Raw genomic sequence first — 113193 nt, 5'->3', positions numbered from 1 at the left:
ACATCTGGGCCAGCTCGACCTGGCCGCGCAGATCGCGCAGTGGCCGCGCAACGCCGACGTCTACGCCTGCGGCCCGCTGCCGCTGCTGGACGAACTGCGGCAGCGTTGGCGCGACGACGGCCGTGCCCGCGCGCGCCTGCACTTCGAGACCTTCGGCAACAGCGGCAGCGCGCCGGCGCAACCGTTCGTGGTGCAGGTGCCGGCACTGGGCAAGACCGTGCAGGTCGCCGAGAACCAGTCGCTGCTGGATGCGCTGAGCGCGGCCGGCGTGGAGGTCATGGCCGATTGCCGCCGCGGCGAATGCGGCCTGTGCGTGGTCGAGGTGCTGGAGGCCGCCGCACCGCTGGACCATCGCGACGTGTTCCTCAGCGACGAACAGCGCCACAGCAACCGCAAGCTGTGCGCCTGCGTCTCGCGCGCGCTCGGCGGCAGCCTCAGCATCGACACCGGCTACCGCGCCGACGCGTTCTGACCCGCACGCACGGCGCTGTACGCACGCACCGCCGGTGCCGCCCACAGCAGCGGGCGGCACCGGCGGGCGTGCAACGTCAACCGTGCGGCATCACTTGGTCGCCGCGTCCCAGTGCTCCTGGATCTTGCCGTTCTGGATGCGGAACATGTCGAACCAGGTGGTGGTGTAGGTCTTGCTGGCGTCCTTGGGATCGGGCAGCGTGCGCACCGACACCAGGGTCACGTAGTCGCCTTCGGCCAGGATCGCCACCAACGGCAACTGCACCCGCGGCTGGATCGGCGTCGGCTTGACGAAGGAGGTCAGGAACGCCAGGAACGCGTCGCGGCCGTTGGCCACGTTCGGGTTGTGCTGGATGTAGTCCTTGGCCATGTACAGCGGCGCATATTCGGTGTGTCCGGCTTCGAACACGATGCGCCAGAAATCGTAAACCAGCCGCTTGTTGGCAGTAGTGCGCCAGTCCTCGCCGTGCAGCAGCTGCGCATGGTCGGGATTGGCGGTGACCGCGGTCTGCGCGAACGCGGACGCGGCGGGAAGCGCAAGCAGCAGCGCCAGCAGACAGGCCTGAAAACGGATCTTCATGGAAGACGCTCCGATGGGGGAACAGGGAAATGCGCAATGACGATGCGCCGCCGCGATACAAGGCAACGAGGGCACTTGCGCGGCTGCAGCGTAGCAACGCGCAGTGCCCGCGCGACGCAGGAAATCGCGAAAAACCGGCGGATTTACCGGCTTTCTTCCGGGTCTGGGAGAATCGCCACAGTTACCTCGACATCAGAAATGGCGCGGCAGCACGCACCTCAACGTGCGTGCACATGGCCTGGCGCAGCGACGCGCTGGCGAGCTGCCTCGTCGGCGATCGGCTCGCCCAATCGCGGTCATCGACAGCGACGATCGCTGGCGCTTTGATCGGGATTAGGGATTAGGGATTAGGGATTGGAGGAAAGCCGAAACGAAGACGATCAGCGCCCGCAAATGGACTGGGGCGCGGCTTTAGCGAATCCCCAATCCCGACTCCCCAATCCCCCTCCCTCAAACCGCCAACGGCAAACCCGCATAGTTCTCGGCGATGGTCGCGCGACCAGCGGCGCTGCCGAGCAGGTAGTCCAGCTCCGCATCGTGCAGGCGGCGGCTGAACGCGTCCTCGTCCGGGAAGCGGTGCAGCATCGTGGTCATCCACCACGAGAAACGCTCGGCCTTCCACACGCGCTGCAGCGCCAACTCCGAATAGCGTTGCAGCGGTGCGTCGCTGCGCTCCTGCTGCGCCAGCGCGAACAGGTGCGCGAGCAAACCGACGTCGCCGGCGGCCAGGTTCAGGCCCTTGGCGCCGGTCGGCGGCACGATGTGCGCGGCATCGCCGGCAAGGAACAGGCGGCCGTACTGCATGGGCTCGGCGACGTAGCTGCGCAGCGGCGCGATGCTTTTCTCCAGCGACGGGCCGGTGACCAGCGCCTGCGCCACGTCGTCGGGCAGGCGCCGGCGCAGTTCGTCCCAGAAGCGATCGTCCGACCAGTCCTCCACCCGCTCCTGCGCCGGCACCTGCACGTAGTAGCGGGTACGGGTGGGCGAGCGCATGCTGCACAGGGCGAAACCGCGCGCATGGCGCGCGTAGATCAGTTCGTCGGCCACCGGCGGGGTATCGGCCAGAACGCCCAGCCAGCCGAACGGATAGACCCGCTCGTACACGCGCAGCACCTCGGCCGGGATCGCGCGGCGGCTGACCCCGTGGAACCCGTCGCAGCCGACCACGTAGTCGCAGTCCAGCCGCCGCGCGGCGCCGTCCTGCACGAAACTCAGCCACGGCTGCGGCCCGTCGATGTCGTGCAAATGCACATCCTCGACCGAATAGAGCGTGGTCGCGCCGGCGGCCCGGCGCGCATCCATCAGGTCGCGGGTCACTTCGGTCTGGCCGTAGATGGTGACCGCGCGGCCGCCGCTGGCCGCACTCAGCGCGATGCGTTCGCGGCGCTGCTCCAGCGCCAGCTCGAAGCCATGGTGGACGATGCCCTCGCGCTGCATGCGCGCACCGGCGCCGGCGGCGCACAGCAGGTCGGCGGTGCCCTGCTCCAGCACGCCGGCGCGGATCCGCGACAGCACATGCTCCGGCGTCTGCCGCTCGACGATGACGGTGTCGATGCCGTGGCCGTGCAGCAACTGCCCGAGCAGCAGTCCGGCCGGGCCGGCGCCGACGATGGCGACCTGGGTACGCATGCGTCCTCCGAAGGATGGAACCGATGCACAGTGTTCCGGCTGCGGTGCGTCGAGGACATGGATCATTGCGACCGATTCCGGTACTTTTCGCCGATGCCCCGTACCGCTTCAGCTGCCGTCACGTCACCGGTCACGGTCCCGGCCTTCCGCCTGTACGGCGAGACCGGCGATCGCGAGACGCCAGACCTGTTGCATTGGGAATCCATCGCCGCGCGCAGCCGCCTGCACGACTGGCACATCCGCCCGCACCGCCACGACGACCTGCTGCAATTGCTGTACCTGCAGCGCGGCAGCGCCGGTCTGCACTTGGACGGAACGCAGCAGCGCCTGCGCGGGCCGTGCCTGTTGCTGCTGCCGCCGCTGTGCGTGCACGGCTTCCGCTTCCAGCGCAACGTGCGCGGCCATATCGTGACCGTGTCGGCGCCGCTGCGGCAGCGCCTGGCGGCGCAGTGGCCGAGCCTGGACGAAGCGCTGGCGCGGCCGGCCTGCCTGCCCGCGGGCGACCAACACCCGATGCTGGACGCCTGCTTCGCCGCCATCGCCAGCGAACACGCGCAACGCCGCCCCGGCCGCGAGCCGATGCTGCAGGCGCTGGCGACGCAGGTCTTGCTCTGGGCGGCGCGCGGCGCGCTGGCGCAGGTCCACGCCGATCCGCACGACGCCGACCGCGGCACGCGCCACCTGCGCGCCTACACCGCGCTGATCGACGCGCATTACCGCGAACACTGGCCGCTGGCCCGCTATGCGGACCGGCTCGGGCTGAGCCGCAGCCATCTCAACGCTCTGTGCCGGCGCCTGGCCGGCGCCTCGGCACTGGAACTGCTGCAGCGCCGGATCATGCTCGAAGCGCGGCGCAGCCTGGTCTACACCACGTTGACCGTGCAACAACTGGCCACGGTGCTGGGTTATGCGGATGCGGCGTATTTCAGCCGCTGCTTCCGCCGGCACGCCGGGTGTTCGCCGATCCAGTTCCGGCAGCGAAGCCAACAGAGCGGGAACCCGTCGTCGCAGGCGCGGTAGCGCACCTGCGGGAAAGGCTTCACTCTCTACCCATTGGCTCGTACTGCACCTTCCATCTCCCCGCGTCGCGGCTGAAGCCGCTCCCACATCCGCAGCACCAGCACTGTCGGGGCACTGACTGTGGGAGGGACTTCAGTCCCGACGCGCTGACCCCGCCCCGCATCTTCATACCTCACCGCGTCGCGGCTGAAGCCGCTCCCACATCCGCAGCACCAGCACTGTCGGGGCACTGCACTGTGGGAGGGACTTCAGTCCCGACGCGCCGACCCCGCTCCGCATCTTCATACCTCCCCGCGTCGCGGCTGAAGCCGCTCCCACATCCGCAGCACCAGCACTGTCGGGGCACTGCACTGTGGGAGGGACTTCAGTCCCGACGCGCCGGCCCCGCCCCGCATCTTCATACCTCCCGCGTCGCGGCTGAAGCCGCTCCTACATCTGCGCTGCAGCGTAAGACGCCGTCGCATGTCGTAGGAGCGGCTTCAGCCGCGACCAGGGATTCCAACCCACACGCGAACCGGCCAAGCGCGATTCCTTTGCTTGATTCCTGTGCTGGTCGGCCAGACGCATCGCCGGGCGCCACACCGACGCCCGGCGAACCCACACTCAGAACGGATACTGCGGCGCGCTGTCCTGGATCGTCACCCATTGCCAGTGCGTGTACTGGCCCCAGTCGGCCGGGCCGCCCATGCTGGTGCCGTTGCCGGAAGCGCCGGTGCCGCCGAACGGGTTGGTGACTTCGTCGGCCACGGTCTGGTCGTTGATGTGCAGCAGGCCGGTGTGCAGGCGTTCGCCTAGCGCCATCGCGCGGCCCACCGAGGCCGACAGGATGCCGGCCGACAGGCCGTACTCGGTCTGGTTGGCCAGCGCCACCGCCTCGTCGTCGCTGTCGAAGGCGATCACGTTGGCCACCGGGCCGAACACTTCCTCCTCGAACGCCGGCATGCCCGGCTGCACGTTCGACAGCACCGTGGCCGCGTAGAACAGGCCGTCGTGGGTACCGCCGGCCTCGACCACCGCGCCCGCCGCCACCGAGGCATCGACCACCTCCTTGACGTGCTGCAGCTGGCGCTGGTCGATGATCGGGCCGAGCGCGACGTGCGCGGTGGCCGGGTCGCCGACCGGCAGATGCCGCGCCTTCTCCGCAAGGCGCCGGGTCAGTTCGGCGGCGATGCGGCGCTGGACCAGCACGCGGCCGGTGGCCATGCAGATCTGGCCCTGGTGGAAGTACGCGCCGAAGGCGATCGCCGACACCGCCTTGTCCAGGTCGGCATCGTCGAGCACGATCAGCGAATTCTTGCCGCCCAGCTCCAGCGCGGTCTTCTTCAGGTGCTTGCCGGCCAGCTCGCCGATGCGGCGGCCGGCGGCGGTGGAACCGGTGAACGCGATCATCGGCACGCCCGGCGCCTCGACCAGCGCCTGGCCGGCGTCCGCGCCGCCCGGCAGCACGTGCAGCAGGCCCTTCGGCAGGCCGGCCTGCTGCAGCACTTCGGCGATGACGAAGCCGCCGGCGTACGGCGTGCGCGGATCGGGCTTGAGCACCACCGCATTGCCGACCGCCAGCGCCGGCGCCACCGAGCGCAGCGACAGCACCAGCGGGAAGTTGAACGGCGAGATCACCCCGACCACGCCCAGCGGCAGGCGCCGCGCCAGGCTCAGCCGGCCCGGTGCGGTCGGCAGCACCTGGCCCTGCGCCTGCAGCGGCATCGCCGCGGCCTGCTGCAGCAGCACGATCGCCTCGCGCACCTCGTGCTCGCCCTTGGGCAGGATGCCGCCGGTTTCGCGGGCGATCAGCGCCGCGGCGGCGGCCGCGTGCTGCTGCAGCACCTGCGCGGCGCGATGGAACACCGCCGCGCGCTCGCGCGGCGGCGTGGCCGCCCAGGCGCGCTGCGCCTCGCGCGCCTGCGCCACCGCCGCGCTCACATCGGCCGCATTGGCCTGGCCGACGCGATGCAGCGGCGTGCCGCTGCCCGGTTCGATTACCTCGAGAACGCCGCCCTGGGCGGCGATCCACTCGCCATTGAAGATGCGCTCGCTCCAGGTGGACGCGGCGGCCAGGGGTTCGGTGCTGTGCATGCTGTGTACTCGCGTGGAAAGGAAAGAAGAGAGGGGCGCGCTCAGAGGGACGCGGCGGCCAGGCCGCCGTCCACCGGCAGGTTGACGCCGTTGATCCAGCGCGCCGCATCGGAGGCCAGGAACACCACCGCCTCGGCGACTTCGTCGGCATAGGCCGGACGCTTCATCTTGCCGGCGTCGGCCTGGACCCGCTCGGGCCCGAGCATGGTGACGAAATCGCCCAGGATCGGCGTGAACACCGGCCCCGGCGCGACGCTGTTGACGCGTACCGAATGCTCGGCGAACCAGTCGCGCGAGCGCAGCAGCGTCCACACGATCAGCGCCTCCTTGAAGTACTGGTAACAGGTGTCCTGCGGCACCGGATGCGCCGCCAGCCAGTCGTGGCCGGCGGCGTAGCTGTCGGTGGCGGCCAGTTGCTTGTGCAGGTCCAGCCGTTGCGGCCACTCCGCGCCGAGGATCGAGGCGATGTTGATGATGCTGCCGCCGGGCACGATGCGCGGCAGCAGCGCCTGGCTGAGGTGGCGCAGGCCCAGGTAGTTGACCTTGGCCACCACGTCCACCGGCGCGGTGCCGGGCACGCCGGCGATGTTGGCCAGCGCATCGATGCGCTCGGGCAACTGCGCCACCAGCGCGTCGATCGAGGCCGGATCGCCCAAGTCGGCCTGGTGGAAGCCGTGCAGGGTCATGTTGACCGGCTGGCGATCGATGCCGATCACCGTGGCGCCGTGGAAGCGCGCCAGGCGCGCGACCTCGGCGCCGATGCCGGAGGCCACGCCGGTGACGAGGAGGGTCTTGTTGTGCAGGTTCATGGCAGCGCGTTTCCGTTGCGGGGTTGGGCGTCAGAAGACGTGGACGTATTGCAGGTTGACGTTGTCGCCGGAGGGCGCGTTCTTGACCTCCACCGGCATGTAGAAGTTGGCGTTGAAGATGTTCTTCTGGTCGATCCGCCACGACAGGCCCGGCCCCAGGTAGAACTGGGTCTGCTTGCTGTCGGCCACGCGCTGGCCGTTGGTGCGGTTGTCGCGCAGCTGCTTGAGGTAGTAGCCGTTGATGCCCAGGTGCAGGCCATTGACCACTTCCAGCGAGCTGGCGAAGTTGAGCCAGGCGGCGTCGCCGGCCTGGCCGTTGCGGAACACGAAGCCGTCGCCCTGCGGCACGTTGGAGGCCTTGTCGGCGCGGAAGTTGTAGATGTAGTTCAGGCGCCCGCTGATCTCCCAGCGCGGCGTGGGCAGGATGCTGAAGGCCCAGCTCGGCAGCACCGACCAGTAGCCCGCGCCCTGGTTGACGTCGCGGTTGCGGTCGAACTTGCCGATCGGCACCAGCGCATCCAGTTCGAAACGCTGCGAGAACACCGGGCGGCCGTCGCGGATCACCGGCGCCATCTGCAGGTACGGGCCGATGGTCAGGTCGCCCAGGCCGAGGCCGTTGTCGCGCAGCGCCACCGGGCTGTCGTACGCGAACGAGGTGTCCAGATCGACCAGCGCGGCCAGCGCGGTGATGCCGAGGGAGCCGCCGAACAACTTGTAGTCGCTGAGGTAGGCGACCTGGGTGACCCAGACCGAGGAACCGATGTGCGGATCGCGGAACACCGGCACGTCGTCGCCGTGCGCGTCCTTGATCGCATCGAAGTCGTAGCGGCGCAGGTACTGGATCGCGGTCCAGCCCGGATTGGGCTTGCTGAAGCCATCGAAGAAACTGGTCCCTCCGGTGTTGATGCCGGTCGGCAGGGTGGCGCTCTGCGGCACCGATTGCGCCGCGGCCGGCGCGACCCAGGCGATGGCCGACAGGGCGAGCAGGGACGCGCGAGCGCGGGCACGCGGCGACGACGGAACACGAAAACGGGCACGCTTCACGGGCAGGCACTCCAAGCAAAAGGGGAACGGCGGGGTGCGGGGGGACAGGAACGCGGACAGGCGCCGCCGTGCGCGGGGCGCGGCCACGCGGCGACGCGCGCGGTCAGCGGGCTGCTGGCGGCGGGTCGGGAATCAGCAAGGAAAAAGGACGGACGGCAGGGGCCAGCCGCGCCGTGGGCGACCGCTACAGACGCTCGAGCGCGTCCACCTGGTCCAACCGGTCCAGCGCCTGCAGCAGCGCGCGTGCCGAGGTCGCCCCCAGCGCGCCACCGAGCTGCTGCTCCATGCGCACCACCTCGGCTTCGGCCTGCGCCAGCAGCGCCGTGCCGGGCGCGGTCAGGTGCAGGTGCTGCATGCGCCGATCCTGGCGCCCGCGCACCTGCCGCAGCAGTTTGCGCTTGACCAGGCGCGCCACGACGATGGCCAGGTTCGGCGGCGACACGCTCAGCACTTCGCCCAACTGGCGCTGATTGATGCCCGGGTTGGCGTCCACCAGCACCAGCAGCGAATACTCCACCGGTTTCAGCTCGAAGGCGCGCACGCACTCCTGGAACAGGCGCCGCACCTGCAGTTCGGTGCGGGTGATGCGGTAGCCGATCAGGCTGGTCAGGCGTCGCTGGTCCACGCTGTCCACCGTGTGCGGATCGGCGGGCAACGCGGTGCTGGACATCTCGGGACTGGGTTTCGAACTCACTGCGCTTCCTGCAAGGGGCTTCCTGCGAACAGGCCACGGCGGATGCGCGCGCATCCATCGGCGCCGGCCGGCAGCGCCGTCGCCGTTGCATTGTAGGGGCATGGCCGCGCATGGTCACAACGCCGCGTCCACGCGCCGCAGCAGCGCCCGGTACGGCGCGGCCGCGCTCCACAGGCACAACGCGCCGAGCAGCGCCGCGCCCATGCACACCACGCCCAGCGACAAACCGACCTGGCGCTCGTCGCCGAGCACGTGATCGGTGCCCAGCGCCACCAGGTACGGGCCCAGGCCCAGCCCGATCAGGTTGACCAGCAGCAGGTAGATCGAGGTGACCTGGCCGCGCAGGCGGTTGGGGGTGACCGCCTGCAGGATCGCCGGCGCCAGCGCCACCGGCATGCCCAACAGGAACGTGGTCAGCGCGATCGCCGCCAGCGCCGGCCACGGCCCCGGCGCGACCGCGAACAGCCCACTGCTGACCACCAGCAGCAAGGCCCCGACCAGCGAGATCTTCAGCGCCGCGTCGCGGCTGCCGCGCGCGGCCAGGCGGTCGGCGAGGAAACCGCTGAACAGCATGCCGGCGATGCCGAAGGTGAGGATGATGATGCCGTAGGCCGGGCCGATCTCGCCCGGGGTCCACTGCCAGCGGCGGATGAAGGTGGCCGGCAGCCAGGCGGTGATGCCGAAGGTGATCATCGCGATCACGCCATTGGCCAGGAACAGCGCCACGTACACCCGCGCGTTGTCGCGCAGATGGCCCAGGTCAGGGCGCACGCTCGGCACCGCCGCGGCCTGCTCGCGCCGCGCCGGCTCGCGCACCGTGGCCATCAACGCGATCACCGCCAGCCCGGGCAGCGCGACCAGGATGAAGGCCGCTTGCCAGGGCCGGAAGCTGCCCAGCAACGGCAACACCACCGTGCTCTCCTTGCTGGTGGCCGCAATCACCAGGCCGCCGACGATGAACGCCGCCGCCGAGCCGATGTAGACGCCGGAGGTGTACACGCTCATCGCCCGCGCGCGCTTTTCCGGCGGGAAGTAGTCGGCCAGCATCGAGTACGCCGCCGGCGACAGCGAGGCCTCGCCGACGCCGACGAACACCCGCGCCAGGAAAAGGGTGAAGAAGCTGGTGACGTAGGCGCCGGCCGCGGTCGCCGCGATCCACACCACCACGCCCAGCACGATCAGGTTGCGGCGGTTGCGGCGGTCGGCGACGCGCCCCAGCATCACCCCGATCAGCGTGTAGAACACCGCGAAGGCGAAGCCGTGGACCAGGCTGAAGGCCGAGTCGGACAACTGCAGGTCGCGCTTGATCGGCTGCACCAGCAGTCCGAGGATCTGTCGGTCGACGAATGACAGCGTGTAGGCCAGCAACAGCACGATGGTGACGTACCACGCATACAGCGGGCGGTACGGCGCAGGCGATGGCAGCGGATCGCGCATGGGAAGGCTCCGGCTCAGAAACGCAAGGTCAGGAAGGGGGCGGTGTAGAAGTAGTCGCGGCCGCGGACGGGTCCCTCGCGCAGGAACGGCCCGGCCTGGGTGTAGTGGGCGTACACGTCCAGGCTGGCGAAGGCATTGAAGCGGTACTTCACCCACAGCACCGAGCGCGTGCCGATGTCGCGCGCGGCGTTGGCGTCGCCCGGTTGCAGCACCCGCCAGCCGGCCGCGTACACGCCGTCGTGCAGGCTCTGCCGCTGCAGCTTGAGCACGTACATGTCGATCCACAGCCGCTCGCTGGGACGCAGCACCAGCTCCGGGCCCACCGCACGCACGTTGCTGCTGATCATGCTGCCGTCGAACACCGAGGCGCGCGCGTACAGGCCGTTGAAGGTGTTCAGTTCGCCATCGCGCGGATCGCGGTCGCCGGAAGAGACCTCCATGCGCCAACCCAGGCGCGGCGTCCACGCCGTCGTGGCGAAGGTGTAGCCGCCGAACAGCGTGCCCTGCCAGGCGCGCACGCGCTGGCCGGCGAACCGGCCGCGCTGGCCGATCAGTTCCAGGTCGTAGTCCCAGCCCTGCACGGCGCCGCTCAGCCGTGTGGACAGGGTGTGCCGATGCTCCTCGCCGACCACGCCGCCATAGCGGCGCCCGTCCTGCACGGTATCCAGGTACAGCGTTTCCAGCAGCGCCGCCTTCGGCTGCCGCGTGGACAACGGCACTTCGGCGTGCGCGCCCCACAGGCGCTGGTCGCGGTTGCTGCGGTCGTCGAAGCTGCCGGTGCGGGTCAGCACCGGCCGCCCCCACAGCAGGCCGCCGCTCCAGCGCGGCTGCCGGGTCAGCAGGCGCACCGCGTCGAAGGGCATGCGCGAATTGGCCGGATCGCGCGGGTCGAGCAGGCGCTGCCAGGCGTAGGCGATCTGCTGGCGGCCGGCGCGCAGGCGCCAGGCCGGCGCCTTCTGCCCGTCGGACAGTTCGACGAAGCCCTGCGCCAGGTCCAGCGGATTGCGGTCGGTGGCCTGCACCGGCCGCGTCTGCAGACCGGCGACGCGGCTGTCGGCCAGTTCGCCGAACAGGCGCACGTACGCCGAGGGCCGATAGTCGGCCCACAGCCGCAGGCGCTGCTGCGCGTAGCCGTGCGGATCGGTGGCGAAGCGGCCGAAGCCGGCGTGCTCGCGGTAGTCGTACAGCGTGCGGCTCTCGCCGCCGAGGCTGAGCCAGCCGTCGTCGAGCGGGATGTACTTCCACTTCTCCCAGCCCTCACGCGGACGCTCGGCCAGCGCCGAATAGTCTTCCTGATCGGCCAGCAACTTGCCCTGCGGGCCGTTGGGTTCGGCATCGGCCTGGGCGCAGCCGACGCTGCACAACACGGCCAGGCACACGGTACGGGGCGCACGCCGGGCGCGCGCATGAGACACAGTCATCGATTCCCTCCCAAGTCTCGAAGCCAGTGGTGCGAAGAAGCGCGATCCGGCTATCCGGTACCGCGGCCGGGCGGCCTGGTCATGACGGCGGCGCCGCGACCGCGCCCGGCGCGGTCCCGGCGTAGAGCTGTTCGACCAGCGCCGCACGGGTACGTAGCACGTTGCGCTGGTTGATCGAGCCCTTGTCGGTGATTTCGCCGGCCTCCAGGCTCGGCGGCTGCTCCAGCCAGGCCACGCGCGCGACCTGGCTGGCGCTGCCGGTGGCGCTGCGGTTGAGCGTGTCGAGCAGGCGCTGCAGCCAGGCGCGCACCGGCGGCGCCTGCAGCACCTGCGCCGGCGCGGCCTGTGCCGGCAGCCCGGACAGCGCCTGCAGCGCGTCCAGCCGCGGGAACAGCAGCAGGCCGATGGCGTCGCGGTCGGCGCCGGTGACCACCACGTCCTGCACGTAGGCGGCGCCTTCCATCAGCACCCGCGTGCGCAACGGACCGACGCTGACGAACACGCCGGAGGACAGCTTGAAGTCCTCGGCCAGGCGCCCGTCGAACAGCAGGCCGCGCTCGGGATGCTGCGGATCGATCGGCTTGAGCGCGTCGCCGGAGCGGTAGAAGCCTTCCTCGTCGAAGGCCTCGGCGCTCTGCAGCGGCGCGTTCCAGTAGCCGGGCATCACGTGCGGGCCGCGGAAGCGCGCTTCCAGCTTGTCGCCGACCGGCACCAGCTTGACCTCGCAGCCCGGCGCCGGCACGCCGACGTCACCGGGCGTGTTGCTGGTGCCGTGGGTGAAGGTGCACGAGGGCGCGCACTCGGTCATGCCCAGGCCGGCAAGCATGCGGATGCGCTCGCCGCAATGCGCCTCGGCGATGCGCTCCAGGCGGTCCCAGACCTCCTGCGACAGCGCCGCGGCGGCGAAGAAGAACATGCGCATGCGCGACAGGAAGGTCTCGCGCAGCGCCGCATCCTGTTCCAGCGCCTGCGCCAGCTGCTCCCAGCCGCGCGGTACGCTCAGGTACACGGTGGGCGCGATCTCGCGCAGGTTGCGCAGGGTCTGCTCGAACAGCGCCGGGGTCGGCTTGCCGTCGTCGAGGTAGAAGCTGCCGCCGTTGTACAGGGCGATGCCGATGTTGTGGCTGCCGCCGAAGGTGTGGTTCCACGGCAACCAGTCGACCAGCACCGGCGTCTCGCCGAGCACCGGGAAGGTCTGCAGCAGCATCTGCTGGTTCGCGCACAGCATGCGCTGGGTGGTGATCACCGCCTTGGGCAACAGGGTGGAGCCGGAGGTGAACAGGAACTTGGCGATGCTGTCCGGGCCGCAGGCGGCGAAGGCGGCATCGGCGGCGTCCAGCGCGCGCGGCGCCAACAGGTCCTCGAAGCGCAGGCAGGCGCGGTCGCGCACGGTTCCGCGCACGCACACTGCCGGTACGTCGGCGGGGAACACGGCAGCGATCGCCGGGGCGAACGCGTCGCCGTCGCTGGAGAACAGCAGGCCCGGGCGCAGCACCTCGGCCACATGCCGCAGCTTGGCGAAATCGCGCGACAGCAACGCATAGCCCGGCGACACCGGGCAGTACGGGATGCCGGCGTACATCGCCGCGAACGCCAGCTGCAGGTGCTCCAGATCGTTGCCGGACAGGATCGCCAGCGGCCGTTGCGCCGACAGCCCCATGTCCAGCAGGTGCGCGGCGATGCGGCGGGTGCGCTCGAGCATCTGCGCATAGCTCAGGCGTCGCCACTGCCCATCTTCGTCGCGCTGCGCCACGAAGGTCGCATCGGGGGTGTGCAGCGCCCAGTGCTGCAGGCGCTGCAGCAGGTGCCGTGGCAGCGGCGCCAGCGGTTCGCGCGCGCGCAAGCGCAGCACGCCGTCGGCATCGCGGTGGACCTCGGTATCCGCGTGGCTCAGTCCGACAGGACGGTAGCGCGCGGCGGTGGCAACAGACTCAGCGGCATTCATCGGAACCATCCGGAGGAGAGAGACGGCACGGCCAGCGGCAGCGTCGCCTGCGGCCCCGCGGGGCCGCAGGCGACGCGACGGGTCAGCGCTTGTAGGTCTGCAGACCGGGCTTGATGGTTTTGTCGTCCAGGAACTGCTTCAGGCCCTGTTGCCGGCCCTTCTCGGGATCGCGGTGATTGGACTGGTCGACCTTGGCGTACAGGTAGTCCTCGTTCTGCTCCCAGGTCAGTTCGCGGCAGCGCTTGAAGCCGTGCTTGGCGAAGCGCAGCACCACCGGGTTCTTCTGCTGCAGTTCCTGCGCCAGCTTGGTCACCTCGGCGCGCAGCTGCGCGCGCGGCACGCTGGCGTTGACCAGGCCCATCTGCGCCGCCTCGGGGCCGGTGAAGGTGCGTCCGGTCATGATGTAGAGCAGGGCGTTGCGGTGGCCCATGGTGTCGGCGACGGCCTTGCTGACCAGGTTGCCCGGGGGAATGCCCCAGTTGATCTCCGACAAGCCGAACACCGCCTCATCGGCGGCGATGGCCAGGTCGCAGGCCACCAGCGGCGAGAACGCGCCGCCGAAGCACCAGCCGTTGACCGCGGCGATGGTCGGCTTGCTGTAGAAGCGCAGCAGGCGCCACTGCCACTGCGAACAATCGCGGCGCATGCGCTCCTGCACGATCTCTTCCTTGCCGTCGGTCTCGCGGAAGTATTCCTTCAGGTCCATGCCGGCCGACCAGGATTCGCCGGCGCCGGTCAGCACCAGCACTTCGGCGCTGCTGTCCAGCTCCAGGGTCTCCAGCACGTCGATCATCTCGCGGTTGAGCGTGGGGCTCATCGCGTTGCGCTTGTCCGGGCGGTTCAGGGTGACCCAGGCGATGCCTGCGTCGATCTCGACTTGGACGGTCTGCCAGCGGTCTTGGTAGCTGCTCATGGATAGGCCTGCATGGGGAGGGGGGAGGAGCGGATCACTTATGTCTGACAATAGTTATAGATCATCACCATTTCGGCGCAAGCTGCAGTGCAGCATGGCGCGGCGCGGTGGCAGGACCGTGTCGGCATGCCCGTGGGGCGGCGCCGCGGCAACCGCAAGACCACGATCCGCGGAGCATCGAGAAGGGTGCAGGCCATCCCATGACGCTAGATCCGCGGAGGTGTCTGCGCGTGGCTTCACGCGCGGCGAACGCAATCCTCACGGCCGGCGTTCAGTCCCGGGTTAGCATCCGGGGCACAGGGGATCGTCGACACCGGGGTGATGTCATGCACACCGTCTCCGCGCTTGACCAACCGACCCGCGCTCGCGCCAGCATCGATCTGGACGCCGAGATGGCGTACTGGCGGCAGGCCCATGCCGAGGGCCGCCTCGGCCACCAGGGTTTCGCCGACTACGCGCAGTTGCTGAAGATCGGCTACGACGTCTATCTGGCCTACCCGCGCGCCAACGAGGCGCAGCTGTATCGGGTACTGCAGGATGCCTACCACCAGTGCGTGCCGATGCTGTCGGTGCCATGGGACGAGGCGCGCTGGCTGGTGCGGCATGCCTGGCAGCACCTGGCGCATTCGAGCCGGCGTCACTGAGGACAGGTCTTGCGGCGCGCGGCGCCACTCCCTTAGGAGCGGCTTCAGCCGCGACCGAGCGTTCCCGGTGAAGTCCGTCGCGGCTGAAGCCGCTCCTGCAGCGAGGGCTTCCGTAGTGACGGGATGCGCGTGCAAGACGCCGTCTGTTGGCGCAGCGCGCGACAACCGGACAGCGCGGCGTCGCGCGTGCGCAGCACCTGCGCTGCACGCGCAACGGTTGCACGCCTCATGCGTGCTGCGCTCAACGCGGCGGCGGCGGCGGCGGCGAAGCGCTGCGCTCCTTCGCTGTCAGGCGGCCATGGAACGCGTTCGAGCCCTTGCCCGGCGCGGTCGCCGCCTGGCCCTCGCTGTGCTTGAGACGCTGCTTGCGCTGTTCGACCAGGCGGCTGGCCAGGGCCACGCGACGCCCGATCACCATGTCGGTCAGCCAGTCGATCAGGTAGCGCGTGTAGGCGGCCTGATGCGCCTTGTCGGTCAGCGCGTGATCGGCGCCGGCGATCGTGCGCGTGGTCAACGAGCGCGCGCGGGAGAACGCCGCCGCGTAGTTGCGCAGCACCTGCCCCGGCACGATCACGTCGCGCTCGGCCTCCACCAGCAGCACATCGCCGCCGAAGCGCGCGCAGGCGGCCAGGGCGCGGTTGTCGGCGGGCGCCACCGCGCGGTGCCGGTACGGCATCAGCTCCGGATCGCGGTTCAGCGCCACCTTCGGCCCGTCCCAGTGCGCGTCCATGTACAGCGCCGGCGAGCGCAGCGCCAGCCATTCCACCGGCCGCTCCAGCGTCAGCAATGCAGCAAGGTAGCCGCCGTAGCTCAGACCCACCACCGCGATCGCCTCCGGATCCACCTGCGGCGACGCCGCCAGGCGGTCGTAGGCGGCCTTGATGTCGTCCAGGTTCTGCGCGCGCGTCACCGTCTCGCGCATCGACGCCAAGCCCTCGTGGCCGCGCAGGTCGAAGGTCAGACACACGCAGCCCAGGCCGGCCGCCTCGCGCGCGCGCACCAGGTTGTGGTGCTGGTTGCCGCCCCAGCCATGCACGAACAGCACGCCGGGCAGGCGATCGGTCGGGGTCAGCAGGGTGCCGCTCAGCGCCGTGCCGTCGACCGGGATGTCGATGCTGGAGAGTTCTGCTTCCATCGTCATTGCGCGCTGCGCATGTAGCGGTATTTGGTCAGCAGGCCGATCTGCGGCGCCTCGCCGACATAATAGACCTGGGCCCCGGCCGGGGGCGGCGGCGGCGCGCCGTAGCGTTCGACGGTGGCCGCGATCACCCGCTGCAGCGTCGGCGCCTGCTGGAACGCGGCGACCGCGGCCAGTTCCGCCGGCGTGGCGCCGCCGACGCGCCAGGACTGCTCCAGCACACCGCAGACGGAGGTGGCGTCCTGCACGACTCCGTCGATCACATCGTAGTTGCGCCGCGACGCGAAGAAGTCCGGATAGGCCGCGGCCACCAGGCGGTCGTAGTCGCGCGCCTTCATGACCGCGGTGCGCTGCCGGGGCGGCAATGCCTGCTCCAGCAACGTCGCGAGGGTGCCGCGGATCACCTGCAGTTCCGAGCCGCCATACGCCTCGCGGCCGCGGCCGTCGCGGGTGACCGTCTGCGTGCCGCAATAGGCGATGGTCACGCCGGCGCAGTGCATCTCACCGATGCTGAAGGTGGTGGGCTGCTGCAGATGCCGCTCCAGCACCGCGCCGTGCCGCGTCAATTCCGCCGCGGGCAGCCGCGCCAGCGCCGCCTCCAGCGCCGATGCGTCGTCGAGCAGCACCTGCCCCATGCCGCCGACCCCGTGCGACAGCTTCAGCCGCACCGGCCCGCCCTGGCACAGGCGCGCATACGCACGCCGCGCATCGGCCGCGTTGAAGGCGGTGTAGCCGGGCAGCGTCACCGCCGCCAGCGCCGCGCCCAGCGCCGGTTGCCACCCGGCCGGCGCCTGCGCGTCGGCGTCCACCAGGGGATGGCTGATCGCCTTGGTGGCGACGAAGGCATGCGGCACCACGCCGCCGAGCAGGTCGGCGGCGCTGCGCACGCCCAGGTGCGCGGCATGCGCGGCGGTCAGGGTCTCGTCCGGCACGTAGAACCCGCCGACGCCGGCGGCAACGTGGTCGTCGTGCAGCGGCAGGCGCATCAGCCGCGCCACCTCGGCGACCACCCAGGCATGGGTGGCGGCCTCGTGGCCCTCGGGCGAAGACCCACGCAGGTGGAAGGCGCGCACGTTGCTGTGCGCGGCGGGAGCCGCCGCCTGCGCGCCCCCCTGCGGCATATCGGCAGGCCGGGGCGCCTCACCCATGTCCCACCCCACGCAGCAGCAGGACGATGGCCAGGGCCAGGCCCAGCAGCAGGGCCGCCACCGCCAACCAGCGGCCCAGGCGCAGTTGCCGCCACCATGCCGCCGCTTCGGACGCGCCGCTGGCGGTGGGACCGGGCGTCGGGTCGCGGCGGCGCGAGGCCGGCGGCGCGGCGGAGGGACGATCGTCGTGAGCCATGCGCCCAGGCTGTGGCGCATGCCGTGGTATGCGGGTGAACGCAGCGTGGTGCGCGCGTCAGCGCGTGTGCAGGACGCGCGTGCCGTGGCGATGCCGCCGCAAGGATCGCGCACGATGGGGGGATGCCGGCAGCGTTCGGCCGTTGCGACGATGCGGGCGTGGCGGCGCCCCCGCCGTGTCTCAGGCGACCGCGGCGTGCGCGGGCAGTTGCGCGTCGATCCGGTGCTTGCCGGCCAGGGCCTGCATGCCCTGCAGCGTCGCCCGGATCGCACTGGCGTAGCCGCTGCGCCACAACTCGGCACGCGACTGCCGCGACGGGGCCGCATTCAGCGCCAGCGCGAAGACCTGCACGCGCGGATCGGCCAGCGCGGCGCGCTGCAGGAACGGCTGCTCCGGCGCGATCACGTCCACCGGCGCCAGCCACGCGTCGGCGACCAGGTCGGCGACACCGGCGCGGTGCGAGAGCTGATGCATGGCGCTGAGCGTCTCGTGCAGCATTTCCAGGCACGCCCACTGCCACAGCGCGGCCTTGTGCTGGGGGTCGGCCTGGTCCAGGGCGGACAAGGCGCCATCGACATGGTCGAGACGAAGATCCTGCATGGCCGACTCCACGGACACAGCGCTACGGTCCGCCCATTCTGCGCGGCGAAAGTGAGCGTAACGTGAGCCGTGCGGCGCGGCCGGCGTGCCTGCGGTCACAGCGTGCGCAACGCGGCCGGGCCGGGCGGCGGGCCTTGCGTATACTGGCCCACCGCGCCGCTGTGCGCGTGCCCGCTCCCACGTTGTCGCTCATGACGCCACCCTGACACCCGCGCCTCGCATCGGTCCGCCTTCCACGGCAGGCCGCGGGTTACTGATTCGTCCGTCGAACACAGCGCTGCCCCACGCCAGGGGCGGTGTCAGGAGCGTTTACCTTGAAATTCACCTCTTCCCTGCACCAGTCCTGGTGCGGCAATCTCCGCGGCGACGTCCTCGCCGGCCTGGTCGTGGCACTGGCGCTGATTCCCGAGGCGATCGCGTTCTCGATCATCGCCGGGGTCGATCCCAAGATCGGCCTGTATGCCGCCTTCTGCATCTGCGTGACCATCGCCTTCGCCGGCGGGCGCCCCGGGATGATCTCCGCGGCCACCGGCGCGATGGCGCTGCTGATGATCGGCCTGGTCAAGCAGCACGGCCTGCCCTACCTGCTGGCGGCCACGCTGCTGACCGGCGTGCTGCAGATCCTGGCCGGGCTGTTCAAGCTCGGCGCGCTGATGCGCTTCGTCTCGCGCTCGGTGATCACCGGCTTCGTCAACGCGCTGGCGATCCTGATCTTGATGGCGCAACTGCCCGAACTGATCGGCGTGCCCGCGCCGGTGTATCCGCTGGTGGCGCTGGGCCTGCTGCTGATCTACGGCCTGCCGTGGCTGTCGCAGCGCAGCTTCCCCGGCATCGGCCTGTGGCTGCTGGTGCTGGGCGCGGCGTTGACCGCGGGCAGCATGGCGCCGTGGACGCTGCTGCCGGTGGCCGCGGGCGGCGCGGCGGCGCTGCTGCTCGGGCACCGCTGGACGCGCGGCCTGGCCGTGCCGTCGCCGCTGGTGGCGATCGTGCTGCTGACCGGGCTGGCCCTGTACTTCGGCATCCACGTGCCCACCGTCGGCGACAAGGGACAGCTGCCCGATCGCCTGCCCAGCCTGGTGCTGCCGGCGGTGCCGTGGACGCTGGAGACGCTGCGGATCGTGTTCCCGGTCGCCGCGACGATGGCGGTGGTCGGCCTGCTCGAGTCGATGATGACCGCGCAGATCGTCGACGACATGACCGACACGCCCAGCGACAAGAACCGCGAATGCGTGGGCCAGGGCGTGGCCAACCTGGTCAGCGGCCTGTTCGGCGGCATGGCCGGCTGCGCGATGATCGGGCAGTCGGTGATCAACGTGAAGTCCGGCGGCCGCGGCCGCCTGTCCGCGCTGGTCGCCGGCAGCGTGCTGTTGCTGCTGGTGGTGTTCGCCGGCGCCTGGGTGCGGCAGATCCCGATGGCCGCCTTGGTAGCGGTGATGATCATGGTCTCGGTCGGCACCTTCAGCTGGCGCTCGCTGGCGCAGCTGCGCACCCATCCGGCCAGTTCCAGCGTGGTGATGCTCGGCACCGTCGCGGTGACCGTGGCCACCCACGACCTGGCACGCGGCGTGCTCACTGGTGTGTTGCTGTCGGCGCTGTTCTTCGCACGCAAGGTCGGGCGCCTGCTCCACATCGACCGAAGCCAGGACGCGGACGGCGGCCACACCTACCGCATTCGCGGCCAGCTGTTCTTCGCCTCGGCCGCGAGCTTCGCCGGCGCCTTCGACTTCACCCAGGCCCCGGCACGGGTCACCCTGGACCTGAGCCACGCGCACGTCTGGGACATCAGCGCCATCGGCGCGCTGGACCAGGTGGTGCTGAAGTTCCGCCGCCACGGCGCACAGGTCCAGGTGGTGGGACTGAATCCGAGCAGCGCGGCAATGGTCGGGCGGCTGGGCACGCACCAGCGCGGCGACGTGGACAGCGTTCCCCTGCACTGACGACGGACCAGGACCGTCGTGTCGCCGCGGCGACACGCCCCATCGCGCGGCCAACACGCCACTCGGCCGAGCGCCGCGCGATGCCCTGTCGCACTCGCCTCCCGCGGCGACACGGCGACACGGCGACACGGCGACACGGCGACGACATTGCCCGATTAGCATCGGCCTGCCGACCGCCTGCGCAGGAGACCCGCGATGCTGCTGGACCACTGGCAACTGCCGCCGCACGCCTGGGTGCCCAACCACCCGTTCCTGCCGGTGCTGCATTACCGGCAGTGCGTCGGCGCCCTGGATGCCGACGGCTTCGAACGCCGCTTCGGCACGCATGGCTGGCCGCCGCAATGGCGCGACGGCATCTACGCCTACCACCACTACCATTCCACCGCGCACGAGGTGCTGGGCATCGCCCGCGGAACCGCCCGCGTGCTGCTCGGCGGCCCGGGCGGCCTCGAGGTCGCACTCGCGGCCGGCGACGCACTGCTGTTGCCGGCCGGTACCGGCCATTGCCGGCTGTCGGCCAGCGCCGACTTCCTGGTCGTCGGCGCCTATCCCGATGGGCAGGACTGGGACATCTGCCGGGACGCGCCCACGGCCGAAATGCTGCAACGGATCGCCAACGTGCCGTTCCCACGCAGCGATCCGCTGCTCGGGGCGGAGGGGCCGTTGCTGGAGCATTGGCTGAAAGAGAAGGCCGCGCGATAGGGCGACGAACTCCGGCATACTGCGGCGTCGCCGAGCGCGTCCCGGGGGTCGCCGTTGTGTCGCTTTCCGCAACGGCGCGGGGCGACGGCAGCGGTCCCACGAAACTTCCATCCCTACCCGATCCGCGAACATGAAAGTCCGCCGAAGGCAGCACTGCATCATCGAAATCGGGGACCTGCTGCTCCCCGACCTGTCGGCGCTGCTCAACGGATCGGTGACGCTCACGCGCAGCGTCGCCATCACGTTGCTGTGCCAGATCAGCGGCAGGCGGATTCCCCTGACGCCCGAGGCGCTGGCCCTCATGGCCGCGCTTCCGGGAGACGCCTGGACCGACGTAGGCGATCTCGAACAGCGCGCGGGCTGCAACGCTGCGCTCCTCGGCAAGATGATCGAGGACGGCATCGTCCTTTGCGATGCGCCGGACGGCGCCAGCGCCGCCTTGCTCGACGGCCAGGCCACGCTCGACGCCATCGGCTGGCATCCGCTGGCCAGCGTCTACCATCGCATGACCGCCTGGTCGGGCATCACCGGCGATGAAGGCAGCCGGGAGCACGGCAACGACGCAGAGCGCGCCCGGCTCGACAAGCACATCGCGGCGCATGGCGCGCTACCGCCGCATTTTCCCAAGCGGCACGACGCGCTGGCGCATCTGCAATTGCCCGCGTCGCCACTGCAGGGCGACCTGGCCGACGTCCTGCAGCGCAGGCGTACCACGCGCCATTTCGACCGCACCCGGCCCCTGCCCATGGCAGCGCTGGCGCGCGTGCTGTTCGGCACCTTCGGCGCGATGGGCGTGGAGGAAATCGCGCCCGGGCACGTCGCAGTCCGCCGAACCAGCCCTTCCGGCGGAGCGCTGCACCCGATCGAGGCCTATCCCTTGATCATGGACGTGGAAGGCGTGGCGCCAGGTTTCTACCATTATGAATCCGATACGCACCGGCTTGCGAAGATAATCGACCTGAGCGCGTCCCAAGCACGCACCATGGCCTCGGATCTGACCATCGGCCAGCATTACTTCGCAGATTCCAGCGCGCTCGTCTTCCATGTCGCGCGACTGGATCGCCACCATTGGAAATACCGGCGCCATCCGAAGGCGTACAAGGCCGTGTTACTGGACTCGGGACATCTGAGCCAGACATTCTATTTACTGGCGGCAGAAAGCGGGCTCGGCGCATTCTATACCGCCGCCATCAACGACACCGATGCCGGGCGCCTGCTGGCGCTGGATCCGCTTGCCACGATGGTGATCGGCGCCAACGGCGTCGGCAACCTGGATGCCACGAAAAGTACGCTACACTTGAATCCCAGGCCGTTGCACGCAACGAATCATTCGCCTGGGCAATAACCCACCCATGAGCGCATACCAATGACCACTCTCGATAATGCACGGTCCTTAATGCAACGCCTCGCCAGCGACGACGCCTTTCGCGCCGCAGTGGAACAAGATCCCGTCGCGGCGTTCGCCGAATATGGATTTACCCTTGACCCGAGCATTTTGCCGGGCGCGGTGAATCTCCCGAGCAAGGAAGAGATCGAAGCGAATCTGGAACTGCTGGCGAAGCAATTTGAGGGGAGCTTGGGCTGGGTGGTATTTTGTCGTTGAGCCGCTGCGGCAACCCCAGCGACTCGATCGAGGGCGGCCGTTCGGCCGCCCATTCTGCATAGACCCGACCGCGCCAGTCGACCGTCTTCAGCGCTGCCAGCGCATCGCCCACATCGCGGCCCAGCGCCGCTTCCGCCGCCAGCCGCTCGATCCTGGTCAGGGTCAGCGCCCATGGCTGGTCGAAAGGCTTCAACAGGTCCAGCGCTGCCTGTGGCTTGCCGGCCTGCAGGGCGATCCGGGCTTGGACGATGGTCGACAGATTCTTGAGCAAGGGATAGGGGGCGATGTCGATGATCGGCTGGGCCACGCTCAAGGCATGCCGGGCGATCTGCACATCGCCGTTGATGGCCGCCACGTAGCCCGCATAGAGCGCCGCGTTCGCCACCGCCGCCTGGGCCCGACCGGCACTGTTCTTCAAGCCGCTTTCCGCCTGCGCCACCAGTGTCTGCGCTTCCTGCAGCACCGCCTTCCTGTCCGCGGTGCGGCGCATGATCGCCAGCGCGGAAGTGCGTGCGCCCCAGTCGAACGGCAGGTCCGGGGCGCCGACCGCGGCCCTGAGCGCGGCAGCCTGGCGTGCGGCCGCGTCCCACTCGCCCTGATCGGCCAGGACATTGAGGTACGCCGCGGCCCGTTCGTTGGCCGCGAACGGCGGCTCTCCGGACACCGGATGCAGCATGGCGACGGCGTCCTTGAACTTGAACTCGGCGGCCTCGACCAATGCGAACTGGACCGAGTTCTTGCGGAACCCCAAGGCCTCGGCCTGCCGATAGTCGCGCTCGGCCTCGGCCACCCGGCCCAGCGCCGAACCGGCGATGGCGCGGAAGTTGATCGCGACCGGACGGGTCACCGCCTGCGGCGCCGCAGCGCGATCGGCGTACTCGAACATTTCCCTGAACCGATTGCCGTCGCGCATGCTCGTCGCCGCATTGAACGCGGCGACGTGATAGTCCGGGTACAGCTGCGACAACGCGACCCATTTTTCCGGATAGTCCTTCTGCCATCCGAAGAACGCCACCTGCGCCAAGGCGTACAGACGTTCGCGATCGGTCAGCCTGCCGACGTCGGCGATCGCTTTGCTCATCTGTTGCTGCGCGGCGCGCACGTCGGTCTTGCTGTAGGCGACGCGCGCCAGGCCGATCTTGGCCATGGCGAAATCCGGGTCGATGTCCAGCGCCTGCCGGAACTGCAGTTCCGCCGCCTGCAGATCCTGTTCGGCGTAGGCCTTCTGCCCCAGCGAGAACGCGCGCAACGCATCCAGGTTGTCGGTGGTGACGCGCTCCAGCGGCGCCGAACTCTTCTCGATCGAGGCCACGCTCTCGCCGAAGGCCTTGCGCAGCGCGTCGCTGGCCTCGCCCAGCGCCGCGACCGCCGAGCCGGAGCCGCGCGCGGTCGCCGATTCGGTGACCACCGTGGCTTCGGTGTTCGGATCGACCACTTCGATACTGATGCGGATCTTGCCATCGGCATCGGACACCGTCGGCAGCAGCAGCGCGCGCGCCCCCGTGCGCTGCGCGACTTCGGCACCGAGCTTGCGGTCCACCGGGACGTTGGCGTCACGGCCCATCATCTTCAACGCCTCGCGCACCCGCGCATCGGCCAGCACGTTGACGTAGCGCGACTGCTCCAGAGCGACCCGCAACGCCGCATCGATGGTGTCGTCGTACACGGTGTCGCCGGTCAGATTGTGCAGGTCCCCCACCACCACCCAGTCGCGCTCGGCGAAGGCGATGGCCGGCTGCGGGCGGGTGACGAACCAGATGCCGACTGCGCAGGCGGCGATCAGCGCGACCTCGGCGGCCAGCGCCGCCGGCCGGCGCCATAGCGGGATGTCGCGCCAGGCCTTGGGCGTGGGCCTGGGCGCGCGCAGCGGGGTGTGGCCGATCTCGCCGACTTCGTAGATCTCCAGCGGGGTCGGCACGCCCTTGAAGCGCCAGCGGCCGTGCGATTTCCACAGCAGGCGTTCGCCGCGCTCGCCCAGTTCGCGCGCGGCGCGGTGGGTCAGCGACTCGGCCACCGCCGAAAGCAGGATCTGCCCGGGCCGGGCCAGGGTCATCAGCCGTGCCGCGGTGGGCTTGGCCAGGCCTTCCACTTCCAGCGGCTTGGCGCCCACCCGCACCGCCGCGTCGCTGTTGCGCCAGGTCAGCACTTCGCCCACGTGCAGGCCGGCGCGCACTTTCAGGTCGAGCTTGCGCTGCGCGCCCAGGTCGCGCAGGCCACGGCCGTAGTCCAGGGCGAAGCCGAGGCCGTCGATCGGCCGTTCGAACAGCAGCAACAGGCCGTCGGAGCGGTCGATCAGGCGCCCGCGCCAGCGCTGCTGCAGCTCCAGCACCAGCGCGTCGTGCAGCTTGAACAGCTCGGCGGCGTTGGCGTCGCCGAGCTTTTCCACCAGCGCCACCGAGTCGCACAGGTCGGTCAACAGCAGCGTGCGGAGCTGCGGGACCTCGGGCTGGGCGGGCGGGGCGTCGGTCATGGCGGCGGCTTGGCGGGGACGCGCTGGCTCAGCAGGAAACGGAGGCGAGGTCGTGCCAGTACAGGCGGTTGCCGCCCAGGCGCTTGGCCTCGTACAGCGCCGCATCGGCGTTGGCGTACCAGTCGTTCCAGTCCGACTGCGGATCGACCCGGCTGATGCCGATGCTGACCGGACAGATGTGCGGCGCCGGATGCGGCACGCCCAGCAGGTTCTGCACGGTGGCGAGCACGAACTCGCCGATGCGGCGCAGGTCCTCGACGGTGCCGGCGGCGACCAGCAGGCAGAACTCGTCGCCGCCCAGACGGCAGGCGGTGTCGTCCGGCCCGGCCACCGAGCGCAGGATGTTGGCGACGTTCTGCAGCACGCGGTCGCCGGCCAGGTGGCCGTGGGCGTCGTTGATGTGCTTGAAGCGGTCGCAGTCGATCAGCAGCAGGCCCGGTCCGGGCGAGCGGCCGTCGCGGCTGCATTCCTGCAGGCGCAGGATCAGCCCGCGGCGGTTGTGCAGGCCGGTGAGTTCGTCGGTGCGCACCAGCTCTTCGGTCTGGCTGAGCTGGTGGGTGGTGGTGTAGAGGTTGTCCAGCGCCGCTTCCAGGTCGCGGTTGCGACGGCGCAGCTGGTGGATCAGGGCCTGCTCGCTCATCACCACGCGCATGATGGTGCGACGGAGGAAGTAGGCGACCACGCCGGGGTCGCGCTCGACCAGGCGCTGGAAGTCGTCGTGGTCCAGTTCCACCAGGGCGCCGTCGCTGGCGGCGATGGCGTCGGCGCTGCGCATGTGGTTGCCGATCAGCAGGCCCAGTTCGCCGAAGAATTCGCCATGACCGAGATGCTTCACCAGCAGATCCTCGCCGAAATCCAGGTCGATCACGCCGCTGGTGATCACGAACATGGCGCTGCCGCCGTCGCCGCGACGGAACAACACGTCGCCGGCGCGCACCGCGCGGGCGCTGCCGAACTCGGAAAACAAGCGCAGTTCCGCGGCGGTCAGCACCGCCAGCTCATTCGGCTTCGGAGCGACCGCAGCAGCGTTGGAAATTGTGCCGCGTGCGGTGGATGCGGCGCTGTCGCAGCTCATCCGGCCCCCTAGTGTGACGTCGCTGGCCCTGTGCACGGAGCATATCACCTACACGCGGCGCTCACGATACGTTTCACAGCCAATCTCGCCTCGCAGGGAGACGCTGAATCAAGCTGTCGCATGCGGTAGACACCGCCCGCCATCGGCGCCAGCGCGCGCGCAAAAAAAGCCCGGGCGAGCCCGGGCTTCCCACCTCCTGCCAGGGAGGGGCGATCGGTGCCTGGCTGCAGGTCAGGCCGCTTTCTCGCCATGGAACTGTTCTTCCTATCAAGGCTGGCCCCTTTGGAGGGTGAACCCTTGGCGCGTGCTGAGCCACTTATGGGACCAGCAAGACAGCGCGACCTGCCTATGACGGCTTGCCACGCTTGTTATGCTTGTAAAAGACATGGAGATTGCGATGACTTCTTCGGATAAGGATCGCACCCACACTGATCGGGACGCGTTCCCAACTGCCAGAAATCCGAATGGGCCAGGACTACCCATGCCTGAAGATGAAATTCTTTTCCAAGCAGATGCATGGAAAGAAAATGGGCGCGTCATTGGCGCCACTTTCAAAGTGGCAGGTCGACACCGCCACCTTCAATGGAAAGGTCAAGACCGGTCATGCTAGGTCACTGTCGAGCAAGGAAACGCGTTTGGGACAGCCTCTACAACGGCACATCAACGAATGGCAGCGTGGGCTTCAGGACCACACAAGACCATTTTGAGTTCAGTGCATCGTTCACGCCTGGTGGCGAACTCAACGGTTAGAGCAAGGTCACTGTCGGTGCCGTTTCTTACGAGTTTTCAAACAGTTAGATTGGCACGACATTCAGCTTCGATAGTGGCGCCAGTGCCTCTATTGGTAGAGGTTTCGATGGGTCGTGGAACGAGAATTGGTCTTCACTCACAATAGGCGGATTTCAAACTTCATTGGGTCTTGGCTCAACTGGAGTTAGCCGGTCTATTAACACCAACTTCACACTTAAAAGTAATTGATATGCCATGGTGAAGCGCCTCCAGCGTTGGTTGATTAGGGGCGTTCATTCATTGCCACTGTGCTTAGAAATGCTAAATCCATCCCGCATTCTCCGCGTGTTATCAGCGACCGTTGTTATGTTGACACTTATTGGTTGCACGTCGATCCAGGGTGGCTTAGATCGCTTCGATGATTGGCTGGGCGAGCGAGGCACGCATGATGGACGGTATGTGGCCACCTGCTACGAGCCTGGCAACACGTTTGACGATACGACCGCTCCGCCGTGTGAACGCAGTATTAGACGGCATTGCCCGAATGGGTTCGACATATTGAGCGTAGGGGCCATGGAAAATCCTAACCCTCGCAGCTTCACCGAGAAGTACAAGGTGACGGCTGTCGCTCAGTGCAAGTGAAGTGCATCTGAATCACGCGCATTATCGCCGCTTGAATGACCGCCGAGCCATCATGGTCGGGAGGCTGTGCCTCGCCATTCGCAGGTTCTCGATGTGTCGAGATGCCCGCTGGCAGCGTCTGCCAGCGGCTGGCGTGATGCACCAGCAGGCGTAGCAAAAAGGGGGCTGAAGCCCCCAACGTCAAAAAAAAAGCCCGGGCGAACCCGGGCTTCCCACCTCCTGCCAGGGAGGGGCGATCGGTGCCTGGCTGCAGGTCAGGCCGCTTTCTCGCCATGGAACTGTTCTTCCTCGGTCGACCCGGTCAGCGCGGTGGTCGAGGACTGGCCCTGCTGGATCGCCTGGGTCACCGCGTCGAAGTAGCCGGTGCCGACCTCGCGCTGGTGCTTGACCGCGGTGAAGCCGCGGTCGGCGGCGGCGAACTCGGCCTCCTGCAGTTCGACGAAGGCGCTCATCTGCCGGCGCGCATAGCCGTGCGCCAGGTTGAACATCGAGTAGTTCAGCGCATGGAAGCCGGCCAGGGTGATGAACTGGAACTTGTAGCCGTAGCTGGCGATCTCGCGCTGGAACCTGGCGATGGTGGCGTCGTCCAGGTTCTTCTTCCAGTTGAAGCTGGGCGAGCAGTTGTAGGCCAGCAGCTTGCCGGGGAACTTGGCGTGGATGGCCTCGGCGAACTTGCGCGCGAACTCCAGGTCCGGCTTGCCGGTCTCGCACCAGATTAGGTCGGCGTAAGGTGCGTAGGCCAGGCCGCGGCTGATCGCCTGGTCCAGGCCCTTGCGGGTGCGGAAGAAGCCTTCGACGGTGCGCTCGCCGGTGGTGAACGGGCGGTCGTTGGCGTCGATGTCGCTGGTCACCAGGTCGGCGGCCTCGGCGTCGGTGCGCGCCACCAGCAGGGTCGGCACGCCCATCACGTCGGCGGCCAGGCGCGCGGCGTTCAACTTCTCGATCGCCTCGCGGGTCGGCACCAGCACCTTGCCGCCCATGTGCCCGCACTTCTTCACCGCGGCGAGCTGGTCCTCGAAGTGCACGCCGGCCGCGCCGGCCTCGATCATCGCCTTCATCAGCTCGAAGGCGTTGAGCACGCCGCCGAAGCCGGCCTCGGCGTCGGCCACGATCGGCTGCAGGAAGTCGATCTCGTCCTTGCCTTCGGCATGGTGCAGCTGGTCGGCGCGCAGCAGGGTGTTGTTGATGCGCTTGACCACCGCCGGCACCGAGTCGGCCGGGTACAGCGACTGGTCCGGATACATCTGCCCGGCCAGGTTGGCGTCGGCGGCCACCTGCCAGCCGGACAGGTAGATGGCGTTGAGCCCGGCCTTGACCTGCTGCATCGCCTGGTTGCCGGTCAGCGCGCCCAGCGCGTTGACGAAGTCCTTCTCGTGCAGGTACTTCCACAGCTTCTCGGCGCCGAGCCGGGCCAGCGAATGCTCCACGTGCACCGTGCCGCGCAGGCGCACCACGTCGGCGGCGGTGTAGTTGCGGGTGATCCCGGCCCAGCGCGGATCGGTGTCCCAGTCGCGCTGAATCTGTTCGGCGGTCTGCAGCGTGGTGGTGCTCATCTGGCGTTCTCCTCGAAAATGGATGCAGCGATGAAACGGTGGGGCAGTGGTCGGATAAGGCTTGGCCGGCACGGCAGGGATCCGATGCAGGGACACCGCTTTCACGATTCCCCATTCCCGAGTCCCCACTCCCGGCCTCCCATCAATCGATCAACTGATAGGCCGGCAAGGTCAGGAAATCGGCCAACTCTTCGTCGCGGGTCAGGCGGTCGAGCAAGGCGATGGCCTCGTCCACGCGCGCCCCGCCCGGCAGCAGCGCACGCTCGCCCAACCGCGCCGGCAACTGCCGCAGGCAGGCCTCGAACAGGGCGAAGTCGATGGCGGTGCCGTCGTCCAGGTGCAGGCCGCCCACGTGCAGCCACTGCCACAGCTGGCTGCGGCTGATCTCGGCGGTGGCGGCGTCCTCCATCAGGTGGTGGATCGGCACGCAGCCGTTGCCGTCCAGCCACGCCGCCAGGTAGCGCACGCACACTTCGATGTTGCCCTCGAAGCCGGCGCGGGTGATGGTGCCGGCGGACGGGGCGATCAGCGTGTCACGGTCGGCCTGCACGTCCTCGCGGCGCACCGCGTGCTGGTTCGGCGTGCGCATGTGCTCGTCGAACACCGCGCGGGCGATCGGGATCAGCGCCGGGTGCGCCACCCAGGTGCCGTCGTGGCCGGCGGTGACTTCGCGCAGCTTGTCCGCGCGCACCCGCGCCATCGCCTGCTCGTTGGCCGCCTCGTCGTGGCCGATCGGGATCTGCGCGGCCATGCCGCCCATCGCGTGCGCGCCGCGGCGGTGGCAGGTGCGGATCAGCAGTTCCGAATACGCCTTCAGGAACGGCTGGGTCATGGTCACCTGGCCGCGCTCGGGCAGCACCCGGTCCGGATGCCGGCGGAAGGTCTTCAGGTAGGAAAAGATGTAGTCCCAGCGGCCGCAGTTCAGGCCAACGATGCGCCCGCGCAGCGCGTGCAGGATCTCGTCCATCTCGAACACCGCCGGCAGCGTCTCGATCAGCACGGTGACCTTGATCTGGCCCTGCGGCAGGCCGAGCATGTCCTCGATGTGGGCCAGCGCGGTCTCCCACAGCGCGGCCTCTTCCATCGACTGCAGCTTGGGCAGGTACAGGTACGGGCCGCGGTCCTTGGCCTGCAGCGCGCGGCCGTTGTGGAAGGCGAACAGCGCCGCGTCGAACAGGCCGCCGGCCAGCGGCTGGCCGTCGACCAGCACGTGCTTCTCGTCCAGGTGCCAGCCGCGCGGGCGCACGATCAGCACCGCCTGCTCTTCATAGGGACGCAGCGCATAGCGCTTGCCCGGGCTGCCGTCGCGCGCGGCCGGCGCGGTGAAGGTCAGGGTGCCGGCCACCGCCTCGGCCAGGGCGCGCTGGCCGGCGACCAGGTTGCGCCAGGTCGGCGCGGTCGAGTCCTCGAAGTCGGCCATATACACCTTGGCGCCGGAGTTCAGCGCGTTGATGACCATCTTCGGGTCGGTCGGGCCGGTGATCTCGACGCGGCGGTCCTGCAGCGCCGCCGGCAGCGGCGCCACCTGCCAGTCGCCGTCGCGGATTGCGCGGGTGTCGGCGCGGAAATCCGGCAGGCCGCCGGCGTCGAAGAACGCCTGGCGCTCGCGCCGCGCCGCCAGCCGCGCCTGACGCTCCGGCTCGATCGCCCGGTGCAGCGACACCAGCAGGGCCAGCAGCGGCGGCGGCAGCAGGGCGTCCTGGCCGGCCAGCGAGGTGGTCAGGGCGATGCCCGGCGTTGAACGCGTGGGGTCTGAGGCGACAGCGAAAGCAGGGGCGGACATGTGGGGATTCCTCGATGTTTCCGGGGCTCCACCGTGCTGCCAGCGCATGTATTTGACAAAGCAGTTTTGTCAATGCTTTATATAAGTCAGCCTTATATTCATCACGCCATGGCCACCGGTAGCGCCGCAACCCCGCGATTTCCTTACAAATCCGACCGGCTCAAGCCGCTGCGCGCGTTCTGCCAGACGGTGCGCCTGGGCGCGGTGTCGCGGGCCGCGGAAGCCTTGTTCGTCAGCCAGCCGGCGGTGACCCTGCAGTTGCAGGCGCTGGAACGGGAGCTGGGCGTGGTGCTGTTCGAACGCAGCGGCCGCCGCCTGGTGCCCAGCCGCGAGGGCCAGTTGCTGTACGAGATGGCGCAGCCGCTGGTGGAGAGCCTGGACCGGCTGGAAGCGGACTTCCGCGAGAAGGCGCGCGGGCTGGACGCTGGCGAACTGAACGTCGCCGCCAACAGCTCCACCATCCTGTACCTGCTGCCGAAGATCGTGGAGGCCTTCCGCGCCCGCCACCCGCAGGTGCGGCTGACCCTGCACAACGCGATCAGCGCCGACGGCACCGACCTGCTGCGCGAGGACGCGGTGGACCTGGCGGTCGGCTCGATGCTCGACGTGCCGGCCGACCTCAGCTACGCCCCGGTGTACCGCTTCGACCAGTTGCTGATCACCCCGCGCGACCACCCGCTGGCGCGCAAGCCGACGCTGACCCTGGAAGACCTGTCGCCGTACCCGTTGATCCTGCCGCCGCGGCGCCAGGTCACCTATCGCCTGGTCGACCTGGTGTTCCAGCAGGCGCGCGTGCCCTACACCGTGGCGCTGGAGGTCGGCGGCTGGGAGGTGATCAAGCAGTACGTGGCGATGGGCATGGGCGTGTCCATCGTCAGTTCGATCTGCCTCACCGACGCCGACCGCGCGCGCCTGGCCACCCGCGCCCTGGGCGATTACTTTCCCGCGCGCAGCTACGGCGTGGTGGTGCGCAAGGGCAAGTACCTGTCGCCGCAGGCACGCGCCTTCATCGAACTGATCCGGCCGGACCTGTTCACCCCGCGCGGCTACGACGAGAGCGGGCCGTCGGAGCGCTGAGCGCAGCGCCACGCGCCTCCCGGCCGCGCGCGCGGCTCAGCCCGGGCGATCCCAGTGCGGCGGCTGCCCGATCGCCTGGCGCAGCACCTGCGCCAGCCGCGCCACCCGCGCCGGCAACGGCGTCTGGCTCGGCACCAGCCACAACCACTGCTGCGGCCCCGACGGCAACGCCGCCTCGTGGAACAGCGCGCGCAGGCGATGCCGGCGCAGGTCCTCGCCGACCAGCCAGGTCGGCAGGCAGGCCACGCCCAGCCCATCCAGCGCGGCCAGGCGCAGGGTCTCCAGATCGTCGCAGCGCAGCCGCCGCGGCGGCAGCGCCACGTCCGCGCCGAGCACATGCCGCCAGCTGATGACCGTGTCGTCGTGGCGCTTGTCCAGCAACGCGTGCGTGGCCAGCGCCGGCAAGCGCTCGACCGGCCCGGCGTCATGCAGGTAGGCGGGACTGGCGCAGACCACCCGCCGCAACGGCGCCAGCCGCAGCGCGCCGGCCGGCGCCGGATCCGGGCCGAGCCGGATCACCGCATCCAGGCGCCGGCGCAGCGGGATGTCGAACCGCTCCACCAGATCCAGATCGACGTGCAGTTGCGGGTGCCGCCGCGACAGGTCCGCCAGCAACGGCATCAGCTGCGTCCGGCCGAACGACGGCAGGCAGCTCAACCGCAGCGTCCCCGCGACCTCTCCTTGCAGCTGCGCCAATTCCGCGCGGGTCTCGGCCAGGCCGCCGAGCAGTTGCGCGGCACGCCCCTGCAGGACGCGCCCGGCGTCGGTGAGGATCAGGCTGCGGGTGGACCGGATCAGCACCTGCGCGCCCAACGCCTGTTCCAGCGCATCCAGCCCGCGGCTGAGCGAGGACACGGCCACGCCGCGATGGCGGGCCGCGGCGGACAGGCTGCCGGCCTCGACCACGTCCAGAAACAGCTGCAGTTGGCCGAACAAGCGCTGGAAATCGTCCATCGTTGCAGTTTACGCAAAGCCGGATTGCACCGTTGCGCGCGCATCGTGGGCGCCCCGCCGCCGCTGCGCGGCCGCTTCCCGAGGAGTTCCCCCATGCAGTCCGTTACCCGAGACGACATTGCGTTCGCCGCCGATGGCACCACCTTGCGCGGCTGGCTGTATCGCCCGGCCGTGGCCAGCCCGGCGCCGATCGTGGTGATGGCGCACGGCTGGTCGCTGGTCAAGGAGGCATACCTGGACCGCTATGCCGAGGTGTTCGCCGCCGCCGGCCTGGCCGTGCTGGTGTACGACCACCGCGGCTTCGGCGACAGCGACGGCACGCCGCGGCAGGAGATCGACCCCTGGCGCCAGATCGAGGACTGCCGCCACGCGATCACCTTCGCCGGCAGCCTGGACGGCATCGACCCCACGCGCATCGGCGTGTGGGGCACCAGCTACAGCGGCGCGCATGCCATGCAGGTGGCCGCCACCGATCGGCGCGTCAAGGCCGTGGTCGCGCAGGTGCCGGGCCTGGCCGGCTACCGCAACGGGCTGCGCCGCGGCAGCTACGAACGTGCCGAGGCGCTGCAGGCCGCATTCGCCGCCGACCGCATGGCGGTACTGCGCGGCGGCGAACCCGCGCGCAAGGCCGTGGTCGGCACCGCCGACGCGCTCTTTCCCAGCGAAGATGCACGCGCGTTCTTCGAGGGCGCCGGCGCGATTGCACCGAACTGGCGCAACTGGACCACGCTGCGCTCGGCCGAGTGGAGCCGCGGCTACGAGCCGGCGAGCTTCGCCGCGGCGATCAGCCCGACGCCACTGCTGATGATCGTGGCCGACCGCGACTACATCTCCGGCACCGACTTCCAGTTGCAGGCCTATGCGCAGGCACTGGAACCGAAGCGGCTGCTGATGCTGCGCGGCGGCCACTTCGTGCCGTACGTCGAACAGTTCGAGGCCTCCAGCGGCGCCGCACGCGACTGGTTCGTCGCACACCTGGCGCCGACGCCACGCGTCGGGACCTGATCCGCCTGCGCGGCGGCGGTGCTGGCGCTGGCGCGACGCGACGGCGCCCGTGCGGCGACGCCGCCTGCTACCGTGGCGGCTGATCCCGCCGCAGGCCAGCGCCGCATGTCCCTGCCCTCCCGCTATGCCGAATGCGATGCGCCAGCGGCCCTGCGCGACCGGGTGCGCTGCAGTTGGCGCTTCCGCCAGGGCGAGGCGGATACCGCGCCCACGCAGATGCTGCCCGACGGCTGCGTCGACCTGATCTGGGACGGCCGCGCGCTGTTCGTGGCCGGGCCGGATCGCCGCGCCACCGACGCCATGGTGGCGCCGGGCAGCGTGCTCACCGCGGTGCGGCTGGCGGCGGGGGCCGGGCCCAGCCTGCTCGGCGTGCCACTGCATGCCATCGCCGACCAACGCGTGCCACTGGACGCGCTGTGGGGCAGACACGGCCGCGACTGGCAGGCGCGGCTGGAGGACGGCGCCGAGCCGCTGGCAGTGCTGCACGCGCTGTGCGCCAGCCGCCCGCTGCACAGCGACCGCGGCATGGCCTGGCTGTTCGCGCAGCTCGCCGATGCGACGCCGCCGCGGCTGGCCGCGCTGACCCGCACGCTGGGCGTCAGCGAACGCACGCTGCGCCGCCGCAGCCACGACGCGTTCGGCTACGGCGCCAAGACCCTGGAACGCATCCTGCGCCTGCAGCGCTTCCTGGGCCTGGTGCGGCAGCATCCCAGCCTGACCGCGGCGGCCCTGGAGGCCGGCTACGGCGACGCCCCGCACCTGGTGCGCGACAGCCGGCAACTGACCGGCCTGAGCCCGCGCGAACTGGTGCAGCGGCACGCGCGCTGACGGGTTCTGTGCACCGTCGCGGCTGAAGCCGCTCTACGGGATCGCATTGCGGCGAAAGCCGCCGGTACCGTGCGGCCGCACGCCCGCCACACCGACGCCCCGATGCGACGATGCGTCGTGTGCAGAGCACCGTGTGGCGCCGTTTGCTACCGTGCCGCCAGGCGCGAAGACCGGGGTGGCACATGGCCAGAGATGCAGGCTTGGAACACATGCTGCGCGACGTGCTCGGCGCGCACCCGGAGCTGACCGAGAAAGCGATATTCGGTGGATGGGCCTGGCTGCTGCACGGCCATCTGCTGTGCGGCGCGCGCGACGATGGTGTGCTGGTGCGGCTCGGCAAGGGCAACGACGCATGGGCGTTGGCGATGCCCGGGATCGTGCCGATGCTGTCGCGCGGCCGGGCAATGGCTGGCTGGGTTCGGGTCGCACCGGAGACCTTCGCCGACGACGCGCTGGCCGCGCGCCTGCTGCGCGAGGCCAGCGCCTTCGTGCGCACGCTGCCGGCGAAGCAAGGCCGTCCAGATCTTCGCGCAGGTCGACCGCGATCTCCGCCGACGTAGCGCTGACCAGGGTCGACTTCGACCAGCACCGATCGGGTGCCAATCGGGCACCGACGGACCATGCGTCTGAGATCCGTCGCGTCGATCACCGGATGTCCGTGCCGCGATTCTCGAAGAACCCACGCGAACCTCCCCGCACGCGGCTGGCATGTCGTGCCGCCGACGCCGATCCACTGCCGCTCGGGATGCGTCGAACGCGGCAGCAAACCCGCTGGCCGTTTTCGCCAAGCCGGCGCCGCCCGGATGAGGGAGACTGCCGGCTCTTCCACAGGAGTCGCCCATGTCCCGCGCCGAGCAGCATCACCGCATCGACTATCTCGAATTCGCCGTCGCCTCGATCGCCGCGGCCAAGGCCTTCTACGGCCAGGCCTTCGACTGGACCTTCCAGGACTACGGCCCGGACTACTGCGAGTTCCGCGATGGCCGCCTGAGCGGCGGCTTCTTCCACGGCACGCCGCAGCCCGGCGGCGCGCTGGTGGTGCTGTACTCCAACGACCTGGCCAGCACCCAGGCGCGCATCGAAGCCGCCGGCGGCCGCATCGTGCGCCCGGTGTTCGCCTTTCCGGGCGGCCGCCGCTTCCACTTCGCCGACCGCGACGGCTACGAACTGGCGGTGTGGTGCGAGGACTGACGCACCGCGGCCGTGCCAGCGGCGTCGCCCGCGGCACGCACCGGGACGCGATCGCTAGCCGGGATCGCGCGCGTAATGCCCGAGGAACATGTCGGCCGCCGACGCGGCTACCTGGGCCTGCTGCGCCGCGCTGAGCGGCGGCTGGCCCATGCTCACCTGCGGCCAGAACGCCATGCCCTTGATCAGCGCCTGCAGCTGCTGCGCGGCGAACTCCGGCTGCATGGGCTTGAGCCGGCCATCGGCCAGCGCCGCGCGCAGCCATACCAGCGTGCCCTCCTCCTTGCTGCCCAGGCGCGCGACCAGGTCGCGCGCGCGCGCGGGGGCGCGCATGCCTTCGACCATCGCCATCCGCGACAGGTCGACGAAGGCCGGATCGTCGAACAGCCGCAACTTCTGCTCCAGCAACTGCAGCAGTTGCGGGCGCAGCGGCTGCTGCGGGGCGTAAGGCACGCCGACCGTGTCCAGGCTGCGCTGCCATAGCTGCAGCAGGATCGCGTCGAACAGCGCGTCCTTGCTGGGGAAATGGTTGTAGACGGTGCGCTTGGACACGCCGGCGCTGGCCGCGATGCGGTCCATGCTGGTGGCCTCGAAGCCATGGCCACGGAACTCGGCGGTCGCCGCCTCCAGGATCGCCTGGCGCTTGCGCTCGGTCAGCCGTGCCGGAGCGGGCGTGGAAAGAGAAACCATGGGCAGATGTTACACCGACCAGTTTACTTTCACGCAAAGAAAACTACACTGTGCAGTGTAATTAGCACGCCAGATCGCCCTCCAAGGATTGCCGCCATGTCCGCGTCCGCTTCCCCACTGTTCCGTGTCCCGTTCTCGCATCTGGCGTCGCCGCAGTACCGGCGGGGCCGCTTCCGCAACGCCACCCCGGGCACCAGCGGTGCGCCCGGCATGGCCGGGACGCTGCGGATCATGTGGGATCTGCTGACCCGCAAGTCGGCCGAGTCGGTGCCGTCGCAGCCGCTGCCGGTGCTGCCGCTGACCGCCGCCCAGCTGCTGGCGGCGCCCGACCGCAGCCTGTACCGGCTCGGCCATTCCACGGTGCTGCTCAAGCTGCGCGAGCGCTTGTGGCTGACCGACCCGGTGTTTTCCGAACGCGTCTCACCGTTCCCGTTCGCCGGCCCGCGGCGCTTCCACGCCCCGCCGATCGCGCTGGACGCCTTGCCGCCGATCGCCGGGGTGATCCTCTCGCACGACCACTACGACCACCTGGATCGCGCCAGCATCCGCCGCCTGGCCGAGCGTGTCGGAACGTTCGTCACCCCGCTGGGCGTGGGCGACCTGCTGCGGCGCTGGGGCGTGGATCCGGCCAAGATCCGGCAACTCGATTGGTGGCAGTCGACCACCGTGGATGGAGTCACGCTGACTGCCACCCCGGCGCAACACTTCTCCGGCCGCGGCATGTTCGACCGCGGGCGCCGGCTGTGGTGCTCGTGGGCGATCGAGACGCGGGAACTGAAGCTGTTCTTCAGCGGCGACGGCGGCTACTCCGCAGGCTTCAAGGCGATCGGCGAGCGGCTGGGGCCCTTCGACGTGAGCCTGATCGAGAACGGCGCCTACGACGTGGACTGGCCGCACGTGCACATGCAGCCGGAGCAGACCCTGCAGGCGCACCTGGACATCGGCGGACGCACGCTGCTGCCGATCCACAACGGCACCTTCGACCTGGCCATGCATGCCTGGCACGAACCCTTCGAACGCCTGGCGGCGCTGGCCGATGCCGCCGGCGTGGCGCTGGCCACGCCGCGCATGGGCGAGCGCGTGGACCTGACGCAGCCGGCAAGCGGCGAGCGCTGGTGGCGCGCACTGACGCAGGCGGTGGCGCCGTGAGCCGCTGGACCCTGGCCGACCTGCCGTCGCAGCGCGACAAGATCGCCATCGTCACCGGCGCCAGCCCTGGCGGACTGGGCTACGAGACCGCGCTGGCGCTGGCCGGCGCGGGCGCCAGCGTGGTGCTGGCGACGCGTAACCCGGGCAAGGCCGAGACCGCGCGGCAGGCGATCCTAGCCGCGCATCCGGCGGCCGACGTGCGCGTGGAAGCCCTGGACCTGGCGCAGCTGGCCTCGGTGGCCGCCTTTGCCGCGCGCATCGCGGCGCGCTACCCGCGGCTGGACCTGCTGATCAACAACGCCGGCGTGATGGCGCCGCCGCAGCGGCAGACCACCGCCGACGGCCTGGAACTGCAGTTCGGCAGCAACTACCTCGGCCACTTCGCGCTGACCGCACAGCTGTTGCCGCTGCTGCGCGCCGCGCCGGCCGCGCGCGTGGTGAACCTGTCGAGCCTGGCGCACCGTTACGCCCGCATCGACTTCGACGACCTGCAGTGCGAACGCCCGTATCGGCCGTGGAAGGCCTATGGGCAGTCCAAGCTGGCGATGCTGATGTTTTCGCTGGAACTGCAGCGGCGCAGCGACGCGCAGGGCTGGGGCGTACGTGCGATCGCCGCGCATCCCGGCATCGCCCAGACTGCGCTGGTCGCCAATGGGCCGGCGGTCGGCGGGCGCCGCACCGCGATCGGCGCGGCGACCCAGTGGCTGGGCGCATGGATCAGCCATTCCGCCGCCGCCGGTGCGCTGCCCACGCTCTACGCAGCCACCTCGCCAAGCACCCAACCAGGCGGGTACTACGGGCCCGACGGCATGTTCGAGCTGAAAGGCGACCCGGCTCCGGCCAGGATCGCCCGGCAGGCGCGCGACCCGCAGGTGGCCGCGCGGTTGTGGGAGGTGGCAAGCACGCTGGCTGGCGTGGCGTTCTGACTGCACAGCGGCACCAGCAGGTTGCCTCCGTAGGAGCGGCTTCAGCCGCGACAGGCGTTACAAGGAATGCCCGTCGCGGCTGAAGCCGCTCCTACGGAGCATGTTCCCTCGTCGTTAGCCGCGCCCTACAGCCGCGCCCACTCGAATCCCTCACCGCGGCGGTAAAGCACCGCCAGCGCCTTGCCATAGACGCTGTCAGCATCGACGAAGCCGAAATAGCGGCCATCGAAACTGTCGCCGCGATGATCGCCCGTGACCAGCAGCTTGCCGGGCGGTAAGCGCGCCCATCGCAGTGTCAGCCCCCCGCCCTGTTATGCCCCCAAGTCAGCAGCAACGACTCGTTCCAATTCCGCAATGGCGGGCTTCACACTGGGATGCCGCTGCACCCAAACATCCCCCAGATGCTGTCTAACGTTCTTCCCACCCAACATGTCTCTTAATTTTTCAGAGCTCCTACATTGCAGGATGTCGTGCGCAGCATTCATAACATCTTCCGAGAAATCCGCATTTTTCTCACCAAGCTCCTCGCCCCATTCCTTTTGAATGGCAGAGATAAGCTTGCCCGCGGCCCGCTGAAATTCTGTTTTCTTAGCCACTTTGTCGGAAAACCCCGCGAGCCCAAACCACTCCCACCAGCGAATCGACCTCGTTTCTTTACAGTCACCAAAAAAGCAAAACGACAGCAATGATGTGACGACTAGTTCTCACCACGAGACCTATATGCATACAATCGCGCCATCACGAAATATCCGAAATCAGCCAACTCCTTTTCGTCAAAAGACAGGCTATCGAACTCACCGACGGAAATATCCTTGTTCGTCACATGCTCTTTTTTCTTCCAAATCTCACCTAATGTTCCGTCACTTACAACATCATCCAAATCCACGCGAAGGGAGTCATCATTATCAAAAATTGAAATCAATAACGCACGACGTTTTTTAACATTATTTGAATTATCCATTACATTCTCCAAGGTGGCAAAGGTGCGTCAATCCCTTCGTCGCGCCCGCTTAAGCAGTTTCCATAGCGAAGCATTGCTTGGCGTTCACATATTGCATAGGAGGACCTTCCTCCGCGTCGTCCGAGAGCTTTGCACGTCACCAGATCTCGCTGCAGATTTTCTTCACAAACGTTTTCTCTATCCTCGGGTTCATCCGGACACATTGCATTGCCGATGGCATGCCCGGTGACACCACCAACGATGGAGCCAAGTGCTCCTCCAGCAGGACTAACGGCCATTGCTCCACCTGCTGCACATGCCGCGGCGCCAGGACCTGCTGGTGCACATACAAATCCACCGCCAATCGCCCCAGCTACACCGCTGCCGTAGTAACCAACAACCCCTCCGCAGATAGCACCAGTAGTCGTATAGCTAGCCACGCACGCTTGGTCCTTCTCAAGCCCCATATGATCAGAAAACATCAATGGGCTGGATTCAACATATGCCCAAGTGCTGGCGCCGCCACTCAGGCCGATCGGATCACTCTGCGCATATCGTCCAGTGCTCGTGTCATAGTCCCGGAAGTAGTTCTGGTTGAGCCCCGTAGCGCTGTCATACCGCTGCCCCGGAAAACGCATCCCGAACACGAACGCCGCGCCGTCGCGATCCGCATCTTGGTCCGGCGGCGTGTTGCCGAACGCTTCGCCCTTGATGTCCCAGGTCCAGACTGCGACGTCGCGCGCCGGGTCGATCACCGCCCGTGGCGCACCCAGATGGTCCGGCTGCACGTAGTTCAGCGCGGCCCCCACCAGCACGCCCACCGGCAGGCCATCTAGCCAGATCGCCTGCTGCAGCGCCTTGCCGTTGGTGTCGTAGTCGCCGATCCAGTGGCCGGCTTCATCGTAGACGGTGTAGGTATTGGTGGTGCCGAGGAAGCGCCGCACCTGCTCGGCCCACTCGTTGTAGCGATACTCCATCGCCAACGTGCCGTTGCGCGTGGCTTGGCTCAGGCGCCCCGTCGCGTCGTAGGCGAACGTGCGGGCCGTGCCATCGATGGCCGTGGTATTGCCGATAGCGTCGTAGCTGCGCGTGGTGCCGGCCACGCTCGCAAGGCGGTGGCTGTCGGTCGGATAGCTGTAGGTCTGCGTGGTGCCGTTGACCTGGGCGCTGAGCCGGTTGCCGGTGGCGTCGTAGCTGTAGCCGTCGATCAGCGTGCCGGTCGGACCATCCTTGAAGGCGGTCAGCCGGCCCAGGTTGTCGTAGCCCAACTTCACCACGGGTGCGGTGTTGCCGGGCGTGGTCAGCGCAGTGAGGTTGCCTGCCGGGTCGAAGCCGAACCCGATGTTCAGGCCATCCTTGCGACCGTCCTGGATCGCCAGCGGGCGGTAGTTCTTGTCCAGCACGCGCTGCAATGGCCTGCCATTGCCATAGGCCCAGCCAGCGCTGGGGCCGAACGGGTAGTAAGTCGCGCCGCTCAACAGTTTTTGACGCGCGCCGCCGGCGGGCGTGACGCCCACTTCCGTCGCCTGCCCCAGCGCGTTGCGCACGTAATCCACCACCGCGCCGTCCGGATAGGTCACCCGGCTGAGGCGGTCGCCCTTGGTGTAGGCGTAGCGCAGCGCGAACGCCTTTCCGTTGGTGGTCTGCACCTTGCGCACCACGCGCCCAAACCAGTCATAGCAATACTGGGTCGTGCCGCTGCCGTCCTGCAGCCTGCTCAAACGGCCCAGCGCGAACGTTTCCCCGGCCGCGCACACGTTCTGGCTGGCATCGTAGGTGTAGGTGGCGATCAGCGCCTTGTCGGCATAAGTGGCCTTGGCCAATCGCCCCAGCGCATCGTAGAGGTAACTGGTCTTGGTTCCACGCGCGTCGGTCTGCGTGACCATGTTGCCGGCGCTGTTGTAGGTGTAGCTGGTCACGCCCGTGTCTGGGCTGGTGAGCTTCAGCAGGTCGCCCAGGCCGTTGTATTGGTAGACCGTAGCCAGGCCCTTGGGATCGGTGACCTTCGCGATGCGGTCCAGCGCGTCGTAGTCGAACTGGGTCTTGGCAGCGATGCCGCCCACATCCTGAATCGTCTGCTTGACCCGGTTGAGCGGGTCGTAGTCGGCCTGAGTCTTGCGCTTGAGCGCGTCGGTCACCAGTTGCACGTTGCCGTTGACGTCATAGCTGAAATCGGTCGGATCGGATTCGGCAGTGGCCTGCGTCGCCAACTGGCCAAGCTTGTTGTAGATCCGCGACAGCGTGCGCTTCAGCGTGCCGGACGCGTCCTTGGTGTCTTCCTTGGCTCGGTTGCCCGACGGATCCAGCGTGTAATGGATGTTGTTACCAGCGCCATCGGTCACGTCGGTCAAGCGATGCGCAGCGTCGTAATCGTAGGTGACGAACGTGCCGTCGGGGTCGGTCACCTTTTTGACATTCCCTACCTCATCGTAGGCCACGACCGTCGTCTGGTCCTGGTCGGACGGCGTGCCATCCGCGTTCGCACGCAGCGTGCTCGATGCCGCCCAGCCACGCGGCGTGTAGGTCAGGTCTCGGATCAGGCCGTTGGCATCCTGGGCGCGCGTCGGGCGCCCATTGCGGTCATAGGCCACATAGGTCGTGGCCCGACCCAGGGCATCGATGACCTGATACAGGTCCCCAGCGCGATGGCAGGCGCCGCCGACAGTGGCACAGCCGGATTCGTCGGCGGTCAGGTAGTAGCGGTAGGTGATGGTATCCGCCACGTCTGTGCGCGGGCCGTCCTTGCTCAGCACCAGGCCGATTTGTGGGCACTGCGTGCCGTCCACGGTGTCGCAGTAGCTGGTCAGCCACTGGCGCACACCGGTGGGTGCCTTCGCGGCGCTGCCACAGGTGTAACTGGCGGCCGCGGACACGCCTGGATCGATGTCGCAACGCGCCGTCTGCTGACCGCGGGCATTGTAGGCCCAAGCCGTCTTGCCGACGGTCTTGCCAGCGGCATCAAGCACCGTGCGGGTCAGCGGCACGCGCAGGCTGGCATTCCAAGTAGTGTTCGTTGTGCGCTGCTGCGCGGTGCCGGATGCATCGACCTGCTGGGTCAGCAGGCCGCCGGCGGCATAGGTGGTCTTGGTGACCGTGCCTTTGAAGTCGGTCCTCGATGCCGGATACCCGTTATCGTCGTAAGTCAGTGCCTTCCACGGCTGGTTGCACTGTTGGCCACAGTCGCTACCTGCGCCGGTCGGCTTGAGCGAGCCGTAGCCGCTGTCGGTGTAGGTCAGGTAGACCTGCGTGCCGAGTGGTGAGGTCACCGTGGCCGGGGTGCCCCAGTTGGAGGTAGAGGCCGAATAGGCGACCGTGGTTGCATCGACATTGCCGGCGAAGCTGGAAGAGATCGCCTTGCCGTTGCTGGCGTAGCTCGTAGTTTCGAAGCGCACGCCCTTTTCGTCGATGACGCCGGTCAGCGCCGTCGGCTGGCTCTTGTTGGAGGTGAGCGAGGCCTCGTTGTAGACGTATTGGCGCGTCTTTCCGTCCGGATACTGCACCGAGGTCAGATTGCCGGTGGTGTCGTAGCCATAGGTCAAAGTGCCGCCGTCCGGCAACGTGACGGTGGCCAAACGGTTGTTGCTGTCGTAAGCGAAACTCAGCGAGCGGCCGCTGGCGTCGGTGACCCGCTGCAGCAGGTTCGGCGGCGGCTTGGTGCCCGGCACAGGCGGCAGGTCGCTATATTCCAGGGTCAGCACCGTCTGGCCCATGCGATCAAACACCGAGCGCAGTTGGCCGGCGGTGTCGTAAAGCTCGGTCTGCTGCGTAGCCGCGACCGCCAGCGAGTAGCCCAACAATACCCCAGCGCTGTCGCGGCGCTCGGTCAGCGTGTCGGGCATGTCCGGGTCCGTGACCCATGCTCCGTTGCTTGGGCGGAATCGCTCCAGCCCGCCGTCCGGCCGGCGGACATCGATGCGACTGCCGTCCACGCTGTTCGGCGACAACAGCAGATCCAGAGTGCGCTCGAAGGAGTGGCGCCACTGATTGCCCATGGCGACCGAGGACACAAAGGTCTTGCTGTTGTAGAACCGGCGCAGCGTCAGCCAAGTCGGAGAATCGTAGTCAGTGTCCTGACGAAACATGTTGCCCGTGGCCGTGTTGATCGGATCGCCTTCGAAGGCGGTTCCCCGGTTCACGCCACCTTGCTTCAGCGCCGCGTTGCCACTGCTGCCATGCGGGCCAGTGTTGTCGCCGACCTGGCCAAGCCCACCGGTGCACATGGTGTTGCAGCTGCCCGTGTTCTTGACCGGCTGCCCCTCGCCGGCGATGTTGTCGTTGGCGTAGACATAGCCCCACCAATGGCCGTTCTGATACACCGTCGCTGCGGCATACCCGTCGCTGTAGGACGCCGACATGCTGGGTTGCACACAGCCGGGTTGCGAACTGCAAAACGCGTAGGCGCTGTCATAAAGATACTGGACCGCGGCATTGACGGTCGGAAAGGAGTGCGAGCCAGCCGAATACGGAGGGCCATACTGGCGCTTCGGGGTCACGGCAAAACTGGGGAATGTCGCCAGCGCGCCGGCGAGCAGCAGCAGGCAAGCACCGCCGAAACGGCGAGAGGCACGAACGCGGGGGTTCGGCATAGCTTCGTCCTTGAGCATCGATTGAGTTGTAGTGCCGGCAGCCGGTGTATCCAGCTCCTTGGCGCCGCCAATCTTACTGGTCTTTGTTGCAAATTCTGAGACAGGCGTAAGATTTTTTCGCCTGCGAGGATCCCCGCCTGACGACCATGCGCCAAGCGGTCGTCCGTCGACTGCTCGGCGCTGCTTTGCCCGTCGTGGACAAGCTTAGGGCATTGATCTCAAGTCTGCCTACCAGTGACCACTCCAGCGAGCAGAGGAGGAGGCGTCCAGTTGCCAAGGAATCTTAAGCTGGCGAGGATGGAAAGCCACGTTAGCTTTCAATGCCGCGTAGGCAGCTCGAAAGGTGGCAACCAGCGCAAAGCGAGATGGTCGGATTCACAGCAGAAGATCCTTCATCTCCACTATTGACACGCTCATCAGCCAGTCGCACTCTTGATCCAAGGAGCGTCGAAACTCCTCACGTAGCGGTACCCACCTCCGACAAATCGGTGGGTTTTTTGTGCCTGCATGCTTTGCAAGCGCAAGCCGACGCGATGCCTGCGTCGGGAGGGCGGCTAATACAACACCCTTCGGGGAAATACGCCCGCCGGCTACGTGCGGTTTCGAACCTCCCGACTTCCCGTCCGCCATTCGTGGCGGGCGATGCTCATCATGGAACGAGGAGGCAACGATGTCGCACGATCGTTTGGACGACGAAGACATGCCCGGCTATTTCCTGCCGGAGGATAGCCAGTTCCGGCTGGTGAAGCTGCGCGATCACGTGCGGTTCCTGGCCCGGCTGGCGCAGCCGCGCACGCAGGCCGAGGAGCGGGCCGCAGAGCCCAAGGTGCGCATGGGCGAGTTGGCGTTGTGCCTGGAACTGTTGGCCGATCAGGTGGATGTGGTACTGGATGTGCTGTCTTATCCAGCACAGCGGATCGACACGATGTACAGCGCCGGGCGCCCTGCCACCACCGAGGCCGCGCTGGATGCAGACGACAGCGGGTTTCGGATCACGCAAGAGCAGATCGACCGGCTCACCCTGCTGGCCGAGACCGTATCGGCCCACGCGCAGACGGTGGCGGTCGGCGACGCGACCGAACGCGCTGGGCAGACGTTGCCGAAGATGGACGACACGCTCTGCGATACAGCGAATGCGATACGTGCGCTACTTCTGAAGATCGCCTGCCAGCCACTGCGCGCACCGACGCCCAGCAGCGTGCGCGAGGCGCGTGCGGTCTATACGCTGGAGCCGGTCGCGCCGCCTGCGGGAAGCGAACGGCTGCATTAGCAAACGCCCCCCTCCCCCAACAAAAAACGGGATGGCCGCAAGGCCATCCCGTTCTCGACACACCCGATCGGCGCAGCGCCGATCAGTTGGTCAGGCCGCGGTTTTCCAGCAGCGGCTCGACGCTGGGGTCCTTGCCGCGGAAGTCGCGGTACAGGGTGGCCAGGTCTTCGGTATTGCCGCGCGAGAGGATCTTGGCGCGGAAGATGTCGCCGTTGGCGCGGGTCAGGCCGCCGTGCTCCTTGAACCACTGGAAGGCGTCGTCGTCGAGCACTTCCGCCCAGAAGTAGGCGTAGTAGCCGGCCGAGTAGCCGCCGCCCCAGATGTGGTCGAAATAGGTGGTGCGGTAGCGCGGCGGCACGTCGGCCAGGTCCACCTTGTACTTCTTCAGCGAGTCGGTCTCGAACTTGTCCACGTCCTGCAACGGCGCGTCGGCCGGCAGGGTGTGCCAGGACAGGTCCAGCAGCGCCGCCGACAGGTACTCGGTGGTGGCATAGCCCTGGTTGAAGGTACGCGACTTCTTGATCTTCTCCACCAGGTCGGCCGGCATCGCTTCGCCGGTCTGGTAGTGCTTGGCGTAGTGCGCGAACACCTTCGGATCCGACGCCCAGTGCTCGTTGAACTGCGAGGGGAACTCGACGAAGTCGCGCGAGGTGGCGGTGCCGGCCAGAGTCGGGTACTTCACGTTGGAGAACATGCCGTGCAGCGCATGGCCGAACTCGTGGAACATGGTGGTGACGTCGTCGAAGCTCAGCAACGCCGGCTGGCCCGGGGCGGGCTTGGTGAAGTTGCAGACGTTGTAGACCACCGGCTTGGTGCCGGTCAGGCCGTTCTGGCCCACGAACTCGTCCATCCAGGCGCCGCCGGACTTGCTGTCGCGCTTGAAGTAGTCGGTGTAGAACAGCGCCAGCGACTTGCCGTCCTTGTCGAACACTTCATAGACCTTCATCCCGTCGTGGTAGGTGGGGATGTCGGTGCGTTCCTTGAAGGTGATGCCGTACAGCTGATTGGCGGCGTAGAAGACGCCGTTCTGCAGCACATTGTCCAGCTCGAAGTACGGCTTGATCTGCGCTTCGTCGAGGTCGTACTTGGCCTTGCGCACCTGCTCGGCGTAGAAGTCCCAATCGGCGGCGGTGAGCTTGAAGCCGCCCTTCTGCGCGTCGATCACCTTCTGCATCTCCGCGGCCTCGCTGCGCGCCTTGGCGGTGGCGGCGGGCACGGTGTCGGTGAGCAGCTTCAGCGCCGCGGCCGGGGTCTTGGCCATCTGGTCGCTCAGGCTGTAGGCGGCGTAGCTGTCGAAGCCGAGCAGCTTGGCCTTCTGCGCGCGCAGCTGGGCCAGGCGCTGCACGGTCTGGCGGGTGTCGTTGGCATCGCCCTTCTCGGCGCGCGACTGCGAGGCAGCCATCACCTGCAGGCGCAGGTCGCGGTCCTTCAGCGAGGCCAGCACCGGCTGCTGGGTGGTGTTCTGCAGGGCCAGCAGGTATTTGCCGTCGAGCTTGCGCGCGGTGGCGTCCTGCGCGGCCGAGGCGATGTCGCCGTCGGACATGCCGTCGAGCTTGGCCTTGTCGTCCACCACCACGGCACCGGCGGCGGTGGCCGCGACCAGCTTGGTGTGGAACTGCGTGGCCAGGGTGGTCTCTTCGACGTTGAGCTTGCGCAGGGTGGCCTTGTCGGCGTCGGACAGCTGCGCGCCGGCGCGCACGAACTCCTGGTATTCGTATTCGACCAGGCGCTTCTGCTCCGGGTCCAGGTTCAGCGTGTCGCGCTGGTCGTACAGGCTCTTGATGCGCGCGAACAGTTTCGGATCCAGGCTGATCTCGTCCTGGTGCGCGGCCAGCTTGGGCGCGATCTCTTCCTGGATCTTCTGGCGGGCCTCGTTGGTGTCGGCCTGGACCAGGCCGAAGAAGATGCGCGACACGCGGGTCAGGGTCTCGCCGCTGCGCTCCATCGCTTCCAGGGTGTTGGCGAAGGTGGCCGGTTCCGGGTTGTCGGCGATCTTGCGGATCTCGGCCAGGTGCTGCTTCATGCCCTCCTCGAACGCCGGCAGGAAGTCGCTGTCCTTGATCTTGTCGAACGGCGGCGCCTGGAACGGCAGCGGGCTGGGGGTCAGCAGCGGGTTGGCGGCGGCGGCGGGCTGCGCGGCGGCCGGGGCAGCGGGAGCGGCGGGCACGGGGGTGGACTCCTTACCGGAACAGGCGGCCAGCGCCAGGCTGATGGCGGCGGCCAGAACGACGTTACGCGACATGAGGTGGAACTCCTGAGAGGACCTTGGGGCCAGGACAGCCGTCCACGTTACCGGGTTTGCATGGCAGCGGCATGTGCCATTGGCTCGGGCCGGCGGCCCAGCCAGCCGGCGTACAGATCGTCGCGCGCCGGGCCTGCGCGGGCCGCCGCCGCCCCGTCCGCGGACACGGCGGCGCGGCGGCCCTGCGAAGGCGATCGTGCGTCCCGGGGCGGTGCCGGCGGCCCCGGGGAACGCCCCCTCACTGCCCGCCGGGCAGCGGCAACGCCTCGTCCTTGAAGATGGCCACGTGCGGCACGCCGTCGGCGCCGATCCAGCCGCGGTACATGCCTTCGGTGTTGAACGGGAAGGCGACGCTGCCGTCGGCGCCCAGCGCGATCGCGCCGCCGTCGCCGCCGGCCTTGGGGATCTGCCGGTCGATCACCGCGTCGGCGGCCTGGGCCAGGCTCTGCCCGGCGTACTTCACCCGCGCGCAGATGTCGTAGGCGGCCACCGCGCGGATGTAGAACTCGCCCCAGCCGGTGCCGGACACCGCGCAGCGGCTGTCGGCGAAGGTGCCGGCACCGATGATCGGCGAGTCGCCGACGCGGCCGTAGCGCTTGTTGGTCATGCCGCCGGTGGAGGTGCCGGCGGCCAGGTTGCCCTGCTGGTCCAGCGCCAGCGCGCCGACCGTGCCGAAGTGCTTGGCGGTTTCCAGGTCGGCGTGCGCCTGCTTGTTGGCCTCTTCCTTCAATGCCTGCTGCAGTTGCTGCCAACGCTTCTCGGTGCGGAAGTACGACGGATCGACCAGGGCGATCCCGTGCTGCTTTGCGAAGACCTCGGCGCCGTCGCCGACCAGCATCACGTGCTCGGACTGGTCCATCACCGCACGCGCCAGCTGGATCGGGTTCTTCACCCGGTGCACGCCGGCCACCGCGCCGGCCTTGCCGGTGCGGCCGTCCATGATCGCCGCATCCAGTTCGTTGCGGCCGTCGTGGGTGAACACCGCGCCCTTGCCGGCGTTGAACTGCGGCGAGTCCTCCAGCACGGTGATCGCCGCGGCGACCGCGTCCGTCGCCGGCTTGCCCTGCGCCAGCAGCGCCTGCCCGGTGCGCAGCGCGGTCTCCATCGCCGCGCGCGCCTCGGCCAGGTCGGCGGCGCTGCTGCTGGCGCGCTCGACGCCGGCGCCGCCATGGATCACCAGCGTGGTGGCCGGGATCTCGCGCAGGCGCCCGTCCTGCACCGCATAGTAGCGGTGGAACACCGGCGCCTCGACGCGACCGTCGGGCAGGTGCAGGGTCGAGCCGGGGCCGACGCCGACGGTCTCGATGCGGGCGGCCTGCAGCGGCTGCCCGGCCGGGGTGGGCGGCGTCAGCGGCCCGGCGACCACGGTGGCCATGGCCTGCGGATCGGTGGCGTAGACCCGCGCGCTGCCGTCGCCTTCCACCGCCAGCGCCGCACTCTCGTCCACGCCCAGGCCGATCAGCGGCGCGCCCTTGGGCGCCAGCGTGGCCGCCTTGGCGCGGAACGCGAACAGGCGGCCGAGGCGGTCGCGCTCGCGGAAGTGGGTGTCGGTGATGACCCGCTTGAGCAGGTCCAGGTGCAGGAAGTCGGTCTCGATAGTGACCGCCGGCCCCAGCGGGTCGGCCAGCGCCGCCGGGCTGGTGAGGCTGCCGCCGTCCATCGCCCCGTACAGGTACTCGCCCAGCATCGCCAGGCCGGCGCTGGTGCCGCCCAGCGGCTTGCCGGCGCGCACGTGCGCGTCCAGCGCCTCGGCCACCGGGGTGTCCTTCCAGTAGCGCACGTAGCGCGACTGGTCGCCGCCGGCGATGAAGATGCCGTCGGCGCGGGCCAGCGCGCGCAGCAGCGCCGGATCGCTGGAGGCGCCGCGGCCGCTGAACACGAAGGTCTCCACCGAGGCCACGCCGCCGACCTGGCGGTAGAACTCCTCGCCCACCTCGCCCGCCTGCGAGGCGCGCAGCACCACCACGTGGCCGTGCCCGGCCTTGGCCATGAACCAGCGCAGCGCGTCGTAGTTGCGGTCGCCGCCGCCCATCAGCAGCAGGCCGGGCGACACCGGACCGGGCGTGGGCGCGGCCGGATCGCCGACCAGGTACTGGCGGTAATCGCGCGCCACGGCGGGCGTGGCCAGGCACAGGCCCAGCAGCAGCGACATCCAGGGCCGGAACATGCCGACGGAACGGGTCATGCGGATCTCCTCGGGAAACGGGCGGGCAGGCGAGCGCGCGGCTCGTTGCAGACTGGGGACGAACGGCGGCACGGTTTCCCCCCGCCGCGCCACCCTCCCACGTTCGCGGACGCGGCACGTGCCCGCACGCGCCGGCGATCGGCTAATGTGGAATCCATGTCCGCTTCCCTCGACGATTGGTTCGTCCAAGAAATCCTCGTCCACGAGCAGGCGCTCGGCGGCTACCTGCGGCGCTGCTGGCCGCATCGCGAGGAATGGCACGACCTGCGCCAGGAAGTCTACGTGCGCGTCTACGAGGCCGCCGGCAAGGCGCGGCCGAGCCAGCCCAAGGCGTTCCTGTTCGCCACCGCGCGGCACCTGATGACCGACCGGCTGCGCCGCAACCGGGTGGTGTCGATCGAGGCGGTGGGGGATCTGGAGTCGATGCACGTCCTGGTAGATGAGCTGTCGCCGGAACGCTGGTGCGGCGGACGGCAGGTGCTGGGCCGGCTGGCGGCGGCCTTCGACCGGTTGCCGGACCGCTGCCGCAGCGTGGTCTGGCTGCGGCGGGTCGAGGAACTGCCGCAGAAGGAGGTGGCCGTGCGCCTGGGAATCAGCGAGAAGAGCGTGGAAAAGCAAGTGGCCCGGGGCATGCGCCTGCTGGCCGATCATCTTCATGACGACGAGGGCGCGGCGGCGCCGGCGACGCCGTTGCAGGCGCGGGCACGCGATGGACAGCAGGTGGATTGAGGCGCGTGCGGCGGCCTGGCTGGCGCGGCGCGACCGCGGCGACTGGACCGACGCACGGCAGGCGCGCCTGGATGCCTGGCTGGCCGCATCCACCGCGCACCGGGTGGCGTTCCTGCGCCTGCAGGCCGCCTGGCAGGAGAGCGGGCGCCTGCAGGCGCTGGGCGCGGGCCAGCGCGATGGGCAGGTGCCCGAACGCGGCCGCTGGCAGGGCCTGGGCGGCCGCAGCGCGGTGGCGCCGGCCGCGACTGCCGCACCGGACCTTGGCCCGCGGCCACGCGCGCGGCCGCGGCGGCGCTGGCCGGCCGCGCTGGCGGCGGCGTTGCTCTGCGCCGCGGTCCTGGCCCTGGGCGGGCGGCATGCCGCCGAACCGGCGCCGACCGCCTACGCCAGCGTCACCGGCCAACTGCGCCCGGTGGCCCTGGCCGACGGCTCGCAGGCCACGCTGAGCAGCGACAGCCGCATCGCGGTGGCGCTGTCGCGCGCGCAGCGGCACATCGACCTGCAGCGCGGCGAGGCGTTCTTCGCGGTGAGCAAGGACCCGGGTCGGCCGTTCGTGGTCGCCAGCGGCGCGCGCCAGGTGGTGGCGGTGGGCACGCGCTTCGCGGTGCGCCGCGACGCCGATGCGCTGCGCGTGGTGGTCACCGAGGGCACGGTGCGGCTGGAATCGGCCGGCGCGCCGCAGGCGCCGCCGCTGCTGCTGCACGCCGGCAGCATCGCCCAGGCCGGCCCGCACGGGGTGCTGGTGCGCCGGGTCGCGCTGGCCGAGGCGGAGCGCATGCTGGACTGGCGCAGCGGCTACCTGAGTTTCGACGACACCCCACTGCAGGCGGCGGTGGCCGAGTTCAACCGCTACAACACGGTCAAGCTGCAGGTCGCCGATGCCGGCGCCGCGGCGCTGCGGGTCGGCGGCAACGTGCGCTGGTCCAACGTCGACGCCTTCGTGCGCCTGCTCGAGCAGGGCTTCCCGATCCGCGCCGAGCGCCGCGGCGACACGGTGCTGTTGCACAGCCGGTAAGCCGCCGCGCGCCGGGCGGGCGCGGTGGCGGGGGGATTTGCCGGTCTCGTTCGTCCTGGAGCTACGAAGGCGCGCTGCGCGCCTGTTTGGGGGAGAAAACTCGATGCGGTATCCGATGCGTGCCCTGCTGCTGAGCATGGCCTGTGCGAGCGCCTGTGCGGCGCAGGCACAACCCGTTGCCGTGGCCGCCACCGGCACGGTGGATGTCCCCGCCGGCCCGCTGCGTGCGGCGCTGGCCGCCTTGGCGCGGCAATCCGGCGCGCAGCTGATCTATCGCGCCGACCAGATGGGCGAGGCCCGCAGCGGCGGCGCACACGGCCAGTTGGACACGGCGCAGGCGCTGCAGCAGGTGCTGCGCGGCAGCGGCTTCGTCGCCCAGCGCGACGCCTCCGGCGCGTGGCTGGTGCGGCGCCAGGAACCGGCCCCGGCCCGCGCACAACCGGCCCGTGTCGCCGCGCCACCGCCGGCGGCGGCCGACGCCCCCGTAGCGCAACTGGACACCCTGCGCGTCACCGGTTCGCGCATTCCGCGCACGCAGGTGGAAGGTCCCGCACCGATCAGCGTGATCAGCGCCGAGCAGATCAAGGCCAACGGCTTCACCTCGGTGCCGGACGTGCTGCGCGCGATGACCCAGAACGGCGGCGAGACGCAGAGCCCGCAGTCGGCCAACGGTGCGGACTTCTCGCCCGGCGCGCAGCAGGTGGACCTGCGCGGGCTCGGTCCCAACCACACCCTGGTGCTGGTCAACGGCCGCCGCATCGCCGACTTCCCGATGCCGTTCAAGGGCCGCAGTAACTTCACCGACATTTCCAACATCCCGCTGGGCATGATCGACCGCATCGAGATCCTGACCGGCAGCGCCTCGGCGATCTACGGCTCGGACGCGATCTCCGGCGTGGTCAACTTCATCCTCAAGAAGCAGGCCGACGGCACCACGCTGGACTACCGCTTCGGCGACACCACCCGCGGCGGCGGCGAAAGCTTCAACCTCAGCCTCAGCAGCGGCTGGTCGCGCGGCAACTTCGATGCGGTGTTCGGCGCCGAGCTGGTGTCACAGACGCCGCTGTGGGCCTACCAGCGCAGCCGCCAGGACAGCACCCTGGACGGTCCCACCGCGCGCGCGCAGGTGCCGCGGCGCACCTTCCTGCGCACGGACTACGACGACAACTATCTGGATCCGGGCGCGGACACCTGCGCGGCGGTGTCCGCGCTCAACGGCGGCAGCACCGGTTACGCCACGCGCCCGGGCTACGGCGCGTTCTGCGGCAGCAGCGCCTCGATCGGCTACGGCACCATCACCAACAAGCGCCGCGGCCTCAACGGCTACGCCTCGCTGCGCTACGCCTTCGACAACGGCAGCGAGTGGTTCGCCGACGTGCAACTGGGCTACCACGAGCTGTCGCTGTTCCGCGACGTGACCCAGTGGGGCTACATGGCCCCGGACGGCAACGAGCAGGGCTACTTCTACAACCAGGCCACCGGCCAGGTGGAAGCCTGGGGCCGCCAGTTCAGCCCGGAGGAAATGGGCGGCCTCAACGCCGGCACCATCCGCACCCGGCAGAAGACCTTCAGCGTCACCACCGGCTTCAAGGGCCGCCTGGGTGCGGACTGGGACTACGAGGCCAGCCTCAGCCACTCGCAGTACCAGGCCACGATCAGCTGGCCGCAGATCGTCGCCGCCCGCGCCAACGCGCTGTTCCTCGGCCCACAGCTGGGCGTGGACAACGACTCGGGGCTGCCGATCTTCGACGCCGACCCGCAGCGCCTGTACACGCCGCTTAGCCGCGCCGAATACGACAGCATCGCCCAGCGCACCGTGTACCAACCGCGCTCGCGCACCGACACCCTCGCCTTCACCGCCACCAACACCGCGCTGTTCGCGCTGCCCGGCGGCGATGCCGGCCTGTCCGCAACCGCCGAGTTCGGCAACCAGGGCTACGCCCTGCGCCCGGATCCGCTGGCCACGCAGTACTACTACTACAGTTGGAAGGATTCCGACGGGCACGGCAGCCGCAACCGCTGGGCGCTGGCCAGCGAGCTGCGCCTGCCGGTACTGTCGACGGTGTCGCTGAGCCTGGCCGGGCGCTACGACCAGTACCGTTTCGCCGGGCGCTCGCTGGGCAAGTTCACCTACAGCGGCGGGCTGGAGTGGCGGCCGGTGGAGTCGCTGCTGGTACGCGGCTCCTACGGCACCGCGTTCCGCGCGCCCGACCTGCACTACGTGTACGCCGGCCCGGGCAACGACGAGACCACCGGCGTGGACTACTACCGCTGCGCCAGCGAGGAACCGGGCGTGGCGATCCAGGACTGCAGCTACAACGAGGAAGCGGTGATCCGCGGCCGCAGCGGCAACCGCGCGCTGAACCCGGAGAACAGCACCTCGTGGACCGCCGGCCTGGTGTGGTCGCCAATCGCCGACCTGGACCTGTCGCTGGACTACTTCAACATCGACATGCGCGATCAGGTGCAGGACCTGCGCGTGGACCAGGTGCTGCGCGACGAGGCCGACTGCCGCCTCGGCGTGCTGCAGGCGACTTCCACCACCTGCCGGCAGGCGCTGGCGCGGGTCACCCGCAGCGCCGACGGCCGCCTGTACGGGGTCTACGTCAACCCGATCAACATCGCCCGCGAACGCACCAACGGCATCGACCTGAGTGCGCAGTACCGTCTCGACACCGGCATCGGCACCTTCCGCCTGAGCGGCAACTACACCTGGGTGCGCCGCCACGACATCCAGGTGTACGCCGGCGAAGCGATGGTGGACGAGTTCGCGGTCAACAGCGGCTACGACATCCCGCGCACCAAGGCCAGCGCCAGCGTGTCGTGGGAGCGCAACGCCTGGACCGCGACGCTGCACGGCGAGCGCCTTGGCCGGCTGCCGAGCTCGGACTCCTACGACCAGGTCTACGACCCGGCGAGCGGCGACAGCCCATGGATCGGCGCCACCTACCGCTACAACGCGTCGCTGCAGTACCGCTTTACCGACCACGCGCAGCTGTCGCTGACGGTGACCAACCTGTTCGACACGATGCCGCCGCACGACCGCACCTACACGTCGTACCCGTACTACGACGTGTCCTGGTTCGACACCGTGGGCCGCAGCGTGTACCTGCAGTACACGCAGAAGTTCGGCGGCAGCGCGCTGTAGCGCCCGGGGGCGAAACCTGCATGTGGGAGCGGCGTCAGCCGCGACGAGCGAAAGCGAATGGTCGGCTGATACCGCCCGTCGTCGGGACTGAAGTCCCTCCCACAGTGCGGTCTTCCAGCGATGCTGGCGCCGCACTTGTGGGAGCGGCTTCAGCCGCGACGAGTGAAGCTCAAAGCCACCAGGCCCTTCCTGCGTCGGACTGAAGTCCCTCACACAGTGCAGTCTTCCGGCAATACTGTGCGCCACACTTGTGGGAGCGGCTTCAGCCGCAACGAGTGAAGCTCAAAGCCACTCGGCACCTTCCTGTGTCGGACTGAAGTCCCTCACACAGTGCAGTCTCCCGGCAATACTGTGCGCCGCACTTGTGGGAGCGGCTTCAGCCGCGACGAGTGAAGCTCAAAGCCACCAGGCCCTTCCTGCGTCGGACTGAAGTCCCTCACACAGTGCAGTCTTCCGGCAATACTGACGCCACACTTGTGGGAGCGGCTTCAACCGCGACGAGTGAAGCCCAAAACCACCTGGCACCTTCCCGCATCGGGACTGAAGTCCCTCCCACAACGCTTCCGACCCATGCACCGTAGGAGCGGCTTCAGCCGCGCCTACGAGATCGGTTGGTGCGGCTGGATAAAACGGCGGATGCGCGCCGCCGTCAGCCGCCGCTGCCCGTCACAACGTATCGCGATGCTTGCCGCGCCACGGACGATACCAATCGCGGATCGCGGCGATGTCGGCCTGCATGTCCTCGCTGGTCCACACCACTTCGCCGAGGCCGACGGTGCGGCTGGGGTAGTCGAAGTACACCGGGAAAATCGGCACCTGCGCGCCGTGGGCGATCTTCCAGAACCCGGTCTTCCACTTCTCCACGCGCTTGCGCGTGCCCTCAGGCGTGATCACGTACCACATGCGCTCGGCACCGCGGATCAGTGCCACCGCCTGTTCCACCACCCCGCGCGGCGACTTGCGGTCCAGCGGGATGCCGCCGAGCTTGCGCAGCAGCGGCCCCAGCGGCCACCAGAACAGCTGGGTCTTGCCCAGCACGCGCACCTCGAAGCCCACCGCGAACTTGACCGCGAAGCCCAGGAACCCGTCCCAGTTGGACGAATGCGGCGCCACGATCATCACCAGTTTCGGCACGTTGGGGAACTCGCCCACCACCCGCCAGCCGGTCAACCGCAAGGCGGTGCGGCCGAGCCAGCGCATGAAGCGGCTGGGCTTGACCATCGGCATGTTCGGGGGCGCTGCGGGCAGGCGGTAATCGCGTTCGGTCAAAAGTCACTCCCAGCGGCCGGGCGAGCGGCCGCGTTTGATCTGGCTGCGCTCGCGCTTGGCGTCCAGGCGTCGCAGCTTGGCACCGTGCGAGGGTTTGGTGGCGATGCGCCGCTTCGGCACCGACAGCCCGGCGACGATGAACTCGGCCAGGCGCTGGCGCGCATCGTCGCGGTTGCGGTCCTGGGTACGGAAGCGCTGCGCATCGATCACCAGCACGCCGTCGGCGGTGATGCGGCGGTCGCGGCGTGCCAGCAGGCGCGCGCGCAGCGGCTCCGGCAGCGACGGCGAGCCGGCCAGGTCGAAGCGCAACTCGACCGCGGTGGCGACCTTGTTGACGTTCTGCCCGCCGGCGCCGCTGGCGCGCACGAAGCGCTCGACGATTTCGTCCTCCGGAATCGTCAGGCTGCTCGAGATGTGGATGGCCCCGTTACCCATGGCGCGGATTGTAGGGCATCCGCCCGACCGCCCGGTTTCCGCGCCGGCGCTGGCTGAACGGGCCAGGGCGCGCGCCCCGGCCCGCGGGCTGCGCCGCTTCCGTGGCGATTGCCGTATTCTGGCCGCCGGTCATCGCCCTGCAGGATGCTCCATGTCCCCGACTCCGCGCTTCTTCCGTTGGCCGCAGCGCCTGCTGCTGGCCTTGCTGCTGGCCCTGGCCGCCGTCCCGGCGCTGGCCGAACCGCCTAGCGACGCCGACGTCAACCGCCTGCTGTCGGCCTCGCGCGCGCAGAACATGCTCGACACCATGCTGCCGCAGATCGAGGCCATGCAGCGCCAGCAGTTCGCCCAGCTCACCGCGCAGCACCCGCTCGACGCCGCCCAGCAGCAGAAGCTGCAGCAGATCCAGGAGCGCACCCAGGCCACCGTGCGCAAGGCGCTGTCCTGGCAGGAGATGCGCCCGCTCTACGTCAACCTCTACAAGCAGACCTTCTCCAAGCAGGATGTGCTGGCGATGGCCGAGTTCTACGAGAGCCCGGCCGGGCAGAGCCTGCTCGACAAGACCCCGCAGCTGATGCAGAGCCTGATGGGCGCGATCCAGCAGAAGATGACCCCGCTGTTCACCGACCTGCAGAAGGACCTGGAGCAGACGGTCAACGCACCGCCGGCCAAGTAACGCGCGCAGCGCCGCCCTTGCACCGTCGTAGGAGCGGCTTCAGCCGCTCCTACAGTGGCTGGTCGGGCGGTACAGAAAAACATCTGCGCGGATCACGCCACGCCCGCATTGCGCGATCAGATGCGGTGCTGATCAGTTATCGATCAGGACATACTCCGCCGTTTCGCGATCGCCCCAGGCAGAACAGTCCCCTGTTCCATGCACGGTGACCGCCTTGCCTTGTGCGACTGCGCTCAGCAGCAGGGCGTACTGGGCCCTTCCCGAGTTGGTCGTCAACGACAACGACCACGGTGTGCTCGAGCATGCTGGCGCGTTCGTGTGCGGGCCATCCAGGGTGAAGAACACGACGTCGTGCGAGTGCGCGATGACCTGTATCACCTTTCCCGCTCCGTCTCCTGCCGACGCGGAACATGGCAGCACGCAAAAAATCGAGACAGCAAGGACCGCGCAAAACTTGTTCCACATACATCCCCCTAGAAACAACCGAATGCAGCAAGGCACACTAGACGGAGGCCAAGCCCATTGCCATCCGGCCACGGAAGCGCCGGCACTGCGCATGCAAGCGATCAGCCTCGAACGGATCATCCCCGTGGCAGCGTAACGTGCTGCGACAGAATCCTCGCGGTAGGTGCAGTCTATCCCGCAGCACCCCTATCCCGCCTGCGCCTGCCAAGGCCCGGCATCCCAGCCAAACAACCCGAACGCCCGCACGAACTCCGCATCCAGCGGCGCCGTGACCGCGATCCGCTGCCCGTCCGGATGCGGAAACGCCAGGCGTTCGGCGTGCAGCAGCATGCGGTGCACGCCCTGCATGCGGAAGATGCGGTTGTGGCGGCCATCGCCATGGCTGGTGTCGCCGATCAGGTGGTGCGAGAGGTGCTTGAGATGGCGGCGGATCTGCCGGAAGCGCCCGGTCACCGGGCTACAGCGCAGCAGCGCGTAGCGCGAGGTGGCGAACTCGCCCGAGGGCACCGGCAGTTCGCCGCAGGCCAAGCGCTCGAAGCGGGTCTGCGCCGGTTTCTTCAGCGGCTTGCCGGGGCCGCCGTCGAGGTCGTGGTCGACGACGAAGCGTTCCTGCGCCGGCCAGCCGCGGCAGATCGCCAGATAATCCTTGTCCACGTCGCCCCCCATCAGCGCCTTGCCCAGCACGCTGGCGGTATCACGGTCGAAGGCCAGCAGCAGGCAGCCGCTGGTGGCGCGGTCGAGCCGGTGCACCAGGAAGATCGGCCGGCCCAGCTGCGCACGCAGGCGATCGGCGAGGAAATCGTCCTCGCCGCGGGCCAGCTTGCTGTCGTGGACCATCAGCCTGGCGGGCTTGTCGACCACGGCGAGTAGTGCGTCCTGGTACAGGATCTGCAAAGGGGGATCGGTATTCACCCGCGGATTATCCGTGCCGCATCGGCGCGCCACAATGCGCGCTGCGTGCATGCGTCCACGCGCGTAATGCGTCGATGCGAGCACAGCTGCCTCGCGGCAAATGCGCGGCCGTGCCTTCGCGCCCGCGTGGCATGTCGCTGCGCCGCGGTGGTCCGCCGACGCCCGGGAGACAGCGCCCTCCGAGGCCGACGCCTACGCGTCCTTGACCGCCAGCAGTTCGCCGTTGCCGACCGGCAGCGTGGTGCAGGTGAATGCCGCATCGGCCTGCAGCAGCGCGGCGAACGGCGCCATCTCCGCCGCGTGCGACAGCGCGTTGTCCACCACCAGCAACCCGCCCGGCCGCAACACGCGGCGCAGCTGCGGCCACCAGTCGCAGTACAGCGTGCGCTCGGCGTCCAGGAACAGCAGATCGAATGCGGCCGACGCGGCGTCGGCCAGCCAGGCGCCGGCATCGGCGTGGACCAGCTCGACGCAGCCTTCCACGCGGGCGCGGGCGAAGTTGCGCTGCGCCAGCGCGATCTTGTGCGCGGCGTATTCCAGCGTGACCACGCTGCCGCCCAGCGCCGCCGCGGCCTCGGCCAGCCACAGCGTGGAATAGCCGTTGGAGGTGCCGATCTCCAGCACCCGCCGCGCGCCGGTGGCGCGCACCAGCACCGCCAGCAGTTCGCCGGTGTCCGGGGTGATGTTGAGCAGGCGCTGCGCGCGCTCGGCCTGGCCGGCGTCGTGGCGCGGCCCCTCCGCGCCGAGTTCGGTCCGCACCGCCAGCAGTTGGGTGCGGTCGAGGGTGTCTGCGGTCAACGCCGCCACCATGCCGAGAGCAACGCCACAGCGCCGGCGCCGCCGCTGATCCAGGCCCACAGCGACACCCCGCCCAGCTGCGGGCCACCGGCATCGAGCGCGTACAACAGCGTGGCCACGGTGAGCAGGCCGACGCCGGCGATCGCCGCCACCACCCGCCGCTGCATGCGCCGCACCAGCAGGTTGAGTTCGAACAGGTCGCGCGAGCGCATCGACAGCTCGTGCCGGCCCTCGACCTGCTGGCGCAGCCAGCCGTGGATCAGCCGCGGCATGTCCGGCGCGTGGGTCATGATCTCCGGCAGGCGCTTGCGCAGTTCGTGCAGCGCCCGCTGCGGGCTGTAGCGCTCGATCAGGATGCGTTCGAGCACCGGCCGCGCCACCGCCCAGATGTCCAGTTCCGGGTCGAGCTGGCGGCCCACGCCTTCGATGTTCAGCAGAGTCTTCTGCAACAGGATCAGCTGCGGCTGCAGGGTCAGCTGGTAGCGCTGGGCCACGCGGAACAGCTTGATCAGCACCTCGGCCAGCGAGATCTGCGACAGCGGCCGGGTGAAGTACGGCTCGCACACCGAGCGCGCCGCCGCCTCCAGCTCGTCGATGCGCACGTTGGCCGGCATCCAGCCGGCCTCCACGTGCAGCTCGGCCATGCGCCGGTAGTCCTTGTTGAAGATGGCCATGAAGTTCTCGGCCAGGTAGTACTGATCTTCCTGCGAGAGCTGGCCCATGATGCCGAAGTCCAGCGCGATGAAGCGCGGGTTGTCGCGGCGCGCCGGGTCGCTGTCGACCCAGATGTTGCCGGCATGCGCATCGGCGTGGAAGAAGTTGTCGCGGAACACCTGGGTGTAGAACACCCGCACGCCCTTGGCCGCCAGCGCGCGGCGGTCGATGCCGGCGGCGTCCAGCGAGACGATGTCGTCGGACGGGATGCCGCGCACCCGCTCCAGGGTCAGCGCGCGCTCGGCGGTGTGGGTCCAGATCACCTCGGGCACGTACAGGTCGTCCGAGTGCAGCCAGAAACGGCGCAGCACGCTGGCGTTGGCGCCCTCGCGCTGCAGGTCCAACTCCGCGGCCAGGGTGGTCTCGATCTCGGCCACCACCTCGCGCGGGCGGATCTTGTCGGCGCGCGGATGGGTGCGTTCGACCAGCGCGGCAGCCGATTTCAGCAAGGCGATGTCGGCGTCGATCTGCCGCTCGATGTCCGGGCGCAGCACCTTGACCACCACTTCGCGGCCGTCGTGCAACGTGGCCGCATGCACCTGCGCGATCGAGGCCGACGCCAGCGGTTCGGTGTCGAAACTGGCGAAGGCCACCGCGATCGGCCGCCCCAGCGCCTGCTCGACGATGCGCCGCGCGGCCTCGCCGTCGAACGGGCGCACCCGGTCCTGCAGCAGGGTCAGCTCCTCGGCCACGTCCGGCGGCATCAGGTCGCGGCGGGTGGACAGGATCTGCCCGAACTTGACGAAGATCGGCCCCAGGTCCTGCAGCGCCAGGCGCAGGCGCGCCCCGCGCGACTGCGCGGCGATGTCGGGGCTGGCGCGCGGCACGAACGGCTTGGCCAGGCGCAGCCAGCGTTCGGCCGGAGTGCCGTCGAGCAGGTCGTCCAGGCGGTAGCGCAGGATCACCCGGCCGATGCGGCTGGCGCGGAACATCGCCTTCATGCGCCGCGCTCCGGCTGCAGCCGCGCCACCCGCGCGGCCAGGCGTTCGATGTCGTCGCGCAGCACGTCGACATCGTCGTAGAAGGCGTCCAGTTCGGCACGTGCGACCACGTCGCGCGATTCCTCGGTGACGTACTCGGCCGCGCTCTGCGCCAGGTCCTGCGCGCTGCGCCGGGCCTGCTGCAGCGTCGAACGCGCGGTGTTGGCCACCTGCACGCCGAGCACCTCGCCGAACACCTGCACGAACGGCCGCTGCCAGTCCGGGTCGAAGCGCGTCGCCAGCTGCTGCAGGCGCCGCGCCAGTTCGGCATCGCCGGAGACCCGCACCCGCCCGCCCGGGCCGCCGGTGCGCCGCGCCTGGGCCAGGAACGGCAACTGCGCGAACAGGCCGCCGAGCGTGCTGCGCACCGCCAGCTCCGGCTCCTGCGCCGGATCCACCGGGCCGACCCGCAGCTGCGTGCCGTCGACGCGGATCTGCAGCGCCAGCGCCGGCGCCTCCAGGGTCAGCGCCACGCGCTGGCCATCGAGGTCGCGCAAGGCCTCGCCGGTTTCCGGGTCCAGCGCCAGCGCGCGATTGAGCGCCGCTTCCAGCGCGCGGCCGGCCAGGGGCTTGAGAGCATCGAAGGGGGATCCAGACATGCCCGCATTCTAGCGGCAGACACGTCGCCAGGCCGTGCGCAGGGCGAGACAGATCTCCCGCCCATGCGGCCGCCCGCCGCTACTGCGCCTGCGCGCCGCCCAGGTGCCGGCTCAGGAACGCCAGCAACTGCGTGTAGTACGCGCGCCGGTGCGGCTCGGTATAGAAACCGTGGCCTTCGTTCGGGAAGTACAGCGACTCCACGGGCACCCCTGCCTTCTTCAATGCCTGCTCCATGCGCTCGGTGTGCTCGACCGGCGCACGTTCGTCCTTGCCGCCGGCGGCCAGGAACACAGGTACCCGGATCTTCGCCGCCAGATTGACCGGCGAACGTGCGGCCAAGCTGCCGCGCTCGCCCAGCCAGTCGCCGGCCCAACTCCTGGCCCAGCGCGCACGCCTGGCCTGGTCGCGGTACATGTTCTCCAGGTCGTAGACGCCAACGTAGCCGGCCGCGCAGCGGTACAGCTCTGGTTCCTTCGCCGCGCCCATCAGTGCAGCATAGGCGCCGTAGCTGGCACCGTAGATGCAGATATGCTTGCTATCCGCGATCCCCTGGTTAATCGCCCAATGCGTGGCGTCCGTGAGATCGTCCTGCATGCTGCCACCCCATTCCTTGGCGCCAGCCTGGGTATAGGCGCGGCCGTAATTGCCCGAGCCGCGGTAGTTGACCCGCAACACCGCGTAGCCGGCGGCCGCCAGCAGTTGCGCATCGTCATCGAATTCCCAGCCATCGAAGATGCCGAACGGGCCGCCATGGGGCAGCAGCACCATCGGCAGCGGCTTGCCGGCCTCGGCGTTCAACGGCAGGGTCAGATAGCCGTGCAGCGCCATGCCGTCGCGCGCCTTGAAGCCGATCTCACGGCTGTGCGGCATCTTGTCGGGCGCGAACCATTCGCGCCGGCTGAACACGTGTGCGGCGTGCTTGCTGGTGGTGTCGTACAGGTAGTAGTCGCCGTTGTTGCGGTCGCTCCACACATACACCATGGCCAGCCGTCGATCGGCGGTGGCGGACGTGACGAACACGGCATCGCCATTGAAGGCATTTTCCAGCGAGCGATACAGCCGCGCCGTCGGTGCGTTTTCGTCAAAGAAAACGTTGCGCACACGGTCGCTCATGAACGACACGCCGACCGGGGTTTTGCCGTCCAGATCGCGCAGAATCCGGTACGGGTCGACCTTGTCATCGCGGATCAGCGTGGTGGTGCGGTCGTTGTGCGGATCCCAGGACACCACCGCGTCGGGACCGTTGGCCTGTTCCACCTGCAGATAGGCGGTGCCGTCGTCGGCCGAAAATCCTAGCGGGAAGCTGCGATGGCCACTGCGCGCTTCGTCGTTGACCAACTGCCACGGACTGGCGTCGTCGTTGCGGTAAAACAGCTTGCTATTGTTGGCGACATCGGCGCCTTGGGCAAAGCGCACGTGCCCCGCGTGATCGGTGACGAAATCCGCACGCGGCACCGGCACACTTGCCACCGCGGTGCGACGACGGTTGTAGATGTCCAGCTTTTCGACACGGATCTTGGGATCGCTGCTCTGCTCCACTACAGAGACCAGCACCGACCGCGGATCGCTCGACAGGGTATCCAGCATGAACACCGACGGATCGAGGCTGGACTTGAAGGTCGCGCCGTTGACGTTCTCGTTGATCCCATAAGGGCTGGCGAGCAGGCGGGAATTCTTGCCGTCGGCATCCACGGCATGCAACTGACCGATGGCCGTTGGCTGGTCGCGGGTACCATAACGCTCGGCCATCGACACCACGATGCGTTCATCGTTGGCCCACCAGAAGTCGTCCACCACAGAGTCGGCCGGTCCCATGATCTTGGCCGAAATCTCCTTGTCGCTGCGACGCACCACCGCCAGCACGGTGCGGTCCTCCAACGGCGCAGTGACAGCGTAATAAGCGCCGGTCGGCGAGATCTTTACCCTGTCAAACCGATCGTGCTGCAGATACGGCGTCAAATCCAATGTCGGCGATTGCGCATGCGCGCCCGTACTGCAGGCCAGCGCAAGCCCTGCGCACACGATCCACTGTCGCATTGTCCAGCCCCTGTCCCCTGAGCGGCCTATGCTGACAAGTGCGGCGGACGCCGTCCACCCCAGTTCCCACCCGACTGAGGCGAGCGGGCCGGACGTCGGGGCGGAACGAGGCCCGGTCGCGCATTCCCCGACCCCAGAAACGACTTGCCCGCGGCGCAGGGCGCCGCGGGCAAGTCTTGACGTTCGCTGGTGCGCGGAGGACTACACCTTGCCGCGGCGGAACATCGAGATCACCGCCAGGATCAGGAACACCACGAACAGGATCCAGGCGATGTTGGTCGCCGCGCCGGCGATGCCGCTGAAACCGAGCACCGCGGCGATGATGGCGATCACGAAGAAGATGATGGCGTAATGCAGCATGGCAATATCCAGAAAGTTGTCGTGCCGAATCGGCGCGGCATCATCTTCGGCAACCCGCGGTCGTCAGCGGGTGACGGAGGTGTCGTGGTGCCATGAGGACGCCAGCCGCTGCAGGCCTTGCGCGATCGTCACCTGCGGCACGTAGCCGAAATCGCGCCGCGCCGGTTCCATGCTGTACCAGTGCGGGGTGCAGAGCTGTTCGGCCAGGAACCGCGTCAACGGCGGCTCGCCGCGCAGGCGCAACAGCGGCCACAGGGTCTCGCAGGCGGCGCCGATGCGGTAGGCGGCCTTGAAGGAGAGCGTCTTGGTCACCGCCGGCGCACCGACCGCGGCCAGCAGCCTGTTGAGCAGTTCGCGCATCGGCAACGGCTCGCCGTTGGAAATGAAATAGGCCTTGCCGGCGCAGGGCGCGCCCACCGCCAGATGCTCGAAGGCGTCGAAGTGCGCCTGCGCGGCATTGTCGATGTAGGTGGAATCGACCTTGTTGTCGCCGCCGCCGACCAGACGCACGCGCCCGGCCTGCGCGCGCGCCACCAGCTTGGGCAGGATCTGGTTGTCGCCCGGCCCCCAGATCAGCCGCGGGCGCAGCGCCACCACCGCCAGTTGCGCGTCGTTGGCGGCCAGCACCATGCGTTCGGCGATCGCCTTGGTCGCCGCGTACGGCGCCTGGAAGTTCTCGCCGTAGGGCACCTGGTCCGCGCCCAGGCCTTCGACCGGGTGGGTGGCACGGTGGGTCACGCTGGGCGTGGAGGTGTAGATCAGGCGTCCGACACCATGCGCCCGACAGGCGGCCAGCACGTTCTCGGTACCGACCACGTTGGGCTGGTAGTAGCTGTCGTAGCTGCCCCAGGCACCGGCCTTGGCGGCGTTGTGGAACACCGCGTCGGCGCCGGCCAGCGCATGCTGCAGCGCCTGCGCGTCGGCCAGGTCGCCACGCACCTGGGCCACGCCCAGCGCCTGCAGCTCCGGGTAGTGGCCGCGGTTGTAGCTGACCACCTGGTACCCGCGCGCGACCAGCCCGCGACACAGCGCCTGGCCGAGGAAGCCACCACCGCCTGTCACCACGATCTTCATCGCCACACTCCAGTGTCGGGGCGGCCATTCTGGGGCCGGCCATGCTTGGCGCCAATCTCGCCCTGCAGCGCAGGCGCGCCGGGCGGCACGCCGCGCGCCCTCATTTGCCCTGTTCCGCGGCCCACAGCGCCAGCTTCTCGCGGCCGATCTTGGCGTTGTGGCGGATGTCCACCGGGAACCCCGGGTGGCTCAGGAAGTCGACGATGCCGGCGGTGTGCGCATACGCGGCCGCGGTGGCGCGCAGTTGTTGCTGGAGCGCCTGCAGCTCCGGGCCGCTCGACAGCATGGTGTTCACTTCCAGCTCGTAGCACAGCACCGGCCGCTGCCGGCCGGGTTCGCCGATGCCGACCAGGGCGGTGCGGCCGATACCCGGCAGCGCGTTGAAGATCGGCTCCACCTGTTCGGTGTACAGCGGCCCCTGCGCGGTCTCCACGCGCTGGGTCTTGCGCCCACAGAACCACAGGCGGCCCTGCGCGTCGAAATAGCCGACGTCGCCCATGCGGTGCACGATGCGTTCGCTGCCGTCGTCCAGGCGCTCGCGGATCTTGGCCAGGCGCGTGGCCGCGTCGCGATTGAAATAGGTGTCGGTGGCGGTCGGGCCGGCGACGGTGATCTCGCCGACGGTGCCGGTCGGGACTTCGCGCACGCCGCTCCACTCGGGAATCGCGGCGTCGTCGATGGCGATGATGCGCACCTGGTTGGGCGGCACCACCGTGCCGACGCAGGTGCCGGCGCCGCGCTCTGTGGCCGCGCGGGTGTCCTGCAACGCGCGGCCCTCGATCACCGCCACCGGCAGGCACTCGGTGGCGCCGTAGGGCGTCCAGAACCGCCCATCCTCCGGCAACAGGCTGCGGATCCGCGCCACCACGTCCGGCGGCACCGGCGCGCCGGCCGAGGTGGCGCAGCGCACGTTGGTCAACGGCTTGCCGTAGTCGGCCAGCACCCGCATCAGCGCCGGCGAGCCGAACAGCTGGGTCACGCCGAAGCGCTGCATCGCATCGTGCAGCTTGCGCGGATCGACCTTGGCCGGACGCGTCGGGTCCATGTCCGGAATCACCGAGGTCAGCCCCAGCGCCGGGTCGAACAGCGCGAACGGCGGGAAGGTCGGCAGGTCGATCCCGCCGGGCTGCATGTCGAAGGCATTGCGCATCAGCTCGATCTGGCCGACGAAATGCCGGTGCCGGTAGACCACGCCCTTGGGCACACCGGTGGAGCCGCTGGTGAACAGGATCGCGGCGACGTCGTCCGCGGCCGTGTCGGCCAGCTGGCTACCGACGCCCTGGCCGGCACGCTCGAGCCGCGCCAGGGTGGTGCCGCCCCAGGCCCAGCGCCGGCCGACGGTGACGATGCGCGTGGCCGAGCGCGCCCAGCCGAGCAGGCGCCGCGCCAGCTGCGCCAGCGGAATGCCGATGAAGGCCTCCGGCTGCGCCTCGTCCAGGCATTGCTTGAGCGCGCGCCGGTCGATGCCCGGATCGACCAGCACCGGCACCGCGCCGGCCTTGAACAGCGCGAACATCAGCAGGAAGAACTCCGGCGATGGCCGCACCATCACCACGGTCCGGGTGCCGCGGCCGATGCCGTAGCCGCCCAGCCCGGCGGCGATGGCATCGCTGCGCGCGTCCAGTTGCGCATAGCTCAGGGTCACGTCGTAGGCCGCCATGCCGCCGGGGCCGGGCCGGCCGGGGCAACGCATGGCGATCTGGTCCGGACGCTCGCGCGCCAGCCGCGGCAGCGTGGCCGCGATATTGCAGGTCGTGGTCATGCGCCGATTATCGCCGATGCGCCGGGCCGCAGCCGACATGCCGCCCGCGGCGGCGATGGCTGAATGCCGGTGTGCTTGCAGCGCGCCGCGGTTCGGTCAGAATGCCGCGCCCCCCACCGCTGTTCGCCGCGCAAGGCCCGGCCGCCATGTCCCATCCCTGCCTCACCTGCGGCGCCTGCTGCGCCTACTTCCGCGTCAGTTTCCACTGGAGCGAGGCCGATCCCGCGCTGGGCGGCAGGGTCCCGTTCGAGCTGACCGAACCGCTGCGCACCCATGAGCGGGTGATGCGCGGCACCTCGCAGGCGCAGCCGCGCTGCATCGCCCTGGACGCCGACATCGGCCGCTACAGCCGCTGCAGCATCCACGAGCGGCGCCCGTCGGTGTGCGCGGCGGTGCCGGCCTCGCTGGAGTTCGGCGAACGCAGCGCGCAGTGCGACAAGTCGCGACTGGCGCATGGGCTGCCGCTGCTGACCCCGGCCGACTGGGACGGCGTGGTCGAACGCAATCTGCCGGACGCCTGAGCGGCGGCGCCACCCGCACGGCGGGAATACCGTAGGAGCGGCTTCAGCCGCGACCGGGCTTCACCGGTAACGCCGGTCGCGGCTGAGGCCGCTCCTACGAGAACTCGAGCAAACGGCTCGCCTGGCGGCATCCGGCGTGACGCACGCTGCCCCCAGCGTGTCGCATCGACTCAGCGATGCTTCCAGCCGGTCGGCACCGGATTGGTCACGGTGTTCTTTTCCAGGGTGTAGGTGCCGTTCTGCTGGGCGATGGCCTCGCCGGTGTCGACGATCGCATTCTGGATGAAGACGTTGCGGTCCTCGCCGCGGATGAAGGTCAACTGGTGGAAGGCGGTCTTGTTGCCCCAGTCCTCCGACGGCAGCGAGATGAAGCGGATCGTATAGGTCTGGTCGTCGAAGCTGCCCTGCAGCACGTACACGCCGTAGTGGTTCTCGCCCTGCGAGATGATCTTGTACATGCCGTTGCTGTAGTAATAGATCTCCGCATCGGGAAACGGCTTCTTGTCGTACAGCTTGCGGTAGTGCAGCACCTGTTTCCAGGTGGGCTGGCCGAACCCGACCGTCAGTGTCTTGCCGTCCGCGGACGTGGTCAGATCTTCCGCATGCGCGCCAGGCACGCTCATCGCCATCAACAACATCGCCATCGTCATCGCTTTCACTCTCTGTCTCCGGTCGCAGTACGTGCATCGGCCACTGGGCACGATGCGCACGTCGGCGGCGACTGTACACAGCCCACTATGTTGCAGCACGGCAGTCGGTAGCAGTTTGCGTGCGCCCGTGTAGACGATCTGCGGCGCAGCGGCGACGCCATCGCGGCGTACCTTGCGGCAATGCCTTCCCCGCATGTCCTGCGCGTCAATGCGACGCACGGCCGGGAGACGCCGGCATCACGCCGGCGTGCGCGCTCAGGACAGCGGATGCGCGTCCAGGAAGCGGCGGATCGCCGGTACCAGCACCTCGTGCTTGTCTTCCAGCACGTAGTGGTTGGCATCCTCGAAAGCCATCACCTCGGCCTGCGGCAGCGCGCGGCGGAAGCCTTCCAGGAAATGATGGTCGAAGCAGATGTCGCGCAGGCCCCAGCCGATGAAGGCCGGACGATCGGCGAACGACGGCAACGCCCGCTCGGCCCGCTCCAGCAACGACCAGGCCTTGTCCGCCGGCGACAGCGGGATGTCCTGCATGAAGCGAATGGTGGAGATGCGGTTGGCCCAGTTGTCGTACGGCGCCACGTAGGCGCGACGCACGTCAGCGGGCATGCGCCGCGACACGCCCAGCCACGACGCGCCCGAGGAGAACGCATTGAAGGTGCGGATGAACCACTCGCCCGGGCGCCAGTGCCGGCCCATCGCGATCTGCCACGGCATCGGCTTGGCCGCCGGCAGCGGGAACGCCGCGGTATTGGTGATGACCAGGCGCCGCACCTGCGCATGGTGCGACAACGCCCAGCCGAAGCCGATCATGCCGCCCCAGTCGTGCACCGCCAGCGTCACCGGCCCGTCGATGCGCAGATGCCGCAGCAGCGCGTCGAGGTCGTCCACACGCGACTGCAGGGTGTAGTCGTAGCCCGGCCGCGCGCCCGGCGCATCGTCCGGCTTGTCCGACAGGCCCATGCCGATGTGGTCGGGCACGATGCAGCGGTAGCGGTCCGACAGCCCGCTCACCAGCGTGCGCCACAGATAGCTCCACGACGGATTGCCGTGCAGCATCACCACCACCTCGCCGTCGCGCGGACCTTCGTCGAGATAGGACATCTGCAGCCCCGGGCGGACCTCGAAGCGCTGCGGGGTGAAGGGGTAGCCGGGGTAGTTCATGCGGGGGACCGATGCGATGTGGAGAGGGAGGAGGACGGCGCCGCCACGGCGGGTGGCACATTGCCCTCGGCGTGCGGAAGACTCATAGCGGCTGCGCACCCTCGCTGAGGATGTCCAGATAGGCCTGATAGGCAAACACACGGTGCCGCTGCTGCCCGGTGAGTTCGTTGACGATACCCAGATCCTGCAAGGTGCGGATGGCGGCACGGATCGTCGGTGCGCTGAGCGGCAAATGCGGCTGGACCTGCGGCACGCCGAGCAACACGCGACGGGCGAACTGCTCGAACACCAGGCCAACGTTGCCGGCACGCGTTCCCAATCCAGCGATGCGTGCGCGGTCGTCCGCCAGCAGCGCCAGCAGGCGCTGCGCGGTGGACACCGCCTGTTGCGCCGTATCCGCCACGCCCTCGAGAAAGAAATCCAGCCAGCCCTCCCAGTCGCCTTCGGTGCGTACCGCGTTGAGGCGCTCGTAATAGCGCGCGCGGTGGCGCTTGAAGAACAGGCTCAGATACAGGCTGGGCGCGCGTAGCACGCCTTCGTTGCACAGGATCAACGCGATCAGCAGCCGCCCCAGCCTGCCGTTGCCGTCGCTGAAGGGATGGATGGTCTCGAACTGCACATGCGCCAGGGCCGCCTTGACCAGCGGCGAGACATCGCGGCCCGGCGCATGCAGGAAGCGCTCGAAGGCAGCCAGCGCCGCATCCAACGCTTCCGGCGGCGGCGGCACGAAATGCGCCAACGCCGGTGAGGCACCGCCGATCCAGACCTGGCCCGAACGGAATTCGCCCGGACGTTTGCCGGCGCCACGCCCGCCTTGCAGCAGCAGGGCATGCATCTCACGGATCAGACGTAGCGACAGCGGGAAGTCGTCCTGACGCAAGCGCCGCAGCCCGTGGTTCAACGCGGCGACGTAGTTGGAGACTTCCTCGACATCGTCCAGGGGAACGCCCGGCGCCTCGTCCAGTTCGAACAGCAGCAGATCGGACAGCGAAGACTGCATGCCCTCGATCTGCGAGGACAGGACCGCTTCCTTGCACACGTAGTGATAGAGGAACAGCTCTGGGTCCGGCAGCATCAGGGTGATGCCATCCAGGCGACCCAGCGCCTGGTCGGCCTGCTCCTTGCGCGCGATCAACGGCGCCGCCGCCAATTGCAGCGGCGGCTCGGGCGGCAGCGGGTCAGGGACGAACGCTTGGTAGCGGCTGCCGGCTAGTGAACCGGGGACGTAGTGTCCAGTACAGCGTCGAAGCGACATCGGGCAATCCTTGCCGTGGCCGGAGACGGCTCTTAGGAAAGAAATCTAGCAAATTTCTTTCTAAACACCCAACTTGCGGCGCGCAAGGAAAACTCGCGCGCCTGTGCGGCGTCCTGTCGCTTACCAAACCACCTCGGCCATCGAGCAGTTCAGGCCCGAGCCGATGCCCATCAGCGCGATCCGGTCGCCCTTCTTCAGGCGGCCCAACTCGCGCAGCTTGCTCAGCACGATCGGCACGCTGGCCGGGCCGATGTTGCCGTGTTCGCCGAAGATGGTCATGACCTTCTTCGGGTCGATGCCGAAATTCTTGATGAAGGCCTGGGTGTGCGGCTGGCTGACCTGGTGGATGACGTACTGGTCCAGTTCGTCCACCGCCCAGCCCAGCGCCTGGCGCGCGGCGGCGAAGGTCTTCTGGGCCAGCTTGATGCCTTCGATCAGCAACATGCGGGTATCGGTGACCATCCGGTCCAGGTTGCCCCGGCACAGGGCATTCCACTGCGTCGCCGAGCGGGTCACGCCGCCGCGGTAGCGCGGTGCGTCCGGCACCAGTTCGGCACGCGCCATCACCATGGCCGCGGCGCCGCAGCCCAGGGTCAGCGCGGCCAGCTCGTCGCGGAACTCGTCGGCGGTCACGTCCGGCGAGGTCATCCGCTCCAGGGTCTTCTCGTACACCAGGTTGGCGGTTTCGCCGTCGACCACCAACGCGTAGTCGATCTCGCCGCGCTCGATCATCCGCGCCGCGATGTCCATGCCGTTGATGAAGGCCAGGCAGGCATTGGCGACGTCGAAGGTCATGCACTGCTCGCTCACGCCCAGGTTGCCCGAGACGATGCTGGCGGTGGACGGCTCCAGGTAGTCGCGGCTGACCGAGGTGTTGACCAGCAGCCCGATCTGCCCGGCCTCGATGCCGGCATCGCTGATCGCCTTGCGCGCGGCCAGCGTCGCCGCGTCGGAAGCCTGCATGTCCTGATCCCACATGCGCCGCGCGTGGATGCCGGCGATGTCGCCGAGCACGTCGGCGCGAATCCCCAGCCGGTCGTAGGTCGGCTGCAGGCGCTCGTTGATCTGCTTGGAGGTGAGCGTGTGCGGCGCATCGATATGCGCCAGTCCCGCGATGGAGACGTTGTTGAAGAGCATCGAGGTGTACGCCAGGGTCAGGCGAGGGGGCGCCAATTCTAGCGGCTGCGGGGGTTTACCGCATCTTTAACAAATCCACGCAAAGCGTATGGTCTGAGCGGTTCAGCGGCCGCCGCACTGGTAGGCGGTGAAACGCTGGTCGCCGTCGACCGGGTCGCCCATCGCCTGCACGGTGTTGGCGCCAACCCCGGGCGCCTCGTTGCGGGCCAGGGTCTCCAGCTCCTCGCGCACCCGCAACGGGTTGCGCTGGTAGAAGCCGACGCTGCTCTTCACCGACACCACCACCTCACCGCGCTTCTCGCAGCCGCTGGCGGCCTGCCCCGGGGGCAGCACCCGTACCCCCTTGCCCTCCGGCGCCATCGGCACCCAGGTGCAGCCGGCGAGCGTGGCGAGCAGGACGAGCGCGATGGGAAGACGCATGGACGGGACCGTTGGCAGGTGAATGCGGATTGTGCCGCAAAACACTGAATCGGCCATGACAAGGTCAGCGCGGTCGCTCCCGGCCGCGGCGCGCGCCGGCCATCGCCGCCGCGCGCGGCCCGATCAGCGCGGCGCCGCGGTCGCTGCCGCGCCGCCCGGCGGCACCCCGTCAGCGTCGATCACCGTGACCTCGCCCAGCTTCAGCGCGCGCACCGGCGCCTCGATCTGCTTCAGGTCGCCCACCACCACCCAGGTCAGGCCGTTCGGGTCGAGCATCGACGCCGCCTCGCGCACCTGCGCCGGGGTCATCGCCTCGATCTCGGCCTTGCGCTTGAACACATAGTCGTCGGGGCGGCCATAGCGGACGATGCCGCCGATCGCGCCCATCACCGCGCTGGCGGTCTCGTAGGCACCGGGCAGGCTCAGGGTCTGGATGTTGCGGATCCGCGCCACCTCTTCGGCCGTCGCTGGCGCCTTGCCGTTGGCGAAGGCGCTGATCTCCTTGGACATCTCCTGCAGCGCCGGAGCGGTCTTGTCGATCTGCACCGGCGCCGAGGCGGTCCACGGCCGCTGGCCGAGCGCGCTGGCCGCGCCGCTGCGCGCGCCGTAGGACCAATGCTTGTTCTCGCGCAGGTTCATGTTCAGGCGCGAGGTGAAGTCGCCACCGATCACGCCGTTGGCCATGTCGAAACGGACCGAGGCCGGATCGGTGGTCGGCGGCACCAGTTCCGAGGCGAACAGGTTGGCCTGTACCGCACCGGGCTGGTCGATCAGGTACACGCGCGGCTTGGCCGGCCGCGCCACGCCGGCCGGCGCCGGCACCGACGGCGTGGGACCCTCACCCTTCCAGTCGCCGAATTGCGCGTCCAGCAGCGGCACGATCTCGCCCAGGGTGGTGTCGCCGACCACGATCAGGGCGGCGTTCTCCGGACGCACCCAGTCGCGGTGGAAGTCCACCAGGTCCTCGCGCTGCAGGGCCGCGATCGCCGCCTCGGTACCTGTGCCGCTGAACGGGATCGCGTACGGGTGGCCGGCGCCGTACAGCAGCGGCGGCAGCACCCGCATGGCGACGCCGTTGGGCTGCGCCTTCTCCTGGCGGATGCCGGCGATCCAGCTGGCGCGGATCCGCTCGATCTCGTTCGGCGCGAAGCGCGGCCGCTGCAGCATGTCCGCATACAGCGCCAGCGACGGCGCCAGGTTCTCCTTCAGGGCCGACAGATAGGCATTGCTGCCGTCCAGCGAGGCGCCGGCGGACAGCGTGGCGCCCAGAGCATCGGCGGCATCGGCGAACGCCAGCGCGTCGCGGTCGCCGGCGCCCTCGTCGAGCATACCCATGGCGAAGCTGGCCGTGCCCGGCTTGCGCCCCTGGTCGGCGCTGTAGCCGCCCTGGAACTCGTAGCTGAACTGCACCACCGGCACGTCGTGGCGCTCGGCCAGGATCAGCGTGCTGCCGTTCTTCAGCGTGGCGCGCTGCAGCGCCGGAAACTTCAGTTGCGGGAACTGGGTGGTCCTGGGCGGGCCGGCGCTGCGGTCGACCACGCTGGGCAGGGTGCGGTACTTGGGGTCGACCGGCGGCGGGTTCAGCGGCGCCGGTTGCACCGTCGGCTCCTCGGCCAGGGCCACGCGCTCGCCCGGCTGCACCAGCAAGGTGTAGTCGCCCTTGCCCAGCCACTTGCGGCCGACCGCGGTCAGCTCGCGCGGGCGGGTGTTGGCGATGGTCGCCAACGAGGTGCGGAAGCAGCCGGGGTCGCCGGTGTACACCGCGCATTCGGCCAGCACGTCGGCCTTGCCGCCGAAGCCGCCGATGCGCTCGACGCCGCGGATGAAGCCGGCGCGGAAGGCGGTCTTGGCACGCGCCAGTTCGGCCTTGTCCGGCCCCTTGTCCAGCAACCGGCGCACTTCCTCGTCGATCGCGGCCTCGACCCTGGCCGGGTCCACGCCCTGCTTGACCATGGCGATGATGCCGAAGCCGGAGCCGAGCTGCGACGGCCACACCGAGGCGCTGATCCGGTCGACCAGCTTGTCCTCGTGGACCAGGCGCCGATCCAGCCGCGAGGACTTGGCGCCGCCCAGCACCTGCGCCAGCAACTGCAGCCGGTCGACGTCCTCGGTGCCGATCTGCGCCACGTTCCAGACGCGGTAGATCCGCGTCTGCGGCACCTTGTCGGTCATGGTCTCGCGGGTGGACTGGCTGCGCTGGGCCACGTCGACCTTGGGCTGGGCCATGCTCGGGCCGGCCGGGATGTCGCCGAAGTAGCGCGTCACCTTCTCCTTGGCCGTGGCCACGTCGATGTCACCGGCCAGCACCAGCACTGCGTTGTTGGGCCCGTACCAGGTGCGGAACCACTGCTTGACGTCGGCCAGCGAGGCCGCGTTGAGATCGTTCATCGAGCCGATGACGGTGTGGTGGTACGGGTGGCCGGCCGGGTACAGCGCGCGGCTCAGCCGGCTCCAGGCCTGGCCATACGGCTGGTTCTCGCCCTGGCGCTTCTCGTTCTGCACCACCCCGCGCTGTTCGTCCAGCGCGGCCTGGTCGATGGCGCCGAGCAGGTGGCCCATGCGGTCCGATTCCATCCACAGCGCCATGTCCAGCGCGGTGGTCGGCACGTTCTCGAAGTAATTGGTGCGGTCGCTGTTGGTGGTGCCGTTCTGGTCGGTGACGCCGACCTGCTTGAACGGCTCGAAGAACTCGCCGTGGTGGTTCTCGCTGCCCTGGAACATCAGGTGCTCGAACAGATGCGCGAAACCGGTACGCCCGGCCGGCTCGTCCTTGGCGCCCACGTGGTACCAGAGGTTGACCGCCACGATCGGCGCCTTGCGATCGGTGTGCACCACCACCCGCAGTCCGTTGGGCAGGGTGAACTGCTCATAGGCGATATCCACCAACGTGGCGGCGGCGGGCCGGGCCGCCGTCGAGGGCGGCGCGTAGCTCAGTGCGCCGAGCGCGGCGGACAGCGCAACGGCCAGCAGGGCGCCACGCGGGCGGGTCGAGACGGTCATGCAGATCCTTCTTCCTTGGGGGCCGGCGAAACAGCCGGTGAACGCCGATCGTACCGGGCGTATCGCGCTACGCGTATTCCCGCGTTGTCGATGACGTCCTTCTTCCATGGCGTCGCCACCGCGCCACCAGCGGATCGGCGGCCGCCGCAGTGTCCGCGGCCGGCGTACGCAAGCGCCCGGGTGTCCGCCCGCGGACACTCAAGAAAATAAATTCCTCTTGAAATACAAATACTTGGATTTGGCACGCAGTGTGCTTGAACACCCTCGAACGAAAAAGCCAGCGGCATCAAAGTGAATGAAAGCTTAATAAACTGCGGGGCGCGAAAAAGTTCTTGCAGCCCCTGATTAGGTGTACTACTTTACTACCACACCACTGATCAACGACACCAACGAGGTCCGCCATGAAAACCACCACCCTGCTCCTGACCGCTGCCATCGCCGCCCTGTTCGCCGCGCCGTCCTTCGCCGCCGCGCCGATCGCCACCCTCGCGACCGTGCAGGTGCGTCCGTCGGCCGACCAGATCGCCCAGCGCGCCGCCGAACAGGCCAGCGGCATCGCCACCCTGGAGGCGGTGCAGGTGCGCCCCTCCGCCGAGCAGATCGCCCAGCGCGCGGCCGAACTGTCCAGCCACATCACCACCCTGGCCGCGGTGCAGGTGCGCCCGTCGGCCGAGCAGTTGGCCGAACGCGACATGGAACAGGCCGCCGGCCAGCACGTGGTGACCCTGGCCACCGTGCAGGTGCGTCCGGAGACGGACATGGGCAGCATGCTGGCGATCGGCGACGTGGTCGGCGAGACGCTGGACACCGCGATGCTGCAGTTGCAGCCGAGCCTGCAGAAGCTGAGCCAGAACCTGGCGGTCGGCCTGGTGCGCTGAACCAGCAGCAAGGCCTCCGCGCCGGCGCGTACACTGCGCCGATGATCGCGACCCCAACGCTGCACGTTCTGCTGTACCAGCCCGAAATTCCGCCCAACACGGGCAACGTCATCCGCCTCTGCGCCAATACCGGCGCGCAACTGCACCTGATCGAGCCGCTGGGCTTCGACCTCGGCGACCGCCAGCTCAAGCGCGCCGGCCTGGACTACCACGAATACGCCCGACTGCAGGTCCACGCGTCGCTGGACGCGGCCCTGCAGGCCATCGCCCCGCGCCGCCTGTTCGCCCTCAGCACCCGCAGCAGCACCCGCTACGACACGCCCGCCTTCGCCGACGGCGACGCCTTCCTGTTCGGCCCGGAAACCCGCGGCCTGCCCGACGCCGTGCTGGAGCAGGTGCCCGACGCGCAGCGCCTGCGCCTGCCGATGCAACCGCACAACCGCAGCCTCAACCTGTCCAACGCGGTCGCGGTGGTGGTGTTCGAGGCGTGGCGGCAACTGGGCTTTCCCGGCGCCGACTGAGCGCCGGCGGCGCCCGCCGGCACGCACTGGCGCCTGCGCGGATCAGGACAGGTCGTGCAGGTCCTTGCCCAGCGCCGGCCCCAGGCGCCAGTCGGAGAAGCGCACGGACAATCCCTCGCGCTCCGGCGTGCAGGTCATCGGGCCGACCAGATAGGTGGACGCGACCGGGAACGGACACAGCCGCACCAGCGGCCAGTACGTCCCGTCGCGCGAGACCTGCAGGCGCAACACCCCTTGGTCCACGGTGGCGCGCATCCAGAAGTCCGCGGCATCCGCGTCGTACGGGCCGGTGGCCCAGTCCGAGCGACCGTCGGTCATCACGCTGCTGAGCATCGGCCGGCCGTCGCTCAATTCGATGCCGGCCTTCACCCAGCGGCGCTCGTCGACCCGGACCATCAGGCCGGCCTGATCGTAGAGCTGCTCGAACCTGGCACGGACGCGCAGCTGGCAGGTGAAGCGCGCCGGCGCGGCGATACCCAGGAAATGCCCGCTGTCGCGGGTGAATCCGTAGTGGGTCTCGCGCCAGAAATCGCCGCCCTTGTCGGTGACGACCTCGAGCACGCCGCCGGGCAGGCGCCGATGGATCCTGGGCGCATTGAGCCACGTGCCCGCCTCCCAGCCGGAAGGCGCCGCGGCGCGCGTCCCGGTGGCCAGCGCGACGCCACCGGCGGCGAGCCCGCCCAGCGTCGCCCGGCGGCCGATATCCACGTCCCGCTCCCCGGCATTGGCCATCGCGCTGCTCCTCACGTCGCTGGTGGCGAGGCGCCATCGGGGCGATGGCTTTCATCGACCTCGTCGGCGAATTTGTACATCCGTACCAATTGAGGCGTCAACCGCGACCTGCGATCATCGGCCTTCGTCGAAACAGCGTTGGACAGGCATGAGCGGCAGGACCTGGCGCCAGGATCCGCACCGGAAGGAGGCGATCGAGCTGGCCGCGCTGCGGGTGATCCTGGACCACGGCGTCGCGGGCACCACCTTCCGCAAGGTCGCCGAGGAAGCCGGCGTTCCGCTCAGCGCCACCACCTACTACTTCGGCTCGATGCACGACCTGCTGGTGGCCGCGTTCACCCGGTTTTCCCAGGACGTGTCCAGCGACTTCGCCGCCGAGATCCGCGCCGCGCAGAGTCACGCGCAGGCCCTGGACGCGGTGGTGAACATCATCTTCGCCGAGGGAACCGCGTCCCCGCGCGTGTTGCTGCTGAGCTACGAACTGTATGCCTTCGCCCGCCGGCATCCGGAGATGACCGCGATCATGCGGCAGTGGATGGCCAGGAGCCGGGCGGCCCTGGAAACGCATTTCTCCGCCACGGCGTCCGCTGCCATCGATGCCTTCATCGAAGGCGCGACGATCCACCGCTCGGTGGTGCCGATGGGCAGGCAGCGCGTGCGCGAGGCGATAGAGAAGCTCGCCGCGCTGTAGACGGCGATGACGGGGCGGACTTGGAAATCGCGCTGTCCCCGGGCGAAGCACGGCCCCGATACGCCGCCGGGTTCTGCATGGTCATTGCGCCGGGGCGTCGCCGCACGGCGGTGCGCGCACGGATGGCCGGGCCGATCCGGCGCGCGGCGGACCACGAAACACGCGGCGGCTACGCATCATCGCCTCTGGTCAGCAGCGCTTTCGGGGGCGCTGTGAACTGCATCCCTACGACGCAGCGTCATTTCTGAACAGGGCGTTTAATTTATGTACTAGTCAGTTTGGGATTCAGGGCGAGTTCGGGTCGCTAACGGATAATTTACATATCGGCAGCGAACGGCCCCACGCCTCAGCGCCGACAAACCAATAACGAAGGTACCCGATTATGAAGACCTCTCTGCTTGCTCTCGGCCTCCTGGCCACCCTGCCGTTCGCCGCTTCGGCTGCCGAAGGCCTTTCCTACAACTACGTCGAGGGCGGCTACGTCAAGACCGACGCCAGCGGCGGCGACGCCGACGGCTGGGCCGTCAAGGGTTCCTACGCGTTCCACCCGAACTTCAGCGTGTTCGGCGACTTCAACCGCCAGAAGACCGATTTCGGCGACGTGCGCGTTGACCAGTGGCGCATCGGCGCCGGCTACAACCACGAGATCGCGACCAGCACCGACCTGGTGACCCGCGTTGCCTACAACCGCTTCGACCCGGAATACGGCACCAAGTTCAACGGCTGGAGCGCCGAAGCCGGTATCCGTACCGCGTTCAACCCGTACCTGGAAGTCTATGCGCTGGGCGGCTACGAAGACTACGCGAAGAAGGACGGCATCAATCCGGAAGGCCAGTTCTACGGCCGCCTGGGCGCCCAGGCCAAGCTGAACCAGAACTGGGGCCTCAGCGCCGACCTGAAGATGGACCGCCACGGCGACAAGGAATGGTTCGTCGGCCCGCGCTTCAGCTGGTAAGCGTTGCCTAGCGCCGCGCGCGTCGGCTCTCTCTCCCGCCGCACGCGGCTCGGAAAGCCCGGTCTCACGACCGGGCTTTTTTTTGTCCGTGCGTACCGGGCGTCGATGGCGCGTCGGCGTGCGAACACAAAAACGCCCGGGCAAGCCGGGCGTTTTAGTATGCGGCAGGTGGCCGGATCAACTGAACAGGGTAGTCGGGTACTCGGGCTTCTGTTCGCGCGCCAGCAATTGCTGCAGGCCGACCGCCGGGGTCAGTTCGCCGTGCAGGACCGCGCGCACCGCGTTGGAGATCGGCAGGTCGATGCCGTGGCGCTCGGCCTGGCGCATCACCTCGTCGGCGGTCTGCACCGACTCGACCACCTGGCCGATCGCGCGCACCGCCTCCTGCAGCGGCTGCCCACGGCCCAGCGCCAGGCCCAGCCGGCGGTTGCGCGACAGGTCGCCGGTGCAGGTGAGCACCAGGTCGCCCAGCCCGGCCAGGCCCATCAGGGTTTCCGGCTTGGCGCCGATCGCCGCGGCCAGCCGCAGCATCTCGTTGAGGCCGCGGGTGATCAGGCCGGCGCGGGCGTTGAGGCCCAGCTCCATGCCGTCGGCCACGCCGGTGGCCACCGCCAACACGTTCTTCATCGCCCCGCCCAGCTCGGCGCCGACCATGTCGTCGCCGGTGTAGGCGCGGAAGGTCGGGCCGTGCATCGCGTCGGCGACCTGCTGCGCGAACGCGGCATCGCCGTGCACGGTCACCGCGGTCGGCAGGTCCAGGGCCACTTCCTTGGCGAAGGACGGGCCGGTGACCACGGCCAGCGGCACGTCCTCGCCCAGGATTTCCTGCGCCACTTCGTGCAGGAAACGCCCGGACCCGGGCTCGAAGCCCTTGGTCGCCCAGGCCACGCCGGCCTGCGCCGGGCGCAGCGGCGCCAACTGGCGCAGGGTCTCGGTGAACGCATGCGACGGCACCACCACCAGGATCCAGTCGGCGCCGTCGATGGCCGCCGCCAGCTCGGTGGTCGCCTGCAAGCCCTCCGGCAGCGCGATCCCCGGCAGGTAGCGCGGGTTCTCGTGGCGCTGCCCGATGGCCTCGGCGACCGCGGCATCGCGGCCCCACAGCACGGTCGGATACCCGTGCCGTGCGGTCAGCGACGCCAGCGCCGTGCCCCAGGAGCCGGCACCGAGGACGGCGATCTTCTTCTTGGCGTTATCGCGCATGCGCAACGGCGGACGCGCTCAGGCGTTGCCGGCCGGCTCCGAATCGGCCAGCGACTGGCCCTCGCCCTGCTGCGCGCGCTGGCGCAGGGTCTCGGCGTACAGGGCCTCGAAGTTGATCGGCTGCAGGAAGAACGGCGGGAAGCCGCCGGCCTGGATCAGGTCGCTGACCAGCGAGCGCACGTACGGGAACAGGATGCTCGGGCACTGGGTGCCGAGCAGCACGTCCACCGCCTGCGGGTCCAGGCCGACCAGGCCGAACACGCCGGCCTGCTGCACTTCGGCCACGTAGGCGGTCTTGCCGCCGGCGGTGCAGGTCAGGGTCACGGCCAGCACCACTTCGAAGGCCTGCTCGTTGAGCTGCTGCACGCGCTGGTTGAGGTTGAGCTGCAGTTCCGGCTGCGCGTTGTCGTTGAACACCGACGGCGCGTTGGGGGACTCGAAGGACACGTCCTTGACGTAGATCTTCTCGATGGTGAAAGCGGGGCCGGCCGCGGCGTCGGCCGGCGCCGCGGCGCCGTTGTTGGTGAGGTCGGACATTGCTTGACTCCGGTGGATTCGGTGACAGAAAGAAACGGGATTATCACACGCCGGCCGCGCCCCTCGAGGCCGCGCCGGACGCGGTGTCTCAGCGGCCCTTGACCAGCGGCAGCTCGGCCTGCTGCCAGGCGGCGATGCCGCCCTCCAGCACGTAGACCTGCTCGAAGCCGGCCTTCTTCAGCTGCTTGGCGGCGCCGTCGGCGGTGGTGCCGGTGCGGCACACCAGCACCACCGGCTGCGCCTTGGCGTTGGCCACCAGCTTGTGCTCGGGACCGAACTGGCTGGCGGTGGCGTTGCGGCTGCCGGCGATGTGACCCTTCTCGAAGTCGGCCGCGGCCGACAGGTCGACCAGCACCGCGTTGCCGGCGTTGATCAGGCGGGTCAGCTCGGCCGGCCGCAGGCTCTTGTAGCCACGGAACAGGCGCGCCACTTCGGTGACGATCAGGGCGATGGTCAGGCCCACCAGGGCCAGGGCCAGCATCGGGTTGCGGCCAGCGAAGGCCAGCAGTTCTTCGAAGTTCACGGGACTCGGGGGCGGGAAGCGGGCGCCGATTGTCGCACAGCTCGGCGACCGCGCTACTGGCCGTTCCACAGGTCCGGCAGGCCGTCCTGCAGCCACCAGGTCTTGGCCTCGGGGTCCCAGCGCCAGCGCTCGCGGTAGCGGACGATGCGCTCGGCCTGGGTATTGCGGTTGATCACGCCCAGCTCGATCTCGCGCAGCGCCTGGCCGTCGCCGACCGCGGCAGCGCCGACCTTGTAGGAAGACACCTGGATCTGCCGGTAGCGCTCCAGTTGCAGGTCGGTCAGCGGGTGCGCCAGGCGATAGGCCGGATCCACCGCCTGCCAGGCGGTTTCGAACTCGCTCCAGCGGACCGCGGCGGCATAGGCGGTCTGCAGGTCGTCGAGCTTGCGCTGTTGCGCGCGGCTGCCGGCCACGGCCGCGCCGGTGCAGCCCAGCAGCAACAGCAGCGCGAGCGCGCGGAACATCGAAGACATGGCAGGGTCCGGGTGGCGGCGCGCGGGGCGCGCGATCCGCGCATCCTACCCTTTGGCGATGGCCACGAAGCGACCGCTGAGGGTGGCCGCCGCCGCCGCGCCGGGCGCACCGACCTGGGCCTGGATGCCGATGCGGGCGCGGCCGCGCTGGCGGAAGGTGTTCACGAACACCTCCCAGTCGCCCGCCGCGTCGGCATTGGCCTGGGCGTGCAGGTCGGCGTACAGCGGCGCCAGGTAGCGCACCTGGCTGTCGGCGACGTAGACGTCGGCCTGCAGGCCGGCGCGGTGCAGCTCGCAGTTGATCAGCCCCCAGCCGGCCAGGGTCATCACCGAGCCCAGGCTGCCGCCGAAGGCGTTGCCCTTGTCGTTGATGTTGGCCGCCAGCGGCGCGACCACGTGCAGGCGCTGGTCGGCATAGCGGTCCAATGCGACCTGCAGCGCCGCCACCGGCGGCATGGCCTGAAACTGCCGTTGCAACTGCTGCAGAAACGCCTCGAAGGAAAGATCCGCTGCCATGGTGCGATTGTGCTGCCGGTGGGGGCTCGCATAATGCCTGGCATGAGCGCGCATGCAACCGCCGCCCCGGCCTGGACCCTGATCTCGCTGCGCCCGCAGGGCGAGCACGCGCCGCTGCGGCGGGCCGCGGCGCGCTGCGGTGGACGGGTGCTGGCGGTGTCGCCATGGCGGCTGCGCCCGCGCGCCGATCCCGCCACCCGCGCGGCCCTGGCCGCGGCGCTGGACGCGCCGCGGGTCATCGTCAGCAGCCCGGCCGCGGTACGCGCGGCGGCGGCGCTGCAGCCGCTGGCGGCACGCCCTGGCCAGTGCTGGCTGGCGGTGGGCGCGGGCACGGCGCGGGCGTTGCGCCAGCACGGCGTGGCCGACGTGGCGACACCGTCGCGGATGGACAGCGACGGCCTGCTGGCGCTGCCGGAACTGGCGGCACCCGCCCTGCCGGTAGGACTGATCACCGCCCCCGGCGGGCGCGGGCTGATCGCCGCGCACCTGCAGGCGCGCGGTACGCCGCTGCTGCGGGCCGATGTGTACGTACGCGAACCGGTGCGGCTGCGCCCGGCCGGCCTCGCCCGCCTGCGTGCGGCCGCACCCGGGGTGTTGGCGCTGAGCAGCGGCGAGGCGCTGCAGCACGTGCTGGCGCAGTTGCCCGAGGATCTGGCGCAGGCCTGGCGCGCGCGACCGGTGGTCGCGGCCAGTGCGCGCCTGGCGGCCCTGGCCGCGGACCTTGGCTTCGTCGACGTCGCGCAGGCGGCCGGGCCGATGCCGCAGCACCTGGTCGCTGCCGCGGCGGCGATCGTGACGCGCTCGCCACCTCGCTGAACGCGGGCCGGTGCCCGGGTTGCAGCCACGGTGCCGCTCACGCCATGCTCCGGCGGTGCCGCGCCGCCCGCCGCCTTGCTCGCGACGGGCGACGAACCCCCAGGACGCTGCCGATGACCGACGAAATCCCGATCACGCCTCGCCGTTCCACGCGCTGGATCTGGTTGCTGCTGGTGCTCGCCACGCTGGCGGCGTTGGCGTTCGCCGGCTGGCGTGGCTGGGACTGGTGGCAGGCGCACAGCGCGCGCGAACTGGCCCAGCAGTCGGACCTGCAGCAGCAACTGCAGGCCTTGCAGCAGGCCCAGGACAGCCTGCGCCGCGACCAGCGCGCCACCGCGCAGCGGCTGCAGGACGCGGCCAGCACCAACCGCGTGCTGCGCGACGAGATGCTCGGCCTGAGCCAGCGCAGCGCGCTGCTGGAGGCCAATGTCGCCAAGCTCGCCGATTCCAACCGCCACGGCGCGCAGGCGCTGCGCCTGGACGAGGTCGAACTGCTGCTCAACCAGGGCCAGCAGCGGCTGCTGCTGGCCGGCGACGCGGCCGGAGCGCGGCGCGCCTACGCCCTGGCCAGCGGCGTGCTGGACGGTATCGACGATCCGCAATTCCTCAACCTGCGGCAGGCGCTGCTGCAGGAGCGCACCGCCCTGGATGCGCTGGGCGACGGGCCGCAGGCACGCCTGGCGGCGCAACTGGATGCCTTCGCCGCCAGCCTGTCCACGTTGCCCACGCAACTGCCGGAGAGCGCGCAACAGCCGCTGTGGCAGCGCCTGCTGGCGCCGCTGGTCAAGATCCGTCCTTCGCAAGGCGGCGTGCTGGCCGCCGGCTCGGAGCGCGTCGCCGCCCACGATGCGCTGCAGCTCGACCTGACCCTGGCGCGCGCGGCGCTGGAACGCGGCGACACGCGCGGCTATCGCAGCGCGCTGGGCGATGCCGGGCGCTGGCTGGCGCGGCTGTGGCCGGAGTCGCCGCAGCTGCGCGAACGCCGCGCCGCGCTGCGCACCCTGGCCAACGCCGATCTGCGCCCGACCATTCCCGAACTCGGCACCACCCTGCAGCAGTTGCGCGCGATGCGCGACGCAAGGAGCCCGTCATGAAATCGCTTCGTTCCCTGATCGTGCTGTTGATCGTCATCGCGCTGGGCGTGATCGGTGCGCAATGGCTGGGACAGGACCCGGTGCGCCAGCTGGGCGAGGTGATCGTGCGCATCGGCGGCACCGACTACATCGCCTCGCTGCCGCAGGCCTCGCTGCTGCTGGTGATCGCGTTCCTGGCGCTGTGGCTGCTGTGGAACGTGCTGAGCTTTCCGTTCCGCGCCTGGGGCCGGCGCCGCCGCAAGCAGTCGCGCGCGCGCCTGCTCGATGGCCTGGCCGCCGCCCATGCCGGCCAGTGGACGCGGGCCGAGAAGCAACTCAATGCCGCCGCGGAGGATCCGGAGGTCAGCGCCATCGCCCTGATCGCCGCGGTGCGCGCGGCCGATGCGCGCGGCGACCGCGAGGCGACCGAGCGCCACCTGCGGCGCCTGGCCGAACGCGATGCCGCCGCGCATGCGCTGCTGCAGGCCGAACTGCACCTGGAGCAGCAGCGCCCGGTCGATGCGATCAATGCGCTGGACGTGGCCGCGGCGCAGCCGCTGCCGCCGCGCGGACTGTTGCTGCGCACCGAGGCGCTGACCCGCATCGGCCGCGCCGGCGAGGCCTACGGCCAGCTCGGCGCGATCCGCCAGCAGCAGGCCTTGCCGCTGGAGGCGATCACCACGCTGGAAACGCGCCTGGCCGCGGCTTCGCTGGACCAGGCCGCCGATGCCAATGCCCTGGCCGAGCGTTGGGAGAGCCTGCCCAAATCGCTGCGCAGCGAGCCGACGGTGGTCGCCGCCTATGCGGTGCGCGCGGCGGCGCTGCGCTGGGACGATGCGGCGCTGCGCAGCCTGGAACAGGCCCTGGACACGCGCTGGGACGAAGGCCTGGCCGCGCTGTACGGACGCCTGCCGGTCGAGAAGTACGACTCGCGCCGCGCCAGTGCGCAGCGCTGGCTGCAGGCGCATCCGGACAGCCCGGCGCTGCTGCTGACCCTGGCGCGCCTGGCCCGCCACCAGCAGCAATGGCCGCAGGCCGAGGAATTCCTGCACCGCGCGCTGGCGCTCGGCGCCGGCGCCGAGGCCTGGGAGGTATTCGGCGACGGCTACGCCGACGCCGGCGACATGCTCGCGGCGCAACGCTGCTACGCCAATGCGCTGCGCGTGCAGCGCGGCGAGCCCACCCAGCCGCTGCCGGAACCGGTCGCGCCGGTGACCGCGATCGCGCCGGAGCCGGGCAGTACGGAACGCCGCGACGAGCATGGGTTTCCGCGTCTGCAGGACTGAGCGCGGGACACACAGGGGAAGAAGAGCGGCTTCAGTGCACCTCGAATACCCTGCTTTCGCCACGCATGACGCTGTCTCGTAGGAGCGGTTTCAGCCGCGACGGGCGTTCCCGGTAAGCCCGTCGCGGCTGAAGCCGCTCCTACGCGGTCCCCGCGAGACCGCTCTGCGGCACCGCGGTTCCGTTGCAAAAGCGCGTCACGGAGATCGCTGGACGCAACTGCGCCTCGTGCACCGATCAACGCCCGGACAGCAAGCCGCGTCCACCGGCTCAGCGCCGCAAATAGGGCGGCAGCATCGGCAGGCGCGCCAGGAACTCCGGCGCCAGGCCCTTGTAGCGCGCATAGCGCTCGTCCATCCGCCGCGGCACCAGGATGCGCGCACCGAACATGCCCCAGATCAGCATGACCAGGAACACCGCCGTTCCCACCCCGAACCCGAGATCGCCGCCAATGGCGAATCCCAGCAGCGGAGCGGCAACGAAGGCGCCCACCCCCAGCAGGATGAACCGGATGCGTCGGCGCCGATGCTCTGCGCACATCCCGAGCACGTGGCTGCTGCGCTTGCGTGCGACCAGCGCCGCGATCGCATAGACCAGGATGCTCACCAGGATCAGCACGTACCAGCCCGGCGCGTGCCAGTAGAAGGTGCGCTTCTTCAGCTCGTCGTTGCGTAGCGCCACCCCGCACTTCACGCAGTGCGGCGGGAACGGCGTATCGCGCAGGCACAACAGCTCGTTGCCATCGCGCCACAGCGTCTCGCCCGGCAACGGCGGCGGCTGGCTGGACGGCGTGGCGACGCTTGGCGCCTGGTACGGATTGAAACTGCCCTGCTCGGTCATGGCCTGCGCCCCCTGCGCACCGTGGCGCCCGCGTGGCGCGGGCGACTCCGGGGCATGGTAGCGCGACGGAAGCGGCGCGATCAGCGCCGGCGGCGCAACCGTGCAAGGACCGGTGGTCGCGCCGGGGCGCCCAGCGGGGGGCGGTCGCACGCGTGCGTGCACGCGCGCGGCCAGGCTCAGCGTTCGACGATCGCCACCACGCCCATGCCGCCGGCGGTGCAGATCGAGATCAGCGCGCGGCCGCCGCCGCGTTCGACCAGCTGCTTGGCGACAGTGGCGACGATACGCGCGCCGGTCGCGGCGAACGGATGGCCGGTGGCCAGCGACGAGCCCAGCGGGTTGATCTTGGCCGGGTCGATCTGCCCCAGCGGCGCGTCCAGGCCCAGCCGGGTGCGGCAGTAGTCCTCGCTCTCCCAGGCGCGCAGGGTGCACAGCACCTGCGCGGCGAAGGCCTCGTGGATCTCGTAGATGTCGAAGTCCTGAAGGCGCAGGCCATGGCGCTTGAGCATCTCCGGCACGGCCACGGTCGGCGCCATCAGCAGGCCTTCGCCGTGCACGAAATCCACCGCCGACACCTGCGCATCGCGCAGGTAGGCCATCGGCGCATGGCCGTGCGCCTGCGCCCATTCTTCCGAGGCCAGCAGCACTGCGGCGGCGCCATCGGTCAGCGGGGTCGAGTTGGCCGCGGTCAGGGTGCCGCGGCCGCTGACCTTGTCGAAGGCCGGCTTCAGCGTGGCCAGCTTCTCCAGCGAGGTGTCCGGACGCAGGATGTTGTCGCGCTCCACGCCGCGGAACGGCGCGATCAGGTCGGCGAAGAAGCCGCGCTCGTAGGCGGCGGCCAGCTTGTGGTGCGAGGACACCGCCCAGGCGTCCTGCGAATCGCGCGAGATGTTCCACTGCTTGGCCATGTCCTCGCAGTGGTCGCCCATGCTCTTGCCGGTGCGCGGCTCGGCCACGCCCGGGAACTCGGGCTTGAGCTCGGCGAACTTGAAGCCGCGGGTCAGCGCGCGCAGCTTGTCGCCGGCGCTCTTGGCGCGGTTGGCCGCCAGCAGCCGCGCGCGCAGCTTCTTGCCGTAGACGATCGGCACTTCGGAGGTGGTGTCCGAGCCGCCGCCGATGCCCGACTCGATCTGCCCCAGCGCGATCTTGTTGGCCACGGTGATGACGCTGTCCAGGCTGGTGCCGCAGGCGCGCTGCAGGGTGATGCCCGGGGTCAGCGGCGACAGCCCGGAGGACAGCGCGGCCTCGCGGCCCAGGTTCCAGTCGCTGGAATGCTTGATCACCGCACCCATCGCCACTTCGCCAAGCTGCTGCCCGTGCAGGCCGTAACGCTCGACCAGCGCGCCCAGCGTGCGCACCGACATGCCGAGGTTCCCGACATCCGCGTACGCCGTGTTCTGCCGGCAAAACGGAATGCGGACGCCGCCGAGGATGGCGACGGGACGGGCTGCTGGCATGGGATTACCTCGCGCGAGGGGAGTCGGGGACATGGCCTGCACGTTAGCGCAGGCATAATGAAGCGAGTGTAGCTATGCGCCCGCGACGGGCCAACCGCCAATCCCATGACCCAAGCCTTCGCCAACAGCCACGCCCGCGGGGTGATCGCCCTGGAACTGTCCTCCGGGCGCGAACCGGCGCATCCGGCGCTGCCGCACGCGCAGGCCGCCGAACTGGCCGAGAAGGTCGGCCGCGACCTGGCGCAACTGGTACCGGCGGTGCGCGAGCTGGAGCTGAGCCTGGCCGGCGCGCATTTCGACCCGGCCGAGGCGCTGCGCCCGGGCTGGCCGCTGCACCGGCGCCTGGAGGAACTCGGGGCCCGGGCGCCGGGCCGCGCCGACGGCCCACGCCTGCTGGCCTTCGGCACCGATGCCGACGGCAGCGTGCCATTGCCGTTCCAGGCCGACGCCGGCCTGCGTGGCGGCGCGCTGCGGATCGTGCCGTTCCTGCTCAGCGGCCCCGACCACACCGTGCAGGCGGTGGCCGCGGCGCTGGAGGAGGTGCTGCTGGCCCAGGGCATGGCCCAGGCCGACACCGCGCTGCTGGCGCAGCAGGGTTTCGGCGCGCAGATCGAGCATGCCCGCTACCTCACCGGCAACGACCTGGCGGCGATGATGTCGATGCAGTACGACAACCAGGGCCTGGCGCCGCTGTGGCCGCTGATCGAGACCGCGCTGCTGGCGCCGGACCAGGAAGAATGGCTGCAGGCCCCGCCCGAGCCGCTGCTGCGCTACCGCGGCGGCGAGGTGCGCATGGCCCTGTTCGATCCGGCCAGCTGGTGCGCGCACTACGCCTACGACCGCCAGGACTGCGAGCGCCTGCAGCGGGTCTACGAGCAGTATCTGGCACGGCAGCGGCAACTGGCCGCGGTGCTGGAAGCCCACGGCCTGCCGGTGCTGTACGTGCACTGCGAGAGCGGGCAGGACGCGAAGCAGGCGTTGCTGGCGGCCTGAGCGGCGTCGGCACGGCTACCGGCGCTTGCATCGCCCGGCCGGAGCGAGCGCGCCGGCATGCGCTTCGAGCCGGTGCGCGATTCGTACAGAGTGCGATGCCGGTTCTGCTTCAGGCCTGCCATGGCGACATGCAGTGGGACACCGGCGTGTTTCATCATCCGCGGCACTGTCTGAGCACCGTGGCGTCGCAGCGGTGCGCAGACGCTTGATTCTGAGCGAGAGCATCCATGCAAAACGTGTTGACGGTGGAAGCGCTGTGCGCAAGCCGGCACGCGGGCGAACACCTCAAGTTCGTCCACTTCTGGGGGCACACGCCGAAGCAGCCCGGCCTTATCGACCGTAGCTGCTTCAGCCAATGGTTCGAAGCGCCTTTTGTGCTCGATTCGGTGTCTTACCCGACGGCCGAGCACTACATGATGGCCGGCAAGGCGCGGCTATTCGGCGATCACGCAGCCTGCGCCCGCATTCTGGCCGCAGCGCACCCCGGGGAGGCCAAGGCGATCGGGCGGGAGGTCCACGGTTTCGATGAATTCACCTGGCGCAGTGCCCGCATGCAGTTGGTCATCGAGGGCAACGTGGGCAAGTTCGGTCAGCATGCAGCGCTGAGAGCGTTCCTGCTGGGGACCGGGGATCGTGTGCTGGTCGAGGCGAGTCCGGTCGACCGGATCTGGGGCATCGGCTTGGCGGCGGACGACCCGCGCGCAGTCGATCCTACGATGTGGCAGGGTGAAAACCTGCTGGGCTTCGCCCTGATGCAGGTCCGCCAACAGCTAGAGGAATCCGGTCGTCCCTGATCGCAACGGGCGAGCCGGCCGACGCGTCATTGGACCGCGATTTGTCCCGCCTCAAGCCGGTTCCCGGATCTCAGCAGCGTTTGGGCACGTTGCCGTCCAAGGCCCGCAGTGCCGACGCCCGCAACGCGGACGCCGGCAGCGTGACGTGACGGCATTCGCGCCCGCTTACTGCGCCGGCGCAGCCGCCGCGTCGCCCTTGATCACGCCGCAGGCCAGGCGGCCGCCGGCGTTGCCGGTGGGCTGGCTCTTGTAGTCGTCCGGGTCGGCGTGGACGATCACCGCGTGGTTGAGGATGTCGAAGCCGTCGCCCTTGCCGATGTTGACGTTGTTGGACACCGCCGCATCGATGGTCGCCTTGCCCTCGGCGTCGGCCTTGAGGTTCGGCATGTCGCCGCCGTGGTGCGGATCGCTGCCGACCTGGCCGTGCTCGGTCTTGGCCGGGTTGAAGTGGCCGCCGGCGCTGCTGCCGTCGGGCGCGCTGCAATCGCCGAACTCATGGATGTGGAAGCCGTGCTCGCTGTTGGGCTTGAGCCCGGTGATGGTGCCGGTGACGTGCACGGCGCCGTCGACGGTGGTGAACTTGACCTCGCCGGCCACCGCGTTGCCCTGAGTCGGGCTGAGCGAGGCGCTGGCACTGCCGGTGGCGTTGGGGGCGGCCGGCGGCGCGCTGGCCGCGGGTGCGGCGACGGGTTCGGGGGTCGGCGCCGGCGTGGCCGCCGGTTCGTCGCGCTTGCAGGCGCTCAGCGCCAGGGTGGTGGCCAGGAACAGCAGACTGGGAAGGGTACGACGCACGGGGTTCTCCTTCATTACAGAGCCGCAGGATGCGGACGGACCTCCCAGGCGGACCCGGGCGGAAGTAGCGATGCGATGTCAGCGCAGCGGGCGGATCACGCCGCAGGCCACGCGCGCGCCGGCGTTGCCGGCCGGCTGGCTGCGGTAGTCGTCCGGATCGGCATGCGCGACCAGTGCGCGGCCGACGATGTCGTTGGCGGCGCCGCCGCCGAGCACCACGCCGCGCAACAGCACGTCGACCTGGGCGGTGCCGTCGGCATTGGCGGTGAGGTTGTCCATGTCGCCGGCGTGGTGCGGGCCGTTGCCGGCGCGGCCATGCGGCGCGCCGAGCGGATTGAAGTGGCCGCCGGCGCTGCTGGCATCGGCCGCGCTGCAGTCGCCGCGCTCGTGCACGTGGAAGGCGAAGCTGCGGTTGGGTTGCAGGCCGCCGAGCGTACCGGTGATACGCACGCCGCCGGGGGCGGCGACCAGGGAAAGCTTGCCGCTGACCAGGCTGCCGGACGCCGGCGCCAGCACGGCCTGTGCCTGCTGCACAGTGCCGGCGCTGGACAGCGGCGGCGCCTTGGGCGGCGGCGGCGGGGCCTTGGGCGGCGCGCTGCTGCACGCGGCCAGCATCAGCAGGGCGCTCGCGGCGAGGGGCAATCCGTAACGCATCGACATCGACTCCTGTGTCAGGACGAAATTAGAGGGGCAGCCGTGCAGACCTCATGAAGGCGCACGGCGTGCAGTCTAGTCGGGTGGGATTGGGGATTGGGGATTGGGGATTGGGGATGACCAGCCTGCGGCTGTTGAGAACCGGGATTCGCGAAAGCGTAACGCCATGTAGCTCGGCGCAATGCCCTGTCAGGCACACCGCAGCAAGGGTTTCATGCAGCGGGCGACGCCCGCCCGCAAGGGACCTCGCCGTTGCGAATCCCCAATCCCGACTCCCCAATCCCGCCCCTCAGCGGCGCCGCCGCCCCGGCCCCAGCTTGCGGGTGACGGTGTTGCGGCCCACGCCCAGGCGCGCGGCGGCTTCGGCGCGGCGGCCCTGGGTGAAGCGCAGGGCCACTTCCAGCAGCGCCTTGTCGAAACGCTCGCGGGCCTCGGCATGCAGGCCCTCGGCGCCGTCGGCCAGGCGCTGCTGCGCCCAAGCCGACAGCTGCGTGTCCCACTCGCCGCCGTCGCCGCTGCGTTCGCGGCGGCTGCCGCGCAGCAGCGCCGCTTCGACGTCGCCGGCGTCGATGATCTCCGCCGGCGCCAGCGCGGCCAGGCGCCAGCACACGTTCTCCAGCTCGCGCACATTGCCCGGCCACGGATAGGCGCGCAGCGCGTCCAGCGCCGCCGGCGCCAGCCGCTTGGGCGGGGTGTCGAGCTTGCGCGCGGCCATCGCCAGGAAGTTCTCGGCCAGCTGCGGCACGTCGGCGCGGCGCTCGCGCAGCGGCGGCAACTGCAGCCGCACCACGTCCAGGCGGTGCAGCAGGTCGGCGCGGAAGCGGCCCTGTTCGACCAGCGCCTCCAGATCCTGGTGGGTGGCGGCGATGACCCGCACGTCGACCCGGATCAGTTCGCGGCCGCCGACGCGGAAGAATTCGTTCTCGGCCAGCACGCGCAGCAGCCGGGTCTGCAGCGGCAGCGGCATGTCGCCGATCTCGTCGAGGAACAGGGTGCCGCCGTCGGCCTGCTCGAAGCGGCCGATGTGGCGGCGCTGCGCGCCGGTGAAGGCGCCGGCCTCGTGGCCGAACAGTTCGCTCTCCAGCAGTTCGGCCGGGATCGCGGCGGTGTTGAGCGCCACGAACGGCTTGCGCGCGCGCGGCGACTCGGTGTGCAGCGCGTGCGCGACCAGCTCCTTGCCGGTGCCGGTCTCGCCGTTGATCAGCACCGACAGCGGCGCCTGCGCCAGCCGGCCGATGGCGCGGAACAGCGCGCGCATCGCCGGGGTGTCGCCGATCAGTTCGGTGCTGCCCTGCCCGGCCGGCGCCGCCGCCGGCGCCGCGGCACTGCCGGCATCGGGCAGCGCGCGCGCGGCCAGCGCCACCGCGTCGTCCAGGTCGAAGGGCTTGGACAGGAACTCGTGGGCGCCGCCGCGGAACGCGCCGGCGGTGCTGGCCACGTCGGTGTAGGCGGACATCACGATCACCGGCAGTTGCGGATGCGCGGCCTTGAGCTTGTCCAGCAGCACCAGGCCATCGTCGCCGGGCATGCGCACGTCGGTGAACAGCAGGTCGGGCATGGGCCGCTGCGCCAGCGCCTGCAGCGCGGCGGCGGCGCTGTCGAAGCCGTCGACGCTGTAGCCGGCATCGCGCAGGGCGGTGGACAGCACGAAGCGCACCGAACGGTCGTCGTCGACCACCCAGATACGTTGCGTTCCTTGCAGGGAGTCGGTCATCGCAGTGCTCCTAATCGGAATCCGCTGCGCTCTGCGGCAGCAGCAGGGTGAACACGGTGTGGCCGGGGCGGGAGCGGTAGGTCAGCGAGCCGGCATGCTCGCGCGCCACCTGCTGGGCCAGCGCCAGGCCCAGGCCACTGCCTTCGGCGCGGCCGCTGACCAGCGGCAGGAACAGGTGTTCGGCCAGCTCCTCGGGCACGCCGCGGCCGTCGTCGACGATCTCCAGGCGCAGCCCGCGCGCATGCACGCGGTCGCGGATGCGCTGGCCGTGCTCGACCCGGGTACGCAGGGTGACCTGCGCGGCGCCGGCCTGGATCGCGTTGCGCACCAGGTTCCATACCGCCTGGGTGAGGCGGTCGGCATCGCCGAGGAATTCGGGAATGCTGGGGTCGTAGTCGCGCTGCAGGCGTACCGACCAGCCGCCTTCGTTCTCGGCCAGGCGCAGGACCCGCTCCAGCACCGCATGGATGTTGAGCATGGCGTGCGGCCGCGCCGGCGCCGGCGACAGCAGTTGGTCGAGCAGGCTGTTGAGGCGCTCGATCTCCGCGCCGATCAGCTCGATCAGTTCGCGTTCGTCCTCGTCGCGGTGCTGGGCGCGTCGCGCCAGCAGCTGCGCCGCGCCCTTGAGCCCGGCCAGCGGATTGCGCAGTTCGTGGGCCAGGCCCTTCAGTGCCGCGCTGAGCGCGTTCGGCAGGGCCTGCGCCGGGTCCAGCGTGGGGAACTCGTCGACCGGGTGCGCTTCCAGCAGCCAGCCGCCGTCGTCCAGCCGCGACAGCCAGCCCTCGGCGAAGCGCGGCGGCTCGCCGGGCACGGCCAGGGCCATGCGGTGCAGGCGCAGCACGTCGCGCTCGTCGTTGCGCAGGAACCGCGCCAGCGCATCGCCCTGCACTTCCAGCGAGGCCAGCGGCTGGTCGAGCAGGCGCCGTACGCTGACCCCGAGCCAGCGCGCGAAGGCGGGGTTGGCGCCGCGCAGGCGGCCGTCGGCATCGGCCCAGACCACCGGGGTACCGAGTGCGGAAAGCGGGGGCGGCGTGCTGTTCATGGCCATTGCACCAATGTAGTGCAAAGCCTGGCGGTCGGCACGGGGCGGCGACGCGTGATGCGGACCACAATCCCGCCACCGGCGCGGCGCGGGACCGCCTCCGGGCCGGCGGACAGTGCTGCTTGGCCTTGGATCGCGCTGCAGACCGCGGTGTTGCGGGAACAGGGGGGTGTGGCGAGGCGAATGGCCACGCGGAATACCTCGATCGCTGGAGAATGGCCGGCGCTTCCCCCCAGGAAGCGCCGGCGAAAGCCGCGGTCGCGTGGGCCGGCCACCAGCACCGGCCGCACGCATTGCGACAAGGCCCGCGACCGCCGTCGCGGGCCGACGAACCTCAGGACTCGTAGGCGGATTCGCCATGCGAGGTGATGTCCAGGCCCTCGCGCTCGGCGTCTTCCGACACGCGCAGGCCGAACACCAGCTTGGCGATCAGGAAGCCGACCACCGAGACCACGCCGATCCAGCCGACGGTGATCAGCACGCCTTCGGCCTGCACTACCACCTGGTGGCCCATGGTCACGCCCTCGGCATAGCCCATGCCGCCCAGCGCCTTGTCGGTGAACACGCCGGTGAGGATCGCACCGACGATGCCGCCGACGCCGTGCACGCCGAACACGTCCAGGGTGTCGTCGGCATTGAGCAGCTTCTTCAGCCCGGTCACGCCCCACACGCAGATCACGCCGGCCGCCACGCCGATGGCGATGGCACCGAACGGTCCGACGGTCCCCGCGGCCGGGGTGATGCCGACCAGGCCGGCGACCATGCCCGAAGCCACGCCCAGCGCCGAGGACTTGCCCTTGACCACCTTCTCGGTCAGCGACCAGGCCAGCACCGCCGCGGCGGTGGCCAGCAGGGTGTTGAGGAAGGCCAGCGCCGCGGTGGCGTTGGCTTCCAGCGCCGAGCCGGCGTTGAAGCCGAACCAGCCCACCCACAGCAGCGAGGCGCCGACGAAGGTCAGGGTCACGTTGTGCGGCTTCAGCGCGTTGTGGCCGAAGCCCAGGCGCTTGCCGACGAAGTAGGAACCGACCAGGCCGGCGACACCGGCGTTGATGTGGACCACGGTGCCGCCGGCGAAGTCCAGCGCGCCCTTGCCGAACAGGAAGCCCGGGGCCGACCACACCATGTGCGCCAGCGGCAGGTAGCCGAAGGTGAACCAGATGACCACGAACAGCAGCACCGCGGCGAACTTCACCCGCTCGGCGAAGGCGCCGACGATCAGCGCGCCGGTGATGCCGGCGAAGGTCAGCTGGAACGCGACGAACACGTACTCCGGCAGCTTGAAGCCCTTGGAGAAGGTGTCGGCCAACGTGGTGGTGTCGACTCCGGCCAGCAGCGCCTTGTGCAGCGTGCCGATGAACGGACCGCCGTCGGCGAACGCCAGGCTGTAGCCGTAGACCACCCACAGCACCGCGATCAGCGAGAACACCACGCCGACCTGGATCAGCACCGACAGCACGTTCTTGGCGCGGACCATGCCGCCGTAGAACAGCGCCAGGCCGGGCACCACCATCAGCAGCACCAGCAGCGTGGAGGTGAGCATCCAGGCGACGTCGCCCTTGTCCACCACCGGCGCGGCGGCGGCCGCTGCCGGCGCGGCGGCCGGCGCCGGTGGCGGCGTCAGTTGTTCGGTGACCACATCCGGCGTCGGCGCCGGGGTGACTTCGGCCTGGGCAAAGGCCTTGCCGGGCACGCCGATCGACATCGCGCTGACCAGCATCAGCATGCACACCGCATAGAACCGGGCTTTCCACCCGGCGAACAGACCTGTCTTCATGAAGGGCTCCAAGGTGGGGTTAGAGCGCATCGGCGCCGATTTCGCCGGTACGGATACGGACGACCTGCTCGATGGCGGTGACGAAGATCTTGCCGTCGCCGATCTTGCCGGTGCCGGCCGCGCCCTGGATCGCCTCGACCACGGCATCCAGACGTTCGTCGGTCACCACGGTCTCGATCTTGATCTTGGGCAGGAAGTCGACGACGTATTCGGCACCCCGATACAACTCGGTGTGGCCCTTCTGCCGACCGAAGCCCTTGACCTCGGTGACGGTGATGCCGGACACCCCAGCCTGCGACAAGGCCTCGCGGACCTCGTCGAGCTTGAATGGCCGGATGATGGCGGTGATCAGTTTCATGCGCATACCCCGTTGGTGGAAGGAACCGGCCGCCGAAGGCCGACCGGCACTGGGCCCATCGACCGCGCCGCGAACGGCGCGGGTGTTGCTGCGCGATGCGTTCCGTGGATCACGCCGAGGCCCACCGCACCCACGGTGCGGCGGCGACGGCGAAGTGGGAGGGAACGTGTCCCACGGCACGCAAGCGCTGTGTTGCGCGATACATCCCCTGGACGAGCGATGACGCGATGACGGACGCGGACCACCTGCGCGGCTCCCCAGCCGGGCAGGTGGCGGCGATGGCGAAGGAGGGAGGGGAAGCCTTCGCCATCGCCGCGCGTGGAACTCAGTTGGCGTAGTACAGCTGGTATTCCAGCGGGTGCGTGGCCGCGCGGAACTTGGTCACTTCCTGCATCTTCAGCGCGATGTAGCCGTCGATGAAGTCGTCGGTGAACACGCCGCCGGCCTTGAGGAACTCGCGGTCGGCGTCCAGCGCTTCCAGCGCCTGGTCGAGGCTGGAGCACACCTGCGGGATCTGCTTCTCCTCTTCCGGCGGCAGGTCGTACAGGTCCTTGTCGCTGGGCGCGCCCGGGTCGATCTGGTTCTTGATGCCGTCCAGGCCGGCCATCATCAGCGCGGCGAAGGTCAGGTAGCCGGACTGCAGCGGATCCGGGAAACGGATCTCGATGCGGCGCGCCTTCGGGTTGGACACCCAGGGAATGCGGCACGAGGCCGAGCGGTTGCGCGCCGAGTAGGCCAGCATCACCGGCGCCTCGAAGCCCGGGACCAGGCGCTTGTAGCTGTTGGTGCCGGAGTTGGTGAAGGCGTTGATCGCCTTGGCGTGCTTGAAGATGCCGCCGATGTACCACAGCGCCATCTGCGACAGGCCGCCGTAGCCGTCGCCGGAGAACAGGTTGGTGCCGCCCTTGGCCAGCGACTGGTGCACGTGCATGCCCGAGCCGTTGTCGCCGACGATCGGCTTGGGCATGAAGGTCGCGGTCTTGCCGTTGCGGTAGGCGACGTTCTTGATGATGTACTTGAGCATCATCAGCTCGTCGGCCTTCTTCACCAGCGAGTTGAACTTGGTGCCGATCTCGCACTGGCCGGCGGTGGCCACTTCGTGGTGGTGCACTTCGACTTCGATGCCGACCTGCTCCAGGGTCTTGCACATCTCCGCGCGCAGGTCCTGCAGCGAGTCGGTCGGCGGCACCGGGAAGTAGCCGCCCTTGACCGCCGGACGGTAGCCGCTGTTGCCGCCTTCGATCTTGCTGCCGCTGCTCCAGGCCGCTTCTTCCGAATCGATCTTGAAGAAGGTGTGGCCCATCTCGTTGCCGAAGCGCACGCCGTCGAAGATGAAGAATTCCGGCTCCGGGCCGAAGAACGCCTGGTCGGCGATGCCGCTGGACTTCAGGTAGGCCTCGGCGCGCTTGGCCACGCCGCGCGGGTCGCGGCCGTAGCTCTGCATGGTGGCCGGGTCGAGGATGTCGCAGGTCAGCACCAGGGTCGGATCGGCCATGAACGGATCGACGAAGGCGGTGTCGGCGTCGGGCAGCAGGACCATGTCCGACTCGTTGATGCCCTTCCAGCCGGCGATCGAGCTGCCGTCGAACATCTTGCCTTCCTCGAACAGCGCCGGCTCGATGATGCTGACCGGGAAGGTGACGTGCTGCTGCACGCCGCGCATGTCGACGAAGCGCAGGTCGACGAACTCGATCTTGTTGTCCTTGACCAGCTTCTCAATAGTTTCCACAGACATCGATGCAACCTCGGGTTGTGAAGGGCGTGGGCGAGTATCAGCAATCGCCATGCCAATCATGTGGCACTCACAAGCCCTTGATTCTGCTGAAGCGTGCACGCGAACGATGCAACTGCACTGCACTTTACTGGTGCATTCACGCCTGAACGCACCAAAATGGCGCGCAAGCGGATGCTCTATCCTTGCGCAGCTTCCCCTCCCCCAAACGCGACCCTCTTCCCCCATGAGCGATCTGCTGTCGGCCCTGCTGCTGGGCATCATCGAAGGCCTGACCGAATTCCTGCCCATCTCCAGCACCGGGCACCTGTTGATCGCCGAGCGCTGGCTCGGCCACCGTTCGGACTTCTTCAACATCGTGATCCAGGCCGGCGCGATCCTGGCCACCACCCTGGTGTTCCGGCAGCGCCTGTGGGACCTGGCCACCGGCCTGGGCGACCGCGCCAACCGCGACTACGCGTTCAAGCTGGGCGCGGCCTTTCTGGTGACCGCGGTGGTCGGCCTGGTGGTGCGCAAGGCCGGCTGGCAGTTGCCCGACAATGTGGAGCCGGTGGCCTGGGCGCTGGTGATCGGCGGCGTGTGGATGCTGGTGGCCGAGTACTTCGCCGCGCGCCTGCCCGAACGCGAGACGGTGACCTGGACGGTGGCCATCGCGGTCGGCCTGGCGCAGGTGGTGGCCGGCGTGTTCCCCGGCACCTCGCGGTCGGCGGCGACGATCTTCCTGGCGATGCTGCTGGGCCTGAGCAAGCGCTCGGCCGCGGCCGAGTTCGCCTTCCTGCTCGGCATCCCGACCATGTTCGCGGCCAGTGCGTACTCGTTCCTGGAGCTGTATAAGGACGGCGGCCTGGGCAGCGAGAACTGGGGCGACGTGGCGCTGGCCTTCGTCGCCTCGATGGTCACCGGCTTCGTGGTGGTGAAGTGGCTGCTGGGCTACATCAAGTCGCACCGCTTCACCGCCTTCGCGGTGTACCGCATCGTGCTGGGCGCGGCGCTGCTGCTGTGGTTGCCGGCGGCGTGAGGGGTTAAGTCGGCGAGGCGCTGCGCGCGCCGGACCCTCACCCCAACCCCTCTCCCGGTGGGAGAGGGGCTACGGCGTTTCCCTTCTCCCCTCGGGAGAAGGTGCCCCGCAGGGGCGGATGAGGGTACGGGCGAAGCCTCGCAGCGACAGGTCGACGTGGGCGCTGCGCGCCCGGACCCTCACCCCAACCCCTCTCCCGGGGGAGAGGGGCTAGGCGTTTCCCTTCTCCCCTCGGGAGAAGGTGCCCCGCAGGGGCGGATGAGGGTCCGGGCGAAGCCTCGCAGCGACAGGTCGACGTGGGCGCTGCGCGCTCCGGCCCCTCACCCCAATCCCTCTCCCGGTGGGAGAGGGGCTACGGCTTCGCCCTTGTCTCCTTGAGAGAGGGGCTCAGGCTCACTTCGCTGCTGGATTGAGGCTGTAGGTGCCGTACAGGCTGGCTTCGGCCAGCACATGGCCCTGCATCGCGCGCAGGGCGTCGGCCGAAGTGAAACGCGCCGGGACGTCCAGCCGCGCCACGTCCAGCGCGAACAGGCGGAAGAAGTAGCGATGCACGCGCAGGTCGTTGGCCGGCGGGTACGGGCCGTCGTAGCCGTAGTAGTCGCCGCCCATCGCCGCGTCGCCGGCGAACCAGTCGGTGTAGCTGTTCAGTCCCTGCCGCGCACCGTCCAGGCCGGGCGGATGCTGCTTGCCCTTGGCGACCACGCCGTCGCTGGCGCTGCCCTCGGCGATCGCGCGCAGGTCGGCCGGCAGGTCCACCGCCACCCAATGCACGAATTCGGTGCGCGGCTGCGCGACCGGGATCTGGACGTCGTCGCGGCCGACCATCTCGGCCACGGTCGGCACGTCCGGATCGACGCACAGCAGGGCGAAGGATTGGGTGCCGGCCGGCACCGCGTCCCAGGCCAGGTGGGGGTTGCGGTTGCCGCCGAAGCCGTCGGCCTGGCCCATCGCGTAGGTCGCCGGGATGGGGTGGCCGGGCTGCAGGCTGTCACTGCGAAGACGCATGCGGGAAGCTCCGTGGGAAATCAGGTTTCAGGGTAGCCAAGGCGGACCGCCACCGGCGTCAGCAGCGCGAACGCGGCGGACAGCGGGCCGGCATAGGCGCGCCAATGGCCGGCGGCCAGGCGCGGCGGGCCGACCGTGGCGATGGCCGGGAACGGCACGCCGAACGCCTGCTCCAGCGCCGCCGCCACGCCGGCCGGATCGTGCTCGGTGCCGTCCAGGCGCACCAGATGATGCGGATACAGATCCTGCTCGTGCAGGTCGGCGACCTGCGCCAGCACCGCCGCCAGCCACTGCGCGCCGGTCTCCGGCGAGGCCAGGCCCAGCGGCGCCGGGGCGCCGTTGGCCAGCCAGTCCAGCAGCATGTCGCGCGGGTCGCGCAGCACCACCAGCAGCCGTCCTTCCGGCAGGTGCGGGCGCAGCGCGCGCAGCAGCGCGTTGTCCCACCACAGCAGCCAGTCGACGATGTTGCCGTCGGCGACGCCGCGTGCCGGCAGCTGCGCGCGCCACTCGGCGACCAGCGCCGCGCCGTCCAGCGCACCGCTGTCCAGTTCCTCGACGCTGCGGAAGCGCTGCAGGCCGTCGGTCGGCGGCTGCGGGCCGAAACGGTCGCCGCGCAGCACCGGGCTGGCCGCGTCGATCACCGCGATCACCCGCTCCACGCCGCTGCCCGGCGCGCCCCACACGAACAGCGGCCGCGCCGGGTTCTGCGGGTCGATCGGGGCCAGCGCCGGCCACTGCGCCGGGGCCTGGCCCAGCGGCGGCAGCGGCAGCCGGTGCGGCAACTGTTCCTGCTGGAAGGCCACCCAGGTCGCCAACGCGTCCTGCGGGCGTCCGGCGGCATCCTGCACCGCCGCCAGCCACGGCCGCACCACGGTGCGGTCCTGTTCGGGCATGCGCTGCATCAGGCCGCGCACGTGGTCGATCGCGGCATCGTGCTCGCCGCGCTCCAGCAGCGCCTCGACCAAGCGTTCCTCGCCGCTGAGCCGGCCCGGTTCCAGCGCCACGATGCGCTGCGCCACGGCCTCGCCCTGGTCGCGCTCGCCGGCCATGTCGTGCACGCGCAGCTGCGCTTCCAGCGCCGGCACGTGCGCCGGCATCGCCGCCTGCCAGCGCGCGATCAGCGCGCGCGCCTCCGGCCCGCCCACCGGCTCCAGCGCCAGCCGCGCCAGCCACAGGTCGTGGGCGTCGGTGGTGGTGGCCAACGCCGCTTCCAGGGTGGCGCGGGCATCGTCGATCGTGCCCAGGCGCTGCCAGGCGATCAACGCCGCATGCAGGGTGCGGCGATCGTCCGGCGCCACCGCCAGGGTGCGGCGCAGGTGCTCCAGCGCCTCGGCCGGGCGGTCGGCCTGCAAGGCGTATTCGCCGGCCAGCCGGCGCATGTTGGGGGTGTCGCCGGCCGGATCGGCCAGCACCGTCTCCAGCGCGGTGAGGGCGTCGTCCAGGCGGCCCTGGCGGTAGGCCAACTGCGCGACCAGCGCCATCATCGCCGCGCCAGTGCCCGGGGTGAGCGCGGCGACGCGGCGGAACGCGGTCTCGGCGAAGGCGAAGTGCTGCTTGTCCAGGTAGGCGAAGCCCAGCGCGTAGAGCAGGCGCGGATCGTCCGGCAGGGCATTGCTGGCACGCGCGAGCAGCGCCAGCGCGCGGTCGGCGTCGCCGCGGCGCAGCGCCAGCATGCCGTCCACGCCGAGCAACTGCGGATGCTCCGGCTGCAGGCGCGCGGCGGTGCGGCTGAGCCGCTCCACTTCGTCCAGGTCGCCGCGGCCCAGCGCCAGGTGCGCGCGCATCACGTAGGCGAGGAATTCGTTGGGATCCAGCGCCGCGGTCTGCGCCAGCGCGTCCTCGGCCTGGGCCAGGTCGTTGGCGCTGACCAGCATGCCGGCGCGCAGCAGGTGCAGGCTGGCGTCTTCCGGGGCCAGCGCGATCGCGCGGCCGATGCTGTCCAGGGACGCGGCCGTCTCGCCGTGCTGCTGTTGCGCCAGCGCCAGCCAGCGCAGGGCCTGCGGGTCGTCGGCGGCCTCGGCGGCCCAGGTCTGGGCGAGACGCAGCGCGTCGGCGGTGTCCTGGCGGCGCAGGGCGTCGAGAATGGGCTGGTGCATGGAGTTCCGGCTCGGGGCAAACCCGCATTGTAGCGGGAGCATCGGGCCGCCCTGCGCGGGCGCCTGCGGCCGCACCGGGGCACGGACGTTGCCGGCAGCGCCTTGTCGCCGGCGCCACGAGGAGGAGACGTCGCGGACGGCGACCCGCGCCGAGAATGCTGGCCTGCGCAGATCGCCGAGTGCGCGGGGGTCGCGCTACGTGGTGGCGACGGTGGTGCGAGAACGGCGGAAGGCGCATCGCCGCGCGCCGCACCCGGACGCGGTGTGCGCCTGCCCTGCCTGGCTGGCGCAAGCCCGCCGCGGGCGAGGTCGCCCGCCGGCTACGCCTCCACCAGCCCCTCGGTCAGCCGCTCGGCCACCCAGCGTTCGGCGAAACCGTCGCCGCGCGCATTCTCGATGAAGCCGCAATGGCCGCCCCAGCGTGCGATCTCCAGCCGCGCCACCTCGGGCAGGCGCCAGTTGCGGAAGTCGTCCAGCGGGATCACCGGGTCGTCCTCGGCCATCAGGATGTCGGCCGGCACGCTGAGGCCGAGCAGGCGCTCGCCGGCGATGCAGTAGCTGTCGAAGTAGGCGTCCAGGCTGGCGAAGCCGGCATGGCGCTCGGCCAGCCAGGCCATCAGCCCGCGCATGTCCAGCGCCAGGGTGGCGTCGTCGTAGCCGTGGCGGTCGGGGAACAGTTCGCGCTTGCGCAGCAGCGACTCGCGCCACTTGCGGCGGAAATACCAGTCGTAGAACTGCGGGCCGTTCTCGATCCGCTGCATGGTGGTGGCCGGGTCCAGCAACGGGCACACCGCGGCGACGTGGCGCAGCGGCAGGCCCGCGGACGGCGCGCGCAGCGCCAGGCGCAGGGCGAAATTGCCGCCCAGCGAATAGCCGGCCGCCAGCAGCGTCGGCGCCGGGAACCGCTGCCACAGGTCGCAGGCGGCGTTGACCACTTCGTCCAGGCGCTCGGAGTGGAACAGGTCCACGTTGAGGTGGTGGGTGCCGCCGTGGTCGCGGAAGTTGAGCCGGAACACCTGGTAGCCCAGCGCCAGCATCTTCGCCGCGGTCAGGCGCATGTAGCTGGAATCGGCGCTGCCTTCCCAGCCGTGCAGCAGCAGCACGGTGCCGCGCGGCGGGGCGCCGGCCGGCACGCTGAGCCAGCCCTGCAGGCGCACGCCGTCGCCGCCGTCGAGGATGTGCGAGGTGGTGGTGGCGCCGCTGGCGGCCAGCAGCTGCTCGCCACGGCGCACACGCAGCAGGCTGGAACCCAGGACCGATTGGACGTGCGGGTTGCGCAGCCAGCGTGGGGGGGAGTAATCGGTTGCGTTCATGGAGAGCGAGCTTGCGCCTGCCGACTGGAGTAATCGGTCAGGTGCGATCCGTTCGGTGTCGCCCCGTTCAGGGTTGTGCCATTGCCGTGACGATGCGCGCGCGCGACGTCTCGGCGATGCGCCGGCGCCCTTCCACGTCCTGCAGCCGGATCGGCTCCAGGAAATGCACCTCGGCCACCCGCCCCGGCTCGCCGAGCAGACGCAGGAAGTTGGCGAAGAAACTCTCGTGCGGCCCGAACGCGACGATCTGCTGCGCCGAGCCGCCGGCGCCGTAGCGCAGCGCCACCGGCTGCACCGCCACCTCGGCCTCGACCGCGGCCTGGAAGATGCGCGCGTGGAACGGCCCCACGTCCTGGCCGCTGCGGGTGCGCCCTTCCGGGAACACCCCGACCGAGCGCCCGGAACGCAGCCGCTCCAGCATCGCCTGCAGCACCCCGCCCAGCGACTCGGTGCTGCCGCGCTGGTGGAAGATGGTCTGCCCACGGGTGGCCAGCCAGCCGACCAGCGGCCAGCCGGCGATCTCGCGCTTGGCGACGAAACCCATCATGCGCTGGCTGTGCAGCATCACGATGTCGATCCAGCTGACGTGGTTGGCCACGAACAGCGCCGGGTTGGGCAGCGGCGTGCCGATGCGGCGCACGCGCAGGCCGAAGATGCGCAGCAGCCAGGTCGACCACCAGCAGACCACGCGGTCGCCGAAGGACTCGGTGCCGGCGCGGCCGGGCGACAGCGCCATGCACACCAGCAGGAACGGCAGCGACAACAGCACGTGCAACGCCAGCAGCGGCACGCGGTAGCCGTAACGAACCCAGCGCAGCGCCCCACCGTATTGGCGCATGGCGGGTGGGGAGAACTCGCTCATTGGGATAAGGGTACCGGAAGCGGGGGCCTAACGGAGAATTGTGTCACCCTGAAGACGCGCGCGCCGCGCGCACGGCGTCAGCCGCGGTCGACCACCGCCAGGGTCAGCCGCGACACGCACACCGGCTTGCCCGCCGCGTCCTCGATGTGGATCTCCCACACCTGGGTGGACCGGCCCACGTGCAGCGGCCGCGCCGTGCCGGTGACCGTGCCGCTGCGCGCGCTGCGCAGGTGGTTGGCGTTGATCTCCAGGCCCACGCAGATGCGCCCCGGCTGCACGCACAGGTTGCCGGCGGTGCTGCCCAGGGTCTCGGCCAGCACCACCGACGCGCCGCCGTGCAGCAGCCCGTACGGCTGCCGCGTGCGCGCATCCACCGGCATCGTCGCCCGCAGCCAGTCCGGCCCGGCCTCGGTGAAGACGATGCCCAGGTGCGCGATCAGGGTGTCGCGGCAATCGGCGTTGAGGACGGCGAGATCGGCGGGTTCGCGAAAGGACATTTTGGGGCCGGGATTGGGGATTCGGGATTGGGGATTGGCAAGAGCGGCATCCCCTGCACGGACATTATCGCGCCTGCACGGGGCATCCGGTCGCGGGGACTTGCTTTTGCGGCTCCCGGCTTTTCAGCAGCCGAATGGCTGCTCATCCCCAATCCCGAATCCCCGCCCATCAGAGAATCGGCACCAGCCCCGAGCCGAACGCCGTCAGCATCCGCACCAGCAGCCACTTGGGGCCGACGTTGACCTCGGGGAAGTCGCCGACCGCGCTGTAGCAGCGATGGAAGCCCGGGTCGCGCCGGGTCAGCGGCGCCGGGCAGTCGGGGCCGGGCTGGAATTCGTAGTCGGTGGCGTAGCGCCAGGGCCAGAAATCCAGCACCGGCAGCGCCTCGGAGACCTTGCCCATGCTGTAGTTCAGGCCCGACAGCACCGGCGGCTTGACCCGCGGCGCCACCACCCAGGAGTTCTCCGGCTCGATGTCGCGGCCGATGCTGGCCGCCAGCGCCTGCGCGAACGCCGGATCGTCGACGATCACCGCGCCCTCGGTGTTGTAGGTCTCGCTGCGCGGGTCGAAGTTGTGGGTGCCGATCACGCCGACGCGGCGGTCCACCACCAGCGACTTGGCATGCAGGCCCATGCGCGCGCCCTCGCGGGTCACCGGCAGCGGCCGGTTGGCGATGCGCCGGCTCAGGTAGGACGGGCGGGTCTCGGTGCGCAGCACGCGGCGCGCGACCTGGCTGCCGTCGCCGCGGCCGCCGGACGGCCCGCCACTGCCGCTGCCCAGCAGCGAACTGCGCCCGGCGGCGCTGCCGCCCAGCAACGTGTTGCGCCCGCTGCCGGCAGCCTCGCCGCGCTCGCCGCCGGCCGGCGCGGACGGCACCTCGCCCTGCAACGGCGCCGGCAGCAGGTTGGCGTAGTCCACCGGCGCATCCAGCGGGAACGGCTTGTACTCGTAGATGTCGAAGCCCAGTTCGCGCAGGTTGCGGCGCTTGTACTTGTAGGACAGCGCGTACACCACCGGGTTGTCGGTGGCCGCCAGGCTGTTGGTGGCCACCACCACGCGCGGCGGCCGGGTGCGCTTGCGCAGGTCGCGGAAGATCTCCTGCGCCGGGTCCGACAGCACCAGGTACGGCGTCTGCAGCATGATTTCCTCGCGCGCGCCGGCGATCAGCCGGTCGAGCCTGGGCGCGGTGGAAATGGCCTTGGGGCCGTGTTCGCGGCGGTGCTTCTGCGGCAGGTCGGCGACGTAGTCCACATGCTTGACCGGCAACGCCGGCAGCACGAAGGCGTTCTCGACGAAGGCCGGATCGGCCGCCTCCTCGCTGACCCGCTGCACCCGCTCCGGACGCAGGAACTGCGCCGGCGGCATCGCCGGCACGCCCTCGCGCAGCAGCAGCCTGCCGACGTCGTTGAGCCGCGCCACCGGCACGCTGCGCCGCGCCGCCCAGTAGGCGTCGAAGTTGGCGGCCATCGTGCGTGCCACCGGGCCGGCGACCAGCACGTCGCGGTCGCGGAAGTTGTACTCGGCGTCCCAGTCGTAGTAATCGTCCTGGTAGTTGCGCCCGCCGACCACGCCGATCGCGTCGTCGATCACCAGCAGCTTGTTGTGCATGCGCTGGTTGAAGCGGCGGAAGCAGCACAGCACGCTGGCGGCGTAGTGGAAATAGTTGGGCTTGGCCAGGCCGAAGGTGGGGTTGTAGATGCGCAGCGAGAAGTTCTCGTGCGCGCCGGCCAGCGCGCCGAGGATCTGCAGGTCGGAGATCGCCGAGAGCTGGTCGATCAGCACCCGCACCTTGACCCCGCGCCGCGCCGCGGCCAGCAGTTCGTCCATCACCAGCCGCGCGCTGTCGTCCTTGTCGAAGATGTAGGTCTGCAGGTCGATGCTGCGGCTGGCGCTGCGGATCAGGTTGACCCGCGCCACCAGCGCCTCTTCGCCGTGGTCGAGGATGGTGGCGTAGTGCCGCGGGGCGCCGTCGGCGGACTGGGCGAAGGCCTTGCCGGCCAGCCCGCGCAGCGGCGAGGCCAACGCGCAGTGGTCCCCGCGCGTGCAGTCGAGCTGGCGGTCGCGCGCGGCCTCGGCGATCGCCACGGCGCGGCCGTGCTGCGCCTGCGACAGGCTCGCGCAGCCGCTGCCCAGCAGCAGCGCCACCACCACCAGCACCCGCATCCATCGCGATGTCACCGAGTGGCCGCCTCGGTCAGGCGTGCGCGCAGCACGAACGTGACCCGGTCGCTCAAGGCCAGATCCCATTTGTCCATTCCGTAACGTCCACGCAATACCGTACCGCGGCTGATGACGTCGCAATCATAGCCTGGGCGGGTGCATGCGGCCGGCATGACGGTCAGCGTCTCGGGGTGGCTGACCCCGCGGATGCTCAGGGTGCCGGGGATCGGCCCGCCCCTGCCCAGCACCTGCGGCGAGAACGGCTGCGAATCGAAGGACACGGTGGGATAGCGCGGCGCGTCGAAGAAGTCCTCGCCGCGCATCCAGCTGGTGTAGCGCGGCTTGCCGGGGATCTCCACGTAGGCCGTGAACAGGCGCAGGCGCACCTGGTGGCGGCCGTCGGGCAGCACCTGCACGGTGCCCTCGTAGCGCGGGAAGAAGCCTTCGATGCGCTGACCGAAGCGAGTGCGGATCTCGAAACCGAAGCGCGACTGCGCCGGGTCCAGGCCATACTCGCCCGGCGCCAACAACGCCGGCTGCACCTGCGCATGGCCGACGGCGCACAGCAGGCACAACGGCAGCAGCGCGGCGCGCAGCGCCGGACGCAGTGCCCTGCGCAGCCGGCTCAGGGCCACCAGAACGCGGTCAACCGCGCCACGCCCGGCTCGATCGCCGCGTCGTGCGGCACCCCGAGCACGGCGACGCTGGCGGTGGGCATGCCGCGGTAGTCGCCCGACTGGCCGCTGTGCATCAGCGCCGCCAGCCGCTCCAGGCCCGGATTGTGGCCGACCAGCAGCAGCCGCTCGACGTCGCGATGGCCGTCCAGCAGATCGGCCAGGGTGCCGGAGGTGGCTTCGTAGATGCGCGGCTCCAGGCGCTGCTCGACGTAGCCGGTCAGGCCCAGCACCGCCTCCAGGGTCTCGCGCGCGCGCCGCGCCGGCGAACACAGCACCCGGTCCGGCACCAGCCGCTGCTCCAGCAGCCAACGCCCGGCGGCCTCGGCCTCGGCCAGGCCGTGCGGGGACAGCGGCCGGTCGAAATCGGCCTGGCCGGTGTCGGCCGGCTCGGCGTGGGCATGGCGCAGCAGGATCACTTCTCGCAAAACGATGGTCATCGGTCAGGCCTTCTTGAGCCACTTGAGCAACGGTTCCCAGTCCTGCTGGTGGTCGCGGACCTGGGCGGAGCGGTAATCGAACAGGCTGCGGCCCAGCCCCACCAGCACCACGTAGGCCTGGCTGTCGCGCAGTTGCGCCACCACCGGATACGGCCACTGGCCCAGCATCTCCAACGCCTGCTGGGTGGCGTGGGTCCAGGGCTTGCTGCGATTGAGCACCAGCCCGACCGGCAGCTTGCGCTGGTGCACCCGCGGCACCTTGGCCAGGGTGTTGAGGAAACCGACGGTGGCGTCGATGTCCAGCGCCGACGGCATCACCGGGACCACCACCGCGTCGGCCTCGTCGAGGAAGTGCGCCAGATCCTCGGCCATGGCGCCGGCGGCGGCGTCGACGATCACCCGCTGCGCGTCGTCGGGCAGCCCCGCGCGCCAGGTGCGCTTGCGACTGGCGTCGATCGGCAGCACCGCGCTGTCCAGCCCGGCGCGGCGTTCGGCCCAACGCGTCGAGGAGCCCTGCGGATCGGCATCGGCCAACACCGTGCGCTTGCCGGCCAGCGCATAGAACGCCGCCAGGTGCGTGGCGACCGTGGTCTTGCCCACGCCGCCCTTGGAGCCGGCCACCAGGATCGTCTTCATGCACGCCTCGCTTCCGGGGAAGAAGCCGGAGCGTACACCGGCCCTACGTCAGCCGGTAGTCAACATCCAGCACGACGGCCGGCAGCACGCCGGCCGGCGCCGGGCTTGCTATCGTGGCGGCCCCCTTCGCCTTCCGATGCCATGAGCGAGCTGCAGGACCTGGTCGCGCTGATCCGCGCCAACACGCCCCTGATCGTGATCGAGACGCAGGAAGAGGCGCGCATCGTCGATCTGTTCCGGCAGGCGCTGATGCAGGTCTGGCGCGCCCTGCACCGCTGGTCGATCACCGAGGGCCTGCGCCGCATCGACCTGGACCGCGAAGACCCGCCGAGCGGGCCGCCGGACGCCAGCGCCGCGCTGCAGGCGATCAAGCAGGCCGACCAGCGCGGCATCTACCTGCTGCTCGACGTCACCCCGTACCTGGGCTACGCCAGCCACCAGCGCCTGCTGCGCGACATCGTCGAACGCCGCCACTGCCAGCCGCACGTGCTGGTGCTGATCGGGACGCGGATCGAACTGCCGCCCGAACTCGAAGCGTTGGCGACGCGCTTCAATCCGCGCCTGCCCGACGCCAACGCGCTGTTGAAGATGGTGCAGGAGGAAGCGCAGGGCTACGCGCGCGAGTTCGGCGGGCGCCGGGTCGAGGTCGACAGCGACGCCGTCAAGCAGATCCTGCGCAACCTGCGCGGGCTCAGCCTGATCGACGCGCGGCGCATCGCCCGGCAACTGATCTACGCCGACGGCGCGCTCAACGCCGCGGACCTGCCGCAGCTGGCCAAGCTCAAGTTCGAACTGCTCAACCGCAGCGGCCATCTGCAATACGACAACGATGCCACGCGCTTCGAGGACGTGGCCGGCGCGCGCCGGCTCAAGCAGTGGATCACGCAGCGCCGCGCGGTGTTCGCCGGCACCGCGCCGCCGGGGCTGGACCCGCCCAAGGGCGTGCTGCTGCTCGGCGTGCAGGGCTGCGGCAAGTCGATGCTGGCCAAGGCCACCGCGGCCGGGTTCGGCGTGCCGCTGCTGCGCCTGGACATGGGCGCGCTGTACGCCAAGTACCACGGCGAGACCGAGAAGAACCTGCGCGACGCGCTGGCCGCGGTCGAGCAACTGGCGCCGTGCGTGCTGTGGATGGACGAGATCGAGAAGGGCCTGGCCAGCGGCGGCGAGGACGGCGGCGTGTCGCGGCGCGTGCTCGGCACGCTGCTGACCTGGATGGCCGAACGCGGCAGCGCCGACGGCAGCGCCGGAGTGTTCATCGTCGCCACCGCCAACCAGGTACACGAGCTGCCGGCCGAGCTGCTGCGCAAGGGCCGCTTCGACGAGATCTTCTTCGTCGACCTGCCCGACGCGCAGGCGCGGGTGGAGCTGTTGCGCCTGCATCTGACCCGGCGGCAGCTGCACGCCGACGCGTTCGCGCTGTCGCCCTTGGCCGCCGCCGCCGACGGGTTCTCCGGCGCGGAGATCGAGCAGGCGATCGTCTCCGGACTGTATGCCGCGCACGCCGAACAGCGGCCGTTGGACACCGATCTGCTGATGCAGGAGATCCGCACTACCCGACCGCTGTCGGTGCTGATGGCCGAACAGGTGCAGGCCTTGCGCAGTTGGGCCAGCGGGCGCACGGTGCCGGCGGATTAGCCACCTGAAAAGGCGCAGGTGACCGCATTGGTCTGCCGCACTCTGCCGGCACAGCAGACGCGTGGCCGGCTGCCATCGGCGAGTCCCGCCGTCGTCGGGGGCAAAGCACTGGGCTGCTTCACTGGCCACCCAACTCAAAATTGAAATGGGATAAAAATCACAAAATTCATCGAAGCGTTCTGTTCCCACGCGGTATGATCGCCAACCGACTGACTGAATGTCATGAGCCTCAGGCTCAAATCAATCCAGGCTGGGGGCCAGGCAAAAGGATGAATGCCGACTCGATCGCGAGCAGAATTCGCTCCGCACGTAAAAGCCGAGGGTTATCGCAAACCCAGCTCTCGAAGCTTATTGGGGTCAATCGCGCCACGATTGGTCACTGGGAGCGCAATGAAAGCTTCTCACCTAATCGCTCCCATCTGCAGGCTTTAAGCAAGGCGCTGCACGTCAGCCTGGACTGGCTCGCGCTCGGGCTCGATGCACCCGTGCCAAGAATGCCTGTCGATTCCCGCGCCAAACTGGAGTTCAAGATGGTTGAACTCTCAAAACATCTTCCCACCTCGTTTCTCGTGATCGTCGTTGCGTTGATGGAAAATGCGGAAATGTACCTGTGATACCAGTCCGCGGGATCCGCGTGGAGTGATCGCCTCCTGACTCCAGTGGCGCGAAATGTTCTTCCGGACTCGCATAGCGCGTCTGGCACCCATCCGGGTGAGGAAGACGCGGCAAGCCAGGCCGCCGCCGCGACAGACCATCCAAAAGGACACGGCGCATCCAGCATCGACATGACGCGTGACGCGCACGTCGTTCGTGCTGCAGATCCCTTGTCCCCCAGCCCCGTGCAGCGAGCAACGTCTGCGCCACGCCGGAGCCGACGCAAAAATTCCGGCAGCGCCCGAGGCCACCTCGCCATGCAGGCAGGCCGCCGCGGGTACCGGCGCACAACGCCTGTCGGCCCGACATTGGCGAAAACTGCCGCAGTGCCTCGACATCCCTCGATGCCGGCATGCCAGACCTGCTGTGCATTGCACAGCAACCCGCTTGAATCGCAGTGATCGATGCGCTCTAGTCCGGCAGGCGGCAGCGTGACGCGACATCACTGTCCGCGTATCACGCTTGATGCGCCATTTAATGAGCGCGGCAGGACCGCAAAACTGATGTCCACTCTCACAACCAAGGGAATTTCATCATGACGGACAACCGCAACCTTTCCAAAACGCTGTCGACCCTCACCATGCTCGTGGTGGGTGCTTCGGCCGGCTCGGCACTCGCCAATCCGGCATCGACTGCGCCCAGCGTGGACCAGTCCCTGTCCATGGCCACGTCGATGACGAGCCTCAACGCGCTCGCCATGGCAGAGTTCGAAGAGTCGGCGAAATCCAGCAACCTGCTCGCGGTTTCGGACGGGCACCACGACGACTCCATCGGCTCCCATCACCATCACTCCATCGTCGATTCGGCCGCCCCGGCGCAGCTCGGCAGCGATGCCGGACAGTTCGACGTCTGAGCAATAGCTTGCAGCGGAGCGGGCCAACCCAACGGCTCGCTCCGTCAAGAACCGGACATCGTCCTCATTCGCGCATGGAGCACGCTTGATGAACGCGCAAGTCAAATCGCCTGATATCGACATCAGCAGACCTCTCTGCCTGATGGAATTGACCAAGGCAACCGAGCGAGCCGAGCACATCGTGGACGGCATCGCCTGGGCACGTCTCCACCGCATGCGCACACGCATGCATGACGCGCTTCGTGACCACGAGCAGGATGGGTTCGTCGGCACGATCCGTGAACTCTACCAGTCGCTGCCCGCGGAACGGCAAGCCCGCGTGCTCCTGAGTTCCGAATTCTGCGAATGCTATTTGGCGATGGATTCTGCGCGCAAGCGCCAACATGAACTGGGCGCGCGCTCCTTCGAGGCAACGCAGGAGATTGGCCGTGCCATGGCATCGCTTCATGGACTGGTATCGCGCGAATGCGCTATCGCGGACCTCGCAAGCGGCGCTCAGGATGCATATCTCAGAGAGTGCCGTCAATGGACCGTCTATAGCCCCCTTGGCGACTGTTTTGCCGAACGCGATGTCCATGGCCATTGGGCCGTGCATGAAGTCACCAAGGTAGGTGGCTGCATTGCCATCGACCTGGACAGCCCATCTGCAAGACACCACGAGCCAAGATCCGGCGTACTGAGTCAGGCCTGTTTGCCGCTCTCCGCCCAGGAGCGCGACGATGTGATCGCGAAAATCACGCGCGCCCTCGAACTGATCGATCGGGCAGAGCCGCTCTACGGGATGATCATCCGCAACTTCGTGCGCCGCATCGTCGTGCGCAAATCGCAGGAGCGGACCGACACCGGACCGAGGCACTACGGCTCGGAGCATGTTCCGAGGCAGCCGGGCTCGCTGCGCCTGCTGAACATCCACCAGCACGAACTCAGCGTCGAAGCGTGCATGGAAAGCATCATGCACGAAAGCACGCACAACTTTCTGGCTGCGTGGGAGTTGGCAAATGGGTTCTTTGTCGCCAACGACTACAACTACCGGGTGGTCTCGCCCTGGTCCGGCAACCAAATTCCGAACTCGTCGTTCATCCATGCCGTCTTCGTCTACTACATCTGCCACCGCCTGCTGAAACGCCACCTGGAAATGGAGAGCGGCACCGACAAATCGGTGCGCGATCACATCCACAAGCGACTCGCCGTGTGCGCGGCTGGCTTTCTCATCGAACAGCCACTGAGCGAAAACATCATGTCCAGCAAGCGCCTGAATCGCGATATAGCCGCGATGATCGACACACTGCAAACCGACATGAAGCGCGAATACGCCTATCGGGGACGTCGATGAGCCACCAAACATTGATTGTGTACTCGAACAGCGAAGACCCGGTCGCCGCCTGTGGGGCGGCCTGCGCGGCAAGCCAGCAGGTCAGCGTCATGCACGTCGACGAACTGTTGCCCTTTCTGTCGACCCATGCCTGGCCCCAGATTCTAGAGCTGCAGGTGCCGGCAGAAATTCGCGATCGTTTCAGGGATGCGCGCATCATAAATCGTGTTTTCAGCCTTTCAGGCACGCAACTCATTGCGTTTCTGCGCAAGCATCAGGTCGACGAGCGGTGGTTACACATCAGACTGCAGGATCTATTCCTGCTCGGGCGCTCGCTCGCCCACGACACCGGGGTGAGGGGTGTTTCGAAGTCCCTGCTTCCTCTAAACGCCCAGTGGTTCGGCATCAGGCGCGCATTGCCGAATCTGCAGGTTCCCAGATTTTCCTATGCATTCGGCTACGAACGTTCGGACCTCACGGAATTTTCCTCTCCCCTACAGAAATCCGTATGGTCGCTTTTCGATTGGCGGGAGGAGCGCCACCTGCCGGCGAGCGAAGCGGACCGTCATCAGTTCCACGTAGAGCGCCCAATCGGCACGCCGGTGATTTTATATTTTCTTGGAGATGACTTCCATACGGTGCATTTCCCACAGGAAGCCGTCGATGTCGACCATGCTCGAATAGCATCGATCAGCTGTGCTGCCCGTTCGGCCTTCCATTCCGAACTCGGCGAGGTGCTGCTCTACGCTGAAGGCACGGACCTGCGTTTCTACGCCTTCTCCCCTTATCTGCTGTCGGTCGCGTCAAAGCCCAGCTTTGGGACGGAATTGGAAGAATGGCTGCGGTCTGGCCGCACTGTGAATTCAGTCGAATGGAGCGATCCGAATGCTGCGTCTAGGTTCTGCCATTGAGCAGTTGCTTCTGATACGGGAGCGAATGGGGTGGTTGTATGGCAGCGAAGACCTATGTGTTCTTCTGTACAGCATCGTGAAACGTGAGCGCCCGTCGCTGATCATCGAACTCGGTACCGGCTTGGGCGTGTCCACGGCGTGGATGGCCGCAGCCTTGAAGGAAAACGCCCGTGGCTTAATCCACACCTACGATAACGGGTCGCACTACCTCAGCGAACCCTCCAAACGCTTTCTGGCGGATATGGATGCCCCCATTTCGGAACTCGCCTCCGCTAAGAGCGGCGGAATCACCTTCGAGGGATTCATCGGTAATCTAATGCGCTGGGTCGGAGTGGAAGAGCATGTGGTCGTCCACCACCA

The 113193-nt window shown here is 69.3% G+C and carries 101 protein-coding genes and 3 pseudogenes (2 of these 104 running past the window's edge); 37 read left to right on the top strand and 67 right to left on the bottom strand.

The window, feature by feature from the left end:
- On the top strand, positions 1 to 472 hold the 3' portion of the coding sequence (locus NKJ47_RS02215) for a PDR/VanB family oxidoreductase (protein ID WP_254459934.1). It extends 512 nt beyond the left edge of the window; 472 of the gene's 984 nt are visible here — the last part of the coding sequence; the start codon falls outside the window, past its left edge; the stop codon is at positions 470 to 472.
- A 90-nt stretch (positions 473 to 562) separates the two neighbouring features.
- Here the strand turns inward: NKJ47_RS02215 and NKJ47_RS02210 are convergent, their stop codons facing one another.
- Complete coding sequence (locus NKJ47_RS02210) at positions 563 to 1051, bottom strand: nuclear transport factor 2 family protein (RefSeq protein WP_254459933.1); 489 nt, start codon at positions 1049 to 1051, stop codon at positions 563 to 565.
- 29 nt (positions 1052 to 1080) lie between these two features.
- On the opposite strand from NKJ47_RS02210, the gene NKJ47_RS02205 reads away from it, so the two are divergent.
- On the top strand, positions 1081 to 1395 hold the full coding sequence (locus NKJ47_RS02205; protein WP_254459932.1) for a hypothetical protein: 315 nt from the start codon (positions 1081 to 1083) through the stop codon (positions 1393 to 1395).
- Positions 1396 to 1501: 106 nt separating this feature from the next.
- Here NKJ47_RS02205 and pobA read toward each other — a convergent pair whose 3' ends face one another.
- Entirely contained in the window at positions 1502 to 2680 is a 1179-nt protein-coding gene (gene pobA, locus NKJ47_RS02200) for a 4-hydroxybenzoate 3-monooxygenase (RefSeq protein WP_254459931.1), read from the bottom strand.
- Between the two features lie 93 nt (positions 2681 to 2773).
- On the opposite strand from pobA, the gene NKJ47_RS02195 reads away from it, so the two are divergent.
- The gene (locus NKJ47_RS02195; protein ID WP_254459930.1) at positions 2774 to 3700 is read left to right on the top strand and encodes a helix-turn-helix domain-containing protein; all 927 of its coding nucleotides are present in this window, start codon (positions 2774 to 2776) and stop codon (positions 3698 to 3700) included.
- 603 nt (positions 3701 to 4303) lie between these two features.
- Here the strand turns inward: NKJ47_RS02195 and NKJ47_RS02190 are convergent.
- From NKJ47_RS02190 to NKJ47_RS02155, 8 genes are all read right to left on the bottom strand, one after another.
- Positions 4304 to 5773, bottom strand: coding sequence for a benzaldehyde dehydrogenase (locus NKJ47_RS02190; RefSeq protein ID WP_254459929.1), 1470 nt, complete (start codon positions 5771 to 5773; stop codon positions 4304 to 4306).
- Positions 5774 to 5814: 41 nt separating this feature from the next.
- Positions 5815 to 6582 carry a coniferyl-alcohol dehydrogenase gene (locus NKJ47_RS02185; protein WP_254459928.1) on the bottom strand — a complete coding sequence of 256 codons (768 nt, stop codon included), beginning with the start codon at positions 6580 to 6582 and terminating at the stop codon, positions 5815 to 5817.
- A 30-nt stretch (positions 6583 to 6612) separates the two neighbouring features.
- Positions 6613 to 7626 (bottom strand): SphA family protein, encoded by a 1014-nt coding sequence (locus NKJ47_RS02180; RefSeq protein ID WP_429002478.1) that lies wholly within the window; start codon positions 7624 to 7626, stop codon positions 6613 to 6615.
- Positions 7627 to 7810: 184 nt separating this feature from the next.
- Positions 7811 to 8296, bottom strand: a complete 486-nt coding sequence (locus NKJ47_RS02175; RefSeq protein ID WP_254461310.1) for a MarR family winged helix-turn-helix transcriptional regulator — start codon at positions 8294 to 8296, stop codon at positions 7811 to 7813.
- Positions 8297 to 8434: 138 nt separating this feature from the next.
- On the bottom strand, positions 8435 to 9757 hold the full coding sequence (locus NKJ47_RS02170; RefSeq protein WP_254459927.1) for a spinster family MFS transporter: 1323 nt from the start codon (positions 9755 to 9757) through the stop codon (positions 8435 to 8437).
- Between the two features lie 14 nt (positions 9758 to 9771).
- A complete protein-coding gene (locus NKJ47_RS02165; RefSeq protein ID WP_254459926.1) occupies positions 9772 to 11178 on the bottom strand; it encodes an alginate export family protein in 1407 nt (468 codons plus the stop codon).
- 79 nt (positions 11179 to 11257) lie between these two features.
- Entirely contained in the window at positions 11258 to 13123 is a 1866-nt protein-coding gene (locus NKJ47_RS02160) for a feruloyl-CoA synthase (protein WP_254459925.1), read from the bottom strand.
- A gap of 82 nt (positions 13124 to 13205) precedes the next feature.
- On the bottom strand, positions 13206 to 14036 hold the full coding sequence (locus NKJ47_RS02155; RefSeq protein ID WP_254459924.1) for a p-hydroxycinnamoyl CoA hydratase/lyase: 831 nt from the start codon (positions 14034 to 14036) through the stop codon (positions 13206 to 13208).
- A 326-nt stretch (positions 14037 to 14362) separates the two neighbouring features.
- On the opposite strand from NKJ47_RS02155, the gene NKJ47_RS02150 reads away from it, so the two are divergent.
- The gene (locus NKJ47_RS02150; protein ID WP_254459923.1) at positions 14363 to 14680 is read left to right on the top strand and encodes a hypothetical protein; all 318 of its coding nucleotides are present in this window, start codon (positions 14363 to 14365) and stop codon (positions 14678 to 14680) included.
- Positions 14681 to 14921: 241 nt separating this feature from the next.
- On the opposite strand, the gene NKJ47_RS02145 is transcribed toward NKJ47_RS02150, so the two are convergent.
- From NKJ47_RS02145 to NKJ47_RS02130, 4 genes are all read right to left on the bottom strand, one after another.
- On the bottom strand, positions 14922 to 15815 hold the full coding sequence (locus NKJ47_RS02145) for an alpha/beta hydrolase family protein (protein WP_254461309.1): 894 nt from the start codon (positions 15813 to 15815) through the stop codon (positions 14922 to 14924).
- 2 nt (positions 15816 to 15817) lie between these two features.
- Positions 15818 to 16939 carry a DUF3182 family protein gene (locus NKJ47_RS02140; RefSeq protein ID WP_254459922.1) on the bottom strand — a complete coding sequence of 374 codons (1122 nt, stop codon included), beginning with the start codon at positions 16937 to 16939 and terminating at the stop codon, positions 15818 to 15820.
- Between the two features lie 19 nt (positions 16940 to 16958).
- A complete protein-coding gene (locus NKJ47_RS02135) occupies positions 16959 to 17162 on the bottom strand; it encodes a hypothetical protein (RefSeq protein ID WP_254459921.1) in 204 nt (67 codons plus the stop codon).
- 180 nt (positions 17163 to 17342) lie between these two features.
- Positions 17343 to 17762: a hypothetical protein gene (locus NKJ47_RS02130; protein WP_254459920.1), complete on the bottom strand. Its 420-nt coding sequence runs from the start codon at positions 17760 to 17762 to the stop codon at positions 17343 to 17345.
- A gap of 314 nt (positions 17763 to 18076) precedes the next feature.
- Between NKJ47_RS02130 and NKJ47_RS02125 the strand changes: the two genes are divergently transcribed.
- The 4 genes and pseudogenes from NKJ47_RS02125 to NKJ47_RS20800 all read left to right on the top strand — a co-directional run.
- Positions 18077 to 19699: a SulP family inorganic anion transporter gene (locus NKJ47_RS02125; protein WP_254459919.1), complete on the top strand. Its 1623-nt coding sequence runs from the start codon at positions 18077 to 18079 to the stop codon at positions 19697 to 19699.
- 195 nt (positions 19700 to 19894) lie between these two features.
- The gene (locus NKJ47_RS02120) at positions 19895 to 20401 is read left to right on the top strand and encodes a cupin (RefSeq protein ID WP_254459918.1); all 507 of its coding nucleotides are present in this window, start codon (positions 19895 to 19897) and stop codon (positions 20399 to 20401) included.
- A gap of 130 nt (positions 20402 to 20531) precedes the next feature.
- A complete protein-coding gene (locus NKJ47_RS02115; RefSeq protein WP_254459917.1) occupies positions 20532 to 21746 on the top strand; it encodes a putative peptide maturation dehydrogenase in 1215 nt (404 codons plus the stop codon).
- A 21-nt stretch (positions 21747 to 21767) separates the two neighbouring features.
- A pseudogene (locus NKJ47_RS20800) lies at positions 21768 to 21938 on the top strand (NHLP-related RiPP peptide); the annotation flags it as partial.
- On the opposite strand, the gene NKJ47_RS02110 reads toward NKJ47_RS20800, so the two are convergent.
- The 4 genes from NKJ47_RS02110 to aceB form a co-directional block, all read right to left on the bottom strand.
- Positions 21877 to 24474, bottom strand: coding sequence for a putative peptide modification system cyclase (locus NKJ47_RS02110; protein WP_254459916.1), 2598 nt, complete (start codon positions 24472 to 24474; stop codon positions 21877 to 21879). The pseudogene NKJ47_RS20800 and the gene NKJ47_RS02110 sit on opposite strands and share 62 nt — an antisense overlap.
- Positions 24475 to 24502: 28 nt before the next feature.
- A complete protein-coding gene (locus NKJ47_RS02105; protein ID WP_254459915.1) occupies positions 24503 to 25549 on the bottom strand; it encodes a GGDEF domain-containing protein in 1047 nt (348 codons plus the stop codon).
- Between the two features lie 1625 nt (positions 25550 to 27174).
- Complete coding sequence (gene aceA / locus NKJ47_RS02100) at positions 27175 to 28473, bottom strand: isocitrate lyase (protein WP_254459914.1); 1299 nt, start codon at positions 28471 to 28473, stop codon at positions 27175 to 27177.
- A 142-nt stretch (positions 28474 to 28615) separates the two neighbouring features.
- Positions 28616 to 30256 carry a malate synthase A gene (gene aceB / locus NKJ47_RS02095; protein WP_254459913.1) on the bottom strand — a complete coding sequence of 547 codons (1641 nt, stop codon included), beginning with the start codon at positions 30254 to 30256 and terminating at the stop codon, positions 28616 to 28618.
- Between the two features lie 108 nt (positions 30257 to 30364).
- Between aceB and NKJ47_RS02090 the strand changes: the two genes are divergently transcribed.
- The gene (locus NKJ47_RS02090) at positions 30365 to 31333 is read left to right on the top strand and encodes a LysR family transcriptional regulator (RefSeq protein ID WP_254459912.1); all 969 of its coding nucleotides are present in this window, start codon (positions 30365 to 30367) and stop codon (positions 31331 to 31333) included.
- Between the two features lie 36 nt (positions 31334 to 31369).
- Here the strand turns inward: NKJ47_RS02090 and NKJ47_RS02085 are convergent, their stop codons facing one another.
- On the bottom strand, positions 31370 to 32287 hold the full coding sequence (locus tag NKJ47_RS02085) for a LysR family transcriptional regulator (protein ID WP_254459911.1): 918 nt from the start codon (positions 32285 to 32287) through the stop codon (positions 31370 to 31372).
- 93 nt (positions 32288 to 32380) lie between these two features.
- Between NKJ47_RS02085 and NKJ47_RS02080 the strand changes: the two genes are divergently transcribed.
- From NKJ47_RS02080 to NKJ47_RS02065, 4 genes are all read left to right on the top strand, one after another.
- A complete protein-coding gene (locus NKJ47_RS02080; protein WP_254459910.1) occupies positions 32381 to 33292 on the top strand; it encodes an alpha/beta hydrolase in 912 nt (303 codons plus the stop codon).
- A 105-nt stretch (positions 33293 to 33397) separates the two neighbouring features.
- On the top strand, positions 33398 to 34120 hold the full coding sequence (locus tag NKJ47_RS02075; RefSeq protein WP_254459909.1) for a helix-turn-helix domain-containing protein: 723 nt from the start codon (positions 33398 to 33400) through the stop codon (positions 34118 to 34120).
- A 209-nt stretch (positions 34121 to 34329) separates the two neighbouring features.
- The gene (locus NKJ47_RS02070) at positions 34330 to 34680 is read left to right on the top strand and encodes a TfoX/Sxy family protein (protein ID WP_254459908.1); all 351 of its coding nucleotides are present in this window, start codon (positions 34330 to 34332) and stop codon (positions 34678 to 34680) included.
- A gap of 280 nt (positions 34681 to 34960) precedes the next feature.
- Positions 34961 to 35311 (top strand): VOC family protein, encoded by a 351-nt coding sequence (locus NKJ47_RS02065; RefSeq protein WP_254459907.1) that lies wholly within the window; start codon positions 34961 to 34963, stop codon positions 35309 to 35311.
- A gap of 54 nt (positions 35312 to 35365) precedes the next feature.
- On the opposite strand, the gene NKJ47_RS02060 is transcribed toward NKJ47_RS02065, so the two are convergent.
- Positions 35366 to 35998 (bottom strand): TetR/AcrR family transcriptional regulator, encoded by a 633-nt coding sequence (locus NKJ47_RS02060; RefSeq protein ID WP_254459906.1) that lies wholly within the window; start codon positions 35996 to 35998, stop codon positions 35366 to 35368.
- A 96-nt stretch (positions 35999 to 36094) separates the two neighbouring features.
- Here NKJ47_RS02060 and NKJ47_RS02055 point away from each other — a divergent pair, with 96 nt between their 5' ends.
- Complete coding sequence (locus NKJ47_RS02055; RefSeq protein ID WP_254459905.1) at positions 36095 to 37147, top strand: MBL fold metallo-hydrolase; 1053 nt, start codon at positions 36095 to 36097, stop codon at positions 37145 to 37147.
- Positions 37144 to 38073 (top strand): oxidoreductase, encoded by a 930-nt coding sequence (locus NKJ47_RS02050; protein WP_254459904.1) that lies wholly within the window; start codon positions 37144 to 37146, stop codon positions 38071 to 38073. The genes NKJ47_RS02055 and NKJ47_RS02050 overlap by 4 nt, the downstream gene beginning before the upstream one ends.
- A gap of 125 nt (positions 38074 to 38198) precedes the next feature.
- On the opposite strand, the pseudogene NKJ47_RS02045 reads toward NKJ47_RS02050, so the two are convergent.
- From NKJ47_RS02045 to NKJ47_RS02030, 4 genes and pseudogenes are all read right to left on the bottom strand, one after another.
- Positions 38199 to 38348: pseudogene (locus NKJ47_RS02045) on the bottom strand (S26 family signal peptidase); the annotation flags it as partial.
- 36 nt (positions 38349 to 38384) lie between these two features.
- Entirely contained in the window at positions 38385 to 38669 is a 285-nt protein-coding gene (locus NKJ47_RS02040; RefSeq protein ID WP_254459903.1) for a hypothetical protein, read from the bottom strand.
- Between the two features lie 101 nt (positions 38670 to 38770).
- Positions 38771 to 39034, bottom strand: coding sequence for a hypothetical protein (locus tag NKJ47_RS02035; protein WP_254459902.1), 264 nt, complete (start codon positions 39032 to 39034; stop codon positions 38771 to 38773).
- Entirely contained in the window at positions 39034 to 43617 is a 4584-nt protein-coding gene (locus NKJ47_RS02030) for an RHS repeat-associated core domain-containing protein (RefSeq protein WP_254459901.1), read from the bottom strand. The genes NKJ47_RS02035 and NKJ47_RS02030 overlap by 1 nt, the downstream gene beginning before the upstream one ends.
- Positions 43618 to 44269: 652 nt before the next feature.
- Here NKJ47_RS02030 and NKJ47_RS02025 point away from each other — a divergent pair.
- Entirely contained in the window at positions 44270 to 44869 is a 600-nt protein-coding gene (locus NKJ47_RS02025) for an XAC0095 family protein (RefSeq protein ID WP_254459900.1), read from the top strand.
- An 82-nt stretch (positions 44870 to 44951) separates the two neighbouring features.
- Here the strand turns inward: NKJ47_RS02025 and dcp are convergent, their stop codons facing one another.
- From dcp to NKJ47_RS02010, 3 genes and pseudogenes are all read right to left on the bottom strand, one after another.
- Positions 44952 to 47111 carry a peptidyl-dipeptidase Dcp gene (dcp, locus tag NKJ47_RS02020; protein ID WP_254459899.1) on the bottom strand — a complete coding sequence of 720 codons (2160 nt, stop codon included), beginning with the start codon at positions 47109 to 47111 and terminating at the stop codon, positions 44952 to 44954.
- Positions 47112 to 47349: 238 nt separating this feature from the next.
- Positions 47350 to 48351: an isoaspartyl peptidase/L-asparaginase family protein gene (locus NKJ47_RS02015; protein ID WP_254461307.1), complete on the bottom strand. Its 1002-nt coding sequence runs from the start codon at positions 48349 to 48351 to the stop codon at positions 47350 to 47352.
- Between the two features lie 180 nt (positions 48352 to 48531).
- A pseudogene (locus tag NKJ47_RS02010) lies at positions 48532 to 49101 on the bottom strand (cyanophycinase); the annotation flags it as partial.
- 351 nt (positions 49102 to 49452) lie between these two features.
- Here NKJ47_RS02010 and NKJ47_RS02005 point away from each other — a divergent pair.
- The 3 genes from NKJ47_RS02005 to NKJ47_RS01995 all read left to right on the top strand — a co-directional run bounded on the left by NKJ47_RS02005 (position 49453) and on the right by NKJ47_RS01995 (position 54188).
- The gene (locus NKJ47_RS02005) at positions 49453 to 50025 is read left to right on the top strand and encodes an RNA polymerase sigma factor (RefSeq protein WP_254459898.1); all 573 of its coding nucleotides are present in this window, start codon (positions 49453 to 49455) and stop codon (positions 50023 to 50025) included.
- Positions 50006 to 51040 carry a FecR family protein gene (locus NKJ47_RS02000; protein ID WP_254459897.1) on the top strand — a complete coding sequence of 345 codons (1035 nt, stop codon included), beginning with the start codon at positions 50006 to 50008 and terminating at the stop codon, positions 51038 to 51040. Before NKJ47_RS02005 ends, NKJ47_RS02000 begins: the two co-directional genes overlap by 20 nt.
- Positions 51041 to 51155: 115 nt before the next feature.
- Positions 51156 to 54188 carry a TonB-dependent receptor gene (locus NKJ47_RS01995; RefSeq protein ID WP_254459896.1) on the top strand — a complete coding sequence of 1011 codons (3033 nt, stop codon included), beginning with the start codon at positions 51156 to 51158 and terminating at the stop codon, positions 54186 to 54188.
- Between the two features lie 666 nt (positions 54189 to 54854).
- Here the strand turns inward: NKJ47_RS01995 and NKJ47_RS01990 are convergent.
- Positions 54855 to 55409, bottom strand: coding sequence for a lysophospholipid acyltransferase family protein (locus NKJ47_RS01990; RefSeq protein WP_254461306.1), 555 nt, complete (start codon positions 55407 to 55409; stop codon positions 54855 to 54857).
- A 51-nt stretch (positions 55410 to 55460) separates the two neighbouring features.
- Positions 55461 to 55892, bottom strand: a complete 432-nt coding sequence (gene arfB, locus NKJ47_RS01985) for an alternative ribosome rescue aminoacyl-tRNA hydrolase ArfB (protein WP_254459895.1) — start codon at positions 55890 to 55892, stop codon at positions 55461 to 55463.
- A 151-nt stretch (positions 55893 to 56043) separates the two neighbouring features.
- Between arfB and NKJ47_RS01980 the strand changes: the two genes are divergently transcribed.
- Positions 56044 to 56568, top strand: a complete 525-nt coding sequence (locus NKJ47_RS01980; RefSeq protein ID WP_254459894.1) for a DUF2059 domain-containing protein — start codon at positions 56044 to 56046, stop codon at positions 56566 to 56568.
- Positions 56569 to 57219: 651 nt separating this feature from the next.
- Here the strand turns inward: NKJ47_RS01980 and NKJ47_RS01975 are convergent.
- The 8 genes from NKJ47_RS01975 to oleC all read right to left on the bottom strand — a co-directional run bounded on the left by NKJ47_RS01975 (position 57220) and on the right by oleC (position 66270).
- A complete protein-coding gene (locus NKJ47_RS01975; protein ID WP_429002477.1) occupies positions 57220 to 57945 on the bottom strand; it encodes a pseudouridine synthase in 726 nt (241 codons plus the stop codon).
- Between the two features lie 192 nt (positions 57946 to 58137).
- Positions 58138 to 58755: an O-methyltransferase gene (locus NKJ47_RS01970; RefSeq protein ID WP_254459892.1), complete on the bottom strand. Its 618-nt coding sequence runs from the start codon at positions 58753 to 58755 to the stop codon at positions 58138 to 58140.
- Complete coding sequence (ubiB, locus tag NKJ47_RS01965) at positions 58740 to 60398, bottom strand: ubiquinone biosynthesis regulatory protein kinase UbiB (protein WP_254459891.1); 1659 nt, start codon at positions 60396 to 60398, stop codon at positions 58740 to 58742. Before ubiB ends, NKJ47_RS01970 begins: the two co-directional genes overlap by 16 nt.
- Positions 60395 to 61036, bottom strand: coding sequence for a ubiquinone biosynthesis accessory factor UbiJ (locus tag NKJ47_RS01960; protein WP_254459890.1), 642 nt, complete (start codon positions 61034 to 61036; stop codon positions 60395 to 60397). Before NKJ47_RS01960 ends, ubiB begins: the two co-directional genes overlap by 4 nt.
- 79 nt (positions 61037 to 61115) lie before the next feature.
- On the bottom strand, positions 61116 to 63074 hold the full coding sequence (locus NKJ47_RS01955) for an alpha/beta hydrolase family protein (RefSeq protein WP_254459889.1): 1959 nt from the start codon (positions 63072 to 63074) through the stop codon (positions 61116 to 61118).
- A 201-nt stretch (positions 63075 to 63275) separates the two neighbouring features.
- Positions 63276 to 63434, bottom strand: a complete 159-nt coding sequence (locus NKJ47_RS01950; RefSeq protein ID WP_003468167.1) for a DUF1328 domain-containing protein — start codon at positions 63432 to 63434, stop codon at positions 63276 to 63278.
- 63 nt (positions 63435 to 63497) lie between these two features.
- The gene (gene oleD, locus NKJ47_RS01945; RefSeq protein WP_254459888.1) at positions 63498 to 64508 is read right to left on the bottom strand and encodes a 2-alkyl-3-oxoalkanoate reductase; all 1011 of its coding nucleotides are present in this window, start codon (positions 64506 to 64508) and stop codon (positions 63498 to 63500) included.
- A 100-nt stretch (positions 64509 to 64608) separates the two neighbouring features.
- The gene (oleC, locus tag NKJ47_RS01940; protein ID WP_254459887.1) at positions 64609 to 66270 is read right to left on the bottom strand and encodes an olefin beta-lactone synthetase; all 1662 of its coding nucleotides are present in this window, start codon (positions 66268 to 66270) and stop codon (positions 64609 to 64611) included.
- A gap of 146 nt (positions 66271 to 66416) precedes the next feature.
- Here oleC and NKJ47_RS01935 point away from each other — a divergent pair, with 146 nt between their 5' ends.
- A complete protein-coding gene (locus NKJ47_RS01935) occupies positions 66417 to 66791 on the top strand; it encodes a YkgJ family cysteine cluster protein (RefSeq protein WP_043095431.1) in 375 nt (124 codons plus the stop codon).
- A 170-nt stretch (positions 66792 to 66961) separates the two neighbouring features.
- Here the strand turns inward: NKJ47_RS01935 and NKJ47_RS01930 are convergent, their stop codons facing one another.
- The 6 genes from NKJ47_RS01930 to NKJ47_RS01905 all read right to left on the bottom strand — a co-directional run bounded on the left by NKJ47_RS01930 (position 66962) and on the right by NKJ47_RS01905 (position 74414).
- Positions 66962 to 67441, bottom strand: coding sequence for a hypothetical protein (locus tag NKJ47_RS01930; RefSeq protein ID WP_254461305.1), 480 nt, complete (start codon positions 67439 to 67441; stop codon positions 66962 to 66964).
- A gap of 255 nt (positions 67442 to 67696) precedes the next feature.
- Positions 67697 to 68602, bottom strand: coding sequence for an alpha/beta fold hydrolase (locus NKJ47_RS01925; protein WP_254459886.1), 906 nt, complete (start codon positions 68600 to 68602; stop codon positions 67697 to 67699).
- An 82-nt stretch (positions 68603 to 68684) separates the two neighbouring features.
- On the bottom strand, positions 68685 to 69857 hold the full coding sequence (locus NKJ47_RS01920) for a Fic family protein (RefSeq protein WP_254459885.1): 1173 nt from the start codon (positions 69855 to 69857) through the stop codon (positions 68685 to 68687).
- Positions 69858 to 69977: 120 nt separating this feature from the next.
- Positions 69978 to 70994 (bottom strand): 3-oxoacyl-ACP synthase III, encoded by a 1017-nt coding sequence (locus NKJ47_RS01915; RefSeq protein ID WP_254461304.1) that lies wholly within the window; start codon positions 70992 to 70994, stop codon positions 69978 to 69980.
- Positions 70995 to 71096: 102 nt separating this feature from the next.
- Entirely contained in the window at positions 71097 to 71414 is a 318-nt protein-coding gene (locus NKJ47_RS01910; RefSeq protein ID WP_209030407.1) for a DUF4156 domain-containing protein, read from the bottom strand.
- Between the two features lie 123 nt (positions 71415 to 71537).
- Complete coding sequence (locus tag NKJ47_RS01905) at positions 71538 to 74414, bottom strand: M16 family metallopeptidase (RefSeq protein WP_254459884.1); 2877 nt, start codon at positions 74412 to 74414, stop codon at positions 71538 to 71540.
- A 401-nt stretch (positions 74415 to 74815) separates the two neighbouring features.
- Here NKJ47_RS01905 and NKJ47_RS01900 point away from each other — a divergent pair, with 401 nt between their 5' ends.
- Both NKJ47_RS01900 and NKJ47_RS01895 read left to right on the top strand, forming a co-directional pair.
- The gene (locus NKJ47_RS01900; protein WP_254459883.1) at positions 74816 to 75292 is read left to right on the top strand and encodes a hypothetical protein; all 477 of its coding nucleotides are present in this window, start codon (positions 74816 to 74818) and stop codon (positions 75290 to 75292) included.
- Between the two features lie 41 nt (positions 75293 to 75333).
- A complete protein-coding gene (locus tag NKJ47_RS01895; protein WP_254459882.1) occupies positions 75334 to 75813 on the top strand; it encodes a tRNA (cytidine(34)-2'-O)-methyltransferase in 480 nt (159 codons plus the stop codon).
- A 42-nt stretch (positions 75814 to 75855) separates the two neighbouring features.
- Here the strand turns inward: NKJ47_RS01895 and NKJ47_RS01890 are convergent, their stop codons facing one another.
- Positions 75856 to 76545, bottom strand: coding sequence for a DUF1349 domain-containing protein (locus tag NKJ47_RS01890; protein WP_254459881.1), 690 nt, complete (start codon positions 76543 to 76545; stop codon positions 75856 to 75858).
- A gap of 148 nt (positions 76546 to 76693) precedes the next feature.
- Between NKJ47_RS01890 and NKJ47_RS01885 the strand changes: the two genes are divergently transcribed.
- Together NKJ47_RS01885 and NKJ47_RS01880 are read left to right on the top strand one after the other, a co-directional pair.
- Positions 76694 to 77236 carry a TetR/AcrR family transcriptional regulator gene (locus NKJ47_RS01885; protein ID WP_254459880.1) on the top strand — a complete coding sequence of 181 codons (543 nt, stop codon included), beginning with the start codon at positions 76694 to 76696 and terminating at the stop codon, positions 77234 to 77236.
- Between the two features lie 382 nt (positions 77237 to 77618).
- The gene (locus NKJ47_RS01880) at positions 77619 to 78191 is read left to right on the top strand and encodes an Ax21 family protein (protein ID WP_010340063.1); all 573 of its coding nucleotides are present in this window, start codon (positions 77619 to 77621) and stop codon (positions 78189 to 78191) included.
- A 177-nt stretch (positions 78192 to 78368) separates the two neighbouring features.
- On the opposite strand, the gene NKJ47_RS01875 is transcribed toward NKJ47_RS01880, so the two are convergent.
- The 5 genes from NKJ47_RS01875 to NKJ47_RS01855 all read right to left on the bottom strand — a co-directional run bounded on the left by NKJ47_RS01875 (position 78369) and on the right by NKJ47_RS01855 (position 81443).
- A complete protein-coding gene (locus tag NKJ47_RS01875) occupies positions 78369 to 79394 on the bottom strand; it encodes an NAD(P)H-dependent glycerol-3-phosphate dehydrogenase (RefSeq protein ID WP_254459879.1) in 1026 nt (341 codons plus the stop codon).
- Between the two features lie 18 nt (positions 79395 to 79412).
- Positions 79413 to 79931, bottom strand: a complete 519-nt coding sequence (secB, locus tag NKJ47_RS01870; RefSeq protein ID WP_017907745.1) for a protein-export chaperone SecB — start codon at positions 79929 to 79931, stop codon at positions 79413 to 79415.
- 88 nt (positions 79932 to 80019) lie between these two features.
- A complete protein-coding gene (locus NKJ47_RS01865; protein WP_254459878.1) occupies positions 80020 to 80454 on the bottom strand; it encodes a rhodanese-like domain-containing protein in 435 nt (144 codons plus the stop codon).
- A 53-nt stretch (positions 80455 to 80507) separates the two neighbouring features.
- Positions 80508 to 80927, bottom strand: a complete 420-nt coding sequence (locus tag NKJ47_RS01860) for a hypothetical protein (protein WP_254459877.1) — start codon at positions 80925 to 80927, stop codon at positions 80508 to 80510.
- 45 nt (positions 80928 to 80972) lie between these two features.
- Positions 80973 to 81443 carry a YiiD C-terminal domain-containing protein gene (locus NKJ47_RS01855; protein WP_254459876.1) on the bottom strand — a complete coding sequence of 157 codons (471 nt, stop codon included), beginning with the start codon at positions 81441 to 81443 and terminating at the stop codon, positions 80973 to 80975.
- A gap of 42 nt (positions 81444 to 81485) precedes the next feature.
- Between NKJ47_RS01855 and NKJ47_RS01850 the strand changes: the two genes are divergently transcribed.
- The 3 genes from NKJ47_RS01850 (at position 81486) to NKJ47_RS01840 (ending at position 84618) form a co-directional block, all read left to right on the top strand.
- Positions 81486 to 82259, top strand: coding sequence for a uroporphyrinogen-III synthase (locus NKJ47_RS01850; RefSeq protein ID WP_429002476.1), 774 nt, complete (start codon positions 81486 to 81488; stop codon positions 82257 to 82259).
- Positions 82260 to 82372: 113 nt separating this feature from the next.
- Positions 82373 to 83353 carry a uroporphyrinogen-III C-methyltransferase gene (locus NKJ47_RS01845; protein WP_254459874.1) on the top strand — a complete coding sequence of 327 codons (981 nt, stop codon included), beginning with the start codon at positions 82373 to 82375 and terminating at the stop codon, positions 83351 to 83353.
- Positions 83350 to 84618, top strand: coding sequence for a heme biosynthesis HemY N-terminal domain-containing protein (locus tag NKJ47_RS01840; protein ID WP_254459873.1), 1269 nt, complete (start codon positions 83350 to 83352; stop codon positions 84616 to 84618). The genes NKJ47_RS01845 and NKJ47_RS01840 overlap by 4 nt, the downstream gene beginning before the upstream one ends.
- 268 nt (positions 84619 to 84886) lie before the next feature.
- Here the strand turns inward: NKJ47_RS01840 and NKJ47_RS01835 are convergent, their stop codons facing one another.
- Positions 84887 to 85456 carry a hypothetical protein gene (locus NKJ47_RS01835; RefSeq protein ID WP_254459872.1) on the bottom strand — a complete coding sequence of 190 codons (570 nt, stop codon included), beginning with the start codon at positions 85454 to 85456 and terminating at the stop codon, positions 84887 to 84889.
- A gap of 176 nt (positions 85457 to 85632) precedes the next feature.
- Entirely contained in the window at positions 85633 to 86913 is a 1281-nt protein-coding gene (locus NKJ47_RS01830) for an acetyl-CoA C-acetyltransferase (protein ID WP_254459871.1), read from the bottom strand.
- A 105-nt stretch (positions 86914 to 87018) separates the two neighbouring features.
- On the opposite strand from NKJ47_RS01830, the gene NKJ47_RS01825 reads away from it, so the two are divergent.
- Positions 87019 to 87906, top strand: a complete 888-nt coding sequence (locus tag NKJ47_RS01825; RefSeq protein WP_254459870.1) for a hypothetical protein — start codon at positions 87019 to 87021, stop codon at positions 87904 to 87906.
- Positions 87907 to 88133: 227 nt separating this feature from the next.
- On the top strand, positions 88134 to 88700 hold the full coding sequence (locus NKJ47_RS01820) for an NADAR family protein (RefSeq protein WP_254459869.1): 567 nt from the start codon (positions 88134 to 88136) through the stop codon (positions 88698 to 88700).
- Positions 88701 to 88865: 165 nt separating this feature from the next.
- Here NKJ47_RS01820 and NKJ47_RS01815 read toward each other — a convergent pair whose 3' ends face one another.
- The 7 genes from NKJ47_RS01815 to glnA all read right to left on the bottom strand — a co-directional run bounded on the left by NKJ47_RS01815 (position 88866) and on the right by glnA (position 96769).
- Positions 88866 to 89492: a superoxide dismutase family protein gene (locus tag NKJ47_RS01815; RefSeq protein ID WP_429002475.1), complete on the bottom strand. Its 627-nt coding sequence runs from the start codon at positions 89490 to 89492 to the stop codon at positions 88866 to 88868.
- 78 nt (positions 89493 to 89570) lie between these two features.
- Positions 89571 to 90146, bottom strand: a complete 576-nt coding sequence (locus NKJ47_RS01810; RefSeq protein WP_254459867.1) for a superoxide dismutase family protein — start codon at positions 90144 to 90146, stop codon at positions 89571 to 89573.
- A gap of 289 nt (positions 90147 to 90435) precedes the next feature.
- Positions 90436 to 91860 carry a nitrogen regulation protein NR(I) gene (ntrC, locus tag NKJ47_RS01805; protein WP_254459866.1) on the bottom strand — a complete coding sequence of 475 codons (1425 nt, stop codon included), beginning with the start codon at positions 91858 to 91860 and terminating at the stop codon, positions 90436 to 90438.
- Positions 91861 to 91870: 10 nt separating this feature from the next.
- On the bottom strand, positions 91871 to 92902 hold the full coding sequence (locus tag NKJ47_RS01800) for a two-component system sensor histidine kinase NtrB (protein ID WP_429002474.1): 1032 nt from the start codon (positions 92900 to 92902) through the stop codon (positions 91871 to 91873).
- Between the two features lie 334 nt (positions 92903 to 93236).
- Positions 93237 to 94676: an ammonium transporter gene (gene amt, locus NKJ47_RS01795; RefSeq protein WP_254459864.1), complete on the bottom strand. Its 1440-nt coding sequence runs from the start codon at positions 94674 to 94676 to the stop codon at positions 93237 to 93239.
- A 19-nt stretch (positions 94677 to 94695) separates the two neighbouring features.
- A complete protein-coding gene (locus NKJ47_RS01790; protein ID WP_010341076.1) occupies positions 94696 to 95034 on the bottom strand; it encodes a P-II family nitrogen regulator in 339 nt (112 codons plus the stop codon).
- Between the two features lie 325 nt (positions 95035 to 95359).
- On the bottom strand, positions 95360 to 96769 hold the full coding sequence (gene glnA, locus NKJ47_RS01785) for a type I glutamate--ammonia ligase (RefSeq protein ID WP_254459863.1): 1410 nt from the start codon (positions 96767 to 96769) through the stop codon (positions 95360 to 95362).
- A 223-nt stretch (positions 96770 to 96992) separates the two neighbouring features.
- Here glnA and NKJ47_RS01780 point away from each other — a divergent pair, with 223 nt between their 5' ends.
- Entirely contained in the window at positions 96993 to 97784 is a 792-nt protein-coding gene (locus NKJ47_RS01780; protein WP_209245347.1) for an undecaprenyl-diphosphate phosphatase, read from the top strand.
- A gap of 393 nt (positions 97785 to 98177) precedes the next feature.
- On the opposite strand, the gene NKJ47_RS01775 is transcribed toward NKJ47_RS01780, so the two are convergent.
- The 9 genes from NKJ47_RS01775 to NKJ47_RS01735 form a co-directional block, all read right to left on the bottom strand.
- Positions 98178 to 98789: a YbhB/YbcL family Raf kinase inhibitor-like protein gene (locus NKJ47_RS01775; protein WP_254459862.1), complete on the bottom strand. Its 612-nt coding sequence runs from the start codon at positions 98787 to 98789 to the stop codon at positions 98178 to 98180.
- Between the two features lie 20 nt (positions 98790 to 98809).
- Positions 98810 to 100885 (bottom strand): tetratricopeptide repeat protein, encoded by a 2076-nt coding sequence (locus NKJ47_RS01770; RefSeq protein WP_254459861.1) that lies wholly within the window; start codon positions 100883 to 100885, stop codon positions 98810 to 98812.
- Positions 100886 to 101205: 320 nt separating this feature from the next.
- Entirely contained in the window at positions 101206 to 102198 is a 993-nt protein-coding gene (locus NKJ47_RS01765; protein WP_254459860.1) for a YheT family hydrolase, read from the bottom strand.
- A 67-nt stretch (positions 102199 to 102265) separates the two neighbouring features.
- Positions 102266 to 103060, bottom strand: coding sequence for a lysophospholipid acyltransferase family protein (locus NKJ47_RS01760; RefSeq protein ID WP_254459859.1), 795 nt, complete (start codon positions 103058 to 103060; stop codon positions 102266 to 102268).
- Positions 103061 to 103137: 77 nt separating this feature from the next.
- On the bottom strand, positions 103138 to 103557 hold the full coding sequence (locus tag NKJ47_RS01755) for a hotdog fold thioesterase (protein ID WP_254459858.1): 420 nt from the start codon (positions 103555 to 103557) through the stop codon (positions 103138 to 103140).
- A 169-nt stretch (positions 103558 to 103726) separates the two neighbouring features.
- On the bottom strand, positions 103727 to 105721 hold the full coding sequence (locus tag NKJ47_RS01750; RefSeq protein WP_254461303.1) for a phospholipase D family protein: 1995 nt from the start codon (positions 105719 to 105721) through the stop codon (positions 103727 to 103729).
- Between the two features lie 11 nt (positions 105722 to 105732).
- Positions 105733 to 106284 (bottom strand): YceI family protein, encoded by a 552-nt coding sequence (locus NKJ47_RS01745; protein ID WP_254461302.1) that lies wholly within the window; start codon positions 106282 to 106284, stop codon positions 105733 to 105735.
- A gap of 59 nt (positions 106285 to 106343) precedes the next feature.
- Positions 106344 to 106820, bottom strand: a complete 477-nt coding sequence (locus NKJ47_RS01740) for a SixA phosphatase family protein (RefSeq protein ID WP_160947952.1) — start codon at positions 106818 to 106820, stop codon at positions 106344 to 106346.
- Positions 106821 to 106835: 15 nt separating this feature from the next.
- Entirely contained in the window at positions 106836 to 107468 is a 633-nt protein-coding gene (locus tag NKJ47_RS01735; protein ID WP_254459857.1) for a ParA family protein, read from the bottom strand.
- A 141-nt stretch (positions 107469 to 107609) separates the two neighbouring features.
- Here NKJ47_RS01735 and NKJ47_RS01730 point away from each other — a divergent pair, with 141 nt between their 5' ends.
- From NKJ47_RS01730 to NKJ47_RS01705, 6 genes are all read left to right on the top strand, one after another.
- A complete protein-coding gene (locus tag NKJ47_RS01730) occupies positions 107610 to 109103 on the top strand; it encodes an AAA family ATPase (RefSeq protein ID WP_254459856.1) in 1494 nt (497 codons plus the stop codon).
- Positions 109104 to 109372: 269 nt separating this feature from the next.
- Positions 109373 to 109717 (top strand): helix-turn-helix domain-containing protein, encoded by a 345-nt coding sequence (locus NKJ47_RS01725; RefSeq protein ID WP_254459855.1) that lies wholly within the window; start codon positions 109373 to 109375, stop codon positions 109715 to 109717.
- A gap of 575 nt (positions 109718 to 110292) precedes the next feature.
- Complete coding sequence (locus NKJ47_RS01720; RefSeq protein ID WP_254459854.1) at positions 110293 to 110610, top strand: hypothetical protein; 318 nt, start codon at positions 110293 to 110295, stop codon at positions 110608 to 110610.
- 88 nt (positions 110611 to 110698) lie between these two features.
- On the top strand, positions 110699 to 111943 hold the full coding sequence (locus tag NKJ47_RS01715) for a hypothetical protein (protein ID WP_254459853.1): 1245 nt from the start codon (positions 110699 to 110701) through the stop codon (positions 111941 to 111943).
- Entirely contained in the window at positions 111940 to 112833 is an 894-nt protein-coding gene (locus tag NKJ47_RS01710) for a hypothetical protein (RefSeq protein WP_254459852.1), read from the top strand. Before NKJ47_RS01715 ends, NKJ47_RS01710 begins: the two co-directional genes overlap by 4 nt.
- Positions 112808 to 113193, top strand: the 5' end (the start) of a protein-coding gene (locus NKJ47_RS01705; protein WP_254459851.1) for a class I SAM-dependent methyltransferase. The gene runs 409 nt beyond the window's last position; 386 of the gene's 795 nt are visible here — the first part of the coding sequence; its start codon is at positions 112808 to 112810; its stop codon lies beyond the right edge, outside the window. The genes NKJ47_RS01710 and NKJ47_RS01705 overlap by 26 nt, the downstream gene beginning before the upstream one ends.

Source organism: Xanthomonas sacchari (genome assembly GCF_024266585.1).
In the GTDB taxonomy this organism is placed as follows: Bacteria; Pseudomonadota; Gammaproteobacteria; order Xanthomonadales; family Xanthomonadaceae; genus Xanthomonas_A; species Xanthomonas_A sacchari_C.
This window is presented reverse-complemented; position numbering and strand designations above follow the sequence as displayed.

Coding starts and splice junctions, on each gene's coding strand:
- NKJ47_RS02210 (WP_254459933.1), bottom strand. CDS start 1,051: ATGAAGATCCGTTTTCAGGCCTGTCTGCTGGCGCTGCTGCTTGCGCTT.
- NKJ47_RS02205 (WP_254459932.1), top strand. CDS start 1,081: ATGCGCAATGACGATGCGCCGCCGCGATACAAGGCAACGAGGGCACTT.
- pobA (WP_254459931.1), bottom strand. CDS start 2,680: ATGCGTACCCAGGTCGCCATCGTCGGCGCCGGCCCGGCCGGACTGCTG.
- NKJ47_RS02195 (WP_254459930.1), top strand. CDS start 2,774: ATGCCCCGTACCGCTTCAGCTGCCGTCACGTCACCGGTCACGGTCCCG.
- NKJ47_RS02190 (WP_254459929.1), bottom strand. CDS start 5,773: ATGCACAGCACCGAACCCCTGGCCGCCGCGTCCACCTGGAGCGAGCGC.
- NKJ47_RS02185 (WP_254459928.1), bottom strand. CDS start 6,582: ATGAACCTGCACAACAAGACCCTCCTCGTCACCGGCGTGGCCTCCGGC.
- NKJ47_RS02175 (WP_254461310.1), bottom strand. CDS start 8,296: ATGTCCAGCACCGCGTTGCCCGCCGATCCGCACACGGTGGACAGCGTG.
- NKJ47_RS02170 (WP_254459927.1), bottom strand. CDS start 9,757: ATGCGCGATCCGCTGCCATCGCCTGCGCCGTACCGCCCGCTGTATGCG.
- NKJ47_RS02165 (WP_254459926.1), bottom strand. CDS start 11,178: ATGACTGTGTCTCATGCGCGCGCCCGGCGTGCGCCCCGTACCGTGTGC.
- NKJ47_RS02160 (WP_254459925.1), bottom strand. CDS start 13,123: ATGAATGCCGCTGAGTCTGTTGCCACCGCCGCGCGCTACCGTCCTGTC.
- NKJ47_RS02155 (WP_254459924.1), bottom strand. CDS start 14,036: ATGAGCAGCTACCAAGACCGCTGGCAGACCGTCCAAGTCGAGATCGAC.
- NKJ47_RS02150 (WP_254459923.1), top strand. CDS start 14,363: ATGCACACCGTCTCCGCGCTTGACCAACCGACCCGCGCTCGCGCCAGC.
- NKJ47_RS02145 (WP_254461309.1), bottom strand. CDS start 15,815: ATGGAAGCAGAACTCTCCAGCATCGACATCCCGGTCGACGGCACGGCG.
- NKJ47_RS02140 (WP_254459922.1), bottom strand. CDS start 16,939: ATGCCGCAGGGGGGCGCGCAGGCGGCGGCTCCCGCCGCGCACAGCAAC.
- NKJ47_RS02135 (WP_254459921.1), bottom strand. CDS start 17,162: ATGGCTCACGACGATCGTCCCTCCGCCGCGCCGCCGGCCTCGCGCCGC.
- NKJ47_RS02130 (WP_254459920.1), bottom strand. CDS start 17,762: ATGCAGGATCTTCGTCTCGACCATGTCGATGGCGCCTTGTCCGCCCTG.
- NKJ47_RS02120 (WP_254459918.1), top strand. CDS start 19,895: ATGCTGCTGGACCACTGGCAACTGCCGCCGCACGCCTGGGTGCCCAAC.
- NKJ47_RS02115 (WP_254459917.1), top strand. CDS start 20,532: ATGAAAGTCCGCCGAAGGCAGCACTGCATCATCGAAATCGGGGACCTG.
- NKJ47_RS02110 (WP_254459916.1), bottom strand. CDS start 24,474: ATGACCGACGCCCCGCCCGCCCAGCCCGAGGTCCCGCAGCTCCGCACG.
- NKJ47_RS02105 (WP_254459915.1), bottom strand. CDS start 25,549: ATGAGCTGCGACAGCGCCGCATCCACCGCACGCGGCACAATTTCCAAC.
- aceA (WP_254459914.1), bottom strand. CDS start 28,473: ATGAGCACCACCACGCTGCAGACCGCCGAACAGATTCAGCGCGACTGG.
- aceB (WP_254459913.1), bottom strand. CDS start 30,256: ATGTCCGCCCCTGCTTTCGCTGTCGCCTCAGACCCCACGCGTTCAACG.
- NKJ47_RS02090 (WP_254459912.1), top strand. CDS start 30,365: ATGGCCACCGGTAGCGCCGCAACCCCGCGATTTCCTTACAAATCCGAC.
- NKJ47_RS02085 (WP_254459911.1), bottom strand. CDS start 32,287: ATGGACGATTTCCAGCGCTTGTTCGGCCAACTGCAGCTGTTTCTGGAC.
- NKJ47_RS02080 (WP_254459910.1), top strand. CDS start 32,381: ATGCAGTCCGTTACCCGAGACGACATTGCGTTCGCCGCCGATGGCACC.
- NKJ47_RS02075 (WP_254459909.1), top strand. CDS start 33,398: ATGTCCCTGCCCTCCCGCTATGCCGAATGCGATGCGCCAGCGGCCCTG.
- NKJ47_RS02070 (WP_254459908.1), top strand. CDS start 34,330: ATGCTGCGCGACGTGCTCGGCGCGCACCCGGAGCTGACCGAGAAAGCG.
- NKJ47_RS02065 (WP_254459907.1), top strand. CDS start 34,961: ATGTCCCGCGCCGAGCAGCATCACCGCATCGACTATCTCGAATTCGCC.
- NKJ47_RS02060 (WP_254459906.1), bottom strand. CDS start 35,998: ATGGTTTCTCTTTCCACGCCCGCTCCGGCACGGCTGACCGAGCGCAAG.
- NKJ47_RS02055 (WP_254459905.1), top strand. CDS start 36,095: ATGTCCGCGTCCGCTTCCCCACTGTTCCGTGTCCCGTTCTCGCATCTG.
- NKJ47_RS02035 (WP_254459902.1), bottom strand. CDS start 39,034: ATGGATAATTCAAATAATGTTAAAAAACGTCGTGCGTTATTGATTTCA.
- NKJ47_RS02030 (WP_254459901.1), bottom strand. CDS start 43,617: ATGCTCAAGGACGAAGCTATGCCGAACCCCCGCGTTCGTGCCTCTCGC.
- NKJ47_RS02025 (WP_254459900.1), top strand. CDS start 44,270: ATGTCGCACGATCGTTTGGACGACGAAGACATGCCCGGCTATTTCCTG.
- dcp (WP_254459899.1), bottom strand. CDS start 47,111: ATGTCGCGTAACGTCGTTCTGGCCGCCGCCATCAGCCTGGCGCTGGCC.
- NKJ47_RS02005 (WP_254459898.1), top strand. CDS start 49,453: ATGTCCGCTTCCCTCGACGATTGGTTCGTCCAAGAAATCCTCGTCCAC.
- NKJ47_RS02000 (WP_254459897.1), top strand. CDS start 50,006: ATGGACAGCAGGTGGATTGAGGCGCGTGCGGCGGCCTGGCTGGCGCGG.
- NKJ47_RS01995 (WP_254459896.1), top strand. CDS start 51,156: ATGCGTGCCCTGCTGCTGAGCATGGCCTGTGCGAGCGCCTGTGCGGCG.
- NKJ47_RS01990 (WP_254461306.1), bottom strand. CDS start 55,409: ATGGTCAAGCCCAGCCGCTTCATGCGCTGGCTCGGCCGCACCGCCTTG.
- arfB (WP_254459895.1), bottom strand. CDS start 55,892: ATGGGTAACGGGGCCATCCACATCTCGAGCAGCCTGACGATTCCGGAG.
- NKJ47_RS01980 (WP_254459894.1), top strand. CDS start 56,044: ATGTCCCCGACTCCGCGCTTCTTCCGTTGGCCGCAGCGCCTGCTGCTG.
- NKJ47_RS01970 (WP_254459892.1), bottom strand. CDS start 58,755: ATGGTGGCGGCGTTGACCGCAGACACCCTCGACCGCACCCAACTGCTG.
- ubiB (WP_254459891.1), bottom strand. CDS start 60,398: ATGAAGGCGATGTTCCGCGCCAGCCGCATCGGCCGGGTGATCCTGCGC.
- NKJ47_RS01960 (WP_254459890.1), bottom strand. CDS start 61,036: ATGTCTGGATCCCCCTTCGATGCTCTCAAGCCCCTGGCCGGCCGCGCG.
- NKJ47_RS01955 (WP_254459889.1), bottom strand. CDS start 63,074: ATGCGACAGTGGATCGTGTGCGCAGGGCTTGCGCTGGCCTGCAGTACG.
- NKJ47_RS01950 (WP_003468167.1), bottom strand. CDS start 63,434: ATGCTGCATTACGCCATCATCTTCTTCGTGATCGCCATCATCGCCGCG.
- oleD (WP_254459888.1), bottom strand. CDS start 64,508: ATGAAGATCGTGGTGACAGGCGGTGGTGGCTTCCTCGGCCAGGCGCTG.
- oleC (WP_254459887.1), bottom strand. CDS start 66,270: ATGACCACGACCTGCAATATCGCGGCCACGCTGCCGCGGCTGGCGCGC.
- NKJ47_RS01935 (WP_043095431.1), top strand. CDS start 66,417: ATGTCCCATCCCTGCCTCACCTGCGGCGCCTGCTGCGCCTACTTCCGC.
- NKJ47_RS01930 (WP_254461305.1), bottom strand. CDS start 67,441: ATGACGATGGCGATGTTGTTGATGGCGATGAGCGTGCCTGGCGCGCAT.
- NKJ47_RS01925 (WP_254459886.1), bottom strand. CDS start 68,602: ATGAACTACCCCGGCTACCCCTTCACCCCGCAGCGCTTCGAGGTCCGC.
- NKJ47_RS01920 (WP_254459885.1), bottom strand. CDS start 69,857: ATGTCGCTTCGACGCTGTACTGGACACTACGTCCCCGGTTCACTAGCC.
- NKJ47_RS01915 (WP_254461304.1), bottom strand. CDS start 70,994: ATGCTCTTCAACAACGTCTCCATCGCGGGACTGGCGCATATCGATGCG.
- NKJ47_RS01910 (WP_209030407.1), bottom strand. CDS start 71,414: ATGCGTCTTCCCATCGCGCTCGTCCTGCTCGCCACGCTCGCCGGCTGC.
- NKJ47_RS01905 (WP_254459884.1), bottom strand. CDS start 74,414: ATGACCGTCTCGACCCGCCCGCGTGGCGCCCTGCTGGCCGTTGCGCTG.
- NKJ47_RS01900 (WP_254459883.1), top strand. CDS start 74,816: ATGAAAACCACCACCCTGCTCCTGACCGCTGCCATCGCCGCCCTGTTC.
- NKJ47_RS01895 (WP_254459882.1), top strand. CDS start 75,334: ATGATCGCGACCCCAACGCTGCACGTTCTGCTGTACCAGCCCGAAATT.
- NKJ47_RS01890 (WP_254459881.1), bottom strand. CDS start 76,545: ATGGCCAATGCCGGGGAGCGGGACGTGGATATCGGCCGCCGGGCGACG.
- NKJ47_RS01885 (WP_254459880.1), top strand. CDS start 76,694: ATGAGCGGCAGGACCTGGCGCCAGGATCCGCACCGGAAGGAGGCGATC.
- NKJ47_RS01880 (WP_010340063.1), top strand. CDS start 77,619: ATGAAGACCTCTCTGCTTGCTCTCGGCCTCCTGGCCACCCTGCCGTTC.
- NKJ47_RS01875 (WP_254459879.1), bottom strand. CDS start 79,394: ATGCGCGATAACGCCAAGAAGAAGATCGCCGTCCTCGGTGCCGGCTCC.
- secB (WP_017907745.1), bottom strand. CDS start 79,931: ATGTCCGACCTCACCAACAACGGCGCCGCGGCGCCGGCCGACGCCGCG.
- NKJ47_RS01860 (WP_254459877.1), bottom strand. CDS start 80,927: ATGTCTTCGATGTTCCGCGCGCTCGCGCTGCTGTTGCTGCTGGGCTGC.
- NKJ47_RS01855 (WP_254459876.1), bottom strand. CDS start 81,443: ATGGCAGCGGATCTTTCCTTCGAGGCGTTTCTGCAGCAGTTGCAACGG.
- NKJ47_RS01850 (WP_429002476.1), top strand. CDS start 81,486: ATGAGCGCGCATGCAACCGCCGCCCCGGCCTGGACCCTGATCTCGCTG.
- NKJ47_RS01845 (WP_254459874.1), top strand. CDS start 82,373: ATGACCGACGAAATCCCGATCACGCCTCGCCGTTCCACGCGCTGGATC.
- NKJ47_RS01840 (WP_254459873.1), top strand. CDS start 83,350: ATGAAATCGCTTCGTTCCCTGATCGTGCTGTTGATCGTCATCGCGCTG.
- NKJ47_RS01835 (WP_254459872.1), bottom strand. CDS start 85,456: ATGACCGAGCAGGGCAGTTTCAATCCGTACCAGGCGCCAAGCGTCGCC.
- NKJ47_RS01830 (WP_254459871.1), bottom strand. CDS start 86,913: ATGCCAGCAGCCCGTCCCGTCGCCATCCTCGGCGGCGTCCGCATTCCG.
- NKJ47_RS01825 (WP_254459870.1), top strand. CDS start 87,019: ATGACCCAAGCCTTCGCCAACAGCCACGCCCGCGGGGTGATCGCCCTG.
- NKJ47_RS01820 (WP_254459869.1), top strand. CDS start 88,134: ATGCAAAACGTGTTGACGGTGGAAGCGCTGTGCGCAAGCCGGCACGCG.
- NKJ47_RS01810 (WP_254459867.1), bottom strand. CDS start 90,146: ATGCGTTACGGATTGCCCCTCGCCGCGAGCGCCCTGCTGATGCTGGCC.
- ntrC (WP_254459866.1), bottom strand. CDS start 91,860: ATGACCGACTCCCTGCAAGGAACGCAACGTATCTGGGTGGTCGACGAC.
- NKJ47_RS01800 (WP_429002474.1), bottom strand. CDS start 92,902: ATGAACAGCACGCCGCCCCCGCTTTCCGCACTCGGTACCCCGGTGGTC.
- amt (WP_254459864.1), bottom strand. CDS start 94,676: ATGAAGACAGGTCTGTTCGCCGGGTGGAAAGCCCGGTTCTATGCGGTG.
- NKJ47_RS01790 (WP_010341076.1), bottom strand. CDS start 95,034: ATGAAACTGATCACCGCCATCATCCGGCCATTCAAGCTCGACGAGGTC.
- glnA (WP_254459863.1), bottom strand. CDS start 96,769: ATGTCTGTGGAAACTATTGAGAAGCTGGTCAAGGACAACAAGATCGAG.
- NKJ47_RS01780 (WP_209245347.1), top strand. CDS start 96,993: ATGAGCGATCTGCTGTCGGCCCTGCTGCTGGGCATCATCGAAGGCCTG.
- NKJ47_RS01775 (WP_254459862.1), bottom strand. CDS start 98,789: ATGCGTCTTCGCAGTGACAGCCTGCAGCCCGGCCACCCCATCCCGGCG.
- NKJ47_RS01770 (WP_254459861.1), bottom strand. CDS start 100,885: ATGCACCAGCCCATTCTCGACGCCCTGCGCCGCCAGGACACCGCCGAC.
- NKJ47_RS01765 (WP_254459860.1), bottom strand. CDS start 102,198: ATGAACGCAACCGATTACTCCCCCCCACGCTGGCTGCGCAACCCGCAC.
- NKJ47_RS01760 (WP_254459859.1), bottom strand. CDS start 103,060: ATGAGCGAGTTCTCCCCACCCGCCATGCGCCAATACGGTGGGGCGCTG.
- NKJ47_RS01755 (WP_254459858.1), bottom strand. CDS start 103,557: ATGTCCTTTCGCGAACCCGCCGATCTCGCCGTCCTCAACGCCGATTGC.
- NKJ47_RS01750 (WP_254461303.1), bottom strand. CDS start 105,721: ATGCGGGTGCTGGTGGTGGTGGCGCTGCTGCTGGGCAGCGGCTGCGCG.
- NKJ47_RS01735 (WP_254459857.1), bottom strand. CDS start 107,468: ATGAAGACGATCCTGGTGGCCGGCTCCAAGGGCGGCGTGGGCAAGACC.
- NKJ47_RS01730 (WP_254459856.1), top strand. CDS start 107,610: ATGAGCGAGCTGCAGGACCTGGTCGCGCTGATCCGCGCCAACACGCCC.
- NKJ47_RS01725 (WP_254459855.1), top strand. CDS start 109,373: ATGAATGCCGACTCGATCGCGAGCAGAATTCGCTCCGCACGTAAAAGC.
- NKJ47_RS01720 (WP_254459854.1), top strand. CDS start 110,293: ATGACGGACAACCGCAACCTTTCCAAAACGCTGTCGACCCTCACCATG.
- NKJ47_RS01715 (WP_254459853.1), top strand. CDS start 110,699: ATGAACGCGCAAGTCAAATCGCCTGATATCGACATCAGCAGACCTCTC.
- NKJ47_RS01710 (WP_254459852.1), top strand. CDS start 111,940: ATGAGCCACCAAACATTGATTGTGTACTCGAACAGCGAAGACCCGGTC.